Below are 114,886 nucleotides of genomic sequence, written 5' to 3' on the forward strand. Positions count from 1 at the left end.
CAGCTGGTCTTCGACGACAGCGACCAGCAGCTCAGAACCCAGCTGGCCACCAGCCAGTACGACACCCAGCTGAACCTGGGCCACCTGATCCACCAGGCRGACAACCACCGCGGCAGCTTCAGGGGCCTGGGCTTTGAGCTGCGCACCGGGGCCTACGGGGCCATCCGCGCCGGCCAGGGGGTGCTGGTCACGAGCTACGGCACGCAGCCGGGCGAGCCGGCCGGCGACAACGCACCGGGCATCGCACTGCAGGGCCAGCTGGCGAACCTGATCAAAACCTTCAGCCAGGCCGCCAGGACGCACCAGACGGTGCAGCTGGCCGACGCCATCGGCAGCACGCAAGCCGGCCACAGCCGCTTGAGCGACAGCCAACCACCGGCCCCGGCGCTGCACACGGTGCTCAAGGGCATGGTGGACGCACAGGACCTGGGCCAGGCGCAAGCCGACGCGGCCGACCGGAGCACTGCCACCGCAGACACCAAGCTGCCGCACAGCGGCGCGCCCATCGTGCAGATCGCCGCCAAGGCCGGTCTTGCCAGCGTGGCCGGCCAGGACGTGCAGTGGAGCGCAGGCGAGGGCATCGTGATCGGCTCGGGGCAGGACACGCATGTCGCCACCGGCGGGGCCAGCCGCATCCACACCGGTCAGGCCATCGGCGTGCTGGCCGGGGCGGTGCAGCCCGGCGACAAGGCCCAGGGCAAGGGGATCACGGTGATCGCCGGGCGCGGCGACATCGACATCCAAGCGCAGGCCGACCGCATGCAGCTGGCGGCCCAGGGCGACGTGCACATCCAGAGCCAGAGCGCGCACGTGGAATGGGCCGCGGCCAAGCGCATCGTGCTGGCCACGGCAGGCGGGGCCACGGTCACGCTGGCAGGCGGCAACATCGACATCGAGTGCCCGGGCAAGATCACGTTGTATGCGGGCCAGAAGTCGTTTGTGGGGCCAGAGAAGGTGAGCTATCCGATGCCGGCGATGCCGAAGTCGATCTGCATCGCCTGCCTGAAAAAAGCGTTGCGCATGGCGCCCGCCTTCACCCAGGTGCAGTGACATGCGTTTCAGCGATCCCTTCGATCCCGACTGGCTGCCGTGGCTGCGACGGCAGCCCAGACGATGCGCAAGCATGTCTGGCATCGGCAGCACCTCACCAAGAGCGTCAACAGGGTTGGAAGCGGTGCCTGCAGGCGGCACCGCGCTGCTGCCGACCTTTAAAGACCTTCGAATCAGTCCGCAAGCGCGCTGGCCACCAACCCGCATCACGCTCTGACCGGTCGGCCGCCCCGTCCGGGCTGCGACCGCCCCCAGGCACGCGCGACAGTGTGATTGGCGGGCAGGGCGCGAAACCACACGGCCGGATCTGCGTGCACGCAGGCAGGGCCGACCCCCATCCTGGCCTGCTCTACGCTTCCTGCGCTCGAATCGCCTCGGAGCGCTTGGCCAGCTCGTGCCGCAGCTGCTTGCGCTCCAGGGCCTGCGCATGGCGCCGGCGTTCGTCCGGCGAGAAGGGGCGCAGAGGCGCCACGGCCACGGGCTTGCGTGCCTCGTCCACCGCCACCATCGTGAAGAAGCAGCTGTTGACGTGCCGCGATACCTGCGTGCGGATGTTTTCGGCGATGACCTTGACGCCGACTTCCATCGAGGACTTGCCCGTGTAGTTGACCGAGGCCAGGAAGGTCACGAGCTCGCCCACCATGATCGGCTCGCGAAACATCACCTGGTCCACCGACAGTGTGACCACGTAGCAGGCCGAGTAGCGCGCCGCGCAGGCGTAGGCCACCTGGTCCAGCAACTTGAGGATGGTGCCGCCGTGCACGTTGCCCGAAAAATTGGCGGTGTCGGGCGTCATGAGCACGGTCATCGTGAGCTGGTGTGCGGGCATGTCCACGGGGCTTCTCCTGGCATCTGGCGGTGGGGCGCCATTGTGCCCCGGCACCGCCGCGCCGGGCACGATGTCAGCGGGCGGCGTGCAGCCCCTGCTCCACCGGCAGGAAGCTGTCGGCGCTGGCGATCGGCCAGTAGTAGCGGAACACGTTGTGCAGCTCGTCCACCGGGCCGAGCAGCGAACCGGGCGCCACACGCATGATCAGGTTGGACAGCAGCCGCACCTCGGTGTCGGAGATGCGCCGCACGATGTGGTGCGCCGTGATCTGCTGGGGATGGTCCAGCCCGGCGGCCTGCACCAGTTCCTGCAGCGCGTGCAGCGTGCTGCGGTGGAAGTTGTGCACGCGCTCAGCCTTGGCCGGCACCACCAGCGCCTTCTGGCGCAGCGGGTCCTGCGTGGTCACGCCCGTGGGGCAGTGGCCGGTGTGGCAAGCCTGGGCCTGGATGCAGCCCAGCGCCATCATGAAGCCGCGCCCGGCGTTGCACCAGTCGGCCCCCAGCGCCATCATGCGCGCCATGTCGAAGGCGGTGATGACCTTGCCGGCACAGCCGATCTTGATGCGGTGGCGCAGGTTCACGCCGACCAGCGTGTTGTGCACCATCAGCAGGCCCTCCTGCAGCGGCGCGCCCACGTGGTCGCTGAACTCCACGGGCGCGGCGCCGGTTCCGCCCTCGGCACCGTCGACCACGATGAAGTCGGGCGTGATGTTGGTCTTCTGCATGGCCTTGACGATGGCAAACCATTCCCAGGGATGGCCCAGGCAGAACTTGAAGCCCACCGGCTTGCCACCGGACAGCCGGCGCAGCTCGGCGATGAATTCCATCATTTCCACCGGCGTGCCGAAGGCGCTGTGCGAGGACGGCGAGATGCAGTCCACGCCCACCGGGACACCGCGCGCCGCCGCGATCTCGGGCGTGACCTTGGGGCCGGGCAGCACGCCGCCGTGGCCGGGCTTGGCGCCCTGGCTCAGCTTGAGCTCGATCATCTTGACCTGCGGGTCGGCCGCGGCGGCGGCAAAGCGCTCGGGGCTGAAGCTGCCGTCGTCGTGGCGGCAGCCGAAGTAGCCCGAGCCGATCTCCCAGATCAGATCGCCGCCGTGCACGCGGTGGTGCTGCGAGATCGAGCCCTCGCCCGTGTCGTGCGCGAAGCCGCCCAGCCTGGCGCCCTGGTTCAGCGCCAGGATGGCGTTGGCCGACAGCGCGCCGAAGCTCATGGCCGAGATGTTGAACACGCTGGCGCTGTACGGCTGGGTGCACGGTTGCGCGCCGCCCGCGTCGCCGATGGTCACGCGGAAGTCGTGGCCGGCCAGCTGGGTCGGCCGCATGGAGTGATTGATCCACTCGTAGCCCAGCTGGCTCACGTCCAGGTGCGTGCCGAAGGGCCGGTTGTCCGGGTCACCCTTGGCGCGCTGGTAGACCAGCGAACGCTGCGCGCGCGAGAACGGCGCGGCCTCGGTGTCGCTCTCGATGAAGTACTGGCGCATCTCGGGCCGGATGAACTCCAGCAGGAAGCGCATGTGGCCGATGACCGGGTAATTGCGCAGGATGGCGTGGCGCGTCTGGCGCAGGTCGTGCACGCCGGTGGCCGTCAGCGCCGCGAACAGCACCAGCGCCAGCCACGCCGTCCACAGGTGCGGCGCCACCACGGCCGTGACGAGGCTCGCGCACAGGCCCAGGATGCACAGCCCGAAGCTGCTGTAGCGAATGGGCAAAGGGGGGTTCGTCTTTTTGGAAATGGCCGTCTCCGGTGCAGGGCAAGGGCCATCGTGCACGGCCCCGTGGGGCGCCATCATGACAGCGCGGGCCGGATCGTCGGCATGCGACTACACGGCCTCAAGCCCCAGGCCGCGCGACGCCGCACGCCGGCCGGTGCACGCTGGCGTATCACCACCGGAGACCACCATGCCCGACACCCACAAGCCCGACCCCGCCGACCAGCCGCGCATCGACGAGGAGCCCGGCATCACGCAAGAGGAGGCCGTGCCCAGCGACGGAAAGGACACGCACGGCGAGAAGATGATGGAAGAGCTGGGCCGCGACAAGCCAGGCCCGAAGCTGTCCAACACACCAGCCGAGAAGGAATGAACATGGCCACCATGCCACCCGGTCCTCCGCCCGAGCCCGTGCAGCCCGTCGACACGCCGCCCAGCGGCCCGGCCGGCCCGCTGCCCACTCCCTCCCCGATGTAAGGCTGGCGCCAGCACGGTCGGCGCGTGCCGTAGCATGCGCCGATGCGTACGCTCTCCAGATCACTCGGTGCCCTCGTGATGCTCGCGGCCGTCGCCCTGCCGCTGGGCTTCGTGGCGCTGCTGGGCCTGGCCTGGTATTGCACCGACAACTACCCTAGCGTGCCGCGTGCCGCGCCGCCCACGGCGGCCACGGTCGAGCATGCGCGCCGCCTGCTCGAGCGCAACGACCCGCGCCAGGCCAGGAGCGGCATGCTGCGCACCATCACGCTCACCCAGGACGAACTGGACCTGGTGTTGGCCTATGCCGCGCAACGCGCCATGCAGGGCGGCGCGAGGCTGGCCCTGCAGCAGGACCAGGCCAGACTACAGGCCAGCCTGCCGCTGCCGAGCAATCCGTTCGGCGGCTTCCTGAACATTGAGGCCAGCCTGGTCGACACCGGCGCCATGCCGCGCATCGACACCTTGCGCCTGGGCCGGCTGCAGGTGCCGCAGCAGCTCAATGCATGGATCCTGGCGCTGGGCGTGCGCTGGTTGCAGCAGGACCCGGCCTACGGGCCGGCCGCCGATGCCATCCAGCGGGTGCGCATCACGCCCGACATGCTGAGCCTGGTCTACGCCTGGAACGACCAGCTGCCTGCCCAACTGCAGGCCAGCCTCGTGGATCCGGCCGACGTGGAGCGGCTGCAGGCCTACCAGGCACGGCTGGTGCTGCTGCGCAGCGACGACCCCGCCGGGCTGGGACTGCACCAGCTGCTGCAGTCGGTGATGGACCTGGCCACGCAACGCGCCGGCCGCAGCGCCACACCCGAAGCGCTGGCACTGGAGCGGCGCGCGGCGCTGGTGGTGGCCGCCTTCCACGTCAACGGCAAGGGCCTTGGCGCCGTGGTGCCGGCCGCTGCCGACTGGCCCGCGCCGCTGCCGCGCCGCATCACGCTGGCCGGCCGTGTCGACCTGGCCCAGCACTTCAGCGTGTCGGCTGCGCTGGCCGCGGCGGCCGGCACGCCGCTGGCCGACGCGGTGGGGCTGTACAAGGAGACCGAAGACGCGCGTGGCGGCAGCGGCTTCTCGTTCGCCGACCTGGCAGCCGACCGCGCCGGCACGCGCTTCGGCCAGCTGGCCGTGGGGCCGGCGGCCGCCCAGCAGCGGCTGCAGCGCCGCCTGACGGCTGGCCTGCAGGACCAGGACCTGCTGCCCGCCGTGCGCGACCTGCCCGAGATGCTGCAGGAGGCCGAGTTCAAGCGCCGCTACGGCTCGGTGGACAGCGCAGCCTTCAAGCGGCTGCAAGGCGACATTGACCGGCGCATCGCGGCGCTGGCGCTGCACCGCTAGCCGCCGTTACGGCCGCGCACGGAGCCAGGCGTCGAACTGCTCCACGGTCAGCGGCCGTGCGAAGTGGTAGCCCTGGCCCTTGTCGCACTGCATCGTGGCCAGCAGCCTGGCCTGTGCCTCGGTCTCGATGCCCTCGGCCACGGTGCGCAGGTTCAGGCTCTGCGCCACGCGCAGTGTGGCCTCCACCAGCACGCGGTGGTGGCGGCTGGTCTCCAGCTGGCTCACGAACGAACGGTCGATCTTGAGCAGGTCGATCGGCAACTGGTGCAGGCTGGACAGCGAGGAATAGCCGGTGCCGAAATCGTCCAGCGCCAGCGTGAGGCCCAGCCGCTTCAGCTCGCGCAGCCGCATCTGCACCGACGCATCCTGCGCGGCCATGCTTTCGGTCACCTCCAGCTGGAGCTGCGCGGGCTGCATGCCGCTCGCCTCCAGCACCGCGGCCACGTCGTCGACGAGCGAGGGGTGCGGCAATTGCCCGCGCGACAGGTTGACGGCCATGAGGCGGGGCGCCAGCGCGCCATGCTGGCGCTGCCACCGCATGAACTGGTGGCAGGCCTCGCCGAGCACGAAGGCGCCCAGCTCCACGATCAGGCCCGACTCCTCGGCGATGCCGATGAACGCGTCCGGCGGTACCACGCCTCGCACCGGGTGGCGCCAGCGCACGAGCGCCTCCACGGCCTCGACGCGGCCGCTGTGCAGTGCGATGACCGGCTGGTAGACGACGAAGAGCTCGCCGCGCTGCACGGCATCGCGCAGGTCGTTCTCGATGGCACTGCGCTGGTGCGCGCGCTGCTGCAGCGCGTCGTCGAACGCCATGGCGCGGTTGCCGCCGGCGCGCTGGGCCGCCACCATGGCCAGGCGTGCGTGGTACAGCAGCTCGCCAGCGCTCGACGATCCAGGCCCGGCCTGCGCGGAGCCGATGCTCACGGTGCAGCGCAGCCTGTGGCCCTGCAGCGCATAGGGGCGGTCCAGCGCCTGCACCACGCGCGCGGCCAGCTCGGCGGCCAGCCCAGGCTGCGGCTCACGCTCGATGGCCAGCGCAAACTCGTCGCCCGCGATGCGCGCCACCAGGCCGCGCTGCGCCACGGCCGTCTCCAGCGGCGCGGGCACGGTCTCCACCGAAGCGCCCGGCCCGGCGTCCACCACGCTGCGCAGCCGCGTGGCGATCTGCGCCAGCACGGCATCGCCTGCCGTCTGCCCCACCGTGTCGTTGACATGCTGGAAGCGGTCGCAGTTGATGACCAGCAGCACCAGCTGGCGTGCGCTGGCGTTGCCCTGCTCCAGCCGCTGGGCCAGGTAGGCATGCAGGGCCTGGCGGTTCGGCAGACCGGTGAGGCTGTCGGTGTTGGCCGCTGCGTCCACGCGGCGGCGCTGGCGCCGCTCGTCCCGGGTCGCGTCGTGCAGCACGGCTGTCAGGCGCTTGCCGTCCACGCTGAACAGGCTGAGCGCCAGCGTGCGCTGGCGTTCGGGAAACGTGGCGGCCGTGGGCCCGCCGCCGTCGAAGCGCAGGCCTTCGCACAGCACGCCGCGCGGCCCGGCCTGGCGCGCGGCCAGGCGCCGGGCGCTTGGCACGGCGTCCTGCAGCACGTCGAACAGGTTGTCGAGCACGGCATCGCGCGCCAGCGGCATCAGCAGCTGCGCCGCCATGGGGTTCATCATGTGGATGCGACCGTCGGTTTCGGCATCGACCAGGCCGACGGGCGTCTGGTACAGGAACTGGATCAGCGACTGGAACGCGTCGCTGTCCTCCGGCACGGAGGGCGGCGGCACTAGCGCGGCGCCCGTTGCACGAGCACGTAGCGGTAGCGCAGCGGCGGGCCCGCCAGCAACCGCAGCTTTACGGCCGTGGGGCGCATGCGCAGCGTCAGCACGTAGTCGATGGTGGCGTCCAACGGTTCACCCTGCGCTGCGGCGTCTTCGAAGCGCTGGGCCACGAGGTAGTTGTTCATGCACGGCGCGATGGTGTCGAACAGGTGAAAGCCCAGCACGCGTTCGGGCAACAAGCCCGCAGCGACAGACTCGAACTGGTTGTAGACGCGCACGATGCCCCCTTCGTCGAAGCCGATCACGCCGAACGCCAGGCGATCGATGTCACCCTCTTCCAGCAGCCTGACTGGGTCGGGCGCCTGCATGTCGGCGCCGCTGTGGTGTTCGGTCGGCAGGTTCATCGCGGCCGGCCGGGTGCGGACTTGCGCGACGCCGCCGCCGCTGCGGCAAGCTTCTTGAAGGCCCAGGACATGAGGCCCATCCGTAGAAGAAATTTCAGCATGCTGCCCCTCCTGCATTGAGTGCGGTCACCCACGCGTGGATCGCGGTGGTTGGGCCAATCACGATAACAGCAGCCCGCAGGTCGCGGTGTAGGACAAGCCTTCGCCTGACTCAGCCGGGCTCTTGCTGCAACCAGCGCCATAGCGTAGAGCGGCTGATGCCCAGCGCACGGGCTGCCGACTGGCGGTTGCCGGCATGCTGGCGCAGGGTCTCGCGCGCCAGGCCGGTGCGCGGGCCGGCAACGGCCACCGGCAGCGCGGTCGACGCACGGGGCACGCCGTCGGCGAACAGCTCGGGGCAATCGTGCGGCAGCCCGCTCCAGTCGATGGGCTCGCCAGGCGCGAACTGCACCAGGTACACCGCCAGCCGCTCGCAGATGTTCTCCAGCTCGCGCACGTTGCCGGGCCAGGCATAGGCCTGCAGCCGCGGCAGCAGCGCCTGCAATGCCGGCCCGGCCGGCAGCGGCGATTGCAGCCGCGCCAGGCAACGCTGCACGCGCTGCTCGGCCATGCGGGCCACGTCGCCAGCGCGTTCGCGCAGCGGCGGCAGCGCCAGCCGCAGGATGTTGAGCCGGAAGTACAGGTCCTGCCGGAAGCGGCCCTGCGCCACCATCTCGGCCAGCGGCTGGTGCGTGGCGGCGATCACGCGCAGGTCCACCGGCACCGGCGATGAACTGCCCACGCGCAGCACCTCGCGCTCCTGCAGCACACGCAGCATCCGCGTCTGCAGCGAGATGGGCATGTCGCCGATCTCGTCCAGGAACAGGGTGCCCGTGTGCGCCGCCTCGAACAGCCCGCGCTTGCCGCCGCGGCGCGCACCGGTGAAGGCGCCCTCCTCGTAGCCGAACAGCTCGCTTTCCAGCAGACTCTCGGGGAACGCCGCGCAGTTCACGGCCACGAAGGGCTTGCCGGCGCGCGCGCTCTCGTTGTGCATGGATTGGGCGAACAGCTCCTTGCCGGTGCCGCTCTCGCCCGCGATCAGGATGGTGAGGTCGGTGCGCGCGAAGCGGCGCGCGCTGGCCACGGCACGCAGCAGCGCCGGGCTCTGGCCCTCCAGGTCGTCGAAGCGGTAGCGGGCCGAGGCCTGCTGGCGTCGCTGCTGCATGCGCAGCCGCGAGTCGGCCTCGTGGATGGAGCCCGCGTCGTACAGCGTCAGCGCCGCGCCCACCACCTCGCCGCGCACGCGCACCGGCGCCCGCTTGGCCACCCAGTTGCGCCGGCCGATGTGCTGCACGCGCGCGCCCTCGGACGCACCCGTGGCCAGCGTCTCGCGCAGCGACAGCTCGCTCTGCAGCGCCGACAGCTCGCGCCCCAAGAGCCCGGCGGCCGGCGCCCCCAGGATCTGCTGCATCGGCGGATTGACGGCGATGACACGGTGCTCGCGGTCCACGGCCAGCACCGCGTCTTCCAGTGTGTACAGCACGGCGCCGAGCTGGGCGTGGCGCTCGGCCTCCATGCGCGCCACGCGGGCCAGCTCGATCGCGTCCTCGAAGCCCTGGCGGATGCTGGCATGCGAATAGGCCAGCAGCCCGCACAGGCCCGCTGCCTCGGCCATTTCCACCACGATGCTGGAGCCCACGATGATGGTGAAGCCGGCGGTGCGCAGCGCCTCGATGGCACGGTGCGCATCGTCCGGCGTCTCATAGGCATGCTGGGCGATCTCGATGCGCAGCAGGTCCTTCACGGCTTCCAGGTCGGGCAGCGTCTTGCCGTAGACCACCACGCCGACCCGGCGCGACATGCGCCGCGCGGCGATCAGCGCCTGCAGGATGTCCAGCCCGGCCAGCTGGATCGTGGCCACCGGTGCGCGCAGCTGCTGGCGCAGCAGGCCGGCGTTGGCGCCCGCGCTGATGAAGGCGTCCACCCCGCCCTGGTCCACGCGCTCGCTTGCCAGCGCCACGGTCTCGCTGACGCGGCTGTCCAGCAGTTCGATCTCGGCGCGGCTGCGGTATTCGGCGATCACGGGCGCCGAGAACTCGCGCAGGTGCCGGTAGCCGAGGAAGCACAGACGCGGCAGGCGCGAAGTGGCGGCAAAAGCGATGGCGCTCATCGGTCGGTGTTCCATGGATGTTGCACGATGCAACGCGATTGTTGCACCGGCGCGTCGCAGTGAAACGCCGTGCGACTCTCATTCCAGCAGGATCAAGCACTTGCGGATGTGTCGCGCCTGGCATGGCCTGTGCACCACCACGGCACCGCTGCCAGTGCTGCAGCGGCGGACCACAAGGAGACAAGCATGCGCACCCCGCCCCACGCCCATACCGGCGTGCTCAACCGCCGCCATGTACTGGGCGCCCTGGGCGCCCTCGCCCTGGCCGGCCCGGCCACTGCCGCCACCTATCCCGCCAAACCCGTCACGCTGGTCGTGCCCTACTCGGCCGGTGGCGGCACCGACATCGTGGGCCGGCTGCTGGCGCAAAAGCTCAGTGAGCGCTGGGGCCAGTCGGTGGTGGTGGACAACCGGACCGGCGCCAACGGCGTGATCGGCTCGCACATGGTGTCCAAGGCATTGCCGGACGGCTACACCTTGCTGCTGGTGGTCGGCTCGCACGCGGTGAACCCCACGCTGATGAAGACCATGCCCTACGACACGGTGACCGCCTTCACCTCGATCACCAACGTCGCCACCTCGCCCATGGTGCTGGTGGTGTCGGCCAGGGGGCCGTACAGGACGCTGCCCGAGCTGCTGCAGGCAGCGCGCACCACCGAGCTGGGCGTGGGCAACTCCGAGGGCCAGACGCGGCTGACGGGCGAGCTGATCCGCCAAGCCGCGGGCCTGAAGACCGTGGAGGTGCCCTACAAGGGCGGCGCCCCCATGATGGTGGACATCATCGGCGGCCATCTGCCCATGGGCCTGACCAGCGTGCTGACCGCGCTGCCGCATGTGCAGGCCGGCAATCTGCGCGTGATCGGCGTGGCCAGCCGCGAGCGGCTCGACGTGTTCCCCGACGCCATGACCTACGCCGAGGCCGGTGTGCCGGGCGTAGAGTCGCTCAGCTGGTACGGCATGTTCGGACCGGCCGGCATGCCGGCGCCGCTGGTGGAACAGATCGGCCGCGACCTGCGCGCCGTCTGCGCCGACCCAGCCGTGGTGGCGCAGCTGCGCGGCCAGGGCGCGCAGCTGGTGCTGAGCAGCCCGGCCGAGCTGGACCGCTTCGTGCGCGGCGAGGCCGGCAAGTGGGCCGCCGTGGCCCAGCGCGGCGGCATCCGCGCCGAATGAATTCATCACGCCATCGGAGACACCCCATGCAAGACACCACCCCCGCGCGGCGCCGCCTGCTGGGCATCGCCCTCGCGCTGGCCGCCTGCGCCCTGCCCCCTGTCCACGCCCAGGGCGACTACCCCACCAAGCCGATCCGGCTCATCGTGCCGTTCGCCACCGGCGGCGTGAGCGACACCAGCGCGCGCATCGTGGCCGAGAAGCTGGGCCAGCAGCTGGGCCAGCAGGTGGTGGTGGACAACAAGCCCGGCGCGGCCGGCAACATCGGCACGCAGATGGTGGCCGCGGCCGAGCCCGACGGCTACACGCTGCTGCTGGGCTACGACGGCACGCTGGTGATCAACCCCAACGTCTACGCCAAGGTGCCGTTCGATCCCATCAAGGACTTTGCGCCGATCGGCAAGATCGGCGACGCGGTGCTGATCGTGGTGGTCAACCCCAAGCTGGGCGCGAGCAATCTGGCCGAGCTGCAGGCCGTGGCCAGGTCCACCGCCGGCGGCCTGTCTTACGGCAGCGCCGGCACCGGCAGCACCACCCACCTGGCCGGCGAGATGCTGCACCAGCGCACCGGCATGCCGCTGACCCACGTGCCCTACAAGGGCGGCGGCCAGGCCATGGGCGACCTGGTGGGCGGCACGCTGCCCATGCTGTACACGGCGGTGGCCGGCGCCATGCCCTTCATCAAGGGCAACCAGATCCGGCCGATCGCCGTGTCCTCGCGCCAGCGCGTGGCGTCGCTGCCTGACGTGCCGACCTTCATCGAGGCGGGCCTGAAGGACTTCGAGTTCAACTCCTGGGTCAGTCTGATGGCCCCGGCGCGCATGCCCAAGCCCATCGTCGACAAGCTGAACCAGGCCTTGAACAAAGTGCTGACGGCGCCCGAGATGCGCGACCGGCTGGCCACGCTGGGCATCGTCGCCATGCCGGGCACGCCGCAGGACCACGCGCAGGAGATCGTGCGCGACCTGGAGAAGAACAAGGCGGTGGTGAAGACCGCCGGCATCCGGATCGACTGATGGCGACGCTGTTCGACCAGATCTGGGCCGCCCACGCCGTGGCCCGCAACGAGGCCGGTGAAGACCTCATCTACATCGACCGGCACCTGGTGCAGGAGGTGTCCAGCCCGCAGGCCTTTGCCAGTATGGCGGCCAGCGGGCACGTCCTGCGTTCCACGGCCCGCCACGTGGCCGTGCAGGACCACAACGTGCCGACCACGGCCGACCGGCTCACGCACATCCCGAACGCCGAGAGCGCCGAGCAGATCGCCACGCTGCGCCGCAACACCCGCGCCACCGGCATGCGCCTGCTGGACCTGGATGATCCGCTCCAGGGCATCGTGCACGTGGTCGCGCCCGAGCTGGGCTATGTGCTGCCGGGCAGCACCGTGGTCTGCGGCGATTCGCACTCGGCCACGCTGGGCGCGCTGGGCGCGCTGGCCTGGGGCATCGGCACCTCCGAGGTGGCGCACGTGATGAGCACGCAGAGCCTGTGGATGCGCAAGCCGCGCACGCTGGGCGTGCGGATCGACGGCACGCTGGCGCCGGGCGTCTACGCCAAGGACCTGGCGCTGGCGCTGATCCACCAGATCGGCACCAGCGGCGGCACCGGCCACGGCATCGAGTACTTCGGCCCCACCGTGCAGGCGTTGAGCATGGAAGCGCGCATGACCCTGTGCAACATGACCATCGAGGCCGGTTCGCGCTTCGGCCTGATCGCGCCCGACGCGACGACGCTGGCGTATCTGCGCGCGCGCGTGCAGGGCCCGGCACGCGCGCATTTCGAGCAGGCTGCGCAGGCCTGGGCGCAGCTGCGCACCGAGGCACCGGAACAGTTCGACCGCCTGATGCTGCTGGACGCCGGCCGCGTGGCGCCGCGCGTGACCTGGGGCACCACGCCGGCCGACAGCGCCGCGTTCTCTGGCCGCGTGGGCGACGGTGTCACACCGCAGGACGCGGCCGAGCAGCGCCGGCTGGACGAAAGCCTGGCCTACATGGGCCTCGCACCCGGCCAGGCGCTGGCCGAGGTGGCGATCGACGTGGCCTTCATCGGCTCGTGCACCAACGGCCGGCTGGAAGACCTGCGCGCCGCCGCGGCCGTGGCGCGCGGGCACCGCGTGGCGGCGGGCGTGCGGGCGCTGGTGGTGCCCGGCTCGGGCAGCGTCAAGCGCGCGGCCGAGGCCGAGGGCCTGGCCCAGGTGTTCGTGGACGCCGGCTTCGAATGGCGCGAGTCCGGCTGTTCCATGTGCATCGGCATGAACGGCGACAGCCTGGCACCGGGCCAGCGCTGCGCCTCCACCTCGAACCGCAACTTCGAGAACCGCCAGGGCCAGGGCGGCCGCACGCATTTGATGAGCCCGGCGGCAGCCGCCGCCTCGGCGCTGCGCGGCAAGTTGACCGACCCGCGGGAGTTCCTGGCATGAAGGCCGTCATCGCGCAGGCCCACGGCCGCGCCGCGCTGATGCAGCGCGACGACATCGACACCGACGCCATCTTTCCGGGCCGCTTCCTGCGGCTGGTCACGCGCGACGGCATGGGCGCCCACTTGTTCGCCGACTGGCGCGCCGAGGGCCGGCCCGAGGTGGCCTTCATGCAGCAGCCCGCGCCCGCGCGGCTGCTGGTGGCGGCGCAGAACTTCGGCTGCGGCTCCTCGCGCGAGCATGCCGTGTGGGCGCTGGCCGACTACGGCGTGCAGGCCGTGGTGGCGCTGTCGTTCGGCGACATCTTCCGCAACAACTGCGCCAAGAACGGCATCGTCGCCGCCAGCATCGCGCCGGCCGAGCATGCGCTGCTGCTGCAGGCCTTCGCTGCCGGCACCGACGTGCAGCTGGACCTGCAGGTGGCCGCGCGCACGCTGCGCCTGCCCGACGGCAGCCTGCTGCCCATCCAACTCGCCGACGGCCATGCCGAGCAGCTGCTGTCGGCCGAAGACGAGGTCGACCGCACGCTGCGCCACGAGGCCGCGCTGCGCGCCTACGAGGAGCGCGTGCGCCAGCAGCAGCCCTGGCTCGCCTCCATCACCTGAACCTTCTCCATCCCACAAAGGACACCCGCAATGGCCAATCCCATCCTCCGCCAGAAACTCGACGCCAAGGAATTCCTCGTCATCCCCGGCGTGCAGGACATGATCGCCGCGACCATGGTCAACAAGGTCGGCTTCGACATCGTCTACGGCACCGGCTACTGGCTCACAGCCTCCAGCCTGGGGCTGCCGGACGCCGGCATCGCCACCTACACGCAGATGGTGGACCGCATGCGCACCGTGGCGCGCACCACGCCCGGCGCCGCGCTGATCGCCGACGCCGACACCGGCTACGGCGGCCTGCTGAACGTGCACCACACGGTGCGCGGCTACGAGGAAGCCGGCGTCACCGCCATCCAGATCGAGGACCAGGAGTTCCCCAAGAAGTGCGGCCATACGCCGTACAAGCGCTGCGTGCCGGTGCAGGACATGGTCGAGAAGATCCAGGTCGCGGCCGAGGCACGCCAGGACAAGGAGAACTTCCTCATCATCGCGCGCACCGACGCGCGCGCCAGCGGCGGCGTGGACGAGGCCCTGCGCCGCCTGGAGGCCTACGACAAGGCCGGCGCCGACATCCTGTTCTTCGAGGCGCCGCAGTCCGAGGACGAGATGCGAACCGCCTGCGCGGCCTTTGACAAGCCCATGCTGGCCAACATGGCCGACGGCGGCAAGACGCCGATCCTGCCGGCCGAGGTGCTGAAAGAGATCGGCTACGCGCTGGCGATCTACCCCTCGATGACCAGCCTGGTCGCTGCCGCCGCGATGGAGAAGGCGCTGCGCACGCTGAAGGACAAGGGCCTGAGCCAGACGCCGGACATCGACATGTTCGACTTCAACGAGTTCTGCAAGCTGATCGGCTTCCAGGAGGTGTGGGATTTCGAGAAGCGCTGGGCCAGGTGAGGGGCCGGCGCGGCATGCAAAAGCTTTGAAGCCAGGCTTCAAACGCCCAGCGCTGCCAACGGGTACACCGCACCTACATTGGCTGGGAGGGCCCCACCCACCCCGCCCGTGTCGAAAGCTGCCATGTCGCTCCCCGCCCCCCTGCCCACCCTGTTCGTCTCGCACGGCGCGCCCATGTTCGCGCTCGAAGCCGGCACCAGCGGCCCGGCGCTGCGGCGCTGGGCCCAGACGTTGCCCGGTGGCCTGCGCGGCATCGTGCTGATGTCGCCCCATTGGCAGGCGCATGGCGCGGCCGTGATGACGGGCGCGCAGCCCGCCACCTGGCACGACTTCGGCGGCTTCCCACGCCCGCTGTACGCGCTGCAATACCCCGCGCCCGGCGCGCCCGATCTCGGCGCCGAGGTGCTGGCCCGGCTGCAGGCGGCCGGCATCGCGGCCAGCGCCGACGCGCAGCGCCCGTTCGACCATGGCGCCTGGGTGCCGCTCATGCACCTGTTCCCGCAGGCCGACGTACCGCTGGTGCAGATGGCGCTGCCCATGGACGCCGGACCGGCCCAGGTCTACGCCATGGGCGCGGCCCTGGCCGGCCTGCGCGAGGCAGGCGTGCTGGTCATCGGCTCGGGCAGCATGACGCACAACCTGTCGGAGTTCTTCGGCGGCGCGCGCGAAGCCGCGCCGTACGTGCTGGCGTTCAGCCGCTGGATCGAGGACGCCGTGCTGCGCGGCGACCGCGCCGCGCTGCTGGACTACCGGCGCCAGGCGCCGCATGCGCAGCGCGCCCACCCGAGCGAGGACCACTTCCTGCCGATCTTCTTCGCGCTGGGCGCCGCGGGCTGGGGCCAGGGCCGGCCGGTGCAGGCCGACTACCTCACGCGCGAGGTGATGTACGGCATGCTGGCGATGGACAGCTTTGCCCTAGCTTGAGCGCTTGGCCCGCTCGTACAGCGGCATCACCTTGGGCAGGTTGCGCTCGATCTCGGCGATGCGCGACCTGCCGGCCGGGTGCGTGCTGAGCCACTGCGGCGGCGCGCCCTTGCTGGCCGCGCTCATCTTGTTCCACAGCGTGATGCCGGCGCGCGGGTCGTAGCCGGCGCGTGCGGCCAGCTCCAGGCCCACCAGGTCGGCCTGCAGCTCGTTGTCGCGCGAGAAGCTCAGCGACAGCAACTGCGCGCCGCCGCCGATGACCTGCTGGCCGATGGCCCCCGCGCCCAGGATCTGGCTCAGGATGCTGGCGCCGATGTTGGTGGCCGCGTTCTTGCCGGCGCGCTCGCGCGCATGCTCGCGCAGCGCATGGGCGATCTCGTGGCCCATCACGGCGGCAATTTCGTCGTCGGTCAGTTTGAGCTGGCTCAGGATGCCGGTGTAGAACGCGATCTTGCCGCCCGGCATGCACCAGGCGTTGATCTGCTTGCTGCCGATCAGGTTGACCTCCCAGCGCCAGTCCTTGGCGCGCGGGTTCCAGTCCAGCGCGTGCGGGATGATGCGTTCGGCGATCACGCGCAGGCGCTGCAGCTGCGGGTTGCTGGCCGGCGCCAGGGCGCCCTGCTGCTGCGCCTCGCGCAGCACCTGGCGGTATTGCTGCTCGGCCACCTGCTCCATTTCGGCGGCCGACACCAGCCGCGTGAAGGCCGAGTTCTCGCCGATGTCCACGCCTTCGCGTTGCGCAAAGGCGGCGGGTGCGCCCAGCAGCGCCGCCCCCAGGCAGACCATGGCAAGAGATGTGCGCGCGTTCTTCATTCGATGCTTTCCAGGGAGCCGGCCGCGTGGAGGCCTGAACGTATTATTCCCACATGACCAGCCCATCGGCAAAGCCCTCTCCTGCCGTACCACCATCCTGGGCCGCCACGCTGCAGGTCTACCTCGAACCCGCCACTTTGCGCATGCTCTCGCTGGGCTTCGCGGCCGGCCTGCCGCTTCTGCTGGTGCTGGGCACGCTGAGCTTCCGGCTGCGCGGCGCGGGCATCGACCGCACCACCATCGGCTACCTGAGCTGGGTCGGCCTGGCCTACGGCTTCAAGTGGGTCTGGGCGCCGCTGGTCGACCGGCTGCCACTGCCGCCGCTCACCACGTGGCTGGGCCGGCGGCGCGGCTGGCTGCTGTTGTCGCAGGCGCTGGTCGTGGCCGGCCTGGTCGGCATGGCGCTGGCCGATCCGCGCAGCGGCCTGCAGCCGCTGGTGTGGTGCGCGCTGCTGGTGGCCTTCGGCTCGGCCACGCAGGACATCGCGCTGGACGCATTCCGCATCGAGTCGGCCAGCACCGAGCGCCAGGCCGCACTGGCCGCGGCCTACCAGACGGGTTACCGCCTCGCCATGATCTGGGCCGGCGCCGGCGTGCTGTGGGTGGTCGCCTGGGCCAAGCAGGACGTGGACGGCTACCAGAACGCGGCCTGGACCACGGCCTACCTGGTCATGGCCGCCTCGATGGCGGTCGGCGTGCTGACGGTGCTGCTCTCGCGCGAGCCCGCGCCGCGCGCCTTCACGCCGGCACGCAGCGTGGGCGAGTGGCTGCAGGGCGCGCTGGTCGAGCCGTTCGCCGACTTCATCCGCCGCTACCGCTGGCAGGCCGCTCTGATCCTGGCGCTGATCGCCATCTACCGCATCAGCGACGTGGTGATGGGCATCATGGCCAACCCGTTCTACGTGGACATGGGCTTCACCGAGGGCGAGGTGGCCACCGTGAGCAAGGTCTACGGCGTCGTCATGACGCTGGTCGGCGCCTTCATCGGCGGCGTGATGGCCATGCGCCTGGGCGTGATGCGCGTGCTGATGCTGGGCGCCGTGCTCAGCGCGGCCAGCAACCTGCTGTTCGCCTGGATGGCCGGCCGCGGGCACGACATCATGGCGCTGACGCTGGTGGTCTCGGCCGACAACCTGGCCGGCGGCATCGCGTCGGCGGCCTTCATCGCCTACCTGTCGAGCCTGACGAACATCAACTACTCGGCCACGCAGTACGCGCTGTTCAGCTCGCTGATGCTGCTGCTGCCCAAGTTCATCGCCGGCTTTTCGGGCGCGTACGTCGATGCGTTCGGCTACGCCGACTTCTTCACGAGCACCGCGCTGCTGGGCCTGCCGGTGCTGCTGCTGGTGTGGCTGGCGTCCAGGACGCAGGCGGTGAAGCCCCCAGGCTGAAGCACGCAGGCACGCGCGTTTACGTATCTTTACGGCGACGACAACCCCGCACCGGGAGAGCCGTCGCACCATCACTGGCCCCTTTGCACGATTGCACCCATGAGTACTCCATTGCTGATGATCGAAGACGACACCCGGCTGGCCCACATGGTGGGCGAGTACCTGGGGCAGTCCGGCTTCGTCGTGCACCACACGCCGACCGCGCAGGAGGGCCTGGCCCGGCTGCAGGCGCCCGGCGCGTCGCTGCCGGACCTGGTCATCCTGGACCTGATGCTGCCCGACATGGACGGCCTGGAGGTGTGCCGCCGCATCCGCGCCGCGCAGGGCGACGTGGCACGCGTGCCGGTGCTGATGCTCACGGCCAAGGGCGACCCGCTGGACCGCATCATCGGCCTGGAGCTGGGCGCCGACGACTACCTTCCCAAGCCCTTCGAGCCACGCGAGCTACTGGCGCGCATCCGCGCCGTGCTGCGCCGGCGCAGCGAGGGCGCGCCCACGGCCAGCCAAGCCATGCGCTTCGGCTCGCTGGAGATCGACCGCGACGCGCGCGCCGTGACGGTGGCCGGCAAGGCCTGCGAACTCACGGCTTACCAGTTCGACCTGCTGGTGGCGCTGGCCGAGCGCGCCGGCCGCGTGCTGAGCCGCGACCAGATCATGGAGGCCGTGCGCGGCCGCGAGCTGGAGGCCTTCGACCGCTCGATCGACGTGCACATGGGCCGCATCCGCGCGGCCATCGAGGCCGACCCCAAGAACCCCAAGCGCATCGTGACCGTGCGCGGCGCCGGCTATGTCTTCGCCAAGCAACAGGATTGATCCCCGCGGGCGGCGCGCCAGCGCAATGGCCAACGAGATGAATCCGTCCGCCACGCCGGAATCGGCCAGCATGCCCGCCGTGCTGCAGCGGCTGTACGTGCGCATCTGGCTGTCGGTGCTGGTGGTGGTGGCCTCGCTGATGCTGTTGCTGGGATGGGCCTGGCGCGCCACGACCGACCCACCGGCGCGCACGGTCGTCGTGCAGAACATGGACGGTGCGGTCATCGGCCAGGGCGCCTGGCGCGGCACCCGTGACCGCGACGGCCGCGTGCCGCACGACGACAATGGCGACAACATGCCGCCGGACCCGGCGGTGGTGGCCCGCTACGCCGAACTCAAGAGCGGCCCTGAATTCCTGGTGCGCATGGCCGACGGGCAGGACATCCTGATCCACCTGCCGCGGCCGCCGCGCTCGCAATGGAGCCGGCCACCCAACGGCTTCTTCTGGGTGCTGGGCATGGTGGGCTTCGGCACGGCGCTGGTCATGTGGCCGCTGGCGCGCCGGCTCACGCGCCGGCTGGAGCGGCTGCAGCGCGGCGTGGAACGCTGGGGCGGCGGCGACCTGTCGGCCCGCGTGCCGATGTCGGGCCGCGACGAGGTCGGCCTGCTGGCGCAGCGCTTCAACACCGCGGCCGAGCGCATCGAGGTGCTGCTGCAGTCGCAGAAATCGCTGCTGGCCAATGCCTCGCACGAACTGCGCTCGCCGCTGGCGCGCATCCGCATGGCGCTGGAGCTCATGGGCGCCACGCCCACGCCGGCCATCCGCGAGGAGATCGGCCGCAACATCGCCGAGCTGGACCAGCTCATCGACGAGATCCTGCTGGCCAGCCGGCTGGACGCGCGCGAGGCCGACCTGGGCACGGTCGAAGAGGTGGACTGGACCGGCCTCACGGCCGAGGAATGCGCGCGGATGGACGTGGCCTTCGAGGTCGGCGAGGCCGGCCAGGAGGACGCCGCGCCGGTGCAGGTGCGCGGCGTGCCCAAGCTGCTGCGCCGCGCCGTGCGCAACCTGCTGGAGAACGCGCGCCGCTACGGCCGCGGCGAGGTCAAGGCCACGCTGGAGCGCAGCGGCCGGCAGGCCGTGCTGCGCGTGTTCGACCGCGGCCCCGGCGTGCCGGCAGCACTGCGCGAGCGCATCTTCGAGCCCTTCTACCGCCTGCCCGGCGCCAGCGAAAGCAACGGCGGCGTGGGCCTGGGGCTGGCCCTGGTCAAGTCGATCGCCGAACGGCACGGCGGCCGCGTGCGCTGCGAGGAGCGCGAAGGCGGCGGGGCCTGCTTCGTGATCGAGCTGCCGGACGCGGCTTAGGGGGCCAGCAGTGCCGCCAGTTCAGCGGCGAGGTTCTGGCGCCATTGCGCAGTCGCCTGCGGGTTGCCGCCCATCGAGGTGCCACGGCGTGCGCAGGCCTTCAGCGCGTCGGCCGGGGGCGCCACGTCCGGCGTGGGCAGCGTGAACGCGCAGGCGCCGTAGTTCGTCCATTGCCCGAAGTACGCCACGGGCGCGGGCGAGTCGAATGCATGGTGGGCGTTGGGATAGAGGCGGGCGCTGGCGTCCTGGCCGGCCGCGGCCATGCGGGCGACCAGCGCCTCGCAGGGCCTGGCCGGCGTCAGCTCGTCCCGCTCGGCCAGGTGCAACCGCAGCGGTCCGGCCAGTGCTTCGTACTGCGGGTAGCTGACGCTACAGGTCGGGTACAGCGCGACAAAGGCCTTGAACGCGGCGCCCCCGGCGCCGTGCGTGGATTGGGCCCAGGTCGTGGCAGCCACCATGGTGGCCGTGCCGCCATGGGAGCGGCCAAACAGCGCAGCACGCCCCGCATCGATCTGCGGATGGGTGGCCAGCAGCCTGAGTGCCTGGTAGGCGTCGGGCACGCGCTCTGGCGGCCGGATCGCGACACCGGCACCGCCGCTGGCGCCGGCCTTGAAGCCTCGGCCAGTGAAGCTGTCGACCACGGCCACCGCATACCCGCGCGGCACCAGGTCGGCCATGTCGGCGGCGTCCAGCACGGTGGGGCCGGTCCCGCCATGCAGCACCACGACCAGCGGGAACGGGCCCGCGCCCTGCGGCAGCTGCAGCGTGGCCTGCAGCGTCGTGCCGTCCGGCACACGGAATGCGAACGGCCCCTGGAACCCGGCCGCAAGCGTCGCTACGGGCTCGGCGGCGGCTGCCGCGCCGCCCCAGATGGCCAGCAGGCTAAAAAGAAGCGTGCGCAGGGTTAGCATGGGTGGGCCTCCAGTGTCGCCCGCATCATGCCGGACCACGGCACCGGGCGAATCCACCGTCCTGGGGACGCCACCATCGGCCCTGCGTGCGGCCCATCATCCGCGCTGGCCGCGCACTCGGGCGCCTCCCCACGCAGAGAGGGGATGCCCAGACCGTCACGCCGCCGGCTGCAGAAACCCCGGCTGCGGCCACTCCAGCAACTCGGCCGTGCGCGCCACGACCCAGTGGGCCTCCGGCGGCTCCACGCCGCTGCCGTCGGCCAGCAGCCCCATCCAGCAGCGGCGCAGCACTTCTTCCTTGGGCAGGTCGCCCTGTTCGAGGCTGGCGCACAGGGTGGTCATCTGCGCCGCCATGTCCTCGCACAGGTCGTGGCGTGCCTCCACATGCTCGCGGCTGGCGGTGGGCCGGCCGTGCTTGCTGTAGAGCGCCATGAAGGCGTCGGGAATGATGTTCTGGTTGGGTTCGTACATGGTGGGTCCACAGGCGGCCGGTCGATGCCGCAGCGTACCCCAGGGCAAGCCGAGATGGCCCACGGGGCGCGTTGCACGGCCCTGCTTCCATAAGCGCAGCCTATGCAAACGCAACGCGCGCCCCCGTTCCGTTGCGGCTACGCGCTGCCGATACTGCGGCAGCCGCGGACCGCGGCCCCATAGGAGACAGCATGCACACCCCTTTCCACCGCAGCCTGGCCGCGGCCCTGACCACCGCCCTGGCCTGCACGGCCGCCCTGGCGCAGACCCCCGCCGCCTGGCCCACCAAACCGATCCGCCTGATCGTGCCGTTCTCGGCCGGCGGCGCCAACGACCTGATGGCGCGCTCGGCGGCCGAGGGCGCGTCCAAGGCGCTGGGCCAGCCCGTGATCGTAGAGAACAAGCCGGGCGGCGGCACCACGCTGGGCGCCGACCTGGTGTCCAAGGCGGCACCGGACGGCTACACCTTTTTGATCAGCGCGGCCGGCGTCATCTCCAACAGCATGATCAAGAAAAGCATGCCGTACAAGGACGCCGACCTGGCGCCGGTGGCCATGATCGGCCTGGCGCCCTCGGTGATCCTGGTGCCGGCCGATGCGCCCTACAACACGCTGAAGGAATTCATCGCGGCCTCGCGCAAGGGCGACGGCTTCCACTGGGCGACCGCCGGCACCGGCAGCACCCCGCATTTCGTGGCCGGCGTGCTGCAGACCCGGTACGAGACCAAGCTGGACATCGTGCCCTACAAGAGTGGCTCGGAGTCGATCACGGCCGTGCTGGGCAAGCAGGTCGAGGCGACGTCGGAGGCCAGCATCGTGGCCATCCCCTACCTGAAGTCGGGCAAGCTCAAGGCACTGGCCGACACCTGGACGGCGCGCATCTCGGCCTACCCCGACCTGGCCACGGCCACCGAGCAGGGCTACGGCGAACTGCGCATCGCGCACTGGGCGGGCATGCACGCACCACGCAACACGCCGCCCGCCATCATGGACAAGATGGCAGCGGCCGTGGACGCGGCCATGAAGACGCCCGAGATCGCCAGCCGCCTGAAGGGCATGGGCATCGAGCCGATGGGCGGCACGCGCGCATCCTTCGAGAAGTTCGTCGACGACGAGCGCGCGCGCCTGGGCGCCGTGGTGAAGGCCACGGGCATGAAGGACGAATGAATTGACGGGCGCCGCCATCCGCGCCGTCGACAGCCACGCCCATGTGTTCGTGCGCGGGCTGCCGCTGGCACCCCGGCGCCGCCATGCGCCCGACTACGACGCGCCGCTGGCCCACTACCTGGCGCTGCTGGACGCGCATGGCGTCTCGCACGCGGTGCTGGTGCAGCCCAGCTTCCTGGGCACGGACAACGCCCACCTGCTGCAGGCCTTGCACGCCGCGCCGCAGCGCCTGCGCGGTGTCGCGGTGGTCGAGCCCGGCATCGACGCGCACGCATTGCAGGCGCTGCACCGGGCCGGCGTGTGCGGTCTGCGCCTGAACCTCGTGGGCCTGCCGCTGCCCGATCTGGCGCAGCCCGCCTGGCAGGGCCTGCTGGCCCGCGTGCGCGCGCTGGACTGGCATGTGGAAGTGCACCGCGATGCCGGCGACCTGGCGCGCGCGGCGCAGCCCGTGCTGGAGGCCGGCTGCAGGCTGGTGGTGGACCACTTCGGGCTGCCGGGCAGCGCCGGCGTCAGCGACTGGCTGCTGCGCGCCGCCGCGGGTGGCCGCACCTGGGTGAAGCTGTCGGCCGCCTACCGCAGCTGGCCCGGCGCCAGCGGCCCACAGGCCAGGGGCGCCGCGCAGGCCCTGCTGCAGGCCTTCGGCCCCGAGCGACTGCTGTGGGGCAGCGACTGGCCGCACACGCAACACCGCGAGCGCGTGGACTACAGCGCCGCCCATGCCGCGCTGGCCGACTGGGTGCCCGACGCCGCGGCGCGCCGGCGCATCCTGGTCGACACGCCGGCCGAGCTTTTTCACTTCTGATCCCGGAGACACGCATGCAGATGAACACCCCATGGGCCCGCCCGCTGCTCGCCGCCGCACTGGCATGCGCAGCCGTCGCCGCACAGGCCCAGGCCTGGCCCGCCAAGCCCATCAAGCTGGTGGTCAGCTACCCGCCCGGCGGCACGCTGGACGCGGTGGCCCGCATCATCGCCACGCCGCTGTCGCAGCGGCTGGGCCAGCCCGTGATCGTGGACAACCGGGCCGGCGCGGGGGGCGCCATCGGTGGCGACCTGGTGGCCAAGAGCGCGGCCGACGGCTACACCGTGCTGCTGGACGCGTCCAACCACGCGCAGAACCCGGCCCTGCGCAGCAAGATGCCGTTCGACACCTTGCACGACCTGGCGCCGGTATCGCTGCTGGTCAAGGTGCCCAACGTGCTGGTCGTCAACCCGTCGACCACGATCAAGACCGTGCAGGACCTGGTCACCCAGGCCCGGGCCAGGCCTGGCGAGATCAACTTCGCGTCCTCGGGCAACGGCTCGGCCCAGCACCTGGCGGCCGAGCAGTTCAGCGCCATGGCCGGCGTGCGCATGACGCATGTCGCGTACAAGGGCGGCGGCCCGGCGCTGACCGACGTGATGGCCGGCCAGGTGCCGGTGTTCTTCGGCAGCCTGGCCTCCAGCCTGGCCTACATCCAGGGCGGCAAGCTGCGCGCCGTGGCGGTGACGGGCAAGGCACGCGCGGCCGTGTTGCCGCAGCTGCCCACGGTGGCCGAGTCCGGCCTGCCGGGCTACGAGGTCTACGAATGGAACGCCGTGTTCGTGCCCACCGGCACGCCGGCCGCGGTGACGCAGCGCCTGTCGAAAGAGCTGGCAGCCGTGCTGCAGGAACCGGACGTGCGCAAGCGGCTGGAAGCCACGGGCGCCGAGGTGATCGGCTCCACGCCCGCCGAACTGGACGCCTTCCGCCGTGCCGAGCTGGCCAAGTGGAGCAAGCTGGCCAGGGACAACAAGATCCAGATGGACTGAGGCCCGCCTCAGGGCCCCAGCATCTGCGCAAACAGGTCGGCAAACCCCGGCCGCGAACGCATGCGCCACAGTGCCGAGAGCTCGAAGCGGGGCAGCACGTCGACCTCCTGCACCTCGGCGAAGCGCACGCCTTCGTGCTGCAGCGCGCGCACCGAGCGGGGCAGCAGCGACCAGCCCAGGCCTGCGGCCACACAGGCCAGCACCGTCAGCGTGCGGTTGGCGTCCTGCACCACGCGCACCTCGTGGCCGGCGCTGCGGCAGGCGCTGAGCAGCCGGGCGCGCAGGGCCGGGATCTGCTGCTCGGGGAACCACACCAGCCCGTGCCGCGCGATGTCGGCCAGCGACACGGGCGCGCCGCCCGCCGGCGCATCGGCCACCGGCAGCGCGGCCACGAAGGTCTCGCTGCCCAGCTGCAGTTCATGCACCCGCGCGTTGACGGACACCGGCGGGTGCAGCAGCGCCATGTCGATGCGCCCGCCTTCCAGCGCGGCCACCTGCTCGGCGTTGCTCATCTCGCGCAACACCACATCGAGTTGCGGATGCGCGGCACGCACACGCCGCAGCGCGCGCGGCAACACCTCGTAGACCGCGTGCGTGACGAAGCCGATCGTCAGCCGGCCCGCACGGCCGGCGCCGATGGCGCGCGCCCGCTCGGTGGCCGCGTCGCCATGCGCCAGGCTGGCGCGCAGGTCGTCCAGGATCGCCTGGCCGGCCTCGGTCAGCGCGGCGCCGCGCCGGTTGCGCTCGAACAGCTTGGCGCCGATTTCGGCTTCGAGCCGGTTCAGCGTCTGCGTGAGCGCGGGCTGCGCCTGGCCCAGGCGTTCGGCGGCCCGCGTGAGGCTGCCGGTCTCGGCAATTGCCACCACGCATCGCATCTGCCGGGTGTCCATGGCCGAGCCCGTGCGCCTCAGAGCCCGGCCAGGGCCCGCGTGAGCCGGGCCGCGCTGGGCTCGCCGCAGCCGCTGCGGTTCTGGCCCGACCACAGCGGCGAGAAGTCCGTGCGGCCTTGCGCCTCAGCCTTGGCGCGCAGCGGCGCCAGCGCGGCGGTGGCGGTCGGGAAGGCCGGCGCGTCCGCGCTCAGCGCGCCGGCTTCGCGCATCAGCCGGTTCACGATGCCGCGCGCGGGCCGGCCCGTGAACAGCCGTGTCAGCACCGCGGCGCCGGCCTCGGGGTCGCGCAATGCGGCGCGGTGCAAGGCGCTGGTCTCGGCCTCGTCGCAGCACAGGTAGGCGGTGCCGACCTGCACGGCGGTGGCGCCCAGTGCCAGCGCGGCCTGCACGCCGCGCGCGTCGGCGATGCCACCGGCCGCAACCACCGGCACCGACACCGCGTCGACGATCTGCGGCAGCAGCGCCATGGTGCCGCTTTGCAATGCCAGGTCGTCGGACAGGAAATGCCCGCGGTGTCCACCGGCCTCCAGGCCCTGGGCGATCACCACGTCGGCGCCGTGCTGCTGCAGCCAGAGCGCCTCGGCCACGGTGGTGGCGGACGACCAGACCTGCGCACCCCACGCCTTCACGCGGGCCAGCAGCGCGGGCGCCGGCAGGCCGAAGTGGAAGCTCACGATGGGCGGCTTGAATTCCTCCAGCACTTCGGCGATCTGCGCGCTGAAGGGCTGGCGGCCGGCGCCGGCGGGCACGGTGGCCGGGTCGATGCCGTGCTCGGCGAAGTACGGCGCCAGCCGCGCCCGCCAGCGTGCCTCGGCCGCGTCGTCGGGCGCCGGGGTCTGGTGCACGAAGAAGTTGACGTTGTACGGCGCGCCCGCCTGCGCCATCAGCGGTGCCAGCGTCTGCAGCTCGGTGCGCAGTCCGGCGGCGTCGAACATGGCGCCGGGCAACGACCCCAGGCCGCCCGCGCCGGCCACCGCGGCCGCAAGCCTGCTGCGCTGCACGCCGGCCATGGGGGCCTGGACGATGGGGAGTTGGGTGGCGTTCCACACGGGCTTGGGCATCGGCTGGCTCCTGGCGAAGAGAGGCGACGATCTTAGCGGCCGGGTCTGGGGGCGCTGATGGCCCGGCTGTCATCCATCTTCGGGGCGATGCAGCCCGCGCCGCGCCGCATTACAAGCAGGAACTTCGCAGGAGGACGACATGAAGACCTGGCCGATCGCCGCAGCGCTGGCGCTGAACCTGGTGGCGTGTTCCACACCGTACAAGCCCGCGGTGTTCGCGGCCGAGCCCGGCGCCAGCACCGACTTCCGTGGCATCGCCAGTCTGCTGGGACCGGCGCCGCTGGACGTGCTGATGGTGCACGGCATGTGCACCAAGCACGAGGATTGGGGCAGCGCGGCGCTGGCCAGCCTGTTCAAGGCGCTGGGGCCTGGCACCGTGCTGGCGGGGGGTGACGAGAAGCCCGTGCAGGTGCCGGGAACCGGCATCACCGTGGTCCGGCAAAGCTTCCAGACCGCGCAGGGCACCGTGCGCGCGAATGCCCTGCGCTGGTCCGGCCTGACAGCCCCGCTCAAGCGACAGCTGTGCTATGACAAGACGCACCGGCCGATCGAGCCGGGCGTCGGCCCCTCCGCCGAGGTCTGCACCGCCGACGCCGAGGCCACGCCCGGCTACCCTTACCGACGCGCCAGCCTGAACCGCACGCTGAAGGATGGGCTCATGAACGACTGCCTGGCCGACGCGATCGTCTACCAGGGCCGCGCACGCGACGACATCAACGCGCAGATGCAGCAGGCGATCCTGTTCGCGCTGGACAGCTCGGGCCTGCAGAAGACGGGTGTGCCCGGGAACCGGGCCGCCAGCCTGGCCAACGCGCAGGAGCACCTGGTCGCCGTGACCTCCAGCCTGGGCAGCAAGATTCTGTTCGATGCGTTGTTCAAGATGCTCGGTTCGCGCGACCCCGACACCGCGCGCGCCGCCGACCGCACGGTCGACCGCACCAGCCTGGTCTTCATGCGCGCCAACCAGATGCCGATCCTGGCGCTGGCCGATTCCGACCTGGCTGGCAACCAGGCCAGGTCGCTGGCGGCAGACGCCAGCGGCTACCCGCCCGACCCGCTGGCCGCATTGGCCGAGCGCGCCAGGCGCAAGGCGCCGCTGGCACCGCAGGCCGCCGATCGCCTGCAGGTGGTGGCGTTCACGGACCCGAACGATGTATTGTCCTATGTCCTCGCGCCCAGCCCGCACGCCCGGTCGGCCGGCTACGCTGCCATCGACGTCGTGCTGTCCACGGCGCCCAGCTACTTCGGCTTGGTGGCGCTGCCGCAGGATGTGCACGGCAACTACGACGCCGACGAAGAGGTGCAACGGCTGATCTTCTGTGGTCACGGCGAGCAGGCCGCTTGCCGCTGACGCGCAGTGGTGCGGGAGTGGTCAGGCCGGCAAGGCCGCGGCCACGCGCTCGGGCCCCACGTCGACCAGACAGCGCGTGTGGCCCAGCGGGCATTCGCGCTCGAAACAGGGCGCGCAGTCGAGCGGCGGCTGGTAAGCAGGGTCTCGCTTGAGCCACAGCACCGTGGCGTGCTCGCTGAGCGGTGGCGTGTGATCGGGGCTGGACGAGCCGTAGACCGCGACCTGCGGCGTGCCGAACGCGGCGGCCACGTGCATGAGGCCCGAGTCGTTGCTGACCACGCTGTGCGCGGCCGCGATCGCGCAAAAGGCCTGCAGCAGCGACGTCTTGCCGGCCAGGTTGACGCAACGGCCCGGGTGCTCGGCGTTCACGGGGGTGGCGATCTCCTCGCACAGCGCGTGTTCCTTGCCCGAGCCCAGCAGCAGCACGGGGTGGCGCAGCGTCTTGGCCAGCGCCGCGAAGTGCGCGGCCGGCCAGCGCTTGGCCGGGCCGTACTCGGCGCCGGGCGCGAACACGTGGAAGGCGCCGCGGCGCAGGCCCAGCTGCTGCAGGGCCTCGTCGATCTGGGCCGGCGGCATGCGCAGCTCGGGCCGGTCCGCCTCGGTGCCGCCCTCGCCGGCCAGCGCCGAGTAGAACGCGACCATGGGCGGCCGGTGGCCCTTGGCCGGGTTGCGCAGCCGGTGCGTCAACAGGCCGACGCGCACCTCGCCCAGATAGCCCACGCGGCGCGGGATGCCGGCCAGGAACGGCAGCAGCGCGCTCTTGGCCGAGTTCGGCAGCACGTAGGCGTTGTCGAAGCGGCCGGCGAGTTGCCGCGCCAGCTGCCGGCGTTCGCGGAACTGCAGGCCGCCGTGCTGGAACGGGAAGTCCACGACCTCGGCCACCTGCGGCATCGCGCGGTACACCGGTGCCACCCAGGGCAGCGCGCCGACCGTCAGGCGCTCGCCGCGTGCGCGCAGCCGGCGCATCAGCGGCTCGGTCATCACCGCGTCGCCGATCCATTGCGGCGCGATGATCAGCGAGCGCGGCTCAGTGGCCTGCACCGAAGTGCTCGCCGGCCTTCAGTCGGTACAGGGTTCCGCAATACGGGCACTTGGCTTCGCCGCTCTTGCCCACGTCCAGGTAGACCTTGGGGTGCGTGTTCCACAGCTGCATGCGGGCCTGCGGGCTGGGGCAGAACACGCCGCCTTGCGCGTTCAGGTCTTTGGCTGCCAGCTCGATGACGGAGCGGCGTTCGCTGGAAGAGGCCTGCTCGGCCAGTGGGGTGCGGGGCGTGGTCATGGGGGTTCTCAGACTTTGGTCAGCCAGTGGGCGTACTTGGGGTTGCGGCCGTTCACGATGTCGAAGAACGCGCTCTGGATCTTCTCGGTGATGGGGCCGCGCGAGCCGCTGCCCAGCTCCACGCGGTCGAGTTCGCGGATCGGCGTGACCTCGGCCGCGGTGCCGGTGAAGAAGGCTTCGTCGGCGATGTAGATCTCGTCGCGCGTGATGCGCTTTTGCACCAGCTCGATGCCGAGATCCTTGCAGATGTGCAGCACGGTGTTGCGCGTGATGCCGTTCAGCGCGCCGGCCGACAGGTCGGGCGTGTACACCACGCCGTCCTTCACGACGAACACGTTCTCGCCCGCGCCTTCGCTGACGAAGCCCGAGGCGTCGAGCAGCAGCGCCTCGTCGTAGCCATCGTCCAGTGCCTCCATGTTGGCCAGGATGGAGTTGCTGTAGTTGCTGACGGCCTTGGCCTGCGTCATCGTGATGTTGACGTGGTGACGCGTGTAGCTGGAGGTCTTCACGCGGATGCCGCGGCGCATGCCCTCTTCGCCCAGGTAGGCGCCCCAGGCCCAGGCCGCGACCATGGCGTGGATGGTGTTGCCGCGCGGGCTCACGCCCAGCTTCTCGGAGCCGATCCAGACCAGCGGGCGCAGGTAGCAGCTTTCCAGCTGGTTCTCGCGCACCACGGCCAGCTGGGCTTCGTTGAAGGTTTCGATGCTGAAGGGCAGCTTCATGCGCAGGATCTTGGCGCTGTTGAACAGGCGCTGCGTGTGTTCCTGCAGCCGGAAGATGGCCGTGCCGTCCACCGTCTTGTAGGCACGCACGCCCTCGAAGGCGCCGCAGCCGTAGTGCAGCGTGTGCGTCAGCACGTGGATCTTGGCGTCGCGCCAGTCGACCATCTGGCCGTCCATCCAGATCTTGCCGTCGCGGTCGGCCATCGAGGGCGCGGGGGGGATGAGGCTCATGCGCAAAGTCCTTCGTTGTGGGGTTCGTGGTGCCGCGTGCGGCAAGCCGGCGCCAGGCCGGCGGGCCGCGGATTTTACGGCGCGGGCGTGGCCGACCCGGGGCCTTCGGCGGGCGCGTCGGCTTGCGGCGGGCGGGTCAGCTGCCACTGCGTGACCTTGCCGTCGTGCAGCGTCACGTCGACATACGAGCCGCCCGTGTCGGTCCAGCGGTAGACCTCGGGCTGGGTGTCCTTGGGCGAGCGCAGGTCGCCCAGCGCGCGCGTCAGCGCCATCACGTGCAGCAGGTTCACGCCGGGCTTGAGCTTGGCGTTGAGCATCACGGCACTGGCCACATGGCCGATGGGCCGGTCGGCCGCGCGCTTCATGACCTGCATCATGCGGGTGACGTGCAGCAGGCCCCACATGACGAGGCCGCCGCCCACGAGGGCGACGCCGCCGAAGCCGTAGTTCTGCCAGGCGACGCCCAGCACGACCAGGCCGACGACGGGGATGAGGATGTTCTGGAACTTCATCCGGCGATTTTCGCCTGGGGGCGCAGCAGCTCCGTTGTGGGAACCACGCGGGCGCGTCGGGCCTTCCTCGCGGCTGGCCGATGCGCATGCAGGCCAGGTTGAAGGGCGCGCCCTCGGCAGCGGGCACGAAGCGGCCTGCAGCGGGCCGGCCGCGCCCCCGTGGCTCAGCTTGCCGTGATGCGGCCGATCAATTCCTCGCGCGACGCAGTGCCCGCCGCCGGCGCCAGCACGAAGTTCCACTCGACCTGCCAGAACGGCGCGGCCATGCCGTAACGCCGGGCCTGCGCCGGATCGGTGACCTGCTGGAAGTCGGCGATCAGCTCCTGCTTGACGCCGAACACCGCGTCCTGCGCCAGGTAGGGGCAATCGGGCGTGAAGATGTGTGTGATGACCGGCTCATGACCGGCCGCCGTGACGATGAAGTGCAGGTGCGCCGCCCGGTTCGGGTGCCGCCCCAGCCGGCCGAGCAGCTGGCCCACCGGCCCGTCGGACGGAATGGGGTAGTGGCGTGGCTTGACCGACTTGAACCAGTAGCACCCATCCGCATCGGCCTGGAACACCGCGCGCAGGTTGCCCTCGGGCTGGATGCCCTGCTGCTGCACATCGTAGAAGCCGTCGTCGTTGGTCTGCCATACGTCCAGCGTGGCTCCGGCCACCGGCCGGCCCTCGGTGTCCACGACGCGGCCATGCACCACCAGCGGCTCGCCCTTGCCGTCCAGGCAGATGTCGGCGCCCAGCGGGTAGCGCGGCGCACCGTCCACGAAGAAGGGGCCGAGGATGGTGTTGGGCGTGGCGCCGCTGGGCCGCCGGTTGTTGATGGAATCCACCAGCATCGACACGCCCAGAACGTCCGACAGCAGGATGTATTCCTGCCGCCATGCATTGCACATCTGGCCCGTTGCCGTGAGGAACTGGATCGCGGCCAGCCACTCCTCGTGCGTGGGCTCGATCTCCTTCACGGCCGCGTGCAGGTGCCGAACCAGGGTCGACATCACCTGCCGCAGGCGCGGAGAGATGTCTTCTCCCATGCGGGCATTGACGACCGCTTCCGAGTCCTGCTCGCTGAAGTACGGAAGGCCGTTGTCCTCGGGGTCGGGCTGCTGCATCGGCATGGGGCCTCCTGTGGGCGTTTCGTCGTGGGGCCTGGCTGGGGCTGCCGGCTGCTCAGGGCTGGCCGGCGGCGTCGCCATGCATTCTCTGCACGGCCTCGACCCAGCGGGTCAGGGCCGCCATCTGCTGGGCCACGAAGTCGCGCGTGGTGCCGTCGGTGCAGTCGCCGGTGGCCGGGTCGAACTTGGCCGCCGCCCCGCCGATGAACACCTCGGGTTTGGCCAGCGGCATGGCATTCATGAACAGCAGCACCTTGCGCAGGTCGTACGGCACCCGGGCACCCCCCAAAGGCCCAGGCGAGGCGGTCACGATGGCCACGGGCTTCTCGTGGAAAGGCTGGTCCTCGCCACGGCTCAGCCAGTCGATCAGGTTCTTGAGGCCGCCCGGGATGCTGAAGTTGTACTCCGGCGTGGCGATCAGCACGGCGTCGGCTGCGCGGATGCGTTCGCGCAGCGCGGCCACCGGCGCCGGAAAGCCGCGCGCCAGTTCGTCGGCGTCCAGGACCGGAACGGCGCGCCAGTCGAGCTCCTCGATGGCCATGTGCGCGGGCTTGACCTGCTGCGCGAGCCGGATGACGCGGCGGTTCAGGGATGCACTGCGCAGGCTGCCGCACAGGGCCACGACGTCGATGTTCTTCATGCTGTTCTTTCGGATGGGATGGTGGTTCATTCGAGCGTGATGTCGTTGTCCTTGACGACCCTGGCCCAGCGTTTCGATTCGGCCTCGATCACGCGCACGAAGTCCGCCGACGAACCGCCGACCGGCACCAGGCCCAGCTCGCCCAGGTAGCGGCGGTACTCGGCCGATTCGGCGATCTGGCGCGACGCACCGGCCAGCACATCGATCACGGCCTGCGGCGTGCCCTTGAGCGCGAACACGCCGTGCCACGAGTCGCCCTCGAAGCCGGGGAACGCCTCCGCCACGGTCGGCACCTGCGGCAGCGATTCGAGCCGGCCGGGGCTGGACACGGCCAGCGGCCGGATCTTGCCCGACTTGATGTGCTGCAGCACGTCGGCGATGGGCGAGAAGGCGGTGTCGACCCGCCCGCCGATCAGGTCGGTCACGCCGCCGTCGCGGTAGGGCACGTGGTTGAGCTTGAGGCCCGCGCTGTTGGCGAAGTAGGCCATCGACATGTGCGGCACGGTGCCGACGCCGTAAGACGCGTAGCTCACGGCGCCGGGCCGGGCCTTGGCGTCCTGGATCAGGTCCGCCGCCGTCCTGTAGGGCGACTGGCTGGACACGGAGACCACCAGCGGGATGGACAGCATGCGTGTCACGGGGACCAGGTCGGCTGCCTGGTAGGGCATCTTCTTGTAGACGAAGGGGTTGATGGTGACCGTGCCGCTGGCCGTGTACAGCAGCGTGTAGCCGTCGGCCGGCGCGGCCACGGCCGCCTGCGTGCCGACGATGGTCGAGGCGCCGGCCTTGTTCTCCACCACCACGGGCTGCTGCAGTTGCTTGGACACGCGGTCGCCCCAGTAGCGGGCCATCACATCGGGCGCTGTGCCCGCGGGGAACGGCACGATCAGGCGGATGGGCTTGCTCGGGTAGCGGTCCTGCGCCTGCGCGCCACCACCGATGCCCGCCGCGAGCAAGGCCAGAACGACCGCCGAATCTTTCAGGGGCCGAAGCGATGCGAATGCCATGGTTGTCTCTCCTGTTGTGGGGGCCGAAGACCGGCCGCGTGAAGCCAAGCGAAAGGGGGTCAGCTGCGCTCGGCCCGCGCCGCGTCGCTGACATAGTCGACCTGGTGGCGTGCGATGCGCATGCCGCCCAGCTCCTCGCGCACGCGCAGGTGCGCCGGATGGTCCGCATAGGCCTGCAAGGCCTGCTGCGACGCGAACTCGGAATACAGGACCACATCGCAGGCGTAGTCCACCTGGCTGCTGTCCAGGCCGACCTCCAGATGCGCCAGGCCCGGGATCTGCCCGACCAGGCTTTCGAAGCGGCTCTTGAGCAAGAGCGCCGCGGCCTGCCGGTCGGCCGGGGTGTCGCCGCGAAGCTTCCACATGACGATGTGTTTGACCATGGGGCCGATGGTAGATTCGCGATCAAAGGGAAAAAACCATTTAACCGGGAAATTCTTTCCCGAAAATCGGGAAACTGGAACCATGGACCGTTTTGCTGCGGTGAGCCTGTTCGTGCAGGTGGCGGAGACCGGGAGCCTGACCAAGGCCTCCGAGGCGCTGGACATCTCCACCTCGGCCGCAAGCCGCCAACTGATCGCGCTCGAAGAGCACCTGGGCGTGCGGCTGGTGCAGCGCACGACGCGGCAGCTGTCGCTGACCGATGCGGGCCTGGAGTTCTACCGGCGCACCCGGTCGTTGCTGTCGGACCTGCGCGAGGCGGAAGAAGCCGTCACCGATTCGACCGCCCGGCCGACCGGCGTGCTGCGCATCACGGCGTCGCTCTCGTTCTGCCTGCTGCACATCGAACCCCTGCTGCCCGAGTTCACGCGCCGTTATCCGGAGCTGTCGGTGGACATCGTCGCGGCCAACCGGTACTACGACATCATCGACAACAACATCGACCTGGCCATCCGCACACGCCAGTTCGAAGCCGACTCGAACATCACCATCCGCCGGCTGGCCGCCACCCGGCGTGTGCTGGCGGCGGCCCCCGCCTACCTGGAACAGCATGGCTGGCCGCAGACGCCGGGCGATCTCGCGCAGCACAGCATGCTGGTCTACACGCATGCCGTGGACCCGCACCGCCTCGCCTTCCGCCAGGGCGACGAGAAGCAGGAGGTGGTCGTCAAGCCGCTGCTGGAGGCCAGCGACGGTCAGATCGTGGTGCAGGCGGCGCTGTCCGGCCTGGGCATCCTCGTGCAACCCAAGTACATCGTCCATGCGCACCTGGCCGCGGGCCGGCTGGTGCCGGTGCTGGACGACTGGGACCTGCCGCGCCTGACGATCAATTTCGCGTTCCAGAGCCGGCGGCATCTGCCCGCCAAGGTGCGGCTGTTCATGGACGCCATGACCGAGCGCTTCGAGCGCCACGGCTACGAACGGCTCTGGACCAGCTGAGAGCTTGTGAAGAAATGGCTTGAACTCACGCAAGACCCCGATGCATGCCGTTTCAACCATCCACCATAGCGCACGGGGTCTTGCCCTGCGGGCCAGGGCGCCCACAGGCGCCGGGCCGCGTTGCGCCGCTTGCCCGTATCCCGATACGGGCTGCGCGACGCGCCTTGCCCGGCACCTGCGGGCACCCCGTCGTGAACCCAACCCATTCCTTCACAAGCTCTGAGCCGCCCTTGCCCGCAGGCGCTCAGCGCCCGTTGAACTGCGGCTTGCTGCGCGCGAAGAAGGCGTCCACGCCGGTGCGGAAATCCTCGGTCTGCGCGCAGACCTGGAAGGCGGCGGATTCGGCATCCAGCTGCTCGGGCAGCGTGCGGTCGAAGCTCGCGCGCAAGAGCCGGCGCAGCTGGCCCAGCGCCACCGTCGGCCCGTTGGCCAGGCGCTGCGCCAGGGCCATGGCCTCGCCCGCCAGGGCGTCGGCCGGCAGCACGCGGTTGACGAGGCCCATGCGCTCGGCCGCCGCCGCGTCCAGCATGTCGCCCAGCATCGCGATCTCCAGCGCGCGGCGCAGGCCCACCCAGCGCGGCAGCGCCCAGGAGGCGCCCACGTCGCAGCTGGCGCCGATGTTCACGTAGGCCAGGTTGAAGCGCGTGCCCTCGGCCGCCAGCACGAAATCGGCCTGCAGCATCAGCGACAGGCCGGCGCCGGCGGCCACGCCATGCACCTGCGCCACCACCGGTGCGTCGATCCCGGCCAGGACCACCAGCGCCTCGTGCAGCGGGCCGATCAGCGCCCGGGCGCCGCCGACCGGGTCGGCCTGCAGCACGGCCAGGTCGCCACCGGCCATGAAACCCTTGCCGGCGCCACTCAGCAACACCGCGCGCACGCTGCTGTCGGCAGCGATGGCCCGGGCCGCGGCAAGGAAGGCCTCGGCCATGGGCACGTCCAGCGCGTTGAGCGCGGCCGGGCGGTTGAAGCGCAGCGTGGCGACCGCGCCCTCGCGGCCGATCTCCAGGGGGGTGGTGTCGTCGCTCATGTCGAGGTCTTTCGGGGTGCGCGCTTGCGCGGTGCAGGGACGGGTGCCGCAGCCGGCGCCAGCACGCCGCCCAGCAGCAGCGCGATGCCCTGCTCGGCGATCTGCTCGGGCGTGAGCGCGCCATTGGGTCGGTACCAGCGGCCGACCCAGCTCAGCGCGCCGGCCAGCATGAAGGCGGCCAGCTTGGGGTCGCACGGCGCGAGCGAGCCTTCGGCAACGCCCTCCTCGATCAGCCGGCGGAACTCGTGGTCGATGCCGGCCTTGAGGCGGCGCAGCTCCTTCTTCAGCGGCGGCGGCAGCGGGTCCTCGCCGATGCGGATCACGCACTGGCCGAAGTCTTCCATCACGATGGCGGCGTAGCTGCGCATGCAGGCCTGCAGCTGGTCCAGCGCGCGGCCGCCGCCCTGGCGCACCTCGGCGATGCCGGCCTGCATCCTGGCCAGCGCGGTGCGCACGCATTCGAGCAGGATGTCGTCCTTGCTCCTGACGTAGTAGTACAGCGTGGGCTTGGTCACGTGCAGCCGCTCGGCGATGTCGTCCAGCGAGGTGGCGTGGAAACCGCGCTCGTTGAACAGCCGGGCGGCGGTCTGCAGCACGGCCTGGCGCTTCTTCTCGCGCTGGTCCTCGCGCGCACCAACGGCGCGCCAGGGCGAGGCGATGGCCTTGGCGGTGCGGCGGCGCGGCGTGGTGGGCATGGATGGAATCCGCAGGGTATTTCCCGATGCCGTGCGTAACCTGATGTCACGAAGATCGCACGTTACCGGCGGGTAGCAATTCTACGAACGCGTCACCCCGCTGGCACGCAGGAACAAACCCTAGCCGCCATGCCGACCCGCCCTTTGCCCAACGCTGCCGCGCCCGTCTTGCGCGTGGAGTCGCTCACGCTGGCCTTCGGCGGCGTGAAGGCGCTGAACGGCGTGGGCTTCGACGTGCAGGCCGGCAGCATCACGGCCGTGATCGGCCCCAACGGCGCGGGCAAGACCTCGCTGTTCAACACCATCTCGGGCTTTTACCGGCCCACCGCGGGCCGGGTCTTGTTCGAGGGCGCCGACATCACGCGCGTGCCGGCGCCCAGGCGCGCCGCGCTGGGCCTGGCGCGCAGCTTCCAGAACATTGCGTTGTTCCGCGGCATGACGGTGCTGGACAACATCAAGCTGGGCCGCCACGCGCACCTGAAGACCCATGTGTTCGACGCGCTGCTGTACCTGGGCCGCGCGCGCCGCGAGGAGGCCGACCTGCGCCGCGATGTCGAGGAACGCATCATCGATTTCCTGGAGATCGACCACATCCGCCACGCATCGGTCGCTGCCCTTCCCTACGGCCTGCAAAAGCGCGTGGAGATGGCGCGTGCGCTGGCCATGCAGCCCAAGGTGCTGATGCTGGACGAGCCCGTGGCCGGCATGAACCGCGAGGAGACGGAAGACATGGCGCGCTTCATCCTCGACGTGCGGCGCGAGTGGGGCATCACCGTGCTGATGGTGGAGCACGACATGGCGATGGTGATGGACCTGTCGGACCATGTGGTGGTGCTGAACTTCGGCCAGGTGATTGCACAGGGGCGGCCCGAGGCGGTGCAGGCCGATCCCGAGGTGGTGCGCGCCTACCTGGGCGCGGGCGACGTCAGCACCTTGCGCGCCAAGCTGCGGGGCGCGGCGGCGGTGGCCTGATGGACTGGGCCTACCTGTTCGAGATCGCGCTGACCGGCATCGCCGGCGGCGGGCTCTATGCGCTGGCGGCGCTGGCCTTCGTGCTGGTCTACAAGGCCACGCGCGTGGTCAACATCGCCATCGGCGAGATGCTGATGGTGGGCGCCTATCTGTTTTTCGCCTTCGCCACCACGATGGCGCTGCCGGTCTGGCTGGCCGTGCTGGGCGCGGTGCTGGGCACGGGGCTTTTGGGCGCCGTGGTGGAGCGCACCATGATCCGCCCGCTGATGGGTGAGCCGCCGATCTCGGTGTTCATGGTCACGGTGGGGCTGGCGTCCATCCTGGTCGGGCTGGTGGAGATCATCTGGACGGCCGACCAGCGCCGGCTGCCCGAGTTCTTCCCGACCGCGCCGGTGATGGTGGGCGAGGCCTTCCTGGCGCCCAAGGTGGCCTATGGCTCGCTGGCCGCCGTGGTGCTGATCGCGCTGGTGCTGCTGCTGTTCCGCTTCTGGCGCGGCGGCGTGGCCCTGCGCGCCACGGCCTCGGACCAGGGCGCCGCCACCATGATGGGCATCCACGTGCCGCGCGTGTTCTCGCTGGCCTGGGTGGCGTCGGCCATGATCGCGGCGGTGGCCGGCATCGTGGTGGGGGCCATCGGCGGCATCTCCTCGTCGATGGGCGTATTTGGGCTGTCGGTGCTGGTGGTGGTGATCGTGGGCGGGCTCGACAGCGTGCTGGGCGCGTTGGTGGGCGGGCTGCTCATCGGGCTGATCGAGGCGCTGGCCGGGGCCTTCCTGGGCGGGGAATACAAGCTGCTGGCGACCTTCATCGTGCTGGTGGTCGTGCTGATGATCCGGCCGTATGGGCTGTTCGGCACGCATGAGATCGAGCGGCTCTGACCCATGCGCATCGGCACACTCAAGCAAACCTACACCGCCGACGCGGCGCTGTTCGACTCGCGCACGCAAAAAGCCTGGCTCGCGATCGGCGCCGCGCTGCTCGTGCTGTTCCCCTTCGTCGCCAGCGACTACTGGCTGTACCTGGCCTGCCTCGTGGCCATCAACGTGGCCAGCGCCACGGGCCTGAACATCCTCACGGGCTACACCGGCCTCGTGAGCCTGGGCCAGGCGGCGTTCATGGGCCTGGGCGCCTACACGGTGGCCATCCTGCAGAGCCGCTGGGGCACGCCGGTCGGCTTGAACCTGCTGGCCGGCGGCGTGGTCGCCATGCTCGGCGGCATCGTGGTCGGCATCCCCTCGCTGCGCGTGAAGGGCCTGTACCTGGCGATTGCCACCATCGCGGCCTCGTTCATCGCGCACTTCCTGTTCGCCAACCTCAAGCTCACGGGCGGCACCACCGGCCTGTCGCTCAAGCCGGCCACGGTGTTCGGCCTGCCGCTGGACACCTCGTTCCGCATCTACTGGCTGATCGTGCCCGTGATGCTGCTCATGGTGCTGGGCGCGGCCAACCTGTTCCGCACGCGCGTGGGCCGCGCCTTCATCGCGGTGCGCGACCGCGACATCTCGGCCGAGGTGCTGGGCATTGCGCTCTTGCGCACCAAGCTGCTGTCGTTCGGGCTGTCGTCTTTCTACGCGGGCGTGGCGGGCGGGCTGTGGGCCTACTTCTTCCGCGTGGTCACGCCCGAGAGCTTTCCGCTGCTGATGTCGATCTTCTTCCTGGCGGCCATCATCGTGGGCGGCATGGGCTCCATCCTGGGCGGCATCCTGGGCGCGGTGTTCATGACCATGGTGCCCGAGCTCCTGAAGCTGGTGTTCGACCTGCTGCCGGGCGGCACCGACATGACGGTGTTCCTGTCGCCGGTGCGCACGGTCGTGTTCGGCCTGCTCATCGTCGGCTTTCTGGTGTTCGAGCCGCACGGGCTCGCCGAAATGTGGCGGCGGATCCGCCGCTTCTTCCATCTCTGGCCCTTTAGAAACTGACAGGAGACTCGCCATGCACAAGGACTCGACTTTCACCGCCTCGCTGCGCCGGCGCAGCATCGTGCTCGCGACCGGGGCGGCCATCGTGGCGCCGCTGGTCAGCCGCGCCCAGGGCGAAGACATCGTCATCGGCGGCTCCATCCCGATGACGGGCGTGTTCGCGTTCGCCGGTATCGGCATCAACGCCGGCATCGCCGATTACGTGAAGATGGTCAACGACGCGGGCGGCATCAAGGGCCGCAAGCTGCGCTACGTGCCCGAGGACACGGGCTACAAGGTCGACGTGTCGGTGGCCGCGTTCAAGAAGATCACGAGCCAGAACAAGGTCAACCTGTACTACGGCGACTCCACGGGCTTTGCCAAGACCATCAACCCCGAGCTGGACCGCAGCGGCCAGATGCTGATGGCCGGCGCCTCGTTCGCCAGCGAGCTGAACAACCCCGCCAAGTACCCCAACCAGTTCCTCGTGGGGCCGGACTACACCGAGCAGATCGGCATCCTGCTCAACCACATCGCCAAGGAAAAGCCCGGCGCCAAGGTGGCCTTCGTCTACAGCGATTCGGAGTTCGGCCGCGACCCGATCGAGACCAGCGAGGCCACCGCCAAGAAGCTGGGCCTCGCGGTGCCGGTCAAGATCATGACGCCGGCCGGCAGCGTGGACGTGTCGACCGAGGTCATCAAGCTGCGCCGCGCCGCGCCCGACTACACCATCTTCCACGGCTACGTGCTCGCGCCCATCCCCGAGTTCATCCAGCAGGGCAAGCAACAGGGCATGACGAGCAAGTGGATGGGCACCTTCTGGACCATGGACAGCTCCACCGTCATGAAGATGGGCGAGGCCGGCGACGGCTTCATGGGCGTGATGCCGTTCCGCTACTACTACGACACCGAGAAGGCGCCCATCCTGGAGAAGATCCGCGCGCTGCGGCCCGAGTACCAGAGCACGGCCTACATCCAGGGCTTCCTCACGGCCATGCTGTTCACGGAAGCGGCCAAGCGCACGCTGGACGCGGGCAAGCCGCTGGACGGCAAGAACCTGAAGGCGGCGCTGAACACCATCAAGGACTTCGACACGGGCGGGATCATCGGCACGCCGATCACGATCAGCGGCAATTCCATCCCCGTCGGCCGCGTGTACCGCGCGGACATGAAGGCCCAGAAAATGGTGGCGGCATCCGACTGGATCAAGCTCTGACCGTATGACCGCAGGCGCCGGCGCGATCCTCGAAGTCAACAACATCGAGGTGGTCTACAACAAGGTCGTGCAGGTGCTGCGCGGCCTGTCGCTGGCCGTGCCGCGCGGACAGATCGTGGCGCTGCTGGGCAGCAATGGGGCCGGCAAGTCGACCACGCTGAAAGCCATCTGCGGCCTGCTGCCGCTGGAAGACGGCGCGCTGCAGGCCGGGCAGATCGCGTTCGACGGCGCGCCCACCGCCGGCACACCGCCGCACCAACTCGTGCGTCGCGGCCTGGCCCATGTGATGGAAGGCCGGCGCGTGTTCGAAGACCTGACGGTGGAAGAGAACCTGGTGGCCGCCACCTATGCGCTGACCGGCCGCAAGGCCGCGCCCAAGAATTTCGACGCCGTGTATGCCTACTTCCCGCGCCTGCACGAGCGGCGCCGTGGCCTGGCCGGCTACCTGTCGGGCGGCGAGCAGCAGATGCTGGCCATCGGCCGCGCGCTGGTGGCCGAGCCGCAGCTGATCCTGCTGGACGAGCCCTCGCTGGGCCTGTCGCCCATGCTGGTGGAGGAGATCTTCACCATCATCGCGCGCATCAATGCCGAGCGCGGCGTGTCCATGCTGCTGGTGGAGCAGAACGCCAGCGTGGCCCTGGCCGTGGCGGACTTCGGCTACATCATGGAGAGCGGCCGCATCGTGATCGACGGCAGCGCCGAGCGGCTGGCGGCCGATGCGGACGTGCGCGAGTTCTACCTGGGCGTGGGCGGCAGCGGCGAGGCGCGCAGCTTCAAGGACCTCAAGCACTACAAGCGCCGCAAGCGGTGGCTGTCATGACGCTGCCTGAAAAGACCCTCCCCCAGATGCTGCGCGCGCAGGCCCAGCGCCAGCCCACGGCCATCGCCATCCGGCAAAAGGACTTCGGCATCTGGCAGCCCATCACCTGGGCCGACTACCTGCGCCGCGCCAGCCATGTGGGCCTGGGCCTGGCCAGCCTGGGCCTTTCGGCCGGCAGCCATGTCGGCGTGCTGTCCGAGAACCGCATCGAATGGGTGCTCGCGCAGATGGGCACCGGCCTGATCGGCGCCGTGACCGTGGGCGTCTACCCTACCAGCCCCACGAACGAGGTGGCCTACGTGCTGGGCCATGCCGATGTGGAGGTCGTCGTCTGCGAAGACCAGGAGCAGGCCGACAAGGTGCTGCAGGCCACCGCGCAATTGCCCAGGCTGCGCCGCATCGTCATCGTCGAGACCAAGGGCCTGGCCAGCTACACGCCGGCCGAACGTGAACGCATCACCAGCTTTGCCGAACTCGAAGCCGCGGGCGCCGCACTGCAGGCCGCCGAGGGCGATGCGCGCATCGATGCCGCGCTCGCCGCACAGAGGCTGGACGACATCGGGCTGATGATCTACACCTCCGGCTCCACCGGCGCGCCCAAGGGCGCCATGGTCTCGTGGCGCAACATCCGCGCCGTGGTGCCCGGCATCGTCGACCGGCTGGGGCTGGACGCGCACACCACGCACCTGTCCTACCTGCCGCTGTGCCATGTGGCCGAGCAGATGTTCACGAGCTTCGTGCCGCTGTACCTGGGCACGCAGGTCAACTTCGGCGAGTCCATCCGCACCGTGCAGGAAGACCTGCGCGAGGTGGCGCCCACCATGTTCCTGGGCGTGCCGCGCATCTGGGAGAAGCTGCACGCGGCCATCAGCATCAAGATGCAGGAGACCGGTGGCCTGCGCCGCGCGCTGTACACCCGCGCCCTGGCCGCCTGCGCACCGCTGGCCGAAAAGCCGCGCAGCGCGTGGACGGCAGGCGAACGCCTGCGCCATGGCCTGGCCTACTGGACGCTGCTGCGCGCGCTGCAGAACTTCATCGGCCTGCGCCGCGCTGCCGTGGCGCTGACCGGCGCAGCCCCCATCCCGCCCGACGTGGTGCGCTTCTTCCGCACGCTGGGCGTGCCGCTGGTGGAGGTCTACGGCCTCACCGAGTCCACCGGCATGGTCACCGGCCACCGCCGCGATGCGGTGCAGATCGGCACCGTGGGCCCGGCCACGCTGGGCGTGGACTACCGGCTGGGCGCCCAGGACGAGCTGCAGATCCGCGGCGACATGGTGTTTGCCGGCTACTACAAGAACCCCGAGGCGACGGCCGCGGCGATCCAGGACGGCTGGCTGCACACGGGCGACGTGGTGCGCGAGGAAGGCGGCCACATCCGCATCGTCGACCGCTTGAAGGACATCATGATCACGGCCGGCGGCAAGAACTTGACGCCCTCGGAGATCGAAAACACCATGAAGGCCAGCCCTTACATCAAGGAGTGCATCGCCATCGGCGAAGGCCGCAAGTTCGTCGCGGCGCTGGTGCAGATCGACTACGAGACGGTGGCCCAGTGGGCCGAGGCGCGCAGGCTGCCTTTCACGCATTTCCGCTCGCTGGTGGAGCGCCCGGAGGTGGTGCAACTCATCGACGCGGAGATCGCCAAGGGCAACGCGCGGCTGGCGCAGGTGTCGCAGGTGCGCAAGGTGCATCTGCTGGTCAAGGAGCTGGACCATGACGATGGGGAGGTCACGGCGACGATGAAGGTGCGCAGGGGGAGTGTTCACAAGGCGTATGCAGCGCAAATCGAGACGCTGTACGAGCGGTAAGGCGCTCGATGCCGAGCCGACGGTTGCGGCAACGCCAGCTCACCGCCCGTCCGGCCTGGCGATCTGAAGATGCATCGACCGGTCCGGCCCCCATCGAGCCAGCCCACCTGCCCGGCTGCGTCCAACCACAACCCCTGAGATCCAGCCCCGCGTTTGCGGCGTATGGTGTAGGCACGAAGGGGCCATCATGAACCGACATCTGCGCTGGGCCGTCCAGGCATTCCTTGCCCTGTGCGTGGCCGTGCTGACGGCTTGCGGTTCCCTGCCCGCCGCGCCCGAGCGCGCGGCAGAGCGTGCCGAGGCGGCCGATCCCGGCACGCCGCTGGCCACCATCGCCACGGCCTCCGGGCCGGCGGACACGCGCTCGGGCGCGCGGCTGCTGCCGCTGGGCGTGTACGCGCTGGACGCGCGCATCCAGCTTGCCGAGCGCGCCCGGCGCAGCCTCATCGTGCAGTACTACCAGTTCGAGAACGACGCGACGGGCCGGCTGCTGCTGCAGGCCCTGCGCGACGCGGGCCAGCGCGGCGTGCAGGTGCGCGTGCTGGTGGACGACCTGTACACGGCCAAGAGCCAGCGGCTGCTGCTGGCCCTGTCGAAGACGCCGAATGTGCAGGTGCGGCTGTACAACCCCTTTTGCTGCAACCGCAACGGCGTGCTGGCGCGCTTCGTGGCCTCGCCGCACGAGTTCGGCCGGCTGAACCACCGCATGCACAACAAGCTGTTCGTGGCCGACGGCGTGATGGCCGTGGTGGGCGGGCGCAACATCGCCGACGACTACTTCCTGCTGAGCTCGGCGCAGAACTTCATCGACATGGACGCGCTGCTGGTCGGCGCCGTGCTGCCGCAGCTGCAGGCCGTGTTCGACGCATACTGGAACAGCCGGCAGGTCTGGCCCATTGCCGAAATCCTGCCCCTGGTGGACGGCCAGGCCGTGCAGGCCGGCGACTTCGACCGCTGGATCGGTGCGCGCCGGCCCGCGCTGCAACTGCCGGACGCCGACTTCCTGGGCTACGGCCCCATCGGCAAGGACCTGGACGCGGGCCGCATCGCCCTGCATTGGGGCGCGGCGCAGGTGATCGCCGACCCGCCGACCAAGCCCGACACCATGAGCGACGACGAGGCCCTGGCCACCAGCGTGACCATGCAGGTCTGGGGCCTGCTGCTGGCCGCCAAGGACCAGGTGGAGCTGACCTCGCCCTACCTCGTGCCAGGCGAGAAGGGCATGGCCGCGTTCCAGGACCTGGCCCGCCGGCGGGTGAAGCTCACGCTGCTGACCAACTCGCTCGCCGCCAACGACGAGCCGCTGGTGCACACCGGCTATGTGCGCTACCGCAAGCGCCTGCTGCAAAGCGGCGCCGATTTGTACGAGCTGAGCCCGCAGCGCACCAGCGCGGGCAAGCAGTTCGGCGTGTTCGGCCAGTCGCTGGGGCGGCTGCATTCCAAGACGGCGGCCATCGACGGGCAGCGCATCTTCCTGGGCTCGATGAACCTGGACCCGCGCTCGGCCACGCAGAACACCGAGATGGGCGTGGTGATGGACAGCGTGCCGCTGGCGCAAGAGATGTTGCGCGTGATCGAGGTCAGCAAGACGCGCAGCGCCTACCGCTTGCGCCTGGCCGAAGACGGCTACTCGGTGCAGTGGCTGGCGATGGACGAGGCCACCGAAACGGTGCTGACCGACGAGCCGGAATCCACGTTCTGGCAGCGGCTGTACAACACACTGATGGGGCCGCTGGTGCCCGAAGTGCTGCTCTGACGGCAGCGCCCGGCGGCCCGCCGGCGTCCGGGCCGCCCAGCGGCGGCGCGGTCGGCCCTGGCCGACACGCGCAGGCGAGCGCAGCCGGCAGCGCGGACAGGCGCAGCCAGCCAGCATCGCCCGATGCCCGCCCCCAGCACCATCCCCGCGCGCATGGACGCCCTGCCCTGGTCGCGCTGGCACTGGCGCGTGGTGCTGGCCCTGGGCATCGCCTGGGTGCTGGACGGGCTGGAGGTGACCATCGTCGGCTCCTTCGGCTCCATGTTGGAGCGCCCCGACACGCTGGCGCTCACGGCCACGCAGGTGGGCTGGTCCGGCTCGTTGTACGTGGCGGGCACGGTGGCCGGCGCACTGGTGTTCGGGCGCATGGCCGACCGGCTGGGCCGCAAGAAGCTGTTCCTGATCACGCTGGCGGTCTACATGCTGGCCACCATGGCCACGGCCTTCTCTCCGGGCTTTGCGATGTTTGCCGTGTGCCGCTTCATGACCGGCGTGGGCATCGGCGGCGAGTACGCGGCCATCAACTCGGCCATCGACGAGCTGGTGCCGGCACGCGTGCGCGGCCGCGTGAGCCTCACGATCAACGGCAGCTTCTGGATCGGCGCAGCCCTGGGCGCAGCGCTGAGCCTGGTGCTGCTGGACACGCGCTGGCTGGCCGTGGACCTGGGCTGGCGCCTGGGTTTCCTGCTCGGTGCGGTGCTGTCGGTGGCGGTGCTGGTGGTGCGGCGCTACGTGCCCGAGAGCCCGCGCTGGCTCATGGCCCATGGCCGCGCGCACGAGGCCGAGGCCATCGTCTCGTCCATCGAGGCCGGCATCCGCGCCGAGCAGCCCGGTTGGCGCCCGGCCGCGGTGGCCGACACGGGCCCGCAGTTCGAGCGCACGGCGCTGCCCGGCCTGCGCGACGTGGCCTGGGTGCTGCTGCACCACTACCGCCAGCGCAGCGCCGTGGTGCTGGCGCTGATGGTGTCGCAGGCCTTCTTCTACAACGCGATCTTCTTCACCTACGCGCTGGTGCTGACGCGCTTCTATGCCGTGGAGCCGTCGCGCGTGGGCCTGTACATCCTGCCGTTCGCGGCCGGCAACGTGCTGGGGCCGCTGCTGCTGGGGCCGCTGTTCGACCGCATCGGCCGGCGCTTCATGATCGCGCTGACCTATGGGCTCTCCGGCGTGGGCCTGCTGCTCACGGGGCTGGGCTTTCTGTACGGCTGGCTGGACGCGACCACGCAGACGCTGGCCTGGTCGGCGGTGTTCTTCCTCGCGTCGGCAGCCGCCAGCTCGGCCTACCTGACGGTGAGCGAGGTGTTTCCGCTCGAGATGCGGGCCATGGCGATTGCCATCTTCTTCGCCGTGGGCGCGGGCATTGGCGGCTTTGCGGCGCCGGCTCTGTTCGGCGCGCTGATCGAGACCGGCAGCCGGGCCAACGTGTTCGCAGGCTATGCAGTGGGCGCGGTGCTGGTGATGCTGGCCGCGGTCATCGCGTGGCGCTACGGCGTGGACGCCGAGGGCCGCTCGCTGGAGGACATCGCGCCGCCACTGGGCAGCCGGCGCTAGGCCACGGGCGCGCTGCGCCTACGCGCCAAGCCGCGCGGCCCTGACACGGCGCGCTGCCAGGCTGCGCACACTCGATCCCTTTGCACAGGACGGAGCGCGCGATGGAACCGATGAAGCCGATGGAACCCATGAAGCCCATGCAACCGATGAAGCCCATGGCGCCGATGCAGGCCGACGACAGCTGGTGGCCCGAGGGCCTGTCGAACCCGTCGTCCAGCGGCGGCCAGAACGACCTGCAGTACGCCTTCTTTCCGCAGCAGCGGCGCCTGGCCATCCGCCAGGGCGGCACCGTGCAGCAGTACGACACGGGTGAGCACCGGATCTCGGGCGTGAGCCAGGCCCAGGGCGGCCAGGGATCGGGCGGCAGCCCGGTGTTCTCGACGGGCCAGGGCGAGGTCGCCCTGTCCAGCCTGCGCAAGATCGGCTGATCAGCCGGCGGCCAGGCCGTCGTCGCCGATCACGTCGGCCACGAGGCCGTGGGCCAGGGCCTCGTCGGCCTGCAGATACCAGTCGCGCGCCATCACGCGTTCACGCAGCGCAGCGTGCGACAGCCGGCTGCCCTGCACCAGGCGCGCGAAGTCGCGGTCTTCCACGGCCTGGCCCGACTCCAGCTGTGCGAGCAGGTCCTCCACCAGGGCACGGCAGGCGCGCAGCGCGCCCTGCAACTCCAGCGTCTTGGTGATCTTGCGCTCGTGCACCAGCAGCACCGTGTCGTCGGTCAGGAAGCGGCGCTCCACCGGGAAGGCGGACATCACCGTCACGCCGGCCGAGTAGACGTAGCTCTTGCCAAGGAAATACAGGTCTGCCTGACGCTGCTGACGCCACAGGCGGATCTCCTGCGCCATGCGCCGGCCGATGTCGGCATCGCCGCCCTGGGTGCTGATCTCGAAGACGATGGGCTCGCCCTGCGGTGCCTGCGCCTGTTGGCGGAAGAACTCGCCGAGCATGCCGGCATCGACATGGCCGTACAGCCGGATGTGCGGTTGCAGCGTGGGGATGCCGCAGGCGCGCCGCGTCAAAACCGGGGGGCGGCCAGGCAGCCGCCGTCTTGATGGGAGATGGAATTCATGCCGCAGTGTGCAAAGAGCGGGCCGCGCTCGCTGTCGGCCCGCGCTCGGCGAGCGGGTAGGCGCATGCGCACACCGGGAAAGCGCGGAGCAGACTCCGGCAGGCCTGCATCACGCGGGCGCCTGCGCGGCCTCGGCCGCCGGGTGCGCCTTCGCATAGCGCGCCAGCCCGGCGTACAGCAACAGCCCGCCGCCCAGCGGCAGCAGGTAGTACAGCGCCCGGTAGGCCAGCACGGCACCCATCACGCGGCCATGCGGCACCGTGCCCGACAGAAGGGCCAGGTACACGGCCTCCAGCACGCCCAGCCCGGACGGAATCGGGATCACCACGCCGACCACCGAGGCGGCCATCAGCACGGCCAGCGCGGTCGCATACGGCACCTCGTGGCCGAGCAGCAGCGACATCGCGCCGCCCATGAGTGCCCAGTTCGCCGCCGCCATGGCCAACTGCAGCAGCGCCAGCGGCACCGAGGGCAGGTGCACGCGGCGGCCGCGGATGCTCCATTCACGGCCCTTGTTGAATGCGCAGGCTGCCACGTAGCCGGCGGCCAGCGCCAGCATCAGCACGCCGAGCGCGCGCAGGGCCATCGCGCCGATGGGCGCGTCGGCCGGCAGCGTGACGGCGCCGGCCGCGAACAGGCCGCCCGCCAGCACGCCATAGCCCAACCAGTTGGTCGCCAGGCTCAACGCCACCACCTGCGAGATGGTGGCCTCGTCGAGCCCGGCCTTGGCGTAGAGCCGCGCGCGCATGCCGACGCCGCCCACCAGCGAGCCCAGGTTGAGGTTGAACGCGTAGCTGGTGACGCCGATGGACCAGCTCTGCCACCACGGCAGGCCGTGCCGCGTGTGGCGCCGGCCGATGAGGTCGAAGCAGCCATACAGCACGTGGCTGGCCGTGGCCAGGCCCAGCACACCGGCCAGCAGCGCGAAGGGGTAGCGCTGCAGGGCCTCCCAGGCGCCGCGCCAGTCGATCTTGTGCGCGTGCGAGAGCAGCAGCGCGAGCACGACGGCACCGAACACCGGCACCAGCCAGCGGCGCCAGCGCTGCCATGGGGTCGGGGAAGCAGGCGCGGCAGGGGCCTGTGGCAGGGCCGGGGATGACAGCATGGCGGCGTGGGGTGGCGTTGAACGGCCCAGCCTAGCCGCGCGGCGCTGCGGCTGCTGTAGGAGACGAAAGCCGGGGCACGCAAGACAATGCCCGCTTTGCCCCACCGGCGAGGAGACACCCCATGGCCCTGACCCTGTACTACCACCCGCTGTCCTCGTACTGCCACAAGGTGCTGGTGGCGCTCTACGAGGCCGGCGTGCCGTTCACGCCGCGCCACGTGAACCTGGGCGACGCGGCCGACCGCGCCACGCTCACCGCGCTGTGGCCGATGTGCAAGTTCCCGGTGTTGCAGGACGAGGCGCGCACGGTGGCCGAGTCCAGCATCGTCATCGAGTACCTGGCGCAGCACTTCCCCAGCGCGGCGGCGCTGCTGCCAGCCGACACCGACACGCGGCTGCAGGTGCGGCTGTGGGACCGCGTATGCGACCAGTACGTGCACCAGCCGATGCAGAAGATCGTGGGCGACCGCCTGCGCCCCGCCGGCGAGCAGGACGCGCGTGGCGTGGCTGATGCGCGCGCACTGATCCAGCAGGCCTACGCCATGCTGGATCGCCAGCTGGACGGCCGCACCTGGCTCGCCAGCGAGGGCTTCAGCCTGGCCGACTGCGCAGCATCGCCCGCGCTGTTCTACGCGGCGATCCTGGAGCCGGTGCCGCCCGCGCACGCGCAGTTGCGCGCGTACTGCGAGCGGCTGCTGGCGCGGCCCTCGGTGGCGCGCACGGTGCAGGAGGCCGGGCCCTGGTTCCAGTACTTCCCGTTCAAGGAACTGCTGCCGGCGCGCTTCCTGCCGGCAGCCGCCTAGAAGCCCGCGCTGCAGCGCACGCCCAGCGGCACCTTGCCCGCCGGGTTGGCGAACTCCGCGCGCACGCCGAAGGTGCCGCTGGCCGAGTCGATGACCGGGTCGACCACGCGCACCTTGGCCTGGTAGTCTCCACCGAACGGCGCCTCGGGCTTGACGGTGATGCTGTCGCCCACCTTCACGCGGCCGTGCATGGCCACGGGCAGCACCAGCTCCACGCGCGCCGGGTCGGTCTGCGCGATCTTGAGGATGGCACCCGCGCTCTCGCCGGCCTGCGCCATCTCGCCCGGGTTCTGCAGGCGCTCGGTGACCACGCCCGTGACCGGGCTCACGATGCTGCGCCGGCCCAATTCGGCCGCCAGCCGCTGGGCCTCCAGCTTGGCCAGCTCGCGGTTGTCGCGCGCCTCCAGCAGGTCGGCCTCGGCCACGCGCGACTCGGCCAGCGTGTCGTCGCGGTCCTGGCTGGAGACGAACTTCTCCTTGACCAGCTCCTCGCGGCGCCGCAGCTTCTCGCGCAGGTGCGCGAGCCGCGCCTCGCCCGCTGCCACCTGGCCCTGCATCACGGCGCGGTAGCGGGCCGAGTCCAGCGCGGCCTTCTCCACGGCGGCGTCCAGCACCACGAGCGACTGGCCCTTGCGGATCACCGAGCCGCGCTCGACCGGGATGTCGGCGATCTGCGCCGTCACCGTGCTGCGGATCGAGAGCTTCTGCGACGGCTCGATCAGGCAGGGCACGGCGTCGGCCGACCAGGCCGGCGCGGCCAGATGCAGCGCGGCGCACACAACAATGAGCCGCTGTTTCATAGCCGCCCCGACATGGCCATCAGGTCGGCCAGCTGGTTGTCATGCCGCAGCGCCTCGCGCCGCGTGGCGCGGTGCTGGCGCTCGGCGCGGTGCTGGGCCAGGCCGCGTGCCAGGCGCAACGCCACGCGGCGCAGGCCGGCGTGGTGCAGGCCGCGCGCCAGCTGCGCCAGCGCGGGCGCGAACTCGGTGAACAGCGCATCGTCCAGCGCCACGATGCATTGCGCGCTGCCCACGTCGCCCTGGCGCCCGGCGCGGCCGAACAGCTGGCGGTCGACGCGGCTCGACTCGTGGTGCTCGCTCAGGATCACGTGCAGGCCGCCGCAGCCCAGCACCTCGGGCGGCAGCTTGATGTCGGTGCCGCGCCCGGCCATGTTGGTGGCCACCGTCACGGTGCCGGGCAGGCCGGCGCTGCGCACCAGCTCGGCCTCGGCCGCGTCCTGCTGCGCGTTGAGCACGCGGTGCGCGACGCCGCGTGCCTGCAGCACGGCCGACAGCGCCTCAGACGCCTCGACCGAGCCCGTGCCCACGAGCACGGCGCGCTGCTGCGCCACGAGGGCCTGCACCTCCTGGGCGATGCGCTGCCATTTGGCCGGCGTGTCGGGCAGCACGATGTCGGCCCAGCGCTGGCGCGCCGAGGGCCGGTGCGTGGGCACGACCAGGGTGCGCAGGCCGTAGCAGGCGCGGATCTCGCCGCGCACCTCGCGCGCCGTGCCGGTCATGCCGGACAGGCGCAAATAGCGCGCGAAGAAGCGTTGGTAGGTGATGCGTGACATGGTCCTGGCGCGGTCGGAGAGCGCGCAACCTTCCTTGGTTTCGATCATCTGGTGCAAGCCCTGTTCCCAGGTGCGGCCTTCGAGCACGCGGCCGGTGTTCTCGTCGACGATCTCGACCTTGTCCGCGCGCACGACATAGTGGTGGTCCTTGATGAACAGGTGCAGCGCGCGCAGGGCCTGCAGCACCCAGTGCTCTCGCGCGATGCGCACCTGCCATTCGGCGCTGGCCGCCGGCCCCAGCGCGGCGCTGGCCAGCAGCGCCTGCTGGCGGCCCAGCGCGGTCAGCGCGATGCTGCGGCGCCGCGCGTCCACCAGGTAGTGCTGCTGCGGCTCCAACGTGCGGGCGATCTGCAGCGCCTGCGCGAAATGCGGCGCGACGGCCTCGGCGCCGGCCTTCACGGCCAGGATCAGCGGCGTGCGCGCCTCGTCGATGAAGATGCTGTCGGCCTCGTCCACGATCGCGAAGTGCAGGCCGCGCAGCAGGCTCTGCTCGGCCTGGCTGTGGCTGACCCAGGCGCGCAGCTGCTGGCGCGTGGCGCTGACGTTGGCGCCGAAGGCCGAGCGGTCCTTGAGGTAGTCGAACACCAGCTCCTTGCCGGTGCAGTAGCAGATGGCCTGCGCGTAGGCGTGGCGGCGCTGCGTGACCGACATGCCCGTGACGATGGCGCCGACCGTGAGGCCGGCGCGCGCGAACAGCGGCGCCATCTCCTCGGCGTCGCGCTGCGCGAGGTAGTCGTTGACGGTGACCACATGCACCGGCACGCCGGCCGCCGCCGCCAGCGTGGCGGCCAGCGCGGCCGTGAGCGACTTGCCCTCGCCGGTCTGCATCTCGACCAGGCGCCCGGTGAGCAGGCCGGCCGCGCCGAGCAGCTGCGCCGGGTAGGGCTCCATCTGCAGGCTGCGCCGGCACAGCTCGCGCACGCAGGCCAGGGCTTGCGGCAGCGCAGACGCGTCGACCCAGCCGCGACGCGCGCTGCGGCGCAGCTGCTGCAGCAGTTGTGGCTCGTCGAGCGCACGCGTCTCGGCGGCGCGGTCCACGGCCTGCTGCACGCGCCGGCGCAGCATCTGGTCCTGCCGGTCCAGCGGCTCCAGCAGGCGCCAGCAGGCACGCGCCCACCGGTCCCACCCGCCCTCGCGCGGGTCGGCGCGCTCGGGGTAGGCACTGCCGCTGCGGGCGAGGTCGAGGGTTTGGGTGAAGGAGGGCATGTCAGACGTTCAAGTGCGTCAGGAACAGGCGCCGCGTATGCCGCCACCAGCGCATCCCGATCGGCTCGGGCGCCTGCTCCAGCGCCACGTAGGCGCGCGTGCCGACCGGCCCCAGCGTGGCCGCGTCCACGGCCTCGATGTCGAACTGGAACACGGTCTCCATCGCGGTCGCGCCGGCCTCGTCGCGCGGGTCGACCGCAAAGCGCCCGCCGCCCGTGCTGCCCAGCGCCGCGCTCGGCAGGCTGTGGCCGGCCTGCGGAGTGCTGCGCGTGAGGCGGCCGGCGTGCGCGTGCTCGACCTGGCCCGCCATGCGGATCTCGATGCCGCGCAGGCTGGCCAGGTCGAGCTCGGCCTCGGCCTGCGTGAGCGCCACGCGCACGCGCGGCACGGCGCTGCCCAGCACATAGCCCAGCATGTCGCCGCGTTTGACGAAGCGGCCCGGCAGGTCTTGCGCCTGCTCCAGCCGCACGGTGCCGGGCACGCCGGCCCGCAGGGCCAGGTCGGCCACATCGGCCTGCGCGCGGGCCAGCGCGGCCTGCTCGGCCTGCACTTCTTCCTGCAGCCGCGCGGCCAGCGCGGGCTGGTGCACCAGGGCCGCGTCGAGCCGGGCCTGGGCCAGCGCCAGCCGGTGCGTGAGCTCGGCCACGCGCGCGGCCAGGTCGGCGTTCACGGTGGCAACCACCAGGTCGCCGGGTTGCACGGCCGTGCCCTCGGGGGCGGCGATGGCCTGCACGAAGCCGTCGGCGCGCGCGCGCAGCAAGGCCTCCTCGGGCAGCCAGGCCACGCCCTGCACGCGGATGTGGCGCGGCAGCGGCACGGCCAGCAGCAGCACCAGCGCCAGGCCGACCAGGCCCACGACGGCGCCCCAGGCGCGCCACGGGCGGGCCGCGAATTGCGGCGAGGTCCACAGCGCATGCAGGCCTTTGGCCAGCGGCCAGACGATGCCGGACGCCAGCGTCCACGCGGCCAGCAGCACGCCGACGAAGAAGTACTGCTGGGCCACGAACCACGCGATGCCGAAGCTGAGCAGCAGCCGGTAGACCAGCGCCGCCGGTGCGTAGGCGGTGAACCAGCCCATCTCGTAGCGCGAGGCCGGCGGCACGGTGGCGCCGCGCGCGCCGAGCACGAAGCGGCGGATCAGGAACAGCCAGAACGCGTTGGCGCGCTGCGCCAGGTTGGGCACGCCGATGGCGTCGGCCAGCATGAAGTAGCCGTCGAAGCGCAGCAGCGGGTTGCCGTTGAACAGCACGGTGGTGACGCCGCCCAGCACGATCACGTTGTAGAGCACCGAGCGCCAGAAGCCGGGCTCGATCGCCATCCACACGAAGAAGGCCAGCGCGGCGATGAAGACCTCGACGGCCATGCCCGCGCCGGCCACGGCGATGCGCGCCCAGCGGCTGGCGAAGGCGCTGGAGGCCGAGGCCTCGACATAGGGCGTGGGGTAGAACACCAGCAGCATGATGCCCATCTCGTGCACCTCGCCGCCGCGCCGCACCACGGCCGCGCCATGGGCCAGCTCGTGCGCGGCTTTCATGAGCGGGAACACGACCGCGGCGAGCAGCAGGTTGTCCATGGCCAGCATCTGCTCGCCGAAGTTGCGCGACAGGTCGGGCCAGTGCGCGGGCACCAGCAGCAGCGCGCCGCCGACCACGGCCAGCCACACGGCCCAGAGCAGCGCGGCGGGCACGGCCGGCGTCACGGCCAGCAGCCGGCGCAGGAAGCGGTCGGGGTCCCACAGCGGCAGCTTGATCGACATGGGGTTGCCCATGGTCTGGCGCCGCTTCTGTTTCTGCTGGCGCTGCTGGCGCACGAGCAGCTCGGCCGCGTCGGGCGAGGCATCGACGACCAGCAGGTCCTGCGCGTTGAGCTGGCCGACGAACTGCAGGATGTCGTCCTGGCTGGGCGTGTCGTCGCTGAGCTCGCGGCTCAGGCGCTGCCAGACGGCGTCCAGCGTGCGCCGCCCGTCCAGCATGCGCAGCAGGCGGTAGGCCTTGGCATTGAGCCGGTGCTGGCGCGCGCCGCCCAGGTCCTCGAGCACATGCCAGACCTCGCCATGCAGCACATGCCGGTGCACGCGCGCATGCGGCACGACGCGCGGCCGCAGGCCGGCCACGCGGTGCCATTGGTCGGAGAGAAGGGCGACGCTCATGGGGTGTCGGACTCCGTCGCCCCAGTGGGTTGAGGGGCTGCGGCCTGGGCAATGGCGGCGTGCCTGGTACCGCTGCCGGCCCACACCCCAGCCCTCTCCCAGAGGGAGAGGGAGCGAAGAGCGCCGCGCCCGATTGGCACGCAGCCTGGCTCCCTCGCCCCTCTGGGGAGAGGGTGGGGGTGAGGGGCTGCGGCCTGGGCAATGGCAGCGTCAGCGTTGCCGCCGCCCGCCCTCACCCCAGCCCTCTTCCAGGAGGAGAGGGAGCAAAAAAAGGAAGCCACGCCCGCGCTGCGGCCGGCGCCACGCAAGCAACATGCCCTCATGGAAGATGCTCCCACAGCGTCACGCGCACCCACTGCCGGAAATGGCGCGTCCACGCCCACAGCGCCGGGCTCTCGCCGGTGTCCACCTTGGCCACGCCCTCCAGGCCCGGCCGCAGCCGCGCGTCGGGTTGCGCGACCTTGGCCTCCACGCGGAAGTAGTTGCGCCCGTCCTTGGCCGTGGACACGGCCGTGATGCGGCGCACGCTGAAGTCGAAGGCCTGGCCCGGCAGCGTGGTCAGCACCAGGCGGCCGGCCTGGCCCAGCGCGACGAGCGAGGTGTCGCGCTCGTCCACCTCCAGCACCACGCGCCAGTCGTCCAGCGGCGCGACCTCGAACAGCACCTTGCCCTGCTCCACCGGCGCACCGATCTGCTGCGACAGGTCGCCCTTGATCACGACGCCGGCCGACGGCGCCACGATGCGCACGCGCTGCAGCTTCTCCAGCACCAGGTCGAGCTGCGCGCGCACGCTGCCGCTCTGCGCCGCGGCCAGCCGCGTGTCCACGCGGTTGCCGGCGGCGATGGCCTCGCGCTCCTTGCGCAGCGAGACTTCGAGCTCCGACTCCAGCCGCAGGCGCTCCAGCCGCAAATCCTTGTCGTCCAGCACGGCCATCAGCTGGCCGGCCTGCACGGTGTCGCCCGCGCGCACCAGCGCCTGGCGCACGTAGCCCGCGAACGGCGCCACGGCCGCGCGCTGCACCTCTCCCTCGATCGCGGCATGGGCCAGCACACGCTGCGGCACGGGCACCAGCACGGCCGCTGCCAGCACGCCGGCCAGCACCAGCGCGCCCAGCTTGAGCGCCGGGTGCGACGCATCGGTGGCCGTGCGCACGCCCGCGCGCGCGCCGCCCAGCAGCCGCTGCAGCGCGCCCTGCGACGCCTGCGCGTGCAGCGCGAGGATGGGCGCCATGCTCAACGCCGCCACCTGCAACGCCTCGCCCTCCTCGGCCGTGAAGGCGGTGTCGCGCTCCAGCATCAGCACGCCGCTGACTTCGCCCCGGTGCAGCAGCGGCAGCAGGGCCAGCGCGCCGGCCTTCTGCGCATGGGCGTAGTCGGCCAGCGCGGCCGTGCCCAGGGCCTCGTCGCCCTGCGGCGGCCACAGCAGCAGCGCGCGCTCGTCCACGGCCTCGTTCATCGCCGCCTCGGCCAGTGCACTGAGCCGCGTGCGCGCGTCGAACGTGGCGGTGTTGCTGCGCACGAACAGCCGCGTCTGCAGCTGGCGCACCTCGCCCACCTGCACCAGCGTGGCGCCGAAGCGCAGCGCGAGCATGTTGGCCAGGGCCAGCGCGGCGGCGCGCGGGTCGGACTGGTCCAGCATCAGCGCGTTGGCGTCGATCACGAAGCGCGCGCGCTCGAGCCGCGCCGTCAGCAACTGCGTGGCCTGCAGGTCGGCCAGGCGCAGCAGCCAGGCCACGCCCCAGTGCAGCTGGCGCATCAGGCGCTGCGTGTCCAGCGACGGCAGGTCGGCCAGCGCCAGGCAGACCAGCAGCCCGCCGGCCTCGCCCTGCGGCACCGGGAAGTCGATGCGCGCCACGCCGTCCAGCCGCGCGATCACCGGCCCACGCGCCTGCCCCTGGCGGCTGGCCGGCGCGGCGATGGGCTTGAGCAGCGCCGCGTCGGCCAGCGACGGCAGGCCGGCCAGGGCTGTGCCCAGCGGCTGGCCGTTGGCGTCGAGCTGCCAGATGGCGGCGCGCTGCAGCTCGGGGGCCCACTGCGGCAGCTGCTTGAGCCAGGCGTCGGCCGTGCTGGCGCGCTCCAGCGCGGCGTCGCTGGCGGGCGGTGCGTCGGCCGGGGGCAGGGTCTCGCGCAGCATGTCAGGCCACCGTCACCGAGTACACCGTCCCGCGCGTCGACGACACCCGCAGCGTGCCGTCCGGCGCGAAGGCCAGCCCGGAGATCTCGCCGCTGTCGATGCCCTGGCTGGCCAGGTCCACGCGCCGCTGCTCCACGCCCGCGCGGTTCAGCAGCACGATGCTGGTGCCCGTGCCCGACGCGCCCACCCACAGGTGGCCGCTCGCCGGGTCGATGGCCATGCCGGTGTTGCCGGTCACCGTGAACGGCAGCGTCACGCCCTGCACCAGGGCGCCGGTCGCGGCGTTGAACTCGCTGAGCCGGTTGTCGCTGGTGGTCGCGAAGATGCGGCCGGTGCTGGCGTCCAGCACGCCCGAGGTCAGGTAGCTGCCGGCCAGGTCCAGCTGGGCGATGACGGCGCCGGTCGCCGGGTTCAGCGCCGTGACGTGGTTGCGGCCATAGCCGTTGACCAGCACCAGGCTGCCGGCCGGCACGCTGACGCCGCCCAGGCTGAAGGCGCTGGGGTTGATCTGCAGGCCGGCGTAGCCCTGGGCCGTGACGTAGGGGCCCATGGCCGTCGTCAGCACGATGGTCTGCGCGATGGCGCCGGTGGCCGGGTCGATGCGCAGCAGGCGGCCGGGGTTGCTGCCGTCCAGCACCCAGGTGGCGCCTGTCGTGCGGTTGACGGCGATGTCGCTCAGGTTGCCGGCAGCGGCGCTGTCGCTGCCCGGGCGCAGCACGTTGGACGCCAGCGGCGCCGAGGTGCCGCCCGCGGTGCGCACGCTCACGTTGCCCTGGCCGTAGCGCGGCGTGAACTCGGGCGACACGTTGATGAGGTGGTTCTCCAGGTAGTTGCCGGCCACGTCGTAGCCGTAGGTGATGTCCGCGCCGATGCCGACCTGGCGGTCCACCAGCGTGGCGCCGGGCAGCACCAGCGTGGTGCCACCCTCGGCGAAGCCGCTGCCCGCCAGGTGCAGCGTGCCGTCCTCGGTGAGCAGGCGCAGCGTGGGCACGATCTGCAGCAGCGGCTGGCTGGCCGAGCCGAACACCTGCAGCCGGTAGGCGCCGTTCACCTGCAAGGGCACCGTCAGCGAGGCGCGGCTGCCGTCGGCCGCGGCGGTGGTCGGGCTCACGCGCACCATGGACGGGTTGCCCTGGTAGTCGGTGTAGCGGATCAGCACGTCGGTGGCGGTGGACAGGCCACTGCCGTTGAGCACGATGGACTGCCCGGCGTTGGCCGAGGCCTGGGCCGCGTTGGCCGGTGTGCCGCTGGCGGCCACGGCCGTGATGCTGGCCAGGCTGCGGCTGAGCAGCGTGCTGGTGCCGCCCACGGTCTGCACGCTGATGCCGCCGAACACGCCGTCGCTGAGCGGCACGGTCACCGTGACCTGGCCGTTGGCGATGAAGCCGCGCACCGGGTCGCTGCGGCCCTGCACGTCGGGGCCGGTGTCGGCGCCGGCATCCTTGAGCACGTAGCTGCCGAAGCGGTACAGGCTGTCGGCGCCGTCCAGGAAGCCGTAGCCGCTCAGCACCACGGTGGCCGTGCTGCCGTCGGAGGCCACGGACTGCACCTGCACGTCGGTCACGCGCGGCACGATCTGCAGCAGCATGCCGTTGGTGTCGCGCTCCAGCCGCAAGCGGCCGGTGGTGGCCGTGTCGGGCACGGTGACGGTGATGGTCTGCGCGGCCACGTCGACCGAGGTCGGCGTCACGGCCAGCTCGTCGATGTTGCCGGCGGCGTCCACCACCATGAACACGATGCGGTCGCCCGCCACCAGGCCCGCGCCGGTCAGGGTGATGGCCTGTCCGGGGTTGGCCGAGGCCACGGCCGTGTTGCCCGGCGTGCCCTCTGCCGCCGTGCCCAGGACGGTGGCGAGCCGCACGCTGCCCAGGCTTTGCGCCTCCACGTTCAGGCTGTAGGCGCCCGTGTAGGGCGATGCGGTGCCGCTGCCGGCGCTGGCCGGGTTGTAGCTGGTGTTGCCCAGGCCGCTCACGCCGATGGTGTAGGTGCCGGTGTTGGGCGCGGTGAACTGCAGCACGCTCGCATCGTTGGGGCTGAAGGTGCGCGTGGCCACCTCGTTGCCGGCGGCGTCGAACAGGCGCACGGTGCCGTAGGTGGCGGTCGTCATGTTCACGCGCAGCATGACGCGGGCGCCCAGCGTCACGCTGTACAGGTCCACGTCGCGCTGGCCGTTGGCGCCGTCGCCCACCGTGGCGTTGATGGTCAGCCGCGCATCGCGCAGCGCGCCCAGGCTGGCCGCGCCGGCCGCCGTGTCGCTGGGGTCGGCCGCGGGCGTCTGCGCGCCCAGGTTGGCGATGAGGGCGCCGGTGCGCATGCTGGCACCGCCGCCGCTGGTGGCCACCGACACCTCGCGCCCCACCGCGCCGGTGGGCACGGTCAGCGTGACGAGCTGCAGGTCGCGCGTGGTGCCCACGCCGTCGATCACGGTGCGCAGGGTGTAGCTGGTGACCGGCCGGCCGCCCACGGTGATGGCCAGGTCGGCGGCCGACAGGCCGATGCCCTCCAGCACGATGGTGTTGCCCGCGGCGATGGTGCCGCCCACGGAGCGCACCAGCGGCACCACCTGCAGCGCGATGCTGTTGCCGCTGCCCAGCACGCTCACGTTGCCGGTCACGGCCTGCGCCGGCACGATCACGCTCAGCGTGCGGCCGTCGGCACTGGCGCTGCCGGTGCGCGTGAGCGTGCCCGTGGCGCCGGTGTCGTCGCGGCCCTGGAACTGCACCAGCGTGGCGTTGGTGAAGCCCTGGCCCTGCAGCACGATGGTCTGCGCCGTGTTGGCCGAGGGCAGCGCGTTGTTGGCCGGGCCCGCGTTGTTGGCACTGGCCACGATGGCCGTGAACAGCGACAGCGGCTGCGCGCCGAATTGCGGCGTGATCTGCGCGTAGCCGCCCTCGGTGGTGATGCGGACCGGGCCGTCCAGCGTGCGCGGCGCCACGGCCGTCATGCTGCTGTTGCGCGGGCCGGAGACGTCGAACGGCGTGAGCGTGCCGGCGTCGTCCACGAAGGCCACGCCGCCCACGGTGACCGTGCTGGCGCCCTCCATGAAGCCCGAGCCGTTCAGCGTGAAGACCGCGTTCTCGCCGGGCCGGCCCTCCACGCCCGTGAGCGTGGGCACGATCTGCAGGCGCACCGCGGCGCTGGCGCCGAAGCTCTGCACCGAGAAGCCACCCGCGGTGTCGGCGTTGGCGAAGCTCTCGCGCAGCCGGTTCACGCCGTCCACGCTGACCTCGAAGAGGTCGGTGTCGTTGGCATTGCTGGCGGCCCAGCTGTCCAGCACGTACAGGTCGAAGCGCAGCGTGTAGGTCTGGCCGGCGGTCAGGCCGGTCAGGTTCAGCGTCTGGCTGTCGTTGCTGAAGCGGCCCGCGAAGCGCGTGAGCGTGCCGCGCTCGGTCAGGTCCACCGCAGCGTTGCTCCAGGCCGCATTGGCGGCGCCCTCGAAGTCGTCGCTGAACACGGTCGTCGCGCCGCGCGCCACGCGCACGTTGTCGATGCCCCAGCTCTCGTCGTTCACGCCCTGCAGCCCGCCGTCGGCAAAGCGCACGGCCGCCGTGCTGGCACCGGCCGTGAAGCTGACGGTCACGTTGCGGTACACGCTGTCGGTCCAGCTCGTGCTGCCCGCCAGGTCGCGCGTGCCGCGGTTGACCACGCGCACGTCGCCCGTGCTGGCCAGCTCGGGTACCAGCACCTGCAGCCGCGTGCCCGCGTCGTTGATGGCCAGCGGGTTGACCGACACCTGCCCGGTGCTGCCGTCCGCATAGCGCACGCCGAACAGCACGCGGGTGCCGCTGTTGAAGTTCGTGCCGCTGAGCGTGATAAGCTGGCCCACGTTGGCAGACGCGACGCCGGCCTGCGCGGGCACGCCGTCGGTGGCCGCGGCGGTGATGGCGCTCAGCGTGGCGGCCTGCACCGCGATGTCCGGCGTGAGCGTGACCTGGGCGACGGTGCCCTGGGTGGAGGCCACGCGCAGCGTGCCGTCGGCCAGGAAGGCCAGGCCGGAGATCTCCGCGTTGGTGACGCCCTGGCTGGCCAGGTCGACGCGGCGGATCTCCTGGCCCTGGCGGTTGACCAGCACGATGCTGGTGCCGCTGCCCTGCGAGCCGATCCACAGGTTGCCGCTGGCCGGGTCGATGGCCATGCCGGCTCGGCCGGTGACGTTGAACGGCAGATCGAAGCTTTGCACCAGCGCGCCGGTGGTGGCGTTGAACTCACCCAGCGTGTTCTCGTTGGTGGTGGCGAAGATGCGCCCGGTGGCCGCGTCCAGCACGCCCGAGGTGATGTAGCTGCCTGCCAGGTCGAGCTGGGCGATGACGGCCCCGGTGGCCGGGTTCAGCGCCGTGACGTGGTTGCGCCCGTAGCCGTTGAGCAGCACCAGGCTGCCGGCCGGCACGTTGACGCCGCCCAGGCTGAAGGCGCCGGGGTTGATCTGCAGGCCCGCGTAGCCCTGCGAGGTCGTGTAGGGGCCCATCGCGCTGGTCAGCGTGATGCTTTGCACGATGGCGCCCGTGGCGGTGTTGATGCGCAGCAGGTGGTCGGGGTTGTCGCTGTCCAGCACCCAGGTGGCGCCGGTGCTGCGGTCCACCGCGATGTCGCTGAGCAGCCCGGTGGGCGCCGTGTTGCTGCCCGGGCGCACCAGGTTGAGCGCCAGCGCGGCCGAGGTGCCGCCCGCGGTGCTCAACGTCACGCTGCCCTGGCCGTAGCGCGGGGTGTTGGCCAGCGGGATGTTGGCCAGGTTGTTCTCGCCGTACACGCCGTATGCGTCGTAGCCGTAGGTGACGTCGACACCGGCGTTGGTGGCCGTGTCGGCCACCGTGGCGCCGGGCAGCGTGATGGTGCTGGCGCCTTCGACGAAGCCGCTGCCCGACAGGGCCATGAAGCCGTTCTCGGTGAAGGCGTGCAGCGTGGGCACGATCTGCAGCACGGGCTGCGTGGCCGAGCCGAAGACCTGCAGCGCGAAGGCGCCGTTCACGTTGGCCGGCAGCACCAGCGTGGCGCGGGTGCCGTCGCCTGCGGCGCTGGTGGGGCTCACGCGCACCATGGACAGGTTGCCCTGGTAGTCGGTGTAGCGCAGCAGCACGTCGGTGCCGGTGGACAGGCCCGTGCCGTTCAGCACGATGGCCTGGCCGGCGTTGGCCGAGGCCAGCGCGGCGTTGGCCGGCGTGCCGCTCAGCGCCACGCTGGTGATGCTGGACAGGCTCACGCTGTAGCTGGCGCTGGTGCCGCCGCCCACGGTGCGCACGCTGATGGCGCCGAAGACGCCGGCACTCAGCGGCACGGTCAGCGTGACGGAGCCGTTGGCGATGAACTGGTTCAGCACCGGGTCGTAGCGGTCGGTCACGTTCGGGCCGGCGCTGACCGAGCCGTCGGTGACGAGCTCGCCGCCGATGCGGTACTCGGACCCATTGCCCTCGGCAAAGCCCATGCCGGTCAGCACGATCACGGCCGAGCTGCCGTCACTGGCGACCGACTGCACCTGCACGCCGCTGACGATGGGCACGATCTGCAGCGGCAGCGTACCGTCGTCGAAGTCCGTGCGCACGCTGCCCTCCTGGCCGTAGACCACGATGTCGCCGCTGGCCGCGTTGAAGGGCACCATGAAGTAGGCCGTGCCCGTGGCCGCATCGAAGCGCCGCGCGTTGACCACGGTGGTCGCGCGCGTGCCGTTGGCGTCCAGCGTGGTGAACTGCGCGCGCGCCGTGCTTGGGTCGAACGGCACATTGATGCCGATCTCCTGGCCCGGGTTGGCCGAGGGCGCTTGCGCCACCTCGGGCAGGCCCACGGCAGCCTGCACGTTGCTGGCCGGGCGCACGGTGAAGTTGCGCACGATGGGCGCGGCCAGCGCGTTGCCGGCGCGGTCGGCCACGATGGAGGGCGTGATGGTCAACCGGTACTCGCCCGCCGTGAGGAAGCTCTCGGGCAGGATGGACAGCGCCTGGCCGAAGGCCCGCGTGTCCAGCCGCACGGCAACGCGCACGTCGTCGGCGGTGCCGAAACGGCCGTCGGCACCGGCGCGCAGCAGCGTGACGCCCGAGGCGGCCAGCCGCGCGGTGTCCAGCGGCTCGTCGAACTGCAGATCGACCGAGCGCACGAAGAAGCGCCGCGCGCCCTCGGCCAGGTTGATGGACTGCAGCAAGGGCGCGAAGGTGTCGGGCACCACGCGCAGGGTGGTGACGGCCGACAGCGTGACGTTGCCGCCGGTGTCGGTGGCGCGCACCTGCAGCGTCATCTGGTTGCCGCCACTGGCAATCGTGGGCACCTGCGCGAGCAGCTCGAACGGGAAGGCCGCGTCGTTGGAGACGACCACGCCGTTGACCAGCAGCTCCACATTGCGCACCTGCACGTCGTCCACCACAGTCGGGCGGATCTGCACGTTGCGGCCCTCCAGCACCTGGATGCCGGGGGTGGACGGGTCGGCGTCCACGCCGTCGATGGCCACCGAGAGCGTGGGCGCCACGCCGGCCGCGTCGAAGCCGATGTAGCTCACGATCTGCAGCCCGCCGGCACCGCCGGCCACGAAGGCGAAGCCATTGGCCAGCGCCACGCCCTCGGGCGGGTTGGGCAGGTTGTAGCGCGTGACGAAGGCGCCGGTGTTGGCCGGGTCGCGCACGTTGCTCACGTCCAGCACGTTCAGCGCCTGGCCCACCGGCCCGCGCAGCGCGCCCACGCTGACGAGCAGGCCCGAGCCGTTGGCCGCCAGCGACTGGCCGGCCGTGCCGGCCTGGTCCACGCCGGAGAGCAGCACGAGGTTGGCCGGGTCGGCCGCGTTGACGGTCAGGAAGCCCTGCTGGAAGCTGGTGCCCGTGCCCACGTAGACCACACCGCCGCCCGCGAAGATCTGCGTGCCGCCCTCGGCGAGCGCCAACGTGTCGCGCGTGGCGAGCTGGTTGCCGGCGATGGCAAAGCTGCGCAGCGTGCGCGTGCTGTCCATGCTGTAGAGCGTGGCGCCGTCCAGGGCCAGGCCGGTGACGGCGCCACCGCCCTGGTTCGCGAGGTTCAGCGTCTGCAGCACGTCGCCGGTGTTCAGGTCGACCACGGCCAGGTTGGCACCGGCCGAGACGAAGGCCAGTCCGTCGCGGATGCGCACGTTCTGCACGCTACCGTCAAACACCAGGGTCTGGCGCAGCACGGGCGCCGTGGGGTCGCGCACGTCCACGATGTGCAGGCCGGCATCGCCGGCCGCCACCAGCGCGAGCTGGCGCACCGCGTCCACGGCCACGTCCACGTTGTTGCCCGACAGGTCGAGCTGCGCGCGCACGGCCGGGGCCGTGGTCTGCGACACGTCGACCACGGCCAGGCCGTAGCTGCCGGTGGCCACGTAGGCCGTGAGGCTGGCGCCGGTGTCGCCGCCCGTGCCGCTGACGGCCACGGCCTGGGCCGTGCCGAGCAGGGCCGCGCTGGCCACCACGCCGGGCTGGATCGACAGGCCGCCCAGCGGGTCGAGCTGCTGCTGCAGTTCGGCGCGGTCGGCGATGCCGTCGCCGTCGGTGTCGCGGCGGTCGGCGCGCGTGCCGACGATGAACTCGGCCAGGTCTTCCAGGCCGTCGGCGTCGGCGTCCGGCGTGAAGCGCCCACCCAGCACGATCTCGGGCAGGTCGAAGTCGTTGCCCGAGGCCGGCGTCACGTAGTCGCTGATGCCGATGGTGTTGGTCTCCACGTGGTAGACGTACTGGCGGTAGCGCGTGTTGGGCGCCAGCACCACGCCGTCGGGGCAGACCGCGCCGCCCTCGGCCACGACGGTGTTGTCGCGCATGACCAGGCCGGTGTCCAGGTTGTGGATGGCGAAGTAGTAGTGGCCGCTGGTGTAGCTGACGCTGGAGGCCGGCGTCACGTAGTCGCTGACCTGGTGCACTTCGAGCGCGTTGAGCGCGACCGGGCCGAATTCGCTGAACAGGCGCAGGTCGAGCACGCCGTTGTGCACCTCGACGCGGTGCGTCATGGTGATGTGTTCGCCGGCCACGGTGGAGACGGCGCCGCGGCGCACGCCCTGCAGCTCGTAGGACATGCGGTCGCGCGCCGAGGCGTCGTCGCCCAGCGTCAGCACGATGTCGTACGTGCCGTTGGCCACGGCCACCGAGAAGGTGGCGTCGCGCGTCTGCGCGAAGTCGCCGGTCAGCGCGTTGCCGCCCGTGGTGGCGCTGCTCGCGCTGTTGGCCGTGCGCCAGCCGTAGCCGCTGGCGGTGCTGTAGACCTGGGCCGCGCCCACGGCCGTGAAGCCGGCCGCCGTGCCGCCGGCACCGAAATCGAAGGCGCGGAACACGTGGTCGTCCAGCGTGGCGGCGGCGGCCACCACGGCCAGGCCTGCGCCGCCGGCGTCGGCCTGCAGCAGCTCGCCGTCGGTGGTGTTGGCCGGCTGCAGCGTGCCGGGGTGGAATGGGAAGCCGGCGCCGGGCAGCGTGTAGGCCTGGGCGGCGGCGGTGTTCACGGTGTAGCCCATGTCGGCCAGCGCGGCCACGGTGAGCGCCGACAGCGGCGTGGCGATGCCGCTGTCCAGCAGCGGGGTCATGAGCTCGTTGCCGAAGACGGACTCGCGCCAGTGCGTGGGCGACGCGCCGCTGCGGTTGTCCAGCGGCACGCTGGTCTGCGGGCTGCCCATGAGCGCGGAGAACGCGGCCACGCCGGCCGCGCCGGTGTAGCGCGGGTTGCCGGCCACGGTGGTGTTGACAAGGCCCATGCCGGCCCACAGCTCGCCCAGGCCCAGCGCATGCCCGATCTCGTGCAGCATGATGGCGCGCAGCTCGGCCGGCGTGGCGGCGGCCAGGTCGGCCACGTCGATGGTGATCTCGGCCAGCGCGGGCAGGCCCATCGAGCCGGGGCGGCGTTCCAGGATGGTGGCGCCGCCCAGCGTGCCGCCGGCACCGTCGCCGGCCACCACGCGCAGGTCGATGCGCAGGTCGTCCACCAGGCCGTAGACCGTCAGCGCCGACGGGATGTCGGTGGTGATGATGCTTTCCCACACGCCGATGGCCTGGCCCACGGCCACCTCCTGCGCGGGCGTCAGCGTCTGCGTCACATCGACCAGGTCGATGTTGAAGCCGGTGAAGCGGTTCGGCGTGCCGCCGATGGGCGAGACGATGCCCGGTGTGGGCGTGCTTTGGTTCGGCGGCGTGGTCGGCCCGATCGGGGGCACGGGCGTCCACGGCAGCGGGAACCACGGGATGATGGGTGGCACCGGCGGCAGGGGCGGCAGCGGTGGCAGCGGCGGCGTGGGTGGGTTGGGCGGCGTGGGCGGGCGCGGCTTGTCGTTGCCGCCCCGCGGGCCGGGCGGGGTCAGGCCGTGCCAGCCCGGGGCCAGGATGCCCGAGCCCTCGTCGGAGACCACCGTCAGGCCGTCGGCCGACACGGTGGCCGTGCCGTTGATGACCAGCCGGCCCGTGGTGTGGTCGAAGCTCATGACGTTGAGCTTGGTGCCCGGCGCGGAATTGAACACGTTGGGGAACGTGATCTTCAGCGGCGCGGCGAAGGTGTCCACGCCCGGGGCCTGGATCGTGATGTCGAAGGTGTGCTCCAGCACGCCCGGCGGCAGCATCTCGCGCACGAGTTCCGGCGGCACGGTGTTGATGCCGATCTGCACGTTGGCCAGCGGCTGGCCGTCAAAGCCGATGGCGGCGCCAGGCGTGACGGTCAGCGTCATGGCCTCGCGCCAGGCGTCGATGATGCCGGGCGCGGAGTTCTCGTCCACGGTGATCACGGTGGTCGCGGTGTCGCTCACCGGCTGCAGGGCCGAGGACTGCACGCGCGGCAGGTAGATCTCGCGGCGGTCGGCGTTCTCGATGCGCGACTCTTCCTTGCCCATGCTGCCCATGGCGGTGTTGGCGATGCCGGGCTTGAGGTCCAGGTCCATCACCATCTCGGGGAAGAAGATGCCGGCGGGCGGGTTGGTCGCCGTGCGGCCGTCGATGGCCAGCTTGACGTTGCCCACGGGCACGCCGTCCAGTTCGAAGAAGCCCTGGGCGTCGGTGTAGACGACCTTGTCCTCCTGGCCAATGATCCAGACCTTGGCGCCCGCGATGGGGTTCAGGAACACGTCGTCGGGCGTGTGGATCACGCCGTCGGGCCCGCGCCGGATGTCGTCGAAGGTCATGGGCAGCAGGTCGGCACCCGGGTCGACCACGCGGCCGACCAGCTTGGTGCCGATCACGGCCGTGGTGCTGACGGTGGTGAAGGTCCACGTGAAGTCGCCGCCGGCCGTGCCGTTGCCGCCGGCGTCGAGGAAGGCGCCGTCCTGCGCGGCGCGGATGGCCGAGCCCTTCACATGCAGCGTGATCGTGGAGCCGCCGGGCATGGGCGACTGCGGCAGCAGCCAGGCGAAGCTGCCGTCCAGCGCCGGCACGATGGTCATGGCCAGCTTGCTGCCGTCCGGGCCGGTGGCGTACAGGCTGTCGGCCGTCAGGGTGGCCGCGTTCACGGCGCGGCTGAAGAACACCTGCGGGCGGAAGGTGCTGCCGATCTCGCGCTTGGCATCTTCCGGCGTGAACTTGGTGATGGTGAAAGGGGCGAGCTCGGCGATCGAGACGCTGCGGACCAGCGTGGTGCTGTTGCCGGCCGCATCGGTGGCCACCAGGCGCAGGCTGTGCGCGCCCACCGACAGGTCGCCCAGCGGCAGGGCCTGGTCGAAGCGGCCGGTGGCGCTGTCGTAGGTGATGGTCTTGGCGGCACCACCGTCGAAGCTGTAGCTCAGCGCGACCACGGCGGTGCCGGTGGCATCGGCCTGGCCGACCAGGCGGCTATTGGCATCGAGCACGGCGTTGGCCGCGATGCTGGCGAGCGCGACCGTGGGCGCGCGCGTGTCCAGCACGAAGCTGCGCGTGGTCCCGGCGCTGGTGTTGCCGGCCGCATCGCGCGCAACCAGCGTGATGCTGTGCGCGCCGTCGGCCGAGCCGTTCAGCGCGAGGGCGGTGGTGATGGTGAAGCTGCCATCGGAGGCGCGCGCCAGGTTGGTGAGCGCGCCGTTGTCGACGCGGTACTGCAGGCTGGCCACGCCCGAGAGGTTGTCCAGCACCTGGCCGGTCAGCACCAGGTTGGCGTTGGTGTTGGCCGGGCTGTCGGCCAGCACGATGTTGGGCGCCTGCGTGTCTTCGGTGAGCGCGAAGCGGGCCAGCACGGCGTCGGCCACCTTGCCGCCGATCACCGCCCCTTCGTTGTTCGCGAAGATGGTGTGGATGCCGGCGTAGATGCGGCTCATGCCGGCCTCCTGCGCGGCCTGCTGGAAGCTCGTGAAGCTGCGCGTGACGCCCGGCACCGTGACGCTGATGGTGCTGAACGCGGTGTTGGCGCCGAAGGTGGCCGACAGGATGCCGGCGGCCGCCGCGCTGAACGTGGAGTGGCCGGACACATAGTCCGGGTGCGGCGGCGTGATCAGCAATGGGCGCCAGTTGGCATCCACCTGGGTGCCGGGGTTGTTGTCCAGGTCGGCGTTGTGGATGGCCGTGACCGGGCGCCAGAAGTCGTAGGTGTACTTGGTGTCCCAGCAGGCGATGGCGGCGTCGGCCAGCGCCACGTTGAGCTGGGCCATCATGCGCGCGTTGGCGGCCAGGCCGGCGCCCTTGCTGGCGGCGATCTGCTGCGCGATCAGGTTCCAGTGGCCGGGCGGCGTGTAGCTGCCCCCGCCATCGGCCCAGAACTGCGCCATCTGCGTCTGGTCGGCCGTGCGCAGCGCGCTGGTCTCGCCACCGTACAGGCGCACCTGCTCTTCGGCAGCTGCGTATTCGGCCGAGGTGAGCGCCGGCGGTGGCGGCGCGCGGAACTGGTCGGCGCTGTCCAGCGCGAACGGCGTGACGCTGCCCCACTGCGGGTGCTCGGCCACGAGGTACATCGGGCCGGTGGGGCGCCACTGGCCCAGCGCCGTGCCGCCATCGTCGATGGCGTAGTCCAGGTAACCGTCGTTGGCGCGGATGACGACGATGGCCTTGGCCACGCGCTCGCCCAGTGCGATGCCGGCGGTCTTGGCCGCGCCGTCGGCGATGGTGGCCAGGCTGCTGGCCAGCGCCGCATCCAGGATGCCGCGCTGCGAGGGGTAGAACGCATACAGGATCTGGTAGGCGGCCTGCGCCACGGCGGCCTCCACCGAGACCGGGCCGGTGACCTTGTCCTGCACCATGTAGGCGGCCGTGCCGTCGATGGCGGCCAGCGTGTCGTAGACGGCCAGGCTCTGCATGGCCAGGATGCGCGTGGCCTCTTCGGGCGTGGTCACGTCGCGCTGGATGGACTGCAGCGCGATCTGGTTCCAGGCCAGCACCGGGTCGGCGAAGGTGCTGGGCGCCACGCGCGTGATGGTGCGCACGATGCTGGTGCTGTTGCCGGCCGCGTCCAGCACGCCCAGCGTGATGCGGTTGTCGCCCTCGGCCAGCGCCACGCCGGGCAGCTGGAACGCGCCCGTGCCGCTGGCCACCACGCTCAGGCCCTGGGCCGCGAGCGTGACGGTGGCGTTGGCCTCCACCGTGCCGGCCAGCACGGCGATGGCCGCATCGCTCTGGCTGGTGTTGCCGCCCACGGCGTCGGTGATGCTGACGCCGAAGCTGCCGCCCGTGGGGGCGACCGAGTCCAGCGTGAAGGCCAGGTTGACCGCGGCCGAGCGGTTGCCGGCCGCGTCTTCGGCCACCACGCGCAGGGTGTGCGCACCCTGGGCCAGCGTGCCGCCGGCCAGGGTGGCGAGCTGCGCGGCCGTGATCGAGAAGGCGCCGCCGGTGCCCAGGGCAGCGCTGAGGTTGGTGAAGGTGGGCGTGGCGCCAGGGTCCAGCGCGACCAGCAATCTGGTGGCGGCCACGTTGTCGGTGACGGTGCCGGCGATGCGCACATCGTTGGTGATGCCGTCGGTGGCCGAGCGGCCGCTGTCGTTGACCAGCGACAGCGTGGCGACGACCGGGGCCTGGGTGTCGACCGTGGTCGGCGCGCTGCGTTGCACCGCGACGCTGGCCGTGCCGGTGTTGCCGGCCGGGTCGGTCAGCGTGAACGCAAAGCTGTTGGAGCCCAGGGCCAGGGCCACGCCGGTGAAGCTGAAGCCGCCCGCGGCGTCGGCCGTGGCCTGGCGCGCGCCGAACTGCACGACGGTGCCGGCCGCGGCCGTGCCGACCAGCGTGACGCTGGCGCTCTCGGTGACGAGGTCGCCGACGGTGCCGGTGTCGGACGCCGGGGCCAGCCCGATGGCGGCCGTCGGTGCGCTGGTGTCCAGCGTGAAGGCGAGCGTGCGGGCGGTGGAGCGGTTGCCGGCCGCGTCGACCGCGACGACGCTGAGCGTGTGGGCGCCCTGGGCCAGCGTGCCGCCGGCCAGCGTGTTCAGCTGCGCGGCCGAGAGCGTGAACGCGCCGGCGTTGAGGGCGCTGCTCAGGTCGGCTTCCGTACCTGCATCGAGCGTCAGCAGCAAGCGCGTGACGGCCACGTTGTCGCTGACCGTGCCCTGCACGCGGGGGTCGCGCGTGATGCCGTCGGTGGTGGAGCTGCCGGTGTCGCTGACCAATGCCAGCGTGTTGACGCTGGGCGGTGTGGTGTCGACAGGGATGGCCGTGCGGGTCACGGCCAGGCTGGCCGTGCCGGTGTTGCCTGCCGCATCGGTNTGCCGGTGTCGCTGACCAATGCCAGCGTGTTGACGCTGGGCGGTGTGGTGTCGACAGGGATGGCCGTGCGGGTCACGGCCAGGCTGGCCGTGCCGGTGTTGCCTGCCGCATCGGTGAGCGTGAAGCTGAAGCTGTTGCTGCCAACGGCCAGCGGCACGTTGTTGAAGGCGAACGCGCCGGTGTTGTCGGCCGTGGTGCTGGCCGACCCCAGCTGCACCCTGGTGCCCGCGCCGGTCGTGCCCTGCAGCGTGACGCTGGCGAGCGTGGTCTGGCGGTCGCCCACCGTGCCGGTGTCGGACTCGGGCGCGAGGCCCACGGTTGCTGTCGGGGCGACCGTATCCAGCGTGAAGGTCAGGGTCCGAGCCGTCGAACGGTTGCCGGCGGCGTCGACGNTCGGACTCGGGCGCGAGGCCCACGGTTGCTGTCGGGGCGACCGTATCCAGCGTGAAGGTCAGGGTCCGAGCCGTCGAACGGTTGCCGGCGGCGTCGACGGCAATGACGCTCAGCGTGTGCGCGCCCTGCCCCAGCGTGCCGCCAGCCAGCGTAGCCAGTTGGGCGGCGGTGAGCGTGAAGGCGCCCGCGTTCAACGCCGCGCTGAGGTCGGTGTAGGTGGGTGTCGCTGTCGGGTCGAGCGCGACCAGCAAGCGCGTGACGGCCACGTTGTCGCTGACCGTGCCCTGCACGCGGGGGTCGCGCGTGATGCCGTCGGTGGTGGAGCTGCCGGTGTCGCTGACCANCAGCAAGCGCGTGACGGCCACGTTGTCGCTGACCGTGCCCTGCACGCGGGGGTCGCGCGTGATGCCGTCGGTGGTGGAGCTGCCGGTGTCGCTGACCAGGGCCAGCGTGTTGACGCTGGGCGGTGTGGTGTCGACGGGGATGGCCGTGCGGGTCACGGCCAGGCTGGCCGTGCCGGTGTTGCCTGCTGCATCGGTCAGCGTGAAGCTGAAGCTGTTGCTGCCCACCGCCAATGCCACGTTGTTGAAGGCGAATGCGCCGGTGTTGTCGGCCGTGGTGGTGGCCGACCCCAGCTGCACCCTGGTGCCTGCGCCGGTCGTGCCCCGCAGCGTCCGGTCGCCCACCGTGCCGGTGTCGGACTCGGGCGCGAGGCCCACGGTTGCTGTCGGGGCGACCGTATCCAGCGTGAAGGTCAGGGTCCGAGCCGTCGAACGGTTGCCGGCGGCGTCGACCGCGACGACGCTCAGCGTGTGCGCGCCCTGTGCCAGCGTGCCGCCGGCCAGCGTGTTCAGTTGCGCGGCAGAGAGCGTGAAGGCGCCCGCGTTCAATGCGGCGCTGAGATCGGTGTAGGTGGGTGTGGCGGCGGGGTCGAGCGCGACCAGCAAGCGCGTGACGGCCACGTTGTCGCTGACCGTGCCCTGCACGCGGGGGTCGCGCGTGATACCGTCGGTGGTGGAGCTGCCGGTGTCGCTGACCAGGGCCAGCGTGTTGACGCGTGGCGCAGTGGTGTCGCCTGGAGCGGCCGTACGTGTGACCGTCAGGCTGGCCGTGCCGGTGTTGCCTGCGGCGTCGGTCAGCGTGAAGCTGAAGCTGTTGCTGCCAACGGCCAGCGCCACGTTGTTGAAGGCGAATGCGCCGGTGTTGTCGGCCGTGGTGGTGGCCGACCCCAGCTGCACCCTGGTGCCTGCGCCGGTCGTGCCCCGCAGCGTNGCCACGTTGTTGAAGGCGAATGCGCCGGTGTTGTCGGCCGTGGTGGTGGCCGACCCCAGCTGCACCCTGGTGCCTGCGCCGGTCGTGCCCCGCAGCGTGACGCTGCTCAGTGTGGTCTGCCGGTCGCCCACCGTGCCGGTGTCGGACTCGGGCGCGAGGCCCACGGTTGCTGTCGGGGCGACCGTATCCAGCGTGAAGGTCAGGGTCCGAGCCGTCGAACAGCCGTCGAACGGTTGCCGGCGGCGTCGACCGCGACGACGCTCAGCGTGTGCGCGCCCTGTGCCAGCGTGCCGCCGGCCAGCGTGTTCAGTTGCGCGGCCGAGAGGCTGAAGGCGCCCGCGTTCAACGCCGCGCTGAGGTCGGTGTAGGTGGGTGTGGCGGTCGGGTCGAGCGCGACCAGCAGGCGCGTGACGGCCACGTTGTCGCTGACCGTGCCCTGCACGCGGGGGTCGCGCGTGATGCCATCGGTGGTGGAGCTGCCGGTGTCGCTGACCAATGCCAGCGTGTTGACGCTGGGCGGTGTGGTGTCGACAGGGATGGCCGTGCGGGTCACGGCCAGGCTGCTGCCGGTGTCGCTGACCAATGCCAGCGTGTTGACGCTGGGCGGTGTGGTGTCGACAGGGATGGCCGTGCGGGTCACGGCCAGGCTGGCCGTGCCGGTGTTGCCTGCCGCATCGGTCAGCGTGAAGCTGAAGCTGTTGCTGCCCACCGCCAATGCCACGTTGCTGAACGCGAACGCGCCGGTGCTGTCGGCCGTGGTGGTGGCCGACCCCAGCTGCACCCTGGTGCCCGCGCCGGTCGTGCCCCGCAGCGTGACGCTGGCGAGCGTGGTCTGCCGGTCGCCCACCGTGCCGGTGTCCGATGCAGGTGCGAGTTGGACGGTGGCCGCGGGCGCGGTGGTGTCCAGCGTGAACGCCACGCGCGCCACGGCCGAGCGGTTGCCCGCGGCGTCGATGGCGCGCAGCTCGACCACGTGCGCACCATCGGCCAGCGTGCCGCCGGCCAGTTGCGCAAGGGCGGCGGCGCCGAGGGTGTAGCCGCCGGTGACGGCCGTGGGCGTGATGGCGGTGTAGGCGGCGCTGCCGCTGGCGTCGATGCGGGCTTCGAAGCCGGTGACGCCCAGCGCGTCGCTGGCCTGCAGCGCCAGCGTAGGGTCGTTGGTGATGCCGTCGCTGGCCGAGGCGCCGCTGTCGCTTCGCAGCGCGGCGCTGAGCACAGGGGCGGTGGTGTCGCTGGCGACGACCTGCAGCTGGGGCAGGGTGTTGGGCGCGACGCTTTGGCCGCCCACGCGCACGGTGGCGGGGAAGGCCGGGGCCACGAGTTGCGTGCTGCCGCTGAGCGCGCCGACGACGACGAGTTCCTGCACGCGGTTGCCGGCGGCGCCGAGCACGGCGCCGGTGGTGGGGTCCACGCCGATGTGGACCCGGCTGTCCACGATGTCGCCGATCACGCGCAAGCGGGCCAGGGTGCCGGCCTTGAAGCTGTCGGCGTTGGCGCCGCTGCCGCCCAGGGCGAGGTCGGCGCCCAGGTTGGCGCCCACGAGCACGCTCATGCCGCGCATGGAGCCGCCGACCTGTAGCACCTGGATGGCGGGGGCGGCCAGCGTTCCGGAGGCGTCGCCGACGATGTAGATCTGGGTGACGGGGGCCTGGAACTGGGCGCGCCAGCTGGGGCTGGTGCTGCCGATCTGCACGTTGCCGGTGCGGCCCTGGATGTTCCAGGCGCCCGAGGCGCTGCCTTCGATGTTCACGCCGGTCAGGACCATGGCGGCGGTGCCGGGCGGGGCGACGAGCAGGGCGGCGTCGAAGCTGCCGTGCACGGCCAGCCGGGTGAGTGAGGCGGCCTGCAGGCTGCCGTTGCCGGTCCAGCTGTCGGCCTCCAGTTGCAGCTGGGTCTGGCCGGCGAGCAGGCTGCTGTCGGTGACGTTGCCCAGGCGCAGGTTGGCGCTGGTGCCGGTGAGGGCGATGCTGGCGCCGTCCAGGTCGCCCAGGACGAGGGTGCCGACGGGGCCGGCCAGTTGCGCGTTGCCTTGCAGGTCGGCCAGGCCCAGGTCGAGTGCGCCGACGGCGCTGTCGGTGCTGAGGGCGGTGAGCAGGGCGTGGCTGCCGGCGCCGTCGGTCTGCAGCGTGACGCGGCTGGCAGCGTCGGTGCCGCGCACGGCCAGGGTGTAGCTGCCGTCGTCGGCGCGCGTGAGCTGGGCGGTGCCGGCGCCGGTGACGCTGACGCTGGCCTGCGCGTTGGCAGCGGCCAGGGCCGCCGGCGCGGCGGCCATGGCGATGTCGGCACGGCGCTCGGTGGGGTGGCTGTCGGGCGCGGTCTGGGCGTCGGCGGCCGGCGGCGGGGCGAGCACGCTGACGGGGTCGGCGGACATCAGCAGGCGCGGCTCCAGGGGCTCGAAGCGCATGCGCTCCAGGGCCGGGGTCAGCGCGTCGACGATCTCGCGGCGCCAGGTGGACAGCCGGTTCTTCAGCGCGGCGAGCAGGTCGCGGCAGATGAAGGACGTGGCGCGGGCCAGCAGGGCGAGCAGCAGCCTGGCAGGGCGCGCGCGTTGGCGCTGTTGGCCCTGGTTGGTGGCTCGGCGGGACGAAGCGGATGAACGGCGCATGGGATGGCTCCTCGCAAGCGGTGTCGGACACGGGCGCACCGCGACGCCGGCCGGCCGCAAACGGCCGTCAGCCAGTCAATCGGAACAGGACTCGAACGGAAGGCGCGTGGCCGTCCAGCGCGGCCGCGCCCCTTGTGGTGACGCGTCAGCGCGCCGGTGGTCGCGCGGCCTGGCGCCGCAGCATGGCCATGCCCAGGCCGAGCAGCATCCAGCTGGCCGGCTCAGGGACTGCGTTGGGGTCGGCGACGGTGACTTGCACCAGACCGGAGGATGCAGGTACGCCGAGCTCGTCCGCCTCGTTGAAGGCTTGCGGCGCAAAGGTCGGCGCGGACAGCAGGTTGAACGCGAAGACGGCGTTCAGGGACTGGCCTGCGCCCAGCGCGTCCAGCGCCAGCAGGCTCAGCACGTCATTGAAAGCGGGGCCGCCACTCAACAGCGATGGGTCCAATGCCGCGGGCACCGAGGTGGGTGTCAGGGCACCGTAGGTGGACGACGACAGCTCGAACGTGAGCGTGTGGAATTGCGGCAGGGCGCCCGTGATGCGGTAGCTGATCTGCCAGCGGTCTTCACCTGCGACCGTATCGGCGATGTCCGATGCGGTGGCCGTGACCGTCACCGCCTGCGCCTGCAGGCACAACAGCGAACCCAGTAGAAGCGCGTAGACGCGCTTCCGAATCGACAAGGAAACCATGGACCACCCCCTCGTGTGCCGTCGTACGTGCTGGTTGCACGCCGATCGGATCAAGCAACTTTTGCACGATGTCCTTGCAAAACATGTGCGAGGAAATCGTCCCAAATATCCTGGGGGGCGTCAAACAGGAATACGCGCGGTTCGTCCACCAGATGGGGGATGGCGCGCGGTCATTCAGAGGGCAGGTGCGATCCAAACGGGGTTTGGTTGGCAATCGGTTTCGTGCGTTGCAAATATTTCAGGCACTGTCGCGCATGGCCGCGATCGCCTCGTCCACGCGGTCGACGGCGTGGATGGTCAGGCCTTCGATCGGCTTCTTCGGCGCGTTGGCCTTGGGCACGACGGCCACCGAGAAGCCGAGCTTGGCCGCCTCGCGCAAGCGCTCCTGTCCACGCGGCGCGGGCCGCACTTCGCCGGCCAGGCCGACTTCGCCGAAGGCCACGAAGCCCTTGGGCAGCGGCTTGCCGCGCAGGCTGCTGGTGATGGCCAGCAACACGGCCAGGTCGGCCGCGGGCTCGGCGATGCGCACGCCGCCCACGGCATTGACGAACACGTCCTGGTCCAGGCAGGCCACGCCCGCATGGCGGTGCAGCACGGCCAGCAGCATGGCCAGGCGGTCGCGGTCCAGGCCGACGGAGAGCCGGCGCGGGCTGGGGCCGCCGTCGTCGACCAGGGCCTGGATCTCCACCAGCATGGGCCGCGTGCCTTCCAGCGTGACCAGCACGCAGCTGCCGGGCACGGGCTCGCTGTGCTGGGACAGGAAGATGGCGCTGGGGTTGCTCACGCCTTTCAGGCCGCGCTCGGTCATGGCGAACACGCCGATCTCGTTCACGGCGCCGAAGCGGTTCTTGATGGCCCGCACCAGGCGGAAGCTGCTGTGCGTGTCGCCCTCGAAATACAGCACGGTGTCGACCATGTGCTCCAGCACGCGCGGGCCGGCGAGTGCGCCTTCCTTGGTCACGTGGCCGACCAGCACGATGGCGCTGCCGCCGGACTTGGCCGCGCGCGTGAGGTGGGCCGCGCATTCGCGCACCTGGGCCACGGAGCCGGGCGCCGAGGTGAGCTGCTCGCTGTAGACGGTCTGGATCGAGTCGATGACGGCGATGCCGGGCTTGCGTGCGTCCAGCGTGGCAAGGATCTTCTCGAGCTGCGTCTCGGCCAGCACCTGCACCTGGCTGTGGTCCAGCCCCAGCCGGCGCGAGCGCAGCGCGACCTGGGCGCCGCTCTCCTCGCCGGTCACGTACAGCGTGGGCATGCCGGCGCGCTGCAGCGCGTCCAGCGCCTGCAGCAGCAAGGTGGACTTGCCGATGCCGGGGTCGCCGCCGATCAGCACCACGCCGCCGTCGACGATGCCCCCGCCCAGCACGCGGTCCAGTTCATCCAGGCCGGTGGGCATGCGCGCGATGTCGGTGGCCTCGATCTCGGACAACGTCATGACCGCGGCTGCCGGCGCGAGCGAGGCGAAGCGGTTCTTCGCCGTGCCGGCAGGGGGTTGGGCCACGGTCTCGACCAGGGTGTTCCAGGCGTTGCAATGTGGACACTTGCCCAGCCACTTGGCGCTGGTGCCGCCGCACTCGGTGCAGCTGTAGATCGATTTTTCCTTGGCCATCGGCTGACTATAGCCAGCGGCCCTGGGCGAGCCGCGCGCGTGCGGCGCACGCCGGGTGCTGTGCTATCTTGCCCGCGGGCGGCATTCGGAGAATCAACAACATGTCTCGGTCGGACGCTGAACACGCCACGGCGCAGCCGCATGCGCCGGTGGCCTCTCGCACCTTCCGCCTGCGCACGGTGCTGGCTGCGCTGGTGGTGGTGGCGCTGGCGCCGGCCGTGGGCACGGCCGTGTTCGCGATCTCGCAGTCCGCCGATGCGCACCGCCAGGCCTCGGCTTCTCAGGTGGCCGACACCGCACGCGCGCTGGCCCACACCATCGAAAGCGAACTCGCGAGCAAGGCCGCGTTGCTGCAGGCCATGGGCGCAGGCATCGGCAGCGGCGGCATCGCGCTCGCGCAGGCCCAGTCCTGGCTGGACGGGCTGCGTTCGGGCCAGGGGCGCTTCGTGTTGTCCGCGCTGCAATGGCCGCCGGGCGAGGCCGAACCGCAGCTGCGCACGCAGGGGCTACCCCTGGGCCTGGTGCGCGAGGCGCTGGCCAGCGGCGGCGTCTCGCTGAGCAACCTGTTCACCGACGCCAGCGTGGCCACGCCGGTCGTGGCCCTGTCGGTGCCACTGGCGTCGCGGCCGGGCGAGCAGCTGCTGCTGTCGCTGGTGTCGCCCGCCGGCCGGCTCATGAGCCTGGCGCCCCAGAAGAGCGGCGCGCCCGACAGCCTGCTGGTCGCCGTGGTCGACGGCACGGGCCGGATCGTCGCCCGCTCGCGCGACGGGCAGCGCATGGTGGGGCAGCCCGCGCGCGACTGGGACAAGCTCAAGGCCCTGGGCACGCCGAACGGCCGGACCACGGCGACGACGACGGAGGGCCACAGCGTGATCGCGAATTTCGAGACGCTGGGCGGCACGCCGGGCTGGATGGTCGTGATCGCCGAGCCGCGCGCGGCCTTCGACCGGGCCTGGCAAGAGCCGCTGGCGCAGCTCGCGGCGGGCAGCGCGCTCGCCATGCTGGTGGGGCTGCTGGTGGCGGCCTGGCTCGCGCGGGCGATCACCCGGCCCGTGCACGACCTGGCGCGCAATGCGCTGGCCGTGGCCTGCGCCACCGATGGCGCGGTGCCGCCACAGGCCCTGGCCAGGCCCACCACCATCACCGAGTTCGAAGCGCTGCGCCACGGCATCGAGGCCGCGCAGGGCGCGCTGCATGCACGGGCCGAGGCCGAGCGGCGCAATGCCAAGGCCCTGGCGCTGAACGAGCTGCGCTACCGCATGCTGGCGCGCACGGGCGCCGTGGTGCTGTGGCGCGCCGGGCCGGACGGCGCGCTGCGCTCGGCCGACGGCTGGGAGATGCTGACCGGCGATCCCGACGCATCGGCGCTGGGCCAGGGCTGGCGCGAGCGCGTGCACCCCGAGGACCAGCGCACGGTGCAGGTCGACCCCGACGACCGGCAGTTGGACATCGAGTTCCGCGTGTCGCGCCGTGATGGCAGCTGGTGCTGGGTGCGTGGGCGCGGCACGGCCGTGCCCAGCGAGGACGGCGTGGTGCGCGAATGGGTCGGCGTGCTGGAGGACGTGAGCGAGCGGCACGCGGCGCAGGCGCGCATCGCCCACATGGCGCTGCACGACGCGCTGACCGATCTGCCCAACCGCGTGGCGTTGCGCAGCCGGCTGGAGCTGGCCATCCTGCGGGCACGCCGCGGCGACGCCAGCGCGGTGCTCTACATCGACCTGGACCGCTTCAAGGCCGTGAACGACACGCTGGGCCACGCGGCAGGCGACGCGCTGCTGCTGGGCGTGGCCGCCCGGCTGCGCGCGCTGGTGCGGGCCGACGATGCGGTGGCGCGGCTGTCGGGCGACGAGTTCGCCATCATCGAGTCGCGCCTGGCCTCCCCGCGCGATGCGGCCGGGCTGGCCGCGCGCGTCATCGCGGCGCTGAGCGCGCCCTACGACATCGCCGGCCAGGCGGTGCACATCGGCGCCAGCGTGGGCATCATGCTGGTCCACGACGACCGCTGCGATGTCGACCACCTGCTCAAGTGCGCCGACATGGCGCTGTACCGCGCCAAGCAGGAGGGCCGCGGCCGCTACAGCTTTTTCGAGCCCGAGCTGGACGCGCGCATGCAGGCGCGCCGGAGCAGCGAGCAGGAGCTGCGCGAGGCGCTGGCGCAGGGTGCGTTCGCGCTGCGCTACACGCCGCTGGTGGACCGGCAGCGGCGCCGCCTGCGCGGCGTGTCGGCCGCGCTGCACTGGGAGCATGCCGAGCGCGGCCTGCTGCCGCACAGCGCCTTCGACACGCTGGCCGACGAGCTGGGGCTGTCGGGCCGGCTCGTCCAATGGATGCTGCAGCGCCTGTGCGCCGACCTCGCGGCCTGGCCCGGTGACCTGAAGGCCGCGCTGGATGTGTCGGCCGCGCTGCGCGCGGGCGCCGCGGCGCTGTGCGGCTGGGTCGACGCGGCGCTGGCGGACAGCGGCACGGCGCCGGGGCGGCTGGAACTGGAGATCGCCGAAAGCGCGCTGATGGCCCACCCCGAGGCCGCCGGCCAGGCCCTGCAAGGGCTGCGGGCGCGCGGCGTGCGCGTCACGCTCTCGCACGTGGGCTCGGAGCGATCGGCCCTGGGCCTGCTGCGCGCGCTGCCATTCGACAAGCTCAAGATCGCGCACGCGATGCTGCAGACCGATGCCGTGCCGGCCGCGGGCCCGGCCAGCGTGCGCGCCGTGGCGCTTCTGTGCGCGGAATTGGACATGCTGATGGGTGCCGAGGGCGTGGAGAACGACGCCCAGCTCGACGCGCTGCCCGCACTGGCCTGCCTGGAGCTGCAGGGCCCGCTGTTCGGCAGCGCCTGCACCGCGGCCGAGATCCCGGCGCTGTTCCGGGACCGGAGCGCCTGACTATTCGATCTTCGCGCCCGAGGCGTGGACGATGTCCTTCCACTTCTCGTAGTCGCTCTTGACCAGCGCGCCGAACTGCTCGGCCGTCATGAGCTGCGTCTCCGCGCCCTGGGCCTGGATGGCGGCGACGACCTCGGGCAGGGCCAGCAGCCGGTTGGCCTCGGTGTGCACCTGGGCGACGATCTCCCTGGGCGTGGCGGCCGGCAGGAAGAGGCCATACCAGGTGCTCACGTCAAAGCCCTTGTAGCCCAGCTCGGCCACGGTCGGGATCTCGGGCGCCGAGCTGCTGCGCTTGGCGGACGTGACGGCCAGCGCGCGCAGCTTGCCGGACTTCAGCTGCCCCATGGCCGAGGGCAGCGAGGACACCATCAGATCCACGTTGCCGGCCAGCACGTCCATCATGGCCGGGTTGGAGCCCTTGTACGGCACGTGGCGGATGTTGATGCCGGCCGCGGTCTTGAAGATCTCGCCGGCCAGGTGGATGGTGGTGCCGTTGCCGGGCGAGCCGAAGGTGATGGTGTCCGGTGCGTTGCGTGCGGCGGCGACCACGTCGCCCAGCGTGCGAAAGCGCGAGGTGCTGCTGGTCACGATGACCACGGGCGTGTAGGCCACGTGCGCCACGGCCGCGAGGTCGCGCGTGGGATCGTAGGACAGGTTCTTGTACAGCCAGGGCGCCACGACCAGGTTGTCCTTCTGGCCCATGACCATGTCGTAGCCCGTGGGCGCGGCGCGCACGGCCTCGGCGATGCCCACGGTGCCGCCGGCACCGGCGCGGTTGTCGGCCACCACCGTCCACTTGCTGAGCTCCGTGAACTTGGCCGCGATCAGGCGCGACAGGATGTCGGTGCCGCCGCCCGGCGGGAACGGCACGATCATGCGGATCGGCTTGCTCGGATAGGCCTGCGCGGCCACGAGGCCGGGAGCCAGCGCGCCGGCGGCCAGGGCACTGCAAAAGGTACGACGGAACATGGGGGTCTCCTGCTGGAAATGGGCCCACGCACCGGCGGATGCGGGCGGCAGGCAGGGGTGCATCGAAGAGGCATCGGCACGGCATGGCCGGCGTGCCGTCGAGGGCGCACATGATACCTGCCGGCCCGCCGTTCACCCCGGCGCGCGAGGGGCGATTGGTATACTCGCCCCCCGCTGCGGCACCGCCCAAACGGCACTGCAGAGGGGCCTCAAGCCACGCGCTGGGCGCCACCCTTTCCCCAATGGACCTGTGACCGCATGAGCTTCGCCCAAACCGACTTGCAACGCGAGGTCGCGTCCCTCCTCGTCGAGGCCCTGAACCTCGAAGTCGCCCCCGACACCATCGATCCTGCGGCGCCGCTGTACGGCGACGGCCTGGGGCTCGACTCCATCGACATCCTCGAAGTGGCCCTGGTCGTCTCGCAGCGCTACGGTTTCCAGCTGCGCTCGGACGACGAGGACAACGTGCGCATCTTCGGCTCGCTGGCCAGCCTGACCGAGCACATCGCCACCCACCGCGACCCGGCCGCCTGATCTCCTGACCGCGGTTCGCCGCCCGCGCGCCATGCCCGTTCGCATCCTTGCCGCCCTGCTGCTGAGCGTGCTCTACATCGCGGCCTCGCACTGGCTCATGACCGGGGCCGACGCCTCGCCCTGGAACGCGGTGCTGGTGCTCGCGCCCATGCTGATCGCCATCGCGCTGGGCGCCTGGCGCGCCGGCCAGAAGCCGCTGGCGCTGCTGGCCACGGTGTCGCTGGCCGCGCTGTGCGGCCAGGCCAGCCTGAAGACGCCGCTGCCGGCGGCGCTCTTGTACCTGGCGCAGCACGTGGGCATCAATGTGTTCCTGGCGGTGGGCTTCGGCGGCACGCTGCGGGCCGGCCATACCGCGCTGATCACCACCATCGCCTCGCGCGTGCACCGGCAGTTCACGCCGGCCATGGCGGCATACACGCGCAACGTCACACGCGCCTGGACGGTGTATTTCGTCGGGATGGCGCTGCTGTCGCTGGCGCTGTATGCGTGGGCGCCCTTCGACACCTGGGCGCTGTTCGCCAACCTGCTGACCCCGCTGGCTGTGGCCGCGATGTTCGCGGGCGAGTACGTGCTGCGCTACTGGCTGCACCCGGACTTCGAGCGCACCACCATGGCGGACGCGATCCGCAGCTACATGCAGAGCGGCAAGCCGCCTGCCGACTCTGTTTTATGAGCGCGTTGATCGCCGGCGCCGGCCTGGACGCGCCGATCGCCTGGCGCGGCGGCCTGCCGATCACGCGCCGCCGCTACTTGGCGGACGTGCAGGCGCTGGCAGCACGCCTGCCCGACGACGGCGCGATGCTGAACCTCTCCGGCGACCGCTACCGCTTCGCCGTGGGCCTGGGCGCGGCCATGCTGCGCGGCCAGCCCAACCTGATGCCGCCCAACCACCAGCGCGAGACCGTGGCGCGGCTGCTGAACCTGTTCCCGCGCGCCTACGCGCTGGTGGACCGCCACGAGACCGAGGTCGATCTGCCCTGCGTCGCCTATGCCGACGCGCTGGACGCCGACCATGTGCAGGCCGCCCCCACCTTGCCGCGCGCGGCGCTGGCGGCGCATGTGCTGACCTCCGGCTCCACGGGCCTGCCCGTGCCCCACGCCAAGCTCTGGGGCCCGCTGGTCGATTGCACCGTGGCCGGCGCGCAGCGCCTGGCCGACCACCTGGGCCTGCCCGACCTGACCGGCCTGAGCCTGGTGGCCACCGTGCCGCCGCAGCACATGTACGGCTTCGAGTCCACGGTGTTGATCGCCCTGCTGGGCGGCGCGGCCTTCGACGCCGACCGGCCGTTCTACCCCGCCGACATCGCTGCCGCGCTGGCGCGCCTGCCGCGCCCACGCATGCTGGTGACCACGCCTTTCCATCTGCGCATGCTGCTGGACGCGGGCATCGCGCTGCCGCAGGTGGACCTGGTGCTCAGCGCCACGGCACCGCTGTCGCCGCAACTGGCCGCGCGCGCCGAGGCGGCGTTGCAGGGACAGCTGGTCGAGATCTACGGCTGCACCGAGGCCGGCCAGGTCGCCACGCGCCGCACCACCGACGGCCCGGAGTGGCTGGCCTACGACGGCCTGTCCCTGTCCGGCGATGGCGAGCGCACGCAGGTGCAGGGCGGCCACGTGATCGCCCCGACGCCGCTGGCCGACATCCTGGACGTGCTGTCGCCCACGCGCTTTCGGCTGCTGGGCCGCTCCAACGACCTCATCAACATCGCCGGCAAGCGCAACTCGCTGGCGCACCTGAACTTCCACCTGAACACCACGCCGGGCGTGGAAGACGGCGCGTTCTGGTTGCCGGCCGACGAGGTGGACGGCGCAGTGACGCGGCTGGTGGCCTTCGTGGTGGCGCCCACGCTGTCGCCGGCCCAGGTGCACGAGGCCGTGCTGGCCAGCCTGCGCCCGCGCGTGGACCCGGTGTTCCTGCCGCGCCGCATCGTGGCCGTGCCGGCGCTGCCGCGCGAGCCGTCCACCGGCAAGCTGCCCGCCATCGCGTTCGGCGAATGGGCGCGCCAGACCCTGGCCGCGCGCTGATGCGGAGCACCTTGGCGCTGCACATCGCGGCCGACCACCCGGCCTTCGCCGGCCATTTCCCGGGCCAGCCGCTGCTGCCCGGGGTGTCGCTGCTGGCCGAGGTGCTGGAGGCGGTGCTGGCCGACCCGGCCCTGGCCGCGCGCGTGGGCGCCGCGCCGCGCATCGGCAATGCCAAGTTTCTGGCGCCCGTGCGGCCCGGCGCGCAGCTGCAGATCGTGCTCGACGCCACGGGCCGCGGCCTGCGCTTCGAGGTGCGCGATGCGGGCGATAGGCTCGTCGCGTCGGGCCAGTTCGACGCCGCTGCGCCGTGAGCACCGCCGGGCCGCCCCAAGGTGCTCAGCACCGCAGCGCGCAGCGCGGAGGCAGTCGATGACCGCGCCGGCCCAGCCCCCGGCCGACTGGGCCACGCAGCGCGAGCGCAGCAACCTGTGGGTGCTCAAGCTCATGGGAGCCATCGCCGTCTACGCCGGCCGGCCCATCGCGCGGGGAGTGCTGCACCCGATCGCGCTGTATTTCCTGCTGGCCAACGGCCCCGCGCGCCGCGCCTCGCGCCAGTACCTCACGCGCGCGCTGGGCCGCCCGGCCGGCTGGCGCGACAGCTACCGCCACATCCACAGCTTTGCCGCCACGGTGCTGGACCGCGTCTACTTCCTGCAAGGCCGGCTGGCGCATTTCCACATCGAGAACCACAACGTGCCCCAGGTCGAGGCCGTGCTGGCCGAGGGCCAGGGCGTGATGCTGCTGGGTGCGCACCTGGGCAGCTTCGAGGCCTTGCGCGCGGGCGCCGAGAGCATCGGCACGCGCGCCGCCATGCTGATGTACGAGGACAACGCGCGGCTCATCAACGCCACGCTGAAGGCGCTGGCGCCCGGCGTGCAGCTGCACACCATCGCGCTGGGCCGCCCTGGCGCCATGCTGGCGCTGCGCCGCTGGCTGGCCGACGGCGGCATGGCCGGCCTGCTGGCCGACCGCATCCTGCCCGGCCATTCAGGCCGCTCGCGCACCTGGATGCTGCCCTTCCTGGGCCGGCCCGCGCCGTTTTCCGATGGCCCCTTGCGGCTTGCGGCCATGCTGCGCCAGAGGGTGTTCTTCATGGCCGGCCTCTACCATGGCGGCGGCCGCTACAGCCTGCGCTTCGAGCCGCTGGCGGACTTCCGCGACGTGGCCGGCGCCACGATGGACGCCGAGGTGCAGGCCGCGCTGGAGCGCTATGTGGCGCTGCTCGAAACGCTGTGCCGCGAGGCGCCCTGCAACTGGTTCAATTTCTACGACTTCTGGGCGAGTGACGACGATGCCAAGACTGCCTGACCGCCGCCAAGCCCTGGCCCTGCTCACCGCCTGTGCCGTGCTGCCCGTGCAGGCGCAGGCCGCCTTTGCCCTGCCGCAACTGATGCAGCTGCTGGCCCAGGTCAAGTCCGGCGAGGCGACGTTCACCGAAGTGCGCCATTCGAGCCTGCTGGACCGGCCCGTGGAAAGCTCAGGCCGCCTCACATTCGAGGCGCCCGACCGCTTCGTGCGCGAGACGCTCAAGCCGCGCAGCGAGAGCCTGGCCGTGGTCGGCAACGAGGTCACGATGCGCCAGGGCAGCCGCAGCCGCACTGTGCAACTGGACAGCGTGCCCGAGGCCGCCGTGGTCGTGGCCGCCGTACGCGGCACGCTCACGGGCAACCGCGACGCGATCGAGCGCAACTTCGACGCCCAGGTCTCGGGCTCGGCCGCGCGCTGGCAGCTGCTGATGGTGCCGCGCGAGGAGAAGCTGCGGCTGCAGGTGGTGCAGATCGCGGTGGTGGGCGAGCGGTCGCAGTTGCGCGAGATCACCGTGTCGATGACCGGTGGCGACTACTCCATCATGAAGATCCAGGCGAAATGAGTCACCCTGGGGATGAGGGTTCCGAGGGTCGAGCGCAGCGACGGCCCGAGCGTCCCCGCTCCCCGGCCCCCTGTACCTGCGCCGAGCAGCGCAGCGTCAGGGGTGGCGCAAGAGCATCTTGCGCTTCGTGGTCTGACTCATTGCACCTGTTCGAGGTGAGTGAACGCAGTGAACGATGCGAGTTGTGCCATTTACCCCTGACGCGAGCAGCGCAGGTTGCCCGGAGCGCAGCGCAGGGACGCAGGGACCGGGGTCGGCTTCTCTTTGGTTACTTTCTCTTGCCGAGACAAGAGAAAGTGACTGCGCTGCCGGGCGCACATCCCGGCATCGTTGCGCAAGCAGAGTGCTTCATCAAAGGCCGGTTCGACCATTCCAGCAATGTGCTTGCGCCACCGTGCGGGGTCTCGCCCCCGCGGGCGACTTACTTNCGTTGCGCAAGCAGAGTGCTTCATCAAAGGCCGGTTCGACCATTCCAGCAATGTGCTTGCGCCACCGTGCGGGGTCTCGCCCCCGCGGGCGACTTACTTTTCTTGCTTCGCCAAGAAAAGTAAGCAAAAGAAGGCGACCCCGGTTCCCATGTCCCTCCGCTGCGCTACGGGCAACCTGCGGTGCTCACGGCATGGGCGCATTGCACAACTCACTTCGTTCACTGCGTTCACTCCGTTCAAACAAGGTGCAATGGGTCAGTCCACGATGCGCAAGGTGCCCTTGCGCCGCCCATGCCGCTCCGCTCCTCGGCACGGGCACAGGGGATGGGGAANCGTTCAAACAAGGTGCAATGGGTCAGTCCACGATGCGCAAGGTGCCCTTGCGCCGCCCATGCCGCTCCGCTCCTCGGCACGGGCACAGGGGATGGGGAACGCAGTCCACGCGGGCCATCGCTGCGCTCGGCCCTGGCCTTTCCGTCACCTTTTTGCGCCACAGGGCTCGCTGACATGCGCCACCTGCGCCACACCGCCATCGGCCTCTGGCTTCTCTTCGTTCTCGCCGCCGCGGCCATCACCGCGCGCACGCACTACGTGGCCGACCTGTCGGCCTTCCTGCCGCGCAACCCCAGCGCCGAGCAGGCGGTCTTGCTGGACCAACTGCAAAGCGGCGTCGCCGCGCGGCTGGTGCTGATCGGCATCGAAGGCGGCACGCCCGCGCAGCGGACCGAAGCCTCGGTGCAGCTGGCCGATGCGCTGCGCCAGAGCGGCGCATTCGATGCCGTGCACAACGGCGACAACAGCGGCTTCGAGGAGACGGGCAAGTTCCTCTTCGCCAACCGCTACCTGCTGAGCCCCGGCGTGGACGCGCAGCGCTTCACGGTGGACGGCCTGCGTGACGGCATCTACGACACCACCTCGCTGCTGGGCACGCCGGCCGGCAACCTGATCAAGCCCATCTTGCTGCAGGACCCGACCGGCGAGACCGTGCGCATGGCCGAGAACATGCTGCCCGCGCAGGCGCCGCGCAGCGACGGCCGCGTGTGGATCTCGCGCGACGGCCACCGCGCCGTGGTGCTGGCCACCACGCATGCCGATGGCGGCGACCTGGACGGGCAGGAGCGCGCGCTGAACCTCGTGCGCAGCAGCTTCGAGAAGTCGCAGGCGCAGGGCCTGACGCTGGTCGTCTCGGGCGCCGGCACCTTCGCCACGGCCTCGCGCGCGCAGATCAAGACCGAGGTGGAGCGCCTGGCCATCGCGGGCGGCGTGATCGTGGTGGGGTTGCTGCTGCTGTCCTTCGGCGGCTCGCTGCGCACCTTGTTCACCGCCCTGCTACCCGTCACCACCGGCGTGCTGGCCGGCATCGCCGCCGTGAGCCTGGTGTTCGGCAACGTGCACGGCATCACGCTGGGCTTCGGCACCACGCTGATCGGCGAGGCCGTGGACTACGCCATCTACTACCTGATCCAGGCGCGCGGCGTGCCCGGCGCTGCCGCGGGCCTGGGCGCGCGGCGCTGGCTGGGCCTGTCCTGGCCCACGGTGCGGCTGGGACTGTGGACCTCGCTGTGCGGCTTCGCGGCGCTGCTGTTCTCGGGCTTCCCGGGCCTGGCGCAGCTGGGGCTGTTTTCCATCGCCGGTCTGACCGGCGCCGCGCTGACCACGCGCTTCGTGCTGACCGCCATCTCGCCCGATGGTGCGCCCGGCATGGGCCTGCGCCGCCACCTGGGCCGCGCCGTGGCCGCCGCCATGCGCGTGCTGCAGCGCATGCGCTGGGCGCTGGTGGCGCTGGCCGTGGCGGCTGCCGCCACCGTGGCCTGGTTGCCCTCGCCCTGGCGCGGCGACCTGGCCTCGCTGAGCCCGGCCGGCGACGAGAAGATGCAGATCGACGCCCGGCTGCGCGCCGACCTGGGTGCCGACGATCCCGGCGTGGTCGTGGCCGTGACCGGCACCGACGAGGCCAGCGTGCTGCGCGCCGCGGAGGCGGCCGGTGCGCGGCTCGACCAGTTGGTGGCCGAGGGCAAGCTGGCCGGCTACGCATCGCCTGCGCGCCTGCTGCCCAGCCCGGCAGTGCAACAGGCGCGCCGCGACGCATTGCCCGAGGCCGACGCGCTGCGCGCACGCTTGCAGGAAGCCACCGTGGACGGCCCCATCGCCGCTGCGCGGCTGGGCCCCTTCATCGACGACGTGGCCCACGCCCGCACGCAGCCGCTGCTGACGCGCGCCTCGCTCGACGGCACGCCGCTGGCCGCCGCCTTCGACGCGCTGCTGGTGCCCGGATCGGGCACGCGGCCCTGGCGCGGCCTGCTCACGCTGAGCCAGGGCACGCAGCCGCTGGACACGCCGGCCCTGCGTGCGGCCTTCGCCGACATGCCGCAGGTGCAGGTGGTCGACATCTCGGGCGAGCTGCGCAGCCTGTACAGCCGCTACCTGCACGAGGCCGGCGTGCAGGCCGCGCTCGGCGCGCTGGCGCTGTGCGCGGTGCTGCTGCTGCACCTGCGCTCGCTGTTGCGCCTGGGGCGCATCGCGCTGGCCGTCGGCTCGGCCACGCTGATCGTGGTCGCCGCGTTGTCGCTGGCCGGCGTGGAGATGGGCATCCTGCACCTGGTCGGCCTGCTGCTCACGGTGGCCATCGGCTCCAACTATGCGTTGTTCTTCGACCAGCTGCGCGCCGAGCAGGAGGCCCACACCGGCCCCGAGCCACTGCAGCCCGACCACGACCTGCTGGCCTCGCTGGCGCTTGCCAATGTGACGGCGGCCACCTCGTTCTTCCTGCTGGCGCTGTCGAACATTCCGACGCTGAACGCGCTGGGCCAGGTGGTGGCGCCTGGCATCGCGCTGTGCCTGCTGCTGTCGGCGGCGTTCATTCCGACACGGCAGGCCGCGCGCAGCGTGTAAATTCACGCCGCAATGCACGCCGCCTCGCCATCCGCCCCCCGTCCCACGCGCTGGCGGCCCCCGCTGCTGGTGCAGGCCAGCGTGGCCTGCCATCTCGGCGCGGCCGGCCTGGCCGCCACGGCGCCGGCCCTGTGGCCCTGGGCCGCGGGCGCCGTGGTGCTGGACCACGCGCTGCTGGCCACCACCGGCCTGTGGCCGCGCTCGACGTGGCTGGGCGCCAACGTGCGCCGCCTGCCCGCAGCGGCCGCCGCGCGGCGCGAGGTGGCCGTGACGCTGGACGACGGGCCGGACCCGCAGGTCACGCCCCAGGTGCTGGACATCCTGGACGCGCACGGCGCGCGCGCCACCTTCTTCTGCATCGCGCAGCAGGCCGAGCGGCACCCGGCGCTCACGCGCGAGATCGTGCGGCGCGGCCACAGCGTGCAGAACCACAGCCTCCAGCACCGGCACAACTTCTCGCTGCTGGGGCCGGCCGGCTTCAAGCGCGAGATCGGCGCGGCGCAGGACCGCCTGGCACAGCTGACCGGCCAGCGCCCGACCTGCTTTCGCGCGCCGGCCGGGCTGCGCAACCCCTTCCTCGACCCGGTGTTGCACGCGCTGGACCTGCGGCTCGTGAGCTGGACGCGGCGCGGCTTCGACACGCGCGAGCGCGATCCGCAGACCGTGCTCGCGCGGCTTACCGACGGCCTGGCCGCCGGCGACATCGTGCTGCTGCACGACCGCCACGGCGCCACGATGGCCGACGGCCGGCCCGTGGTGCTGGCCGCGCTGCCCGCGCTGCTGGAGCGGATCCGCGCCGCCGGCCTGGCCACCACCACCGTCCCCGACGCATTGCAAGCCCCTGCATGACCACCACCGCCTGGACCACCCTGCTCGACACCGCCTGCGCACCTTACCGCGCCGCGGGCATGTTTGCCTGGCGTTTCGCGCGCGGCAAACTGGGCATGGACCCGGTGTTCCGCTACCTGATCGAGCAAGGCCATATCCGCCCCGGCGCGCGCGTGCTGGACATCGGCTGCGGCCAGGGCCTGCTGGCCAGCCTGCTCGCCAGCAGCGGCCAGCTCGCGCGCCAGGGCCAGTGGCCGGCCGCCTGGCCGCCCGCACCCGCGCCCGAGCGCGTGACCGGCATCGAACTCATGCCGCGCGACGTGGAGCGTGCCCGCGCCGCGCTGGCGCAGCTGGGCGACACGGCGCAGTTTGTCTGCGGCGACATGCGGACCACCGCCTTCCCGGCCGTCGACGCGGTGGTGATCCTCGACGTGCTGCACTACATCGGCATCGACGAGCAGAACCAGGTGCTGGCCCGCGTGCGCGCCGCCCTGCCGCCCGGCGGCCTGTTGCTGCTGCGTGTGGGCGATGCCAGCGCGCGACGCGGCTTTGCCATCAGCCAGTGGGTGGACGCCGTGGTCACGCGCATCCGCGGCCACCGCGTGCTGCCGCAATACGGGCGCACACTGGCGCAGTGGTCGGCGCAGCTCCAGCAGCTCGGTTTCGACGTACAGAGCCAACCCATGAGCGCGGGCACCCCGTTCGCCAACGTCCTGCTGATTGCGAAAGTGACACCATGAATCCTTTGGCCATCTCGGCCTTCACGCTGACCACGGCGCTCGGCGCCGGCCAGGCCGCCACGCTGGACGCGCTGCGCGCGCAGCGCTCGGGCCTGGCGCCGCTGCGCTTTCGCGGCCTGCCGCTCACCACCTGGACGGGCGAGGTCGAAGGCGTGGACCAGGTTGCGCTGCCCGTGCCACTGGCCGACTTCGACTGCCGCAACAACCGGCTGGCCTGGCTGGGCCTGCAGCAGGACGGCTTCACCGACGCCGTGGACCGCGCCCGCACGCGCTGGGGCGCGCCGCGCATCGGCGTGTTCCTGGGCACCAGCACCTCGGGCCTGCTGCAGACCGAGCTGGCCTACCAGAACCGCCAGCCCGACGGCGCGCTGCCCGCTGGCTTTCGTTACGCCGAGACGCAGAACTCGCATTCGCTGGCCGCGTTCACGGCGCAGGCGCTGGCACTGACCGGGCCGAGCTTCGTGGTCTCCACGGCCTGCTCGTCCAGCGCCAAGGTGTTCGGCAACGCGCGCCGCATGCTGGACGCCGGCTGGATCGACGCGGCCGTGGTCGGCGGCGTGGACACGCTGTGCCTGACCACGCTGTACGGCTTCAACGCGCTGGAGCTGCTGTCGCCCGAGGCCTGCCGGCCCTGGGGCGCGGCGCGCAATGGGCTGTCCATCGGCGAGGCCGCGTCCTTCATGCTGATCGAGCGTGATACCGAGGCGCCGCAGGGCTGGGTGCTGGGCGTGGGCGAGACCAACGACGGCCACCACATGAGCACGCCGCACCCCGAGGGCGTGGGCGCAATCGCCGCCATGCGCGCCGCGCTGGCGGCGGCTGGGCTGCAGGCCGGCGACATCGACTACATCAACCTGCACGGCACGGCCACGCCGACCAACGACAGCTCGGAAGACCGTGCCGTGCGCGCGGTGTTCGGCGAGCACACGCCGCCCTGCAGTTCCACCAAAGGCGCGACCGGCCACACGCTGGGCGCGGCGGGCGGCGTGGAGGCCGCGATCAGCCTGCTGGCGCTGCGCCATGGGTTGATGCCCGGCGGCCTGCACCGGCACACGCCCGACCCCGACCTGCACGCGAACTACCTCGACGCGAACCGCGACGCGCCGCTGCGCCATGTGCTCAGCAACTCGTTCGGCTTCGGCGGCACGAATGCGAGCCTGGTGTTGTCGGGAGTCACCCCATGACCCAGCCCCTGCCCCTCTTCATCGACGGCATCGGCCTGCTCGGCCCCGGCCTGCCGAACTGGGACGCGGCCCAGCCCGTGCTGCGCGGCGAGGCGGCCCATGCGTTCGCTGCGACCACGCTGGCGCCCCCGGCCCGCCTGCCCCCAGCCGAGCGCCGACGCTCCGGCGCCGTGATGCGCCTGGCCATGGGCGTGGCCGACGAGGCCATCGCGCACGCGGGCGCCGACCCCTCGCAACTGGCCACCGTGTTCAGCTCCTCCGGTGGCGAGGGCGCGAACTGCCACTCGCTGTGCGAGGCGCTGGCCGTGCCGAATCCGCTGATCTCGCCCACGCGCTTCACGAACTCGGTGCACAACGCGGCAGCGGGCTACTGGCACATCGCGGTGGGCAGCCAGGCCACGTCCACCAGCCTATGCGCGCACGACGGCAGTCTGTGCGCCGGCCTGCTGGAGGCCGCTGCCGCCATGCACAGCGACGGCCATGCCGTGCTGCTCGTGGCCTACGACCTGCCCTACCCCGAGCCGCTGAACAGCAGCCGGCCGATCCCCGAGAACTTCGGCGTGGCACTGCTCTTGTCGCCGCAGCGCAGCGGCAAGAGTCTGGCCGCGCTGCAGGCGCAGCCCGTTGCGGCCCAGCCCGGTGCGGCCACGCGCTGCGACGACGCGTCGCTGGAAGCGCTACGCACCGCCATCCCGGCCGCGGCGGCCTTGCCGTTGCTGCAGCTGCTGGCGCGACGCAGCGCCGGCACGTTGGTGCTGGACTACCTGGACGGCCTGCAGGTGCGCGTGCACGTGGAGTCTCTGTGAGCCTCGACCACGCCGGCATCGCCGCCCTGATCCCGCACAGCGGCAGTATGTGCCTGCTGGCGCAGATGGCGCACTGGGATGCCGACCGCATCGTCTGCACCGCCGACAGCCACCGCGACCCGGCCAACCCCTTGCGCACGGCCAGCGGCCTGCTGGCGCCCTGCGCCATCGAGTACGCGGCCCAGGCCATGGCGCTGCACGGCGCGCTGATCGGCCAGGCCACAGGCGCGCCGGCCACGCCGGGCTACCTCGCGTCCGCGCGCGGCGTGCAGCTGCACCGGTTGCGGCTGGACGAGCTGCCCGGCGACCTGCGCATCGAGGTTACGCGCCAGGCCGGCGACGCGCAGCAGATCCTCTACCAGTTCAGCGTGCAGCACGCCGGCCAGCCGGTCGCCGAAGGCCGCGCCGCTGTCGTGCTGAACACACCGCTCCCCGCATGACATCGACCACCTCTCCCAAGCGCGCGCTCGTCACCGGCGCCAGCGGCGGCCTGGGCCGCGCCATCGCCTTGCAACTGGCGCGCGACGGCCACCACGTGATCGCGCATGCGAACGCGCGACTGCAGGCGGCCCAGGCGCTCGTTGACGAGATCCGCGCCGCCGGCGGCAGCGCAGAGGCGGTGGCCTTCGACGTGACCGACGCCGCCGCCAGCGCCGCGGCCTGCGCGCAACTGGTGGCGGCCGGCCCCGTGCAGATCGTCGTGAACAACGCCGGCACGCACGACGACGCGGCCTTTCCGGCGCTACGCGCCGAGCAGTGGCACCAGGTGATCGACGTGTCGCTGAACGGCTTCTTCCACGTGACGCAGCCTTTGACGATGCCAATGATCCGCACGCGCTGGGGCCGCATCATCAACATCTCGTCGATGTCGGCCATGGCCGGCAATCGGGGCCAGGTCAACTACGCGGCGGCCAAGGGCGCGATCAACAGCGCCACCAAGTCGCTGTCGCTGGAGCTGGCCAGTCGCGGCATCACGGTGAACGCGGTGGCGCCCGGCATCATCGCCACCGGTATGGCGCACGATTTCGACAAGGCCACCATCGACCGCATCGTCCCCATGAAACGAGCCGGCACGGGCGAAGAGGTGGCGGCGCTGGTGGGCTTCCTGGCCTCCGAGCAGGCCGGCTACATCAGCGGGCAGGTGATCTCCATCAACGGCGGGATGATTTGAATGGCACACCATGATGTTGTGATCCTGGGCGGCGGCCTCGCCGGCCTCACGCTGGCGCTGCAGCTCAAGCAGCGCATGCCCGCGCTCAACGTGCTGGTGCTGGAGCGCCGCACGCACCCGCTGCCCGAGGCCGCGCACAAGGTGGGCGAGTCGTCGGTGGAGATCCAGGCGCACCACCTGGCGAATGTGCTGGGCCTGAAGGACTACCTCGACCAGCGCCAACTCCGCAAATTCGGCTTTCGCTTCTTCTGGAGCGACGGCGCGCCCGACCTCACGCAGGTCACCGAGCTGGGCGCCAGCACCTTTTTGCCCACGGCCAGCTACCAGCTGGACCGCGGCATTTTGGAGAACGACCTGGCCGGGATGGTGCAGGCCCTGGGCGTGCAGCACCAGGACGGCGCGCTGGTGCGCGAGTTCACGCTGGGTGCCAGGGGCGCGCAGCACCATGTTCGTTACGAGCGCGACGGGGTGACGCACGAGGCGACGGCCGACTGGCTCGTGGACGCCAGTGGCCGCGCCGGCCTCGTCAAGCGCAAGCTCGACCTGGCCCAGCTCAACGACCATGCCGCCCATGCCGTGTGGTTCCGCATCGACCGGCGCGTGGATGTGGCCGACTGGACGGACGACCCCGAATGGCTGGCCCGCTGCAACCCGCCGAACCGCTGGCTGTCGACCAATCACCTCGTGGGCGCGGGCTACTGGGCCTGGCTGATCCCGCTGGCCTCGGGCTCGCATTCGGTGGGCATCGTGGCCGACCCGGCGCTGCATCCGCTGGAGAGCATGAACACGTTCGACAAGGCCATGGACTGGTTCCAGGTGCACCAGCCGCAGCTGTATGCCGACCTGGATGCCAAGCGCGATGGCCTGCAGGACTTCGCGTTCTTCAAGCGCTTCTCGTACGGCTGCAAGAAGGTCTGGAGCGGCAACGACCGCTGGGCGCTGACGGGCGAGGCCGGGCTGTTCCTGGACCCGTTCTATTCGCCGGGCGGCGACTTCATCGCGATCTCCAACACCTTTGTGACCGAGATGATCGCCAAGGACCGCGCCAAGGCCCCGGTCGGCATGCTGGCGCCGATGTACGAGCGCATCTATTTCTCGCTGTACGAGGCCATGCTGCCGATCTACACCGGCCAGTACCCGATCTTCCACAGCGCCGAGGTGATGCCGCTCAAGGTGCTGTGGGACTACACCTTCTACTGGGGCGTGATGTGCCAGCTGTTCTTCCAGAACAAGCTGGTCGACGTGCAGACCATGGCCCGGCTGCAGCCCGACCTGGCCTGGACACACCGCCTGAACGTGGCGGTGCAGGACTTCCTGCGCGCCTTTAGCGAGGTGGACGACGGTGCCCGCCCGCGCCGCATGCTGGACCAGGCCAGTCTGCCGTGGTTCGCCGAGATGAACCGCGGGCTGACGGACGTGTTGGACGAGCCGCAATTCGGCGCGCGCCTGGAGGCCAACCTGCAGCTGCTGCACCAGCTGGCCGCGCAGCTCATGGACCGCGCGCTGCTGGCGCATCCCCAGTTGCCCACGCAGGCCTTGCGCACCGTGATGGCCGAGCGGCAGGCGGCGCCGGCACTGATCGATCTGCTGTTCCCGGAACCGGCGCTGGCCACGGCCTGAAGCTCCGCAGCATCCGGATCGGACGGTGCTGACGCACTGTTCGCCCGCAGGGGCTGCGGGCCAGTGGGCGGTGCGGTGACGGGCGCGCCGCAGGGGTCGGCGCGGTGTCAGCTCAGCGCATAGCGCGCAGCGTAGGGGTCGCTGGCGGAACAGCCTTCGCCGGCCTGGCCCTGGGCTTCACCCTCGAACTGGCTCTGGATGCGCTCCAGCTCGCGGATGATGTCGTCCACGATTTCCAGGCATGCAGCGCGGCTGGGTTGCGGTTGGGCACAGATCAGGTCGGAAGCCCGGCTGGCCAGCGCCTCGCGGTGCGCAGAGCGCGCCCAGCGCCGCACGTCCCAGTAGGTGACATGGACGAGCCGGCCCAGGTTGTCCATCCGGCGGGCGTAATGGAGTTCACCGAGAACATCCTCCAGGTGCAAGTGCAATGCCGTGTTCAGGTTTGCAGTCATGGTGCAGTGCAGCATCCGCCCTGAATCTGACGCCTGACTGACAACCCTTGGCCGCGTATCAGTTGGCCGGGCGGCGACGCTAATTCGTGCTGTCTCGTGTGAACAACAGCACAGCATTCGTACCACCGAATGCAAACGAGTTGGTGATCGCCGACGACAGGCCCGGCGCCGCAGCGCCAGCGGCCGGCACCAGAGGCACGCGACACGTGGGCTCGGGCGTGGCGCAGTGGGCATTCGGCGGCAGCTGGCCGCGCTGCAGCGCCAGGATGGTGATGACGGCTTCCAGCGCGCCGGCCGCGCCCAGCAGATGGCCGTGCAGCGCCTTGGTCGAACTGACGGCCAGGCCGTCCAGCGCGTCGCCCCAGACCTGGGCCAGCGCCTCGCACTCCACCACGTCGCCGATGCGCGTGGCCGTGCCATGGGCGTTGCAGTAGCCCACATCGCGCGGCGCCAGGCCGGCGCGGCGCAGGGCGGCCTGCAAGGCGCGGACCTGGCCGGCGGCGTCGGGCTTGGTCAGGTGCGTGGCGTCGCTGCTCAGCCCCCAGCCCGCCACTCTGGCGTAGCGGCGGGCCCCACGTGCACGGGCGCGCTCGGCCGATTCGATGACGACGAAGGCTGCACCCTCGCCGAGTGCGAAGCCGCTGCGGTCGGCCGCGAAAGGTTTGACGGCGCTGGCGGCCTCGCCGGGTTCGAACGCGGCCAGCGTGTGCATGGCCTGCCAGGCCAGCACCACGCCGGGCACGATCAGCGCCTCGCTGCCGCCGGCAATGGCCACGTCCAGGTCGCCACGCTGCACGGCGGCGGCGGCTTCGGCAATCGCCACGGCCGAGGAGGCACAGGCCACGGAATAGGTCAGCACCGGCCCCAGCACGCGCTGGCGCATGGCGACATGTGCGGCGGGCGCGTTCGGCATGAAGGCCGGGATGGTCAGCGGGGGCACGCGGCCGCCACCGCGGTAGGCGGCCTCCAGCGCGGCGGCGCCGCCCATGCCGCAGCCGGCGTAGACGCCCAGGCGCTCGGGCTCGACATCGCCCAGCACGCCGGCGTCGCGCACGGCCAGTTCGGCAGCCGCCACGGCGAGCTGGCTCACGCGGTCCACGCCGGCCAACTGCAGCTTGGTGAACCACTGGAGCGGGTCGAACTCGACCGTGGCAGCGCAGGCCGGCTTGGGCAGTTCAGGAAACACGGGGGCGATGGCGGACTGGCCTCGCAACAGCGCGTCGAACATGGCGCCTGCGTCCTGGCCGTGCGGCGACACCACGCCCAGGCCGGTGACGACGGCATTCATGGGTGCACCTTTCGGCCCGCGGCCTGCCCCGCCGAGCAGGATCGCGCTTGCTCGGGGCGGCCCGGCGCGGCGCGCATCACACCGCCGGCTGCTTGGCGGCCACCAGCTTGTCGACGACTTCGGCCAGCTGGGCCAGGGTGTCGATGCTGGAATACTCGTCCGGCACCGAGATGCCGAACTGGTCTTCGACCGCGAACAGGAATTCGACCAGGGCCAGCGAGTCGAAGCCCTTCTCGCGCATGGAGGCGTCCGGGTCCAGCGTGGCCGGATCGATGCCGAACTTGCTGTGGATCAGCTCCTGCAGGGCGGTCAGTGAACTCATGGTGGTGTGGTCGACGGCGGACGCGGATGATAGCCGCTGGCAGGCCGCCAGCGCAGGGACGGCCAAGCAAACGCCAGGCCCAGCAGCACGCCGCCCAGCACGTCCAGCGCCACATGCTGGCGCACGGCCATGGTGGACCAGGCGATCAGCAGCACCCAGACCAGATTGGCCAGCCGCCACAGGGCCGGCGCACCGATCTCGCGCAGCACGGCGTGCAGCCGCACGGCCGTGAACACCGAGGCCGCCACGTGCATGGACGGGCAGGCGTTGCCGCTGGCGTCCACGCCCTCCAGCAGTGCGAACCCGGGGTGGCCGGAGCGGTCGATGGCCAGCGGCGGCACGGCGGTCGGCCAGAAGTAGAAGATGGCCAGGCCGGTGAGGAGCAGCGCCGTCATCCACAGGCCGTAGACGGCCAGCGGCCAGAAGCCACGCTGCAGGCCCGGTGCCACGCCGATGTAGAGCCACAGCGACAGGTAGGGCACGAGCATTGCGGGCTGGAACGGCACCAGCGCGTCCAGCCAGGTCAGCGGCATCACGGTGACCGGATGGGCCGGGTGGCGCAGCAGGTGGAAGTAGCCGACGAAGAACACCGTGGTCCACAGCGTGGTGCCCAGCAGCTTGAGCCAGAACAGCTCGCGCGCACGCAAGGCCAGCTCGGCCCGCCAGGGCGCGCGAGGCGGCAGCCTCATGGCTGGAACGGTGGGCGCTGCGTGGCACGGCGCCACAGCAGCAGCGGCAGGCGCAGTGCGAACTCGAGCATCAGGCGCAGGTGCATCCAGCTGAGCAGCGCGTTGTCGCGGCCGTAGCGGAAGTGCGAGACGCCGCCCTCCTCGGCCGTGAGGTACTTCACCGGCGCATCGAGGTTGACCGGCTTGACGCCGCGCCAGGCCAGGCGCACGACGGCCTCGGTGTCGAAGTCGAAGCGGCGCATCCAGGGCTGGCGGCGCATCACGGCGATGAGGTCGGCGATGGGGTAGACACGAAAGCCGTACAGCGAATCGGCGATCCCGGCGCCCAGCGTCTCCAGGTCGGTCCACCAGTTCGACACGCGCCGGCCGCGCACGCGCAGCAGTGGCGCGGAGGCGTCGAACACGGGTCGGCCCAGCACCATGGTCTCGGGCCGGGCGATGGAGGCCTGCATGAAGGCGGGGATCAGCGCCGCCGGGTGCTGGCCGTCCGAGTCCATGGTCAGCGCATGCGTGAAGCCGGCCTGCTGCGCACGCTGCAGGCCGTGCAGCAAGGCGGCGCCCTTGCCGACGTTGGCCGGCAGCACGAGGACGACCAGGCCCGGATCGCTCGCGGCCATGGCCTGCAGGCCGGCGGGCGTGCCATCGGTGCTGCCGTCGGTGACGACCCAGACCGGGCCCCATTGCGCGCGCGCGGCGGCCACGGTCTCGTAGACCTTGGGGCCGGTGTTGTAGCTGGGGATCAGCAGCACATGCGTCGTCGAAGGTTTCACTTCAGCTCCTCGGCGAAGTACGTTTCCAGCCTTTTGAGCAACCCCATGTGGTCGGCCTCCGGCGCGAACCGCTGGCCCAGGCGCACGCTGAAATGCATGGGGAACTGTGGCGCGCGCCAGATCGGCCAGCCCTTGCCGAGGTAGGCCGTGTCGGCCTCGATGATGACGGTCTGGATCGGCACCTGCGCCATATGCGCCATCAGCGTGATGCCGGGCCGGAACGGGTTGACCGGCGGGGCGATGGTGCGCGTGCCCTCGGGGAACAGCACCAGCTGGCCGCCCGCGCGCAGGTTCTGGACGGCGCCGCGGATCATGCCGCGCGGCGGGTCGTTGCGGATGTAGCGCGCCATGCGGGCGCCCGCGCCCAGGAACGGGTTGCGCATCAGGCTGGCGCGCATGATGCAGATGCCGCGTGGCACGCGCGCGATGATGAGCATCGCGTCCAGCATGCTGGGGTGGTTGGCGGCGATGATCAGGCCCTGGTCGCGCGCCAGCGCATCGAGCGCCTGGTCGTCCACGCGCATCAGCCCCAGCCATTGCGCGCAGGCCCAGAAGCCCCGGTACACCGAGGAGATGGCGGCACGGCCGACCACCGTGCCCTGGCCGCGCGGCAGCAGCGGGTACAGCACCAGGCAGACCAGGTTCCAGGTCAGCGACATGGCGCCCAGGTGCGCCAGCAGCAGATAGAACAGCGTGCACTGCCAGGCGCGGCGCAGCATGCTCAGCACCCGGCGCCATCGGCGCGGCGGACGCGCCTCTTCAGCCAACGTTGTCGCAGGTCCCCCAAAACGCTCCAGCCTCAATCGTTGCTCGCGACCCGCTCGGAGGAGGTTGCCAGGATCCATGACACCCCCAGCCCGAAGGCCAGGGCCGATTTGCGCCGCATCAGCGGGCTGTCGTCGAAGGCCGCACCATCGAGCCGGTCGTAGCGCACGAAGGCGCCGACCCAGGTGTTGCCGAAGCGGCGCGAGGTGGAGGCCAGCGCCTGCCAGCCGCCGTAGCCGCCGCGCGCGTCGTAGGCGGGCCGAACGGCCGTCGCATCGGCGGCGCCCACACCGTAGAAATGCCGGTGGTAGCGGCTGTCGCCGAACACCGGGCCGGTCAGCATGCCGACGTTCCAGTTGCCGGCCACGCCGGCCAGGTCCAGGTTCAGGTGGGGCGAGAAGGTGGTGCCCACGAAGCGCGGAGATTTCTCCAGCGTGAACGCGGCACGCACGGGCAGGCGCAGGTCCACCTTCCAGCGGCCGGGCACGGACCTGGCCAGCTCCAGGTTCAGGTTGGGGCCGATCTCGGCCAGGCCCTTGAGGTTGCGCATGCCGCGCCGCGCGTCGTTGTCCTTGCTGCGCGCCGGGGCCGAGGCCGCCAGGCTCACGTCCATCTTGATGCGCTCGCTGTCCACCAGCACGGCGCGCGCGCCGTCGCGGTCGGCCTTGAACCAGCTGCCGCGGTAGACGATGTAGGGCAGGGGCAGCAGGTAGTTGCGGCTCTGGTCGGCGCCCCGGTAGTCGGGCAGGCGCAGGCCGGCCACGCCCACACCCAGCTCCCACAAGGGGCGGCTGGTGCCCGGGTTCAGGCCGGCATCCACATCGGGGCCGGCTTCGTTGGGGCCGGCGGCCAGCGCGGCGGCTGGCATCGCCGCCAGCCAGGCGGCCCGTCGCAGGCCGCGGCACACGAACGCGCGCATCACACGTTGGTGATGGACACCGCGCGCGTGTTCAGGTAGGCCTCCAGTGCCTCCGGGCCGCCTTCGGAGCCGTAGCCCGAGTCCTTGATGCCACCGAACGGCAGCTCGGCCGAGGGCGTGGCGGGCTGGTTGATCCACAGCATGCCGACCTCGACGCGTTGCGTGAGCACATGCGCGTTCTTCAGCGAGCGCGTGAACGCGTAGCCGGCCAGGCCGAACGGCAGGCGGTTGGCCTCGGCGATCGCGTCTTCCAGCTTGTCGAAGGGGCGCACGGCGGCCATGGGGCCGAAGGGCTCGTCGTTGAACACCTTGGCCGACAGCGGCACATCGGTCAGCACCGTGGGCTGCCAGAAGTTGCCGGAGTCGCCGATGCGCTCGCCGCCCAGCGCCAGCGTGGCGCCCTGCTGGACGGCGTCCTGCGTGAACTCGGCCATGGCCGTCACGCGGCGCGGGTTGGCCAGCGGGCCCATCTGCGTGCCCTCGGCCAGGCCGTCGCCCACCTTCAGGCCGCGCGCGTAGGCGGTCAGCGCTTCGCCGAACTCCTTCTGCACGCTGCTGTGCACCAGGAAGCGCGTGGGCGAGATGCAGACCTGGCCGGCGTTGCGGAACTTGGCGGCGCCGGCGGCCTTGACGGCCAGCTGGATGTCGGCGTCTTCGCAGACGATGACCGGGGCATGGCCGCCCAGCTCCATGGTCACGCGCTTCATGTGCTGGCCGGCCAGCGCGGCCAGCTGCTTGCCGACCGGCGTGGAGCCCGTGAAAGTGACCTTGCGGATCACGGGGTGCGGGATCAGGTAGCTGGAGATCTCGGCCGGGTTGCCGTAGACCAGGCCGACCACGCCAGATGGCAGGCCGGCGTCGGCGAAGGCGCGGATCAGCGCGGCCGGGCCGGCCGGCGTTTCCTCGGGCGCCTTGATGAGCATGGAGCAGCCGGTGGCCAGCGCGGCCGACAGCTTGCGCACCACCTGGTTGATCGGGAAGTTCCAGGGCGTGAATGCGGCGACGGGGCCGACCGGGTCTTTCACGACCAGCTGGCGCACGGCCAGGTTGCCGCGCGAGGGCACGATGCGGCCGTACACGCGCATGCCTTCGTCGGCGAACCACTCGATGATGTCGGCGGCGGCCATGGCCTCGCCCTTGGCTTCGGGCAGCGGCTTGCCGTTTTCCTGCGTCAGCACGGCGGCGATCTCGCCTGCGCGCTCGCGCATCAGCGCGGCGGCGCGGCGCATGGTCTTGGCGCGTTCGGCGGCGGGGATGTCGCGCCAGACTTCGAAGCCTTTTTGCGCGGCGGCCAGGGCACGGTCCAGGTCGGGGACGCCGGCATGCGCGACGCGGCCGATCTCCTTGCCCGTGGCGGGATTGAACACGGCCAGGCTGCGGCCATCGGCGGCGTCTTGCCACTCACCTGCAATGAAGAGTTGGGTGCTGGGATAGGTCATGGGGAGCTCCAGTTGGATGTGCACGCGGCGCCGAACGCCAGGAACATGCGATTGTCCACGGTTCCTGAGACCTGCCCTGTCGCCCGGGACGGGCGCAAGGCGATGCGCTGTGCGATGGCGCAGCCGGCCGGCGTCTAGGCGAAGTCTGCTCTCCAGCCGGGCGCGCTCACCTCAGTCCCGTGCATGGTCCCGCGCGCAACGTGCGCGCACGCGCGCCAGGCGGCGCATCAGGCTGTCGATGGCGTCGGGGTCCGGCTCGGGCGCGCACTGGAGCTCGAACAGTGCTTCGCGCAGTCGGCGGATCACGTGGGCCTGGCGGTGCGAGGTGGCGGTCGATGTCGGAGTCGGCAGGGTCGCCGTCGCTTGCGCGGGCGCCTGCCAGGCGAAGGTCTGCATGGATACTCCCTGCGGCGAGACGGGGCGACAACACACCACGAGAGAGAGCCGCGGATGGGTGCTGCACGACGGGGTGACGAGATGCATTGTTGGGCGCAGCGGCCTTTCGGTGCCGTCGGCCCCGGTGCGCAGGCCCTGTAGGTGCAGGCCGACAGGGCCTAGGCGCGCGCTGGCCTGAAATTTGCCGAAACGCGCAGCGCCACGCTACAGTCGTCGCGGCCCGTTCACGCCAAGGAATCTCGTGCCGCAACGCCTTCTCTACACGCCGCGCACTGCAGGCTTCGCCCTCGAGGTCCATGGCCGGTCCCTGCTGGCCTCGCATGAACAGATCGTCAACATCCTGCGCAGCCGGCTGGGCCAGGCACATGGCGACCTGCTGGCCAGCCCCAAGCCCGATGCCGAGGGCGTGGCCTGGAGCACGGCCCTCAGCGGCGATGCGGTGCTGGCCTCGACCCTGCCGCCGGAAGAGCGCGACAAGCTGGACAAGCGCGCGCAGCGCCTGCTGAACGACATCCGCGGCCTGGGCCAGCAGCTGGCGGCAGAGGGCTCGGCGGCGCAGATGGTCGGCCAGATGATCGAGCGCGCCGCGCAGCTGCCGTCTGGCGACTGGCTCTACAGCGTGGGGGGCAAACCGGTGCTGGTGCTGTGGGGCCATGCGGACGCGGCCCAGCCGCCCGTGCCCCCGGTGGCGCCGCCTGCCGCGGCACCTGCTCCAGCCGCCGCCGCGGCAGTGCCGGCTGCGGCCGCCGCAGCGCCCGACCCAGCCATGGACGCCGCCATCAAAAGCCTGGAGCCGGCCGCAGGCACGGCAGCCGCCGCTGCAGCCCCATCCGCCGCGCCACCCGCCAGGCGCCGCTGGCTCTGGGCCTTGCTGCTGTTGCCGCTGCTCGCCGCGCTGCTGTTCTTCGGCCTGCGCGGCTGCCAGGACCAGGCCGCCCCGGCCGACGACCTCAGCGCCAGGCTCGGCGAAGCCCAGGCACGCAACAAGGCGCTCGAAGACGAGATCGCCCGCAAGAAAGCCCAGGCGCCCCAGTTCATGTGCGTGCGCCCGTCGCCCGAGCCGCCCGTGGCGGCGGCCAGCGCACCGGAGCCCGAGGCCAGCGCCCCGGTCGCGGCCGCCAGCGAGCCCGAGCCGCCGGTCTCCCAGGCCGAGGCGCCCAAGGCCGACCCCTACGACGCACTGAAGAAGCGCGTGGCCGGCGCCGGCCGCAACTGCGCCGACCTGCAGCGCCTGTCCAAGGACGCGCTGCTGCGCGCCAAGGACCCGCGCGCCGCGCCGCTGCGCCAGGACATCACCGAGGCCCTGAAGACGCACTGCAGCGACAACCTCATCAAGGAAGCCAAGAACATGTGCCCCGGCCAGCGCCCGGCGGAGCTGGCGCCCGAGCTCGCGCTGGTCTTCGACGCCTCCGGCTCCATGGGCTTCAGCCTGAACGCCTCCGACGAGGAGATCCGGCAACTGGCGCAGCTGGACGCGATGCGCGGCATGATGCGCCAGTTCGGCCTGGGCCAGGCCGTGCCCGGCATCGACATCAACCGCGTGCGGCGCGAGCCGACCCGCATGACCGCCGCCCGCCAGGCGGCCCTGACCATGGTGCGCCGCGCACCGTCGGACGCCAACATCGGCCTGGTGCTGGTGGAGGACTGCCCGGCTGCGCGCAGCGCCGGCTTCTATCCACCCGGCCGTCGTGGCGAACTGGCGGGCATCGTCCAGGGCATCCAGCCGCGCGGCGGCACGCCGCTGGCCGACGGCATCGCCAGGGCCGGCCGCATGGTGGACGGCGTGAAGCGCGAGGCGTTGATGGTCGTCGTCACCGACGGCCGCGAAAGCTGCGGCCGCGACCCCTGCGCCGAAGCCGCCGCCCTCATGCGCGCCAAGCCGCATCTGAAGATCAACGTGGTCGACATCACCGGCACCGGCGCGGGCAATTGCGTCGCCCAGATCGGCCGCGGCCGCGTGTTCACGGCACGCAATGCGGACGAAGTGGCGGCCATGACGCGGCAGGCCAGCCAGGAGGCGATGGGGCCGGCGAACTGCTCGCGGCCGTGAGGCCACGTGCGGACCTTTCGAGTTCCGTGCGCTTGCAGCGGTGGCCGTGGCGGTTCGGGTTGAGGAGCAGCGAAAGGTGCGAGGTGTTGACCTAAGATGGGTTGGCGTCCGTGCGCCCGCGCTCGGCATGCAGAATCTGAAGCACAAGAGCACCAAAGCAACTTCTTCGACGATCCCCCTCGTCGCCCAACCAAGATGTCGCACAACCCCAGCCTGCAGTGCCTCTTCTGCCAGCACGTGAATCCGGTGGATGCAGACTATTGCCAACGCTGTGACGGGCAGTTGAACCTGCAACCCTGCGAGCGTTGCGACGCGGTGGATTTGCGCACTGCGACGAATTGCTACAAATGCGGCGCCAAGTTTTCATTGCCCGTTGCACCGCGACTGGATGTCCCGTCCGCGCCAGCCGTCGTGCACAAGGAAGTGAGCTACCTGCAGCCCAAGCACCCGGGCATCGTGGAATCCGCCGCCGCGCACCTCCATGCCGGGCTGGCGTTCGCGCAGCCCGGCCAGCAGCACGTGTACGAAGTCCTGTTGCCGCATCGGTCTGCCACCGCCGCCCCCTCGCAGCGCATCACTGCCGGCGCTGTCCTGGGCTTGCTGCTCGTGGCCATCGCTGCGGTGGCGGTGTATTTCTACCGTGGGCACGGTGCACAGCCCGCGCCACCGCCAAGCCAGCCGCAGGCAGCAACGCCAGCACCGAGCGCGGTGGCCGGCATGGGCGCCGCATTGAAGCCTGCAGACACGGTGCCAACGCCGCCGGCCATGCCGAATCCACTGGAAAGAACGCCCGCTCCGGCGCCGACTGCCGACGCTGCGCCCACTGCACGAACCAACCTGCCGGTCGATGAAAAGTGCCCGCCAGCCGTCGCGACACTGGGGCTGTGCATTCCGCAAACGCCACAGGAGAGGCCTTGAGATGAACAAACTGATCGCATGCACGCTGCTGATGGCGGCGCTGCTCTTGCAAAACCCCGCAGCCGCGGCAGTCGAGTACAAGATCGTCACGGCGTCGGAGCGGGGCACCTACATCAAGATCGGCGCCGACCTCGCCCAGTTCGTTGCGCCCACGGCGAACATCAAGCTCGAGGCCTTGCCATCGGCAGGATCGGCAGAAAACGTGCGGCGCCTGCGTTATGAATCGGGCGTCAAGCTGGCCTTGGTGCAATCGGACGTCTACCAGGCCTTTCTGGACATTGCCGCGGGCGGCAATGCGGAAGCCCGCGACATGATCCGGCCGCTGCGGGTGGTCATGCCGCTGTACAACGAGGAAATCTATTTCATCGTCCGGGCCGACTCGGAGCTGAACCATATCCACGAGATCCAGAATGCCAAGATCAATGCAGGCGAATCCGGGAGCGGCACCGCACTGACTTCGGCCACGCTGTACCGCCTGATGTTCGGCACGGCGATGCCGCAGCAAGGCACCAGCTACCTGTCCAACGAGGAGGCGCTGGCCAAGCTGGTGACCGACAAGACGGTGGACGTGGTCGCGGTCGTGGCAGGCCAGCCTGCCAAGCTGCTCGTGGACATGAAGCCCGAATCGCGCCAGCTCATCAAGCTGCTCAAGTTCGACCCCAACCATGCGACCAGCGCCACGGTGCTCAAGACCTATTTCGCAGCCAACGTCCGGGCCAGGAACTACCCGAACCTGCTGACGGCGGATATCCCGGGCCTGGCCGTCAAGGCCTTCCTGGTGACTTACGACTTCCAGCTCAAGGACACCGAGAACCACCTGCGCAACATGGTGCGTTCGCTGTGCCAGAACTTCTCCACGCTGCAGGAAAAGGGGCACCCGAAATGGCGGGAGGTGGAGATGGCGCTGCCCGATCTGGGCCGCGGCTGGTTCTACTACCCGGCGACGGCCTGGGAGGTCCGCGCGTGCATCGCCGGCAAGGGCAAGCCGGCATGGACTGCGGCACCGAAGCCAGCCAAGGACTGCTCGCAGCAGGAGCGCATCCTCGGCCTGTGCACGCCGGCCAAGCCGCAGTAGGCTGGCGCCTGCGGCGGGCTCAGCGCGCCATCGCGGCCAGCGCGTCCTCCAGCCCCTTCTTGCGCTTCTCCAGGTCCTGCAGCTGCTTCTCCTTGGCCGCAGTGGCCTGGGCATCGGGCGTCTTCGCCATCGCCAGCCGCTGGGCGTCGAGCTCGGCGCTTTGCGTGTCGCCTTTCAACTGGTCGAGCTGTTTCTTGAGCTCTGCATGTCTCGCCTTGGTGACCTTGCCCGACTTCAGCGCGGCGGCCAGCGTGGCGTCCTGCTTGCGCAGGTCGGACTCAAGAGAAGCCACGCGGCGCTTGTCGCGGTCGATCTCGGCCTGGCGGTTGGCGGTGGCGCTTTGCAAGCTGGCGTTCTGCGCGCGGGCGCGGTCCAGGTCGGCCTGCGACGCGGCGATGTCCTGGTCCATCTTGCCGCCCGCCGCGGTGTTGCGCTTGGCGTCCAGGTAGGCGTTGCCGGCGCAGCCGGACAGCAGGACCGCAAGGGTCAGGATGGGCAGCGGGGTACGGCGTGGCATCGTGGTGCTCCTCATGCCTTGGACACCGCCAGTGCCTGGTTGTAGGCCTGCACGTTGTTCTCGAGCTGGGCGATCTGCTGGTTCATGCGACGAATCTCGTTGTCCAGGTCGCGCTTGTTCTGCGGCGTGTCGGTCAGCTTGCCGGACGCCTCGATGTACTGGTCGCGCGTCTTGCGCGCCTGGTTCAAGGTCTGGTTCATCGAGGCGATGTTGCGTTCTTCGCGTGCACGCGCCTGCTGCACCTCCTCGGCGCTGAGCTTCTTGGCGGCCACATCGCGCTGCAGGCTGGCCAGGCGCGAGCGGCCTTCGGCCAGCACGCGGCCCGAGCTGTCGAGGTAGCTCTGCAGCTTGGCGCTGTCCTGCCGCACGTCGGCGGCGGCCGCCTGCGCGGCGCGCACCTGCTGGCGGCCGGCCTGTTCCTTCTTGGCCGTGACGTAGGCGTCCACGCCCAGCGCCGTGGCGCCGACCACGGCGCCGCCGATGGCCGCGTTGCGCGCGTTCTTGCTGTTGCCGCCCAGGGCCAGTGCACCCAGCCCGCCGACCAGCGCGCCGGTGAGGGCGCCGGTCAGCACGCCGGAGATCACGGTGTCGTTGAAGCGCGACTCGTCCTGCTGCATCTGCTGCTCGGCGGCCGTCAGCGGCACCTGGTTCTGGTTGCCGAAGCCGGGCATGCTGGGCATGGTCTCGCAGCCGGCCAGCGACAGTGCCACGGCCAGCGCGATGGCCTGCGTGGCGCGGCGCGGAAAGAGTGAGGCGTTCATTTCTTGCTGACCTTTGCTTCGATGGAATTGAGTTCCGCCAGCAGGGCCGGCTTGTCGACCGGCTTGCCGCTGCGCGCGCCCTGGCTGTACTTGACGACCAGGTCCACCAGCGGGCCGTAGCCCGGCACCGACCGGGCCTCGAATTCGCGCTTGAGCAACTCGCCCTGGGTCGCGGTCGTCGCCACGGGGAAATCTAAGCCGATCTGTTTCAGGGTGTCAATCATGTAGTCCAGGGTGGCGTCCAGGTTTTCCTTATTGCTGCTGATGCTGGCCTGCACATCCTTCTTCGCGGCCTCGGACAGCGCCTTGAGCACGGCCTCCTGCTTGCCGATGCGGCCCGCGTCTTCCATGACCTTGCGCGCCAGGTAGGCGCCCACGCGGATCTCGCTCTTGGCCGAGCGGTCGCGCTGCTCGTTGCGCGCCTGGATGTTGGCCTTGATGACGGTGCCCACGCCTTCGATCCGCGTCTTGAGCGCCGGGTCGGTCGTGGCCTTGGCCAGAGCCTCGACTTCCTTGACCGGGTCGGCCAGCGCCTGCGCCGTGCCCGATGCGGTGCTGGCCAGGCCCGTCCAGAGCTTTTGCACCGACTGCAGCCGCGCCGCGCTGGGCAGCGAGGCCGGCACCAGCACCAGGCGCAGGCCGGTGGTCTTGTCGCGCCGCTCGCCGGCCTTGTCCACGGGCACGAACTCGGCGCGCGCGGCGCTGCGCAGCTCGGCCTGGCCGGTGCGGTAGTCACCGCCCTTGACCATGGCGCCACCGGCCTGGCCGTGCAGGCGCGAGTGCTTGTTGAGCCGGTAGGGGTCGAGCACGAACTCGCCGACGTTGCCCAGCATGTCGTGCAGGCCCAGCGGGTTGGGCTTGAGCAGGCCGATGGCATTGAGCTCGTTGTTCGACGAGTCGGTGCCGGCGAACCAGGCGTAGCGCTGCGCGCCCTCGGGCATCGGGAAGGCGGGCTGCTCGAACACGGCCGGCGTCACGGCCACGCCGCCGCGCGCGGCAAATTCCCACTCGGCCTCGGTCGGCAGGCGCACGAAGCCGGGCGCGCCGTCTTCGGTGGGCAGCTTGGCGGCGGCGTTCTTGGCCAGCCACTCGGCGTAGCGGCCCGAGAAGTAGACCGCCTCGGCCCAGGTGACGCCGGTCTTGGGCATGCGGCCTTCTGCGCTGGCGGTGGGGCACTTGTCGGCCAGCGCATCGAACTGCAGCTGCGTGACCTCGTATTTGCCGATCAGGTAGTAGCGCTGGTTCTTGGTCTTGGTGTCGACGAAACCGCCGCCCACGTAGTCGCTGCGCGGGTTCTCGGCATAGGCGAAGCGCGGCTCGGCGCCGCCCAGCTGCACGCGCCGGTCGTCCAGCGCGTCGGCACTCGGGATGTTCACGCGCCGGAACACCATGGCGCCGCCGCAGGGCATGGGCAGCGACAGGTCGTCGGGGCTGGCCTGCGGGTTGACGAGGTTGGCCGGCCAGGGCGTCTGCGCCCAGGCGCTGGACATCAACGCCAGCCCCGCCACCGCCCCGCCCATCCGAAGACCGCGAAGCAGGCCATGCCAGGGCACCCGCGGAACTGGCTCTGCCAGGCCGCTGGGTGCGCCCCCCCCGCGCAGCAGGGGGGGGTTGGCGGAGCGCGCAGCGCGCAGACTGGGGGGGGTTGTCTTACTCTTACTGTTCACGTAACTCATCGGCAGCCTCCACATGCGATGCGCGCCAGGCGCCCCAGAGCGCCGGCAACACGGAAATCACGACACCGGCCAGCACGCCGGCGGCCATGTCGCCCAGCCCCAGGCGCACGGCGGCCTCGCCACCCGAGAGGTGCGAGGCGAAATGCAGGTTGATGGCGGTGGCCGTGGCCCCGTAACAGGCCAGCGCCAGCAGCCCCCCGACCAGGGCCACGGCCAGCGCGTGCAGGCAGGGCAAGGCCATGAGCCAGGCCCGGCCGTGGCCGGTGAGCTTGAGCAGCGCGTATTCGCGGCGCTTGCGGCGCACGGTGGCGATCTGCATCGCGGCCAGCGCCACGGTGGCGCCCACGGCCGCGATGACGCCGACCAGCGCGATCACGGTGCGCAGGTTGGCCTGCAGGCCCAGCGTGGCACCGATCTCGCGCACGCGGGTGTAGGTGGAAATGCCCTCGGACTCCAGCCGCGCGGCCAGCGGCGCGACGTCGCGGATCGAGGCCGCGTACAGCCGGAACAGCGGGTAGACCTCGGCCGCGGGCGCCAGGCCGGCGCCCTGCCCATCGAAGCCTTCGACCGTGTAGCCGTCGCGCCAGGCCTGCACCGATTCGAGCAGCGGCAGCGAGGCCAGCGCGGCCATGGCATCGAGCTGGGCCGGCGGCAGCACGGCGGCCACCTGCAGCGCGACGACGGCGCGCTCGGTGTTGCCCTCGCGCTGGCGCTCCAGCGCCACGCGCACGCTCTGGCCGGCGGCCACGCGCAGGCGCTGCGCGGCCGGCTGGCTCAGCAGCAGCGTGCGGCCGGTGGGCACGGGCGCGCGGCCCAGCAGCGGGTCGCCCGCGGCGGTGGGCAGCAGGTCCACGCGCTGGGGGGCGTCGGCGCCATCGGCGTACAGCTCGACCTGGTTGGCGATGGCCCGGGTGTTGGGCATGACGAAGCTGACACCCGGCCACTGCGCCACGCGCGCGAACCAGGCGGCGTCGTAGCGCTGGCCGCCGCTGGCTTCGGGCAGCACCTGGCGCATGACCGGGTCCTGGTCCTGGCGCTCGATCAGCGCGCCGATCACGCCGCGCTCCAGCCCCCACAGCGTGCCCAGCGGCGCCAGCGTAGCGGCCAGCACGCAGGCGGCGCAAAAGGCCAGCCAGCGCTCGTGCCACAGGTCGGCGGCGGCCAGGCGCAGCAGCTGGCCCCAGCGCAGTCGCGTCGTCATGCGGCCTCCAGGCGCACGACGCCGGCCTGCACGCTGCAATGGCGCAGCGGCACGCCCTTGGCGCGCAGCAGGGCCAGGTCGTGGCTGACCAGCAGCAGCGCGGCGCCGCTGGTGGCGGCCAGCGACAGCAGCAGGTCGAGCGCGGCGGGTGCGTGGTCCACGCCCAGCGAGGCCGTGGGCTCGTCGGCCAGCACCAGCTGCGGCCGGTGTGCCAGCGCGCGTGCGATGGCCACGCGCTGGCGCTGGCCGATGGACAGCTGCGCGGGCAGGCGCTGGCCCAGGCCGGCCAGGTCCAGGCGCGCCAGCAGCGCGTCGGCCCAGCCCAGGTCGAGCCGGCCCAGCAGACGTTGCGACAACAGGATGTTCTCGCGCACCGACAGGCTGGGCAGCAGCCCGCCGGTCTGCAGCACGATGCCGATGTGCCGCGCGCGCAGGGCCGTGCAGGCGTCTGGCGTGCCGCTGCGCCACAGCGCGGCGGCGTCCACGCCGGTGATCTCCAGCCGGCCGACCTCGGTGGGCCGGCGCAGCAGGGCCAGCAGGTCGATCAGTGTGCTCTTGCCGCAGCCCGAGGGGCCGACCACGCCGACGACCTCGCCTGCGGCCAGCGACAGCGCGTCGACCTGCATCGCAAAGCCCGCATCGCCGCCCGGGCCGGGGCGGCGGTAGACCAGGCCTTGGACGTGCAGGACCTGCGGCATCCCACTCAGGGCAGCGAGTCGATGGGCACGGGATAGACGCGGTCGCCATCGGCGGCGGCCGGGTTGAGCTTGACCCAACGGTCCACGTCGTCGTGGAAGCGCTGGTACAGCGCGATCTTGGAGCGCACGCCGTCCAGCAGCTCCTGCGAGCGGCCCACGCCCATGTCGGTCCAGGTGCGCAGGTCCATGGACATCAGCGGGCTCTGGTAGGGCAGGCCGTCCAGGTACTCGCCCATGAGGCCGGACTGCTCCAGCGACTTGGCCTTGCCCTGGCCCAGCTTGCTCGGGTCGCGGCCCATGGCCACGGCGGCGCTGCGCAGCTGGTCGAAGAAGCTGCCCGGGTCGAGCTGGCCCTTCTCGCCGGCGGCCAGCACCGAGCGCAGCGTGGCCTGCAGGTCGGACAGCTGGTTCTTGGTCAGCAGCACGCGCACGGTGAAGGCGGGCAGCTCGCGGTTGCGCACGTCGCGGTCGCTGGCCCAGGCCTCGAACATGGGCGGCGACTTCACGCCCTGCTGGCGGCCCAGGTAGGCCAGCACCATGGCGCGGCCCACGGCGTCCACGCTGTCCTGCACGGCGTCGCCCTTGCCCTTGGCGGGCGCGGCCAGCGCCTTCTCGGGCGACTTGACCTGCTCGACCAGCGCCTTGGCCATGTTGCGCACGTCGCCCTCGAAGCGCGACGCGTCGCCGGCCTCGACCGGGAAGTACAGCGGCGCGCGGCCGTGCCAGGCCGACAGGCGCTTGTATTGCGCCTCGGCCACGGCGTGGTCTTTCTCGCCTTCCTTGGTCTTCAGGTGCAGCGCGTAGATGGCGACGTTGCGCTCCTGCGCCTGCAGCCGCACCTGGTCGGTGGACAGCTTGGTGGCGGCCAGCGGCGAGCCGCCTTCGCGCGCGCTGGCGTCGCTGATGAACACGATGTAGCGGCCGCCATAGTTCTGCCAGTTGATCTTGCGCAGCGACTCGTCGATGGCGGCATAGGCGTCCTCGGCGTAGGCACGGGTGGACGACTTGGTGGCCTTGAGCGTGCCCATGGCGGCCATGAACTGCGCGCGGCTCGCGTTCTGCGAGGGGTCGACGAAGATCTTGGAGAGGTAGTCCACGCCCTTGGTCTTGGCCGGGTCGTCCTGGAACGCGACCAGGCCGAAGCGGATGCGGTTGAGCACCTTGGCGTCCTCGGCCTGGCGCAGCACTTCTTCCAGCGCCTTGGAGGCGCGGTCGATGTAGGGCTGCATCGACGAGGTGGCGTCGATCACGAAGACCACGGCAGAGTTGAAGTTGGCGATGCCGGCGTCGGGGCCCGACGCCGGCGTGGCGGGCGCACCGGCCGCGGCCGGTACGTCGCGCGTGACCGAGGCCACCTTGACGACGCGCGTCTTGTTGCCCGAGTTCAGCAGCACGGTGGAGGCTTCCAGCACCGGCAGCAGGTAGAACTGGCTCTTGAGGTCGACGTACTTCTCGGGCTCGGCCGCGATCACGGCGTGCGTGGGGCCCAGCGTGCCCTTGGCCGCGATCTCCTTGGCCAGGCGCTGCGACTCGGCCGCGGCGTTGTCGGCGTTGATGAACTTAGTCAGGCCGTCGCGCTCGCGGAAGAACAGCACGCGCTCGCGGTTGCCGGGCGTGGCGAAGGCCAGCGTGATGGTGTGGCGCCAGGGCACGGTGTCGGCTTCGGGCAGGTAGCCGGCGGTCTTGCCGTCGCTGCCACCGCCCACCAGCAGCCAGCCCTTGCCACCCTGCTCCTGGCGCTCGTAGACGAAGAACGCGCTGAACGGCTCCAGCGGCTTGCCGGCCGCGCCGCCGGGGCTGGGTGCCAGCGCGGCGCCGGGGCGCGTCAGCACGCGCTGGAACAAGGTGGTCTTGCCGTCGATCAGCAGCGGGCGCCTGGCCTGCGCCCACACGGACATCGGCAGCATGGCGCCGCCGGCTGTCAGGGCCAGCAGGTGGCGGCGGGCGAGGGTCACGGCGGTCAGGGGGAAGGCGGAATCGGATGACATCTCGAACCTCGTCGAAAGAGAGAAGCGGCGCCTGGGCGGGCGCCGCGCGGGGTCAGGGCGCGACAGCCTTCTTCGCGGCTTCATGCCCCTGCTCGGCGGCCTTGCGCAGCCAGGCCACGGCCTGCTCGGGGCCGTCGGTCTCCTCGGTGCGGCCCTGCTTGAGCAGCATGGCGTAGCGGTACTGGGCCTCGGCGTCGCCGGCTTCGGCGGCCTGCTTGAGCCAGCGCGCGGCCTCCTGCGGGTTGGGCGCGGGCAGCGGGCTGGTTTCCTTGGTCCAGGTGTCGGGGTCGTAGTAGCCGCCAACGATGCGCGCGGCCTCGCGGTCGCCCTTCTCGCCGGCATAGCGGTACAGCAGGAACTGGCCGTCCAGCAGCTTGCCTTCCTTGGCCAGCGCGTCGGCACGCGCGCGCGCGGCGGCGGGCTCGGGGTTGGCGGCCAGCTCGGCACGGATGCTGGCCAGCGTGACCTCTTCCGCTTTCGCCGGGGCGGCGGCGGTATCGGTCTTCTCCGGCTGGCGCTGCGACCAGTACCAGCCACCGGCGCCGAGCACCAGCAGCAGCGCGAGCAGCGGCACGACGATCCTGGTCTTGCTGCCGCCACCGGTGGGCGGTTGCACGGGCGGCGGCGCCGGGGGCGGGGGCGGAGGCGGAATGGGCACCGGCGCCGGCGCGGGCACGGGTTCCACGACCGGCGGCGCAGGCGGGGGCGGCGGGGGTGCAGGCGGGGGCGGCGCCGGCACGGGCGCCGCGGGCGGCGCGGGCGGCGGCAGCGACACCGGCCCGCGCGGGTCGGGCGGCGGCGTCCAGCCCACGGGCACCTTGGCGCCTCTGCGCATGGCGGCCGGGCCGGTGAAGATCTCGTCGAACTCCATGCCCTCGAACTGGCGGATGCGCAGCTTGTAGGGCTGGTTGGCGCGCAGGTGGTAGGTCACGCCGTAGTCGATCTCCAGCGACAGCGTGTTGCCCTCGCGGCCCGGGTTGAGCGGACGGAAGCGGTAGACCGAGGTGGTCCACGGGTCGTCGGGGTTGCGCGGGTCCAGGTAGCGCTCGGTCGGGCCGGGCTGGACGATCGCGATCTCCAGCTCCTCGGGCGCCAGCACCTGCTGGGCCGCAGGCCCGGTGACCTGGAAGGCCGCGGAGCCGGTGGCATGTTGCTCGGTCTGGATCAGGCGGGTGGGCATGGGTCGGTGTGGGTCTGCAGGGTCGAGTTCGATCTTATTCGGCGCGTACTTGCAAGGACGGCGCCATGGCGACCAGGATCTCGCCCAGCGCGCGGTTGTCGGCCTCGTCGATCTCGCGGCCGCCGGAGAAGCTGACGTTGTCCAGGCCGAGCTGGCGCAGCGCCACGCCCCAGTCCAGGAAGTAGTCGCGCTCCATGGCCGTGCGCTGCTCGGCCAGCGCCGGGATCTGGCCGCGCGCGGGCAGCGCGGGCGCGGTGAACACGGCGCGCGTGCGCGGCTTGGGGGGCTCGGGCGTGCCGGGGCGCGCGTCGCTCGCCAGGTCGCCGAAGCCCAGGTGGGCCACGTAATCGTTGACCAGCATGGCGGCGATGCCGGCGCTGCGGTCGGCCACCTCGTCCCAGCGCACGTTGGCGGCGGCGACCTGGCTGCGCACGCGCTCGGCGATGCGCTCGATGAGCTGGTAGCGGTGCGCGCCAATCACGAGCTCGTTGCCGATGTCGCCGACCAGTTGCGCGTCCAGCCCCATCGCGGCCAGCGTGGTCGCGTCGCTGGACAGGCCGCGCACGCGCTCGGTCCACAGGTTCAGCACCTGGGCGGCGAACAGGTCGAAGCGGTCACGGTCGCGGCGCGGCGCGGGCGCGGCGGCGGGCTTGTCGGCCACGGCGCCGCCGGCATCGGCCCAGGGGTCGTCGTCCCACGGGTCGGGCTCGCCGCTGGCGGGCAGCTCGGCCGCGGCGGGCGCGGGCTCGATCTTGAGCGAGGCGACGTTCAGGAAGGCGCCACGCACGTCGGCCTCGGCCAGCTGCATGCGGCCTTGCAGCTGCGTGAAGTTGCGGAAGTTGCGCTCGCTGCACAGCTTGAACAGGCGCCGGCGCAGGTTGAGCAGCGTGGCCTCCTTCTCCTTGCGCGAGGAGTCGTCGTCGGCCTGGTAGAAGCGGCGCAGCCGCCCGTCGAGCTGCTGGGCCTGCTCGGTCAGCCGGCCCACCAGCTGCGCGGTCTTGAGCCGGGGCGACAGCACGCGTTCGAGCTGCGCGACCAGGTGCTGCACGCCGCCGTCGTTGAAGCTCATGGCTGCGTCCCAGGACTGCGCCGGGTCGCGGAAATGGCGCTGCGCCTTCTCGCCCTCCAGCATGCCGGCGCGGTTGGCGGCCAAGCGCGACACGGCCTGCGCGGCGATGCCGGTCTCGCGCCGCTCGTTGCCTTCGCCGGCGTACTCGAACACGCCGTCCAGCGGGAACTCGGGGTTGCGCAGGAAGTAGGTGTTGTCGAAGGGCTTGCCGCTCCAGTCCTGCAGCCACTCCTCCTGCTTGTAGAGCTGGTACATGGACGCGTCCAGCCGCGTGTCGATGCGGTTGCGCAGCG

Annotated in this window: 93 protein-coding genes and 2 pseudogenes (1 of these 95 cut by a window edge); 45 read left to right on the forward strand and 50 right to left on the reverse strand. The window is 71.4% G+C overall.

The window, feature by feature from the left end:
• The coding region (locus ASF43_RS28345) for a type VI secretion system Vgr family protein (protein ID WP_156373557.1) at positions 1–1,050 on the forward strand (1,050 nt) is incomplete at its 5' end.
• A 349-nt stretch (positions 1,051–1,399) separates the two neighbouring features.
• Here the strand turns inward: ASF43_RS28345 and ASF43_RS28350 are convergent.
• Both ASF43_RS28350 and ASF43_RS28355 read right to left on the reverse strand, forming a co-directional pair.
• On the reverse strand, positions 1,400–1,885 hold the full coding sequence (locus ASF43_RS28350; protein ID WP_056189292.1) for an acyl-CoA thioesterase: 486 nt from the start codon (positions 1,883–1,885) through the stop codon (positions 1,400–1,402).
• Positions 1,886–1,952: 67 nt separating this feature from the next.
• Positions 1,953–3,593, reverse strand: coding sequence for an FMN-binding glutamate synthase family protein (locus tag ASF43_RS28355; RefSeq protein ID WP_235578401.1), 1,641 nt, complete (start codon positions 3,591–3,593; stop codon positions 1,953–1,955).
• A gap of 190 nt (positions 3,594–3,783) precedes the next feature.
• Between ASF43_RS28355 and ASF43_RS28360 the strand changes: the two genes are divergently transcribed.
• Both ASF43_RS28360 and ASF43_RS28365 read left to right on the forward strand, forming a co-directional pair.
• On the forward strand, positions 3,784–3,966 hold the full coding sequence (locus ASF43_RS28360; protein ID WP_056189297.1) for a hypothetical protein: 183 nt from the start codon (positions 3,784–3,786) through the stop codon (positions 3,964–3,966).
• A 182-nt stretch (positions 3,967–4,148) separates the two neighbouring features.
• Positions 4,149–5,399 (forward strand): hypothetical protein, encoded by a 1,251-nt coding sequence (locus ASF43_RS28365; protein WP_056189301.1) that lies wholly within the window; start codon positions 4,149–4,151, stop codon positions 5,397–5,399.
• A 6-nt stretch (positions 5,400–5,405) separates the two neighbouring features.
• Here the strand turns inward: ASF43_RS28365 and ASF43_RS28370 are convergent, their stop codons facing one another.
• The 3 genes from ASF43_RS28370 to prpR all read right to left on the reverse strand — a co-directional run bounded on the left by ASF43_RS28370 (position 5,406) and on the right by prpR (position 9,716).
• Positions 5,406–7,154 carry a bifunctional diguanylate cyclase/phosphodiesterase gene (locus ASF43_RS28370; protein WP_056189919.1) on the reverse strand — a complete coding sequence of 583 codons (1,749 nt, stop codon included), beginning with the start codon at positions 7,152–7,154 and terminating at the stop codon, positions 5,406–5,408.
• Between the two features lie 14 nt (positions 7,155–7,168).
• Positions 7,169–7,567 carry a hypothetical protein gene (locus ASF43_RS28375; protein WP_056189304.1) on the reverse strand — a complete coding sequence of 133 codons (399 nt, stop codon included), beginning with the start codon at positions 7,565–7,567 and terminating at the stop codon, positions 7,169–7,171.
• A gap of 211 nt (positions 7,568–7,778) precedes the next feature.
• Positions 7,779–9,716, reverse strand: coding sequence for a propionate catabolism operon regulatory protein PrpR (gene prpR, locus ASF43_RS28380; protein WP_056189306.1), 1,938 nt, complete (start codon positions 9,714–9,716; stop codon positions 7,779–7,781).
• A gap of 186 nt (positions 9,717–9,902) precedes the next feature.
• Between prpR and ASF43_RS28385 the strand changes: the two genes are divergently transcribed.
• From ASF43_RS28385 to ASF43_RS28410, 6 genes are all read left to right on the forward strand, one after another.
• Positions 9,903–10,886 carry a tripartite tricarboxylate transporter substrate binding protein gene (locus tag ASF43_RS28385; RefSeq protein WP_082498256.1) on the forward strand — a complete coding sequence of 328 codons (984 nt, stop codon included), beginning with the start codon at positions 9,903–9,905 and terminating at the stop codon, positions 10,884–10,886.
• 26 nt (positions 10,887–10,912) lie between these two features.
• Positions 10,913–11,902, forward strand: a complete 990-nt coding sequence (locus tag ASF43_RS28390; protein WP_056189309.1) for a tripartite tricarboxylate transporter substrate binding protein — start codon at positions 10,913–10,915, stop codon at positions 11,900–11,902.
• Positions 11,902–13,305 carry a 3-isopropylmalate dehydratase large subunit gene (leuC, locus tag ASF43_RS28395; RefSeq protein ID WP_056189312.1) on the forward strand — a complete coding sequence of 468 codons (1,404 nt, stop codon included), beginning with the start codon at positions 11,902–11,904 and terminating at the stop codon, positions 13,303–13,305. Before ASF43_RS28390 ends, leuC begins: the two co-directional genes overlap by 1 nt.
• Positions 13,302–13,907 carry a 3-isopropylmalate dehydratase small subunit gene (leuD, locus tag ASF43_RS28400; protein ID WP_056189316.1) on the forward strand — a complete coding sequence of 202 codons (606 nt, stop codon included), beginning with the start codon at positions 13,302–13,304 and terminating at the stop codon, positions 13,905–13,907. The genes leuC and leuD overlap by 4 nt, the downstream gene beginning before the upstream one ends.
• A gap of 30 nt (positions 13,908–13,937) precedes the next feature.
• Positions 13,938–14,804, forward strand: coding sequence for an oxaloacetate decarboxylase (locus ASF43_RS28405; protein ID WP_056189317.1), 867 nt, complete (start codon positions 13,938–13,940; stop codon positions 14,802–14,804).
• A 123-nt stretch (positions 14,805–14,927) separates the two neighbouring features.
• Entirely contained in the window at positions 14,928–15,728 is an 801-nt protein-coding gene (locus ASF43_RS28410; RefSeq protein WP_056189320.1) for a class III extradiol ring-cleavage dioxygenase, read from the forward strand.
• Here the strand turns inward: ASF43_RS28410 and ASF43_RS28415 are convergent.
• On the reverse strand, positions 15,720–16,541 hold the full coding sequence (locus ASF43_RS28415; RefSeq protein ID WP_056189322.1) for a M48 family metallopeptidase: 822 nt from the start codon (positions 16,539–16,541) through the stop codon (positions 15,720–15,722). The genes ASF43_RS28410 and ASF43_RS28415 overlap by 9 nt on opposite strands.
• Positions 16,542–16,594: 53 nt before the next feature.
• On the opposite strand from ASF43_RS28415, the gene ASF43_RS28420 reads away from it, so the two are divergent.
• From ASF43_RS28420 to ASF43_RS28430, 3 genes are all read left to right on the forward strand, one after another.
• Positions 16,595–17,932 (forward strand): MFS transporter, encoded by a 1,338-nt coding sequence (locus ASF43_RS28420; RefSeq protein ID WP_056189324.1) that lies wholly within the window; start codon positions 16,595–16,597, stop codon positions 17,930–17,932.
• Positions 17,933–18,031: 99 nt separating this feature from the next.
• Positions 18,032–18,745, forward strand: coding sequence for a response regulator (locus ASF43_RS28425; RefSeq protein ID WP_056189327.1), 714 nt, complete (start codon positions 18,032–18,034; stop codon positions 18,743–18,745).
• A gap of 37 nt (positions 18,746–18,782) precedes the next feature.
• Positions 18,783–20,051 carry a HAMP domain-containing sensor histidine kinase gene (locus tag ASF43_RS28430; RefSeq protein WP_235578402.1) on the forward strand — a complete coding sequence of 423 codons (1,269 nt, stop codon included), beginning with the start codon at positions 18,783–18,785 and terminating at the stop codon, positions 20,049–20,051.
• Here the strand turns inward: ASF43_RS28430 and ASF43_RS28435 are convergent.
• Positions 20,048–20,962 (reverse strand): dienelactone hydrolase family protein, encoded by a 915-nt coding sequence (locus ASF43_RS28435; protein WP_056189330.1) that lies wholly within the window; start codon positions 20,960–20,962, stop codon positions 20,048–20,050. The two genes, ASF43_RS28430 and ASF43_RS28435, sit on opposite strands and share 4 nt — an antisense overlap.
• A 156-nt stretch (positions 20,963–21,118) precedes the next feature.
• Positions 21,119–21,433, reverse strand: coding sequence for a hypothetical protein (locus tag ASF43_RS28440; RefSeq protein WP_056189332.1), 315 nt, complete (start codon positions 21,431–21,433; stop codon positions 21,119–21,121).
• A gap of 191 nt (positions 21,434–21,624) precedes the next feature.
• Here ASF43_RS28440 and ASF43_RS28445 point away from each other — a divergent pair, with 191 nt between their 5' ends.
• From ASF43_RS28445 to ASF43_RS28455, 3 genes are read left to right on the forward strand one after another with little or no spacing between them, the layout of a single operon-like run.
• Positions 21,625–22,599 (forward strand): tripartite tricarboxylate transporter substrate binding protein, encoded by a 975-nt coding sequence (locus ASF43_RS28445; RefSeq protein ID WP_082498229.1) that lies wholly within the window; start codon positions 21,625–21,627, stop codon positions 22,597–22,599.
• A gap of 1 nt (position 22,600) precedes the next feature.
• Entirely contained in the window at positions 22,601–23,401 is an 801-nt protein-coding gene (locus ASF43_RS28450) for an amidohydrolase (protein WP_056189335.1), read from the forward strand.
• Positions 23,402–23,415: 14 nt separating this feature from the next.
• Positions 23,416–24,390, forward strand: a complete 975-nt coding sequence (locus ASF43_RS28455; protein ID WP_156373559.1) for a tripartite tricarboxylate transporter substrate binding protein — start codon at positions 23,416–23,418, stop codon at positions 24,388–24,390.
• Positions 24,391–24,398: 8 nt separating this feature from the next.
• Here the strand turns inward: ASF43_RS28455 and ASF43_RS28460 are convergent, their stop codons facing one another.
• Entirely contained in the window at positions 24,399–25,280 is an 882-nt protein-coding gene (locus ASF43_RS28460; RefSeq protein WP_056189340.1) for a LysR family transcriptional regulator, read from the reverse strand.
• A gap of 17 nt (positions 25,281–25,297) precedes the next feature.
• A complete protein-coding gene (locus tag ASF43_RS28465) occupies positions 25,298–26,341 on the reverse strand; it encodes a nitronate monooxygenase family protein (RefSeq protein ID WP_056189342.1) in 1,044 nt (347 codons plus the stop codon).
• Between the two features lie 139 nt (positions 26,342–26,480).
• Between ASF43_RS28465 and ASF43_RS28470 the strand changes: the two genes are divergently transcribed.
• Positions 26,481–27,692, forward strand: coding sequence for a hypothetical protein (locus ASF43_RS28470; protein ID WP_056189345.1), 1,212 nt, complete (start codon positions 26,481–26,483; stop codon positions 27,690–27,692).
• Positions 27,693–27,713: 21 nt separating this feature from the next.
• Here ASF43_RS28470 and waaF read toward each other — a convergent pair whose 3' ends face one another.
• The 8 genes from waaF to ASF43_RS28510 all read right to left on the reverse strand — a co-directional run bounded on the left by waaF (position 27,714) and on the right by ASF43_RS28510 (position 33,575).
• Positions 27,714–28,733 (reverse strand): lipopolysaccharide heptosyltransferase II, encoded by a 1,020-nt coding sequence (waaF, locus tag ASF43_RS28475; protein WP_082498230.1) that lies wholly within the window; start codon positions 28,731–28,733, stop codon positions 27,714–27,716.
• Positions 28,720–28,971, reverse strand: coding sequence for a zinc-finger domain-containing protein (locus ASF43_RS28480; protein ID WP_056189347.1), 252 nt, complete (start codon positions 28,969–28,971; stop codon positions 28,720–28,722). The genes waaF and ASF43_RS28480 overlap by 14 nt, the downstream gene beginning before the upstream one ends.
• Positions 28,972–28,979: 8 nt before the next feature.
• Positions 28,980–29,924: a branched-chain amino acid transaminase gene (locus ASF43_RS28485; RefSeq protein ID WP_056189349.1), complete on the reverse strand. Its 945-nt coding sequence runs from the start codon at positions 29,922–29,924 to the stop codon at positions 28,980–28,982.
• Between the two features lie 74 nt (positions 29,925–29,998).
• Positions 29,999–30,436 (reverse strand): hypothetical protein, encoded by a 438-nt coding sequence (locus tag ASF43_RS28490; protein WP_056189351.1) that lies wholly within the window; start codon positions 30,434–30,436, stop codon positions 29,999–30,001.
• Positions 30,437–30,600: 164 nt separating this feature from the next.
• Positions 30,601–31,548, reverse strand: coding sequence for an intradiol ring-cleavage dioxygenase (locus ASF43_RS28495; RefSeq protein WP_235578403.1), 948 nt, complete (start codon positions 31,546–31,548; stop codon positions 30,601–30,603).
• Positions 31,549–31,600: 52 nt separating this feature from the next.
• Entirely contained in the window at positions 31,601–32,185 is a 585-nt protein-coding gene (locus ASF43_RS28500) for an NADPH-dependent FMN reductase (RefSeq protein WP_235578404.1), read from the reverse strand.
• Between the two features lie 26 nt (positions 32,186–32,211).
• Positions 32,212–33,192 (reverse strand): tripartite tricarboxylate transporter substrate binding protein, encoded by a 981-nt coding sequence (locus ASF43_RS28505; RefSeq protein ID WP_082498231.1) that lies wholly within the window; start codon positions 33,190–33,192, stop codon positions 32,212–32,214.
• Between the two features lie 59 nt (positions 33,193–33,251).
• Positions 33,252–33,575, reverse strand: coding sequence for a Dabb family protein (locus ASF43_RS28510; protein WP_056189357.1), 324 nt, complete (start codon positions 33,573–33,575; stop codon positions 33,252–33,254).
• 82 nt (positions 33,576–33,657) lie between these two features.
• On the opposite strand from ASF43_RS28510, the gene ASF43_RS28515 reads away from it, so the two are divergent.
• Positions 33,658–34,572, forward strand: coding sequence for a LysR family transcriptional regulator (locus tag ASF43_RS28515; protein WP_056189359.1), 915 nt, complete (start codon positions 33,658–33,660; stop codon positions 34,570–34,572).
• 244 nt (positions 34,573–34,816) lie between these two features.
• On the opposite strand, the gene ASF43_RS28520 is transcribed toward ASF43_RS28515, so the two are convergent.
• Together ASF43_RS28520 and ASF43_RS28525 are read right to left on the reverse strand one after the other, a co-directional pair.
• Complete coding sequence (locus tag ASF43_RS28520; RefSeq protein WP_056189363.1) at positions 34,817–35,602, reverse strand: enoyl-CoA hydratase/isomerase family protein; 786 nt, start codon at positions 35,600–35,602, stop codon at positions 34,817–34,819.
• Positions 35,599–36,297, reverse strand: coding sequence for a TetR/AcrR family transcriptional regulator (locus ASF43_RS28525; RefSeq protein WP_056189368.1), 699 nt, complete (start codon positions 36,295–36,297; stop codon positions 35,599–35,601). Before ASF43_RS28525 ends, ASF43_RS28520 begins: the two co-directional genes overlap by 4 nt.
• Positions 36,298–36,426: 129 nt before the next feature.
• Here ASF43_RS28525 and ASF43_RS28530 point away from each other — a divergent pair, with 129 nt between their 5' ends.
• From ASF43_RS28530 to ASF43_RS28570, 9 genes are all read left to right on the forward strand, one after another.
• Positions 36,427–37,269 carry an ABC transporter ATP-binding protein gene (locus ASF43_RS28530; RefSeq protein ID WP_056189371.1) on the forward strand — a complete coding sequence of 281 codons (843 nt, stop codon included), beginning with the start codon at positions 36,427–36,429 and terminating at the stop codon, positions 37,267–37,269.
• The gene (locus ASF43_RS28535; RefSeq protein WP_056189373.1) at positions 37,269–38,147 is read left to right on the forward strand and encodes a branched-chain amino acid ABC transporter permease; all 879 of its coding nucleotides are present in this window, start codon (positions 37,269–37,271) and stop codon (positions 38,145–38,147) included. Before ASF43_RS28530 ends, ASF43_RS28535 begins: the two co-directional genes overlap by 1 nt.
• 3 nt (positions 38,148–38,150) lie before the next feature.
• Positions 38,151–39,188 (forward strand): branched-chain amino acid ABC transporter permease, encoded by a 1,038-nt coding sequence (locus tag ASF43_RS28540; RefSeq protein WP_056189376.1) that lies wholly within the window; start codon positions 38,151–38,153, stop codon positions 39,186–39,188.
• Positions 39,189–39,201: 13 nt separating this feature from the next.
• The gene (locus ASF43_RS28545; protein WP_056189379.1) at positions 39,202–40,383 is read left to right on the forward strand and encodes an ABC transporter substrate-binding protein; all 1,182 of its coding nucleotides are present in this window, start codon (positions 39,202–39,204) and stop codon (positions 40,381–40,383) included.
• 4 nt (positions 40,384–40,387) lie between these two features.
• Positions 40,388–41,203, forward strand: coding sequence for an ABC transporter ATP-binding protein (locus ASF43_RS28550; RefSeq protein ID WP_056189382.1), 816 nt, complete (start codon positions 40,388–40,390; stop codon positions 41,201–41,203).
• Positions 41,200–43,011, forward strand: coding sequence for a long-chain fatty acid--CoA ligase (locus ASF43_RS28555; protein WP_056189384.1), 1,812 nt, complete (start codon positions 41,200–41,202; stop codon positions 43,009–43,011). The genes ASF43_RS28550 and ASF43_RS28555 overlap by 4 nt, the downstream gene beginning before the upstream one ends.
• A 187-nt stretch (positions 43,012–43,198) precedes the next feature.
• Positions 43,199–44,767 carry a phospholipase D family protein gene (locus tag ASF43_RS28560; protein WP_056189388.1) on the forward strand — a complete coding sequence of 523 codons (1,569 nt, stop codon included), beginning with the start codon at positions 43,199–43,201 and terminating at the stop codon, positions 44,765–44,767.
• A 123-nt stretch (positions 44,768–44,890) separates the two neighbouring features.
• Positions 44,891–46,318 (forward strand): MFS transporter, encoded by a 1,428-nt coding sequence (locus tag ASF43_RS28565; RefSeq protein ID WP_056189391.1) that lies wholly within the window; start codon positions 44,891–44,893, stop codon positions 46,316–46,318.
• 128 nt (positions 46,319–46,446) lie between these two features.
• Positions 46,447–46,746 carry a hypothetical protein gene (locus ASF43_RS28570; RefSeq protein WP_235578405.1) on the forward strand — a complete coding sequence of 100 codons (300 nt, stop codon included), beginning with the start codon at positions 46,447–46,449 and terminating at the stop codon, positions 46,744–46,746.
• On the opposite strand, the gene ASF43_RS28575 is transcribed toward ASF43_RS28570, so the two are convergent.
• A complete protein-coding gene (locus tag ASF43_RS28575; protein WP_056189394.1) occupies positions 46,747–47,337 on the reverse strand; it encodes an ATP-dependent Clp protease proteolytic subunit in 591 nt (196 codons plus the stop codon). It abuts the gene before it with no gap.
• 159 nt (positions 47,338–47,496) lie between these two features.
• A complete protein-coding gene (locus ASF43_RS28580; RefSeq protein WP_056189396.1) occupies positions 47,497–48,492 on the reverse strand; it encodes a lysylphosphatidylglycerol synthase domain-containing protein in 996 nt (331 codons plus the stop codon).
• Between the two features lie 122 nt (positions 48,493–48,614).
• Between ASF43_RS28580 and ASF43_RS28585 the strand changes: the two genes are divergently transcribed.
• The gene (locus ASF43_RS28585; RefSeq protein WP_056189399.1) at positions 48,615–49,295 is read left to right on the forward strand and encodes a glutathione S-transferase family protein; all 681 of its coding nucleotides are present in this window, start codon (positions 48,615–48,617) and stop codon (positions 49,293–49,295) included.
• On the opposite strand, the gene ASF43_RS28590 is transcribed toward ASF43_RS28585, so the two are convergent.
• The 10 genes and pseudogenes from ASF43_RS28590 to radA form a co-directional block, all read right to left on the reverse strand.
• On the reverse strand, positions 49,292–50,095 hold the full coding sequence (locus ASF43_RS28590) for an efflux RND transporter periplasmic adaptor subunit (protein ID WP_056189402.1): 804 nt from the start codon (positions 50,093–50,095) through the stop codon (positions 49,292–49,294). The genes ASF43_RS28585 and ASF43_RS28590 overlap by 4 nt on opposite strands.
• Positions 50,092–52,074: a DEAD/DEAH box helicase gene (locus ASF43_RS28595; protein WP_056189404.1), complete on the reverse strand. Its 1,983-nt coding sequence runs from the start codon at positions 52,072–52,074 to the stop codon at positions 50,092–50,094. The genes ASF43_RS28590 and ASF43_RS28595 overlap by 4 nt, the downstream gene beginning before the upstream one ends.
• 1 nt (position 52,075) lies before the next feature.
• On the reverse strand, positions 52,076–54,223 hold the full coding sequence (locus tag ASF43_RS28600) for a PqqD family peptide modification chaperone (RefSeq protein ID WP_056189406.1): 2,148 nt from the start codon (positions 54,221–54,223) through the stop codon (positions 52,076–52,078).
• Between the two features lie 319 nt (positions 54,224–54,542).
• The gene (locus ASF43_RS28605) at positions 54,543–56,357 is read right to left on the reverse strand and encodes an HlyD family efflux transporter periplasmic adaptor subunit (protein WP_056189408.1); all 1,815 of its coding nucleotides are present in this window, start codon (positions 56,355–56,357) and stop codon (positions 54,543–54,545) included.
• A 1-nt stretch (position 56,358) separates the two neighbouring features.
• Entirely contained in the window at positions 56,359–69,864 is a 13,506-nt protein-coding gene (locus ASF43_RS28610; RefSeq protein ID WP_235578406.1) for an Ig-like domain-containing protein, read from the reverse strand.
• Between the two features lie 40 nt (positions 69,865–69,904).
• Positions 69,905–70,220, reverse strand: a pseudogene (locus ASF43_RS32380) (Ig-like domain-containing protein); the annotation flags it as partial.
• A 421-nt stretch (positions 70,221–70,641) separates the two neighbouring features.
• Positions 70,642–71,535 (reverse strand): annotated as a pseudogene (locus ASF43_RS32385) (Ig-like domain-containing protein); the annotation flags it as partial.
• Positions 71,536–71,768: 233 nt separating this feature from the next.
• A complete protein-coding gene (locus ASF43_RS28615; protein ID WP_056189414.1) occupies positions 71,769–74,174 on the reverse strand; it encodes an Ig-like domain-containing protein in 2,406 nt (801 codons plus the stop codon).
• Between the two features lie 145 nt (positions 74,175–74,319).
• Positions 74,320–74,865, reverse strand: coding sequence for a PEP-CTERM sorting domain-containing protein (locus tag ASF43_RS28620; RefSeq protein WP_056189417.1), 546 nt, complete (start codon positions 74,863–74,865; stop codon positions 74,320–74,322).
• Positions 74,866–75,103: 238 nt separating this feature from the next.
• On the reverse strand, positions 75,104–76,474 hold the full coding sequence (gene radA, locus ASF43_RS28625; RefSeq protein WP_056189419.1) for a DNA repair protein RadA: 1,371 nt from the start codon (positions 76,472–76,474) through the stop codon (positions 75,104–75,106).
• Between the two features lie 101 nt (positions 76,475–76,575).
• Between radA and ASF43_RS28630 the strand changes: the two genes are divergently transcribed.
• Entirely contained in the window at positions 76,576–79,353 is a 2,778-nt protein-coding gene (locus ASF43_RS28630; protein WP_056189422.1) for an EAL domain-containing protein, read from the forward strand.
• Here the strand turns inward: ASF43_RS28630 and ASF43_RS28635 are convergent, their stop codons facing one another.
• Positions 79,354–80,322: a tripartite tricarboxylate transporter substrate binding protein gene (locus tag ASF43_RS28635; RefSeq protein ID WP_082498257.1), complete on the reverse strand. Its 969-nt coding sequence runs from the start codon at positions 80,320–80,322 to the stop codon at positions 79,354–79,356.
• A gap of 258 nt (positions 80,323–80,580) precedes the next feature.
• Between ASF43_RS28635 and ASF43_RS28640 the strand changes: the two genes are divergently transcribed.
• From ASF43_RS28640 to ASF43_RS28705, 14 genes are all read left to right on the forward strand, one after another.
• A complete protein-coding gene (locus ASF43_RS28640; protein ID WP_056189426.1) occupies positions 80,581–80,856 on the forward strand; it encodes a phosphopantetheine-binding protein in 276 nt (91 codons plus the stop codon).
• A gap of 31 nt (positions 80,857–80,887) precedes the next feature.
• The gene (locus ASF43_RS28645) at positions 80,888–81,529 is read left to right on the forward strand and encodes a hypothetical protein (protein WP_056189429.1); all 642 of its coding nucleotides are present in this window, start codon (positions 80,888–80,890) and stop codon (positions 81,527–81,529) included.
• Positions 81,526–82,881, forward strand: coding sequence for an AMP-binding protein (locus ASF43_RS28650; protein ID WP_056189433.1), 1,356 nt, complete (start codon positions 81,526–81,528; stop codon positions 82,879–82,881). Before ASF43_RS28645 ends, ASF43_RS28650 begins: the two co-directional genes overlap by 4 nt.
• Complete coding sequence (locus ASF43_RS31940; protein WP_056189944.1) at positions 82,881–83,192, forward strand: 3-hydroxyacyl-ACP dehydratase FabZ family protein; 312 nt, start codon at positions 82,881–82,883, stop codon at positions 83,190–83,192. Before ASF43_RS28650 ends, ASF43_RS31940 begins: the two co-directional genes overlap by 1 nt.
• A gap of 58 nt (positions 83,193–83,250) precedes the next feature.
• Entirely contained in the window at positions 83,251–84,189 is a 939-nt protein-coding gene (locus ASF43_RS28660; protein ID WP_056189436.1) for an acyl-CoA synthetase, read from the forward strand.
• Positions 84,173–84,751 carry an outer membrane lipoprotein carrier protein LolA gene (locus ASF43_RS28665; RefSeq protein WP_156373560.1) on the forward strand — a complete coding sequence of 193 codons (579 nt, stop codon included), beginning with the start codon at positions 84,173–84,175 and terminating at the stop codon, positions 84,749–84,751. The genes ASF43_RS28660 and ASF43_RS28665 overlap by 17 nt, the downstream gene beginning before the upstream one ends.
• Positions 84,752–85,686: 935 nt before the next feature.
• Positions 85,687–88,071 carry an MMPL family transporter gene (locus tag ASF43_RS28670; RefSeq protein WP_056189442.1) on the forward strand — a complete coding sequence of 795 codons (2,385 nt, stop codon included), beginning with the start codon at positions 85,687–85,689 and terminating at the stop codon, positions 88,069–88,071.
• A 12-nt stretch (positions 88,072–88,083) separates the two neighbouring features.
• On the forward strand, positions 88,084–88,920 hold the full coding sequence (locus ASF43_RS28675) for a polysaccharide deacetylase family protein (protein WP_056189445.1): 837 nt from the start codon (positions 88,084–88,086) through the stop codon (positions 88,918–88,920).
• On the forward strand, positions 88,917–89,639 hold the full coding sequence (locus tag ASF43_RS28680) for a class I SAM-dependent methyltransferase (RefSeq protein ID WP_056189448.1): 723 nt from the start codon (positions 88,917–88,919) through the stop codon (positions 89,637–89,639). Before ASF43_RS28675 ends, ASF43_RS28680 begins: the two co-directional genes overlap by 4 nt.
• A complete protein-coding gene (locus ASF43_RS28685) occupies positions 89,636–90,823 on the forward strand; it encodes a beta-ketoacyl-[acyl-carrier-protein] synthase family protein (RefSeq protein WP_056189451.1) in 1,188 nt (395 codons plus the stop codon). The genes ASF43_RS28680 and ASF43_RS28685 overlap by 4 nt, the downstream gene beginning before the upstream one ends.
• Positions 90,820–91,629: a beta-ketoacyl synthase chain length factor gene (locus tag ASF43_RS28690; protein ID WP_056189453.1), complete on the forward strand. Its 810-nt coding sequence runs from the start codon at positions 90,820–90,822 to the stop codon at positions 91,627–91,629. The genes ASF43_RS28685 and ASF43_RS28690 overlap by 4 nt, the downstream gene beginning before the upstream one ends.
• Positions 91,626–92,069: a hypothetical protein gene (locus tag ASF43_RS28695; RefSeq protein WP_056189456.1), complete on the forward strand. Its 444-nt coding sequence runs from the start codon at positions 91,626–91,628 to the stop codon at positions 92,067–92,069. The genes ASF43_RS28690 and ASF43_RS28695 overlap by 4 nt, the downstream gene beginning before the upstream one ends.
• Complete coding sequence (gene fabG / locus ASF43_RS28700; protein ID WP_056189459.1) at positions 92,066–92,800, forward strand: 3-oxoacyl-ACP reductase FabG; 735 nt, start codon at positions 92,066–92,068, stop codon at positions 92,798–92,800. The genes ASF43_RS28695 and fabG overlap by 4 nt, the downstream gene beginning before the upstream one ends.
• Positions 92,801–94,420 carry an NAD(P)/FAD-dependent oxidoreductase gene (locus tag ASF43_RS28705; RefSeq protein WP_056189462.1) on the forward strand — a complete coding sequence of 540 codons (1,620 nt, stop codon included), beginning with the start codon at positions 92,801–92,803 and terminating at the stop codon, positions 94,418–94,420. It abuts the gene before it with no gap.
• A 107-nt stretch (positions 94,421–94,527) separates the two neighbouring features.
• On the opposite strand, the gene ASF43_RS28710 is transcribed toward ASF43_RS28705, so the two are convergent.
• From ASF43_RS28710 to ASF43_RS28750, 9 genes are all read right to left on the reverse strand, one after another.
• A complete protein-coding gene (locus ASF43_RS28710) occupies positions 94,528–94,872 on the reverse strand; it encodes a hypothetical protein (RefSeq protein ID WP_156373561.1) in 345 nt (114 codons plus the stop codon).
• A gap of 79 nt (positions 94,873–94,951) precedes the next feature.
• On the reverse strand, positions 94,952–96,160 hold the full coding sequence (locus ASF43_RS28715; protein WP_056189467.1) for a beta-ketoacyl synthase: 1,209 nt from the start codon (positions 96,158–96,160) through the stop codon (positions 94,952–94,954).
• A gap of 76 nt (positions 96,161–96,236) precedes the next feature.
• Positions 96,237–96,482, reverse strand: coding sequence for an acyl carrier protein (locus ASF43_RS28720; RefSeq protein WP_056189471.1), 246 nt, complete (start codon positions 96,480–96,482; stop codon positions 96,237–96,239).
• On the reverse strand, positions 96,479–97,171 hold the full coding sequence (locus ASF43_RS28725; RefSeq protein ID WP_056189474.1) for a phosphatase PAP2 family protein: 693 nt from the start codon (positions 97,169–97,171) through the stop codon (positions 96,479–96,481). The genes ASF43_RS28720 and ASF43_RS28725 overlap by 4 nt, the downstream gene beginning before the upstream one ends.
• On the reverse strand, positions 97,168–97,941 hold the full coding sequence (locus ASF43_RS28730) for a glycosyltransferase family 2 protein (RefSeq protein ID WP_056189477.1): 774 nt from the start codon (positions 97,939–97,941) through the stop codon (positions 97,168–97,170). Before ASF43_RS28730 ends, ASF43_RS28725 begins: the two co-directional genes overlap by 4 nt.
• Positions 97,938–98,660 carry a lysophospholipid acyltransferase family protein gene (locus tag ASF43_RS28735; RefSeq protein ID WP_056189946.1) on the reverse strand — a complete coding sequence of 241 codons (723 nt, stop codon included), beginning with the start codon at positions 98,658–98,660 and terminating at the stop codon, positions 97,938–97,940. Before ASF43_RS28735 ends, ASF43_RS28730 begins: the two co-directional genes overlap by 4 nt.
• 80 nt (positions 98,661–98,740) lie before the next feature.
• On the reverse strand, positions 98,741–99,625 hold the full coding sequence (locus tag ASF43_RS28740; protein ID WP_056189481.1) for a MipA/OmpV family protein: 885 nt from the start codon (positions 99,623–99,625) through the stop codon (positions 98,741–98,743).
• Entirely contained in the window at positions 99,625–101,064 is a 1,440-nt protein-coding gene (locus tag ASF43_RS28745; RefSeq protein WP_056189482.1) for an NAD-dependent succinate-semialdehyde dehydrogenase, read from the reverse strand. The genes ASF43_RS28740 and ASF43_RS28745 overlap by 1 nt, the downstream gene beginning before the upstream one ends.
• A 171-nt stretch (positions 101,065–101,235) precedes the next feature.
• Positions 101,236–101,460 carry a hypothetical protein gene (locus ASF43_RS28750; protein WP_056189486.1) on the reverse strand — a complete coding sequence of 75 codons (225 nt, stop codon included), beginning with the start codon at positions 101,458–101,460 and terminating at the stop codon, positions 101,236–101,238.
• 241 nt (positions 101,461–101,701) lie between these two features.
• On the opposite strand from ASF43_RS28750, the gene ASF43_RS28755 reads away from it, so the two are divergent.
• The 3 genes from ASF43_RS28755 (at position 101,702) to ASF43_RS28765 (ending at position 105,503) form a co-directional block, all read left to right on the forward strand.
• Positions 101,702–103,510, forward strand: coding sequence for a VWA domain-containing protein (locus tag ASF43_RS28755; protein ID WP_056189491.1), 1,809 nt, complete (start codon positions 101,702–101,704; stop codon positions 103,508–103,510).
• Between the two features lie 195 nt (positions 103,511–103,705).
• Positions 103,706–104,428, forward strand: coding sequence for a zinc ribbon domain-containing protein (locus tag ASF43_RS28760; protein ID WP_156373562.1), 723 nt, complete (start codon positions 103,706–103,708; stop codon positions 104,426–104,428).
• Position 104,429: 1 nt separating this feature from the next.
• Complete coding sequence (locus ASF43_RS28765; protein ID WP_056189497.1) at positions 104,430–105,503, forward strand: TAXI family TRAP transporter solute-binding subunit; 1,074 nt, start codon at positions 104,430–104,432, stop codon at positions 105,501–105,503.
• Positions 105,504–105,522: 19 nt separating this feature from the next.
• On the opposite strand, the gene ASF43_RS28770 is transcribed toward ASF43_RS28765, so the two are convergent.
• From ASF43_RS28770 to ASF43_RS28805, 8 genes are all read right to left on the reverse strand, one after another.
• Positions 105,523–106,020 carry a hypothetical protein gene (locus ASF43_RS28770; RefSeq protein ID WP_056189499.1) on the reverse strand — a complete coding sequence of 166 codons (498 nt, stop codon included), beginning with the start codon at positions 106,018–106,020 and terminating at the stop codon, positions 105,523–105,525.
• A gap of 11 nt (positions 106,021–106,031) precedes the next feature.
• A complete protein-coding gene (locus ASF43_RS28775) occupies positions 106,032–106,781 on the reverse strand; it encodes a hypothetical protein (protein WP_056189502.1) in 750 nt (249 codons plus the stop codon).
• Positions 106,778–108,271, reverse strand: coding sequence for an SUMF1/EgtB/PvdO family nonheme iron enzyme (locus tag ASF43_RS28780; RefSeq protein WP_162241866.1), 1,494 nt, complete (start codon positions 108,269–108,271; stop codon positions 106,778–106,780). Before ASF43_RS28780 ends, ASF43_RS28775 begins: the two co-directional genes overlap by 4 nt.
• A gap of 166 nt (positions 108,272–108,437) precedes the next feature.
• Positions 108,438–109,658: an ABC transporter permease gene (locus tag ASF43_RS28785; protein WP_056189508.1), complete on the reverse strand. Its 1,221-nt coding sequence runs from the start codon at positions 109,656–109,658 to the stop codon at positions 108,438–108,440.
• Positions 109,655–110,356, reverse strand: a complete 702-nt coding sequence (locus tag ASF43_RS28790; protein ID WP_056189511.1) for an ABC transporter ATP-binding protein — start codon at positions 110,354–110,356, stop codon at positions 109,655–109,657. The genes ASF43_RS28785 and ASF43_RS28790 overlap by 4 nt, the downstream gene beginning before the upstream one ends.
• Positions 110,357–110,361: 5 nt before the next feature.
• Positions 110,362–112,344 (reverse strand): vWA domain-containing protein, encoded by a 1,983-nt coding sequence (locus tag ASF43_RS28795; RefSeq protein WP_056189514.1) that lies wholly within the window; start codon positions 112,342–112,344, stop codon positions 110,362–110,364.
• A 52-nt stretch (positions 112,345–112,396) separates the two neighbouring features.
• Positions 112,397–113,524, reverse strand: a complete 1,128-nt coding sequence (locus ASF43_RS30225) for a tetratricopeptide repeat protein (RefSeq protein ID WP_082498234.1) — start codon at positions 113,522–113,524, stop codon at positions 112,397–112,399.
• 34 nt (positions 113,525–113,558) lie between these two features.
• Positions 113,559–114,886 carry the 3' portion of a virulence factor SrfC family protein gene (locus ASF43_RS28805; protein ID WP_056189517.1) on the reverse strand. The gene runs 1,390 nt beyond the window's last position, so only the last 1,328 of its 2,718 coding nucleotides appear in the window; the start codon falls outside the window, past its right edge; the stop codon is at positions 113,559–113,561.

It is taken from the genome of Pseudorhodoferax sp. Leaf267 (assembly GCF_001422405.1).
Classification (GTDB): domain Bacteria; phylum Pseudomonadota; class Gammaproteobacteria; order Burkholderiales; family Burkholderiaceae_C; genus Pseudorhodoferax.

Bases quoted from the DNA above. Each gene is read 5' to 3' on its own strand.
- ASF43_RS28360 (WP_056189297.1), top strand. From the start codon at position 3,784: ATGCCCGACACCCACAAGCCCGACCCCGCCGACCAGCCGCGCATCGAC.
- ASF43_RS28365 (WP_056189301.1), top strand. From the start codon at position 4,149: ATGCTCGCGGCCGTCGCCCTGCCGCTGGGCTTCGTGGCGCTGCTGGGC.
- ASF43_RS28375 (WP_056189304.1), bottom strand. From the start codon at position 7,567: ATGAACCTGCCGACCGAACACCACAGCGGCGCCGACATGCAGGCGCCC.
- prpR (WP_056189306.1), bottom strand. From the start codon at position 9,716: ATGAGCGCCATCGCTTTTGCCGCCACTTCGCGCCTGCCGCGTCTGTGC.
- ASF43_RS28385 (WP_082498256.1), top strand. From the start codon at position 9,903: ATGCGCACCCCGCCCCACGCCCATACCGGCGTGCTCAACCGCCGCCAT.
- ASF43_RS28390 (WP_056189309.1), top strand. From the start codon at position 10,913: ATGCAAGACACCACCCCCGCGCGGCGCCGCCTGCTGGGCATCGCCCTC.
- leuC (WP_056189312.1), top strand. From the start codon at position 11,902: ATGGCGACGCTGTTCGACCAGATCTGGGCCGCCCACGCCGTGGCCCGC.
- leuD (WP_056189316.1), top strand. From the start codon at position 13,302: ATGAAGGCCGTCATCGCGCAGGCCCACGGCCGCGCCGCGCTGATGCAG.
- ASF43_RS28405 (WP_056189317.1), top strand. From the start codon at position 13,938: ATGGCCAATCCCATCCTCCGCCAGAAACTCGACGCCAAGGAATTCCTC.
- ASF43_RS28410 (WP_056189320.1), top strand. From the start codon at position 14,928: ATGTCGCTCCCCGCCCCCCTGCCCACCCTGTTCGTCTCGCACGGCGCG.
- ASF43_RS28415 (WP_056189322.1), bottom strand. From the start codon at position 16,541: ATGAAGAACGCGCGCACATCTCTTGCCATGGTCTGCCTGGGGGCGGCG.
- ASF43_RS28420 (WP_056189324.1), top strand. From the start codon at position 16,595: ATGACCAGCCCATCGGCAAAGCCCTCTCCTGCCGTACCACCATCCTGG.
- ASF43_RS28425 (WP_056189327.1), top strand. From the start codon at position 18,032: ATGAGTACTCCATTGCTGATGATCGAAGACGACACCCGGCTGGCCCAC.
- ASF43_RS28430 (WP_235578402.1), top strand. From the start codon at position 18,783: ATGAATCCGTCCGCCACGCCGGAATCGGCCAGCATGCCCGCCGTGCTG.
- ASF43_RS28435 (WP_056189330.1), bottom strand. From the start codon at position 20,962: ATGCTAACCCTGCGCACGCTTCTTTTTAGCCTGCTGGCCATCTGGGGC.
- ASF43_RS28440 (WP_056189332.1), bottom strand. From the start codon at position 21,433: ATGTACGAACCCAACCAGAACATCATTCCCGACGCCTTCATGGCGCTC.
- ASF43_RS28445 (WP_082498229.1), top strand. From the start codon at position 21,625: ATGCACACCCCTTTCCACCGCAGCCTGGCCGCGGCCCTGACCACCGCC.
- ASF43_RS28455 (WP_156373559.1), top strand. From the start codon at position 23,416: ATGCAGATGAACACCCCATGGGCCCGCCCGCTGCTCGCCGCCGCACTG.
- ASF43_RS28460 (WP_056189340.1), bottom strand. From the start codon at position 25,280: ATGGACACCCGGCAGATGCGATGCGTGGTGGCAATTGCCGAGACCGGC.
- ASF43_RS28465 (WP_056189342.1), bottom strand. From the start codon at position 26,341: ATGCCCAAGCCCGTGTGGAACGCCACCCAACTCCCCATCGTCCAGGCC.
- ASF43_RS28470 (WP_056189345.1), top strand. From the start codon at position 26,481: ATGAAGACCTGGCCGATCGCCGCAGCGCTGGCGCTGAACCTGGTGGCG.
- ASF43_RS28480 (WP_056189347.1), bottom strand. From the start codon at position 28,971: ATGACCACGCCCCGCACCCCACTGGCCGAGCAGGCCTCTTCCAGCGAA.
- ASF43_RS28485 (WP_056189349.1), bottom strand. From the start codon at position 29,924: ATGAGCCTCATCCCCCCCGCGCCCTCGATGGCCGACCGCGACGGCAAG.
- ASF43_RS28490 (WP_056189351.1), bottom strand. From the start codon at position 30,436: ATGAAGTTCCAGAACATCCTCATCCCCGTCGTCGGCCTGGTCGTGCTG.
- ASF43_RS28495 (WP_235578403.1), bottom strand. From the start codon at position 31,548: ATGCCGATGCAGCAGCCCGACCCCGAGGACAACGGCCTTCCGTACTTC.
- ASF43_RS28500 (WP_235578404.1), bottom strand. From the start codon at position 32,185: ATGAAGAACATCGACGTCGTGGCCCTGTGCGGCAGCCTGCGCAGTGCA.
- ASF43_RS28505 (WP_082498231.1), bottom strand. From the start codon at position 33,192: ATGGCATTCGCATCGCTTCGGCCCCTGAAAGATTCGGCGGTCGTTCTG.
- ASF43_RS28510 (WP_056189357.1), bottom strand. From the start codon at position 33,575: ATGGTCAAACACATCGTCATGTGGAAGCTTCGCGGCGACACCCCGGCC.
- ASF43_RS28515 (WP_056189359.1), top strand. From the start codon at position 33,658: ATGGACCGTTTTGCTGCGGTGAGCCTGTTCGTGCAGGTGGCGGAGACC.
- ASF43_RS28520 (WP_056189363.1), bottom strand. From the start codon at position 35,602: ATGAGCGACGACACCACCCCCCTGGAGATCGGCCGCGAGGGCGCGGTC.
- ASF43_RS28525 (WP_056189368.1), bottom strand. From the start codon at position 36,297: ATGCCCACCACGCCGCGCCGCCGCACCGCCAAGGCCATCGCCTCGCCC.
- ASF43_RS28530 (WP_056189371.1), top strand. From the start codon at position 36,427: ATGCCGACCCGCCCTTTGCCCAACGCTGCCGCGCCCGTCTTGCGCGTG.
- ASF43_RS28535 (WP_056189373.1), top strand. From the start codon at position 37,269: ATGGACTGGGCCTACCTGTTCGAGATCGCGCTGACCGGCATCGCCGGC.
- ASF43_RS28540 (WP_056189376.1), top strand. From the start codon at position 38,151: ATGCGCATCGGCACACTCAAGCAAACCTACACCGCCGACGCGGCGCTG.
- ASF43_RS28545 (WP_056189379.1), top strand. From the start codon at position 39,202: ATGCACAAGGACTCGACTTTCACCGCCTCGCTGCGCCGGCGCAGCATC.
- ASF43_RS28550 (WP_056189382.1), top strand. From the start codon at position 40,388: ATGACCGCAGGCGCCGGCGCGATCCTCGAAGTCAACAACATCGAGGTG.
- ASF43_RS28555 (WP_056189384.1), top strand. From the start codon at position 41,200: ATGACGCTGCCTGAAAAGACCCTCCCCCAGATGCTGCGCGCGCAGGCC.
- ASF43_RS28560 (WP_056189388.1), top strand. From the start codon at position 43,199: ATGAACCGACATCTGCGCTGGGCCGTCCAGGCATTCCTTGCCCTGTGC.
- ASF43_RS28565 (WP_056189391.1), top strand. From the start codon at position 44,891: ATGCCCGCCCCCAGCACCATCCCCGCGCGCATGGACGCCCTGCCCTGG.
- ASF43_RS28570 (WP_235578405.1), top strand. From the start codon at position 46,447: ATGAAGCCCATGCAACCGATGAAGCCCATGGCGCCGATGCAGGCCGAC.
- ASF43_RS28580 (WP_056189396.1), bottom strand. From the start codon at position 48,492: ATGCTGTCATCCCCGGCCCTGCCACAGGCCCCTGCCGCGCCTGCTTCC.
- ASF43_RS28585 (WP_056189399.1), top strand. From the start codon at position 48,615: ATGGCCCTGACCCTGTACTACCACCCGCTGTCCTCGTACTGCCACAAG.
- ASF43_RS28590 (WP_056189402.1), bottom strand. From the start codon at position 50,095: ATGAAACAGCGGCTCATTGTTGTGTGCGCCGCGCTGCATCTGGCCGCG.
- ASF43_RS28595 (WP_056189404.1), bottom strand. From the start codon at position 52,074: ATGCCCTCCTTCACCCAAACCCTCGACCTCGCCCGCAGCGGCAGTGCC.
- ASF43_RS28600 (WP_056189406.1), bottom strand. From the start codon at position 54,223: ATGAGCGTCGCCCTTCTCTCCGACCAATGGCACCGCGTGGCCGGCCTG.
- ASF43_RS28605 (WP_056189408.1), bottom strand. From the start codon at position 56,357: ATGCTGCGCGAGACCCTGCCCCCGGCCGACGCACCGCCCGCCAGCGAC.
- ASF43_RS28615 (WP_056189414.1), bottom strand. From the start codon at position 74,174: ATGCGCCGTTCATCCGCTTCGTCCCGCCGAGCCACCAACCAGGGCCAA.
- ASF43_RS28620 (WP_056189417.1), bottom strand. From the start codon at position 74,865: ATGGTTTCCTTGTCGATTCGGAAGCGCGTCTACGCGCTTCTACTGGGT.
- radA (WP_056189419.1), bottom strand. From the start codon at position 76,474: ATGGCCAAGGAAAAATCGATCTACAGCTGCACCGAGTGCGGCGGCACC.
- ASF43_RS28630 (WP_056189422.1), top strand. From the start codon at position 76,576: ATGTCTCGGTCGGACGCTGAACACGCCACGGCGCAGCCGCATGCGCCG.
- ASF43_RS28635 (WP_082498257.1), bottom strand. From the start codon at position 80,322: ATGTTCCGTCGTACCTTTTGCAGTGCCCTGGCCGCCGGCGCGCTGGCT.
- ASF43_RS28640 (WP_056189426.1), top strand. From the start codon at position 80,581: ATGAGCTTCGCCCAAACCGACTTGCAACGCGAGGTCGCGTCCCTCCTC.
- ASF43_RS28645 (WP_056189429.1), top strand. From the start codon at position 80,888: ATGCCCGTTCGCATCCTTGCCGCCCTGCTGCTGAGCGTGCTCTACATC.
- ASF43_RS28650 (WP_056189433.1), top strand. From the start codon at position 81,526: ATGAGCGCGTTGATCGCCGGCGCCGGCCTGGACGCGCCGATCGCCTGG.
- ASF43_RS31940 (WP_056189944.1), top strand. From the start codon at position 82,881: ATGCGGAGCACCTTGGCGCTGCACATCGCGGCCGACCACCCGGCCTTC.
- ASF43_RS28660 (WP_056189436.1), top strand. From the start codon at position 83,251: ATGACCGCGCCGGCCCAGCCCCCGGCCGACTGGGCCACGCAGCGCGAG.
- ASF43_RS28665 (WP_156373560.1), top strand. From the start codon at position 84,173: ATGCCAAGACTGCCTGACCGCCGCCAAGCCCTGGCCCTGCTCACCGCC.
- ASF43_RS28670 (WP_056189442.1), top strand. From the start codon at position 85,687: ATGCGCCACCTGCGCCACACCGCCATCGGCCTCTGGCTTCTCTTCGTT.
- ASF43_RS28675 (WP_056189445.1), top strand. From the start codon at position 88,084: ATGCACGCCGCCTCGCCATCCGCCCCCCGTCCCACGCGCTGGCGGCCC.
- ASF43_RS28680 (WP_056189448.1), top strand. From the start codon at position 88,917: ATGACCACCACCGCCTGGACCACCCTGCTCGACACCGCCTGCGCACCT.
- ASF43_RS28685 (WP_056189451.1), top strand. From the start codon at position 89,636: ATGAATCCTTTGGCCATCTCGGCCTTCACGCTGACCACGGCGCTCGGC.
- ASF43_RS28690 (WP_056189453.1), top strand. From the start codon at position 90,820: ATGACCCAGCCCCTGCCCCTCTTCATCGACGGCATCGGCCTGCTCGGC.
- fabG (WP_056189459.1), top strand. From the start codon at position 92,066: ATGACATCGACCACCTCTCCCAAGCGCGCGCTCGTCACCGGCGCCAGC.
- ASF43_RS28705 (WP_056189462.1), top strand. From the start codon at position 92,801: ATGGCACACCATGATGTTGTGATCCTGGGCGGCGGCCTCGCCGGCCTC.
- ASF43_RS28710 (WP_156373561.1), bottom strand. From the start codon at position 94,872: ATGACTGCAAACCTGAACACGGCATTGCACTTGCACCTGGAGGATGTT.
- ASF43_RS28715 (WP_056189467.1), bottom strand. From the start codon at position 96,160: ATGAATGCCGTCGTCACCGGCCTGGGCGTGGTGTCGCCGCACGGCCAG.
- ASF43_RS28720 (WP_056189471.1), bottom strand. From the start codon at position 96,482: ATGAGTTCACTGACCGCCCTGCAGGAGCTGATCCACAGCAAGTTCGGC.
- ASF43_RS28725 (WP_056189474.1), bottom strand. From the start codon at position 97,171: ATGAGGCTGCCGCCTCGCGCGCCCTGGCGGGCCGAGCTGGCCTTGCGT.
- ASF43_RS28735 (WP_056189946.1), bottom strand. From the start codon at position 98,660: ATGCTGCGCCGCGCCTGGCAGTGCACGCTGTTCTATCTGCTGCTGGCG.
- ASF43_RS28740 (WP_056189481.1), bottom strand. From the start codon at position 99,625: ATGCGCGCGTTCGTGTGCCGCGGCCTGCGACGGGCCGCCTGGCTGGCG.
- ASF43_RS28745 (WP_056189482.1), bottom strand. From the start codon at position 101,064: ATGACCTATCCCAGCACCCAACTCTTCATTGCAGGTGAGTGGCAAGAC.
- ASF43_RS28750 (WP_056189486.1), bottom strand. From the start codon at position 101,460: ATGCAGACCTTCGCCTGGCAGGCGCCCGCGCAAGCGACGGCGACCCTG.
- ASF43_RS28760 (WP_156373562.1), top strand. From the start codon at position 103,706: ATGTCGCACAACCCCAGCCTGCAGTGCCTCTTCTGCCAGCACGTGAAT.
- ASF43_RS28765 (WP_056189497.1), top strand. From the start codon at position 104,430: ATGAACAAACTGATCGCATGCACGCTGCTGATGGCGGCGCTGCTCTTG.
- ASF43_RS28770 (WP_056189499.1), bottom strand. From the start codon at position 106,020: ATGCCACGCCGTACCCCGCTGCCCATCCTGACCCTTGCGGTCCTGCTG.
- ASF43_RS28775 (WP_056189502.1), bottom strand. From the start codon at position 106,781: ATGAACGCCTCACTCTTTCCGCGCCGCGCCACGCAGGCCATCGCGCTG.
- ASF43_RS28780 (WP_162241866.1), bottom strand. From the start codon at position 108,271: ATGTCCAGCGCCTGGGCGCAGACGCCCTGGCCGGCCAACCTCGTCAAC.
- ASF43_RS28785 (WP_056189508.1), bottom strand. From the start codon at position 109,658: ATGACGACGCGACTGCGCTGGGGCCAGCTGCTGCGCCTGGCCGCCGCC.
- ASF43_RS28790 (WP_056189511.1), bottom strand. From the start codon at position 110,356: ATGCCGCAGGTCCTGCACGTCCAAGGCCTGGTCTACCGCCGCCCCGGC.
- ASF43_RS28795 (WP_056189514.1), bottom strand. From the start codon at position 112,344: ATGTCATCCGATTCCGCCTTCCCCCTGACCGCCGTGACCCTCGCCCGC.
- ASF43_RS30225 (WP_082498234.1), bottom strand. From the start codon at position 113,524: ATGCCCACCCGCCTGATCCAGACCGAGCAACATGCCACCGGCTCCGCG.